This window comes from Ferrimonas kyonanensis DSM 18153 (genome assembly GCF_000425405.1).
Classification (GTDB): domain Bacteria; phylum Pseudomonadota; class Gammaproteobacteria; order Enterobacterales; family Shewanellaceae; genus Ferrimonas; species Ferrimonas kyonanensis.
On sequence record NZ_AUDJ01000016.1, the window covers coordinates 113,408 to 197,425 of the forward strand.

Annotated in this window: 83 protein-coding genes and 1 pseudogene (1 of these 84 running past the window's edge); 54 read left to right on the plus strand and 30 right to left on the minus strand. The window is 58.9% G+C overall.

Annotated features, from left to right (window positions below; translation table 11 throughout):
- On the plus strand, window positions 1–100 hold the final stretch of the coding sequence (locus H598_RS0108365) for an acetyltransferase (RefSeq protein WP_051252590.1). 569 nt of this gene lie to the left of the window's left edge; the window shows 100 of its 669 coding nt (coding positions 570–669); its start codon lies off the left edge, out of view; its stop codon occupies window positions 98–100.
- 6 nt (window positions 101–106) lie between these two features.
- A complete protein-coding gene (locus tag H598_RS0108370) occupies window positions 107–1,282 on the plus strand; it encodes a DegT/DnrJ/EryC1/StrS family aminotransferase (RefSeq protein ID WP_028112619.1) in 1,176 nt (391 codons plus the stop codon).
- Between the two features lie 62 nt (window positions 1,283–1,344).
- Here the strand turns inward: H598_RS0108370 and H598_RS0108375 are convergent, their stop codons facing one another.
- The 6 genes from H598_RS0108375 to H598_RS0108400 all read right to left on the minus strand — a co-directional run bounded on the left by H598_RS0108375 (window position 1,345) and on the right by H598_RS0108400 (window position 7,890).
- Window positions 1,345–2,424 carry a glycosyltransferase family 52 gene (locus tag H598_RS0108375; RefSeq protein WP_028112620.1) on the minus strand — a complete coding sequence of 360 codons (1,080 nt, stop codon included), beginning with the start codon at window positions 2,422–2,424 and terminating at the stop codon, window positions 1,345–1,347.
- 24 nt (window positions 2,425–2,448) lie between these two features.
- Entirely contained in the window at window positions 2,449–3,486 is a 1,038-nt protein-coding gene (locus H598_RS0108380; RefSeq protein ID WP_051252591.1) for a CDP-glycerol glycerophosphotransferase family protein, read from the minus strand.
- 74 nt (window positions 3,487–3,560) lie between these two features.
- Complete coding sequence (locus H598_RS0108385) at window positions 3,561–4,340, minus strand: glycosyltransferase family 2 protein (protein WP_028112622.1); 780 nt, start codon at window positions 4,338–4,340, stop codon at window positions 3,561–3,563.
- 228 nt (window positions 4,341–4,568) lie between these two features.
- Window positions 4,569–5,684: a glycosyltransferase family 4 protein gene (locus H598_RS0108390; protein ID WP_035415699.1), complete on the minus strand. Its 1,116-nt coding sequence runs from the start codon at window positions 5,682–5,684 to the stop codon at window positions 4,569–4,571.
- Between the two features lie 96 nt (window positions 5,685–5,780).
- Window positions 5,781–6,779 (minus strand): NAD-dependent epimerase, encoded by a 999-nt coding sequence (locus H598_RS0108395; RefSeq protein WP_028112624.1) that lies wholly within the window; start codon window positions 6,777–6,779, stop codon window positions 5,781–5,783.
- A 64-nt stretch (window positions 6,780–6,843) separates the two neighbouring features.
- Window positions 6,844–7,890 (minus strand): glycosyltransferase family 9 protein, encoded by a 1,047-nt coding sequence (locus H598_RS0108400; RefSeq protein ID WP_028112625.1) that lies wholly within the window; start codon window positions 7,888–7,890, stop codon window positions 6,844–6,846.
- A gap of 151 nt (window positions 7,891–8,041) precedes the next feature.
- Between H598_RS0108400 and H598_RS0108405 the strand changes: the two genes are divergently transcribed.
- Window positions 8,042–8,746: a 3-deoxy-D-manno-octulosonic acid kinase gene (locus tag H598_RS0108405; RefSeq protein ID WP_028112626.1), complete on the plus strand. Its 705-nt coding sequence runs from the start codon at window positions 8,042–8,044 to the stop codon at window positions 8,744–8,746.
- On the opposite strand, the gene waaA is transcribed toward H598_RS0108405, so the two are convergent.
- Entirely contained in the window at window positions 8,727–10,001 is a 1,275-nt protein-coding gene (waaA, locus tag H598_RS0108410) for a lipid IV(A) 3-deoxy-D-manno-octulosonic acid transferase (RefSeq protein ID WP_028112627.1), read from the minus strand. The two genes, H598_RS0108405 and waaA, sit on opposite strands and share 20 nt — an antisense overlap.
- Before the next feature lie 108 nt (window positions 10,002–10,109).
- Here waaA and H598_RS23765 point away from each other — a divergent pair, with 108 nt between their 5' ends.
- The 5 genes from H598_RS23765 to glpG all read left to right on the plus strand — a co-directional run bounded on the left by H598_RS23765 (window position 10,110) and on the right by glpG (window position 14,539).
- Entirely contained in the window at window positions 10,110–10,820 is a 711-nt protein-coding gene (locus H598_RS23765; RefSeq protein WP_084144389.1) for a TetR/AcrR family transcriptional regulator, read from the plus strand.
- Between the two features lie 233 nt (window positions 10,821–11,053).
- Complete coding sequence (locus H598_RS0108420) at window positions 11,054–12,253, plus strand: glycine C-acetyltransferase (protein ID WP_028112628.1); 1,200 nt, start codon at window positions 11,054–11,056, stop codon at window positions 12,251–12,253.
- Between the two features lie 5 nt (window positions 12,254–12,258).
- Entirely contained in the window at window positions 12,259–13,284 is a 1,026-nt protein-coding gene (gene tdh / locus H598_RS0108425; protein WP_028112629.1) for an L-threonine 3-dehydrogenase, read from the plus strand.
- A 110-nt stretch (window positions 13,285–13,394) separates the two neighbouring features.
- Entirely contained in the window at window positions 13,395–13,715 is a 321-nt protein-coding gene (gene glpE / locus H598_RS0108430; protein ID WP_028112630.1) for a thiosulfate sulfurtransferase GlpE, read from the plus strand.
- Window positions 13,712–14,539 (plus strand): rhomboid family intramembrane serine protease GlpG, encoded by an 828-nt coding sequence (gene glpG / locus H598_RS0108435; protein ID WP_028112631.1) that lies wholly within the window; start codon window positions 13,712–13,714, stop codon window positions 14,537–14,539. The genes glpE and glpG overlap by 4 nt, the downstream gene beginning before the upstream one ends.
- On the opposite strand, the gene H598_RS0108440 is transcribed toward glpG, so the two are convergent.
- Complete coding sequence (locus tag H598_RS0108440) at window positions 14,533–14,949, minus strand: flagellar basal body-associated protein FliL (protein ID WP_028112632.1); 417 nt, start codon at window positions 14,947–14,949, stop codon at window positions 14,533–14,535. The two genes, glpG and H598_RS0108440, sit on opposite strands and share 7 nt — an antisense overlap.
- A 195-nt stretch (window positions 14,950–15,144) precedes the next feature.
- Here H598_RS0108440 and H598_RS23770 point away from each other — a divergent pair, with 195 nt between their 5' ends.
- The 7 genes from H598_RS23770 (at window position 15,145) to H598_RS0108475 (ending at window position 22,762) form a co-directional block, all read left to right on the plus strand.
- Window positions 15,145–15,708 carry a chorismate--pyruvate lyase family protein gene (locus H598_RS23770; protein WP_051252592.1) on the plus strand — a complete coding sequence of 188 codons (564 nt, stop codon included), beginning with the start codon at window positions 15,145–15,147 and terminating at the stop codon, window positions 15,706–15,708.
- Window positions 15,709–15,808: 100 nt separating this feature from the next.
- Entirely contained in the window at window positions 15,809–16,168 is a 360-nt protein-coding gene (locus H598_RS0108450) for a hypothetical protein (protein ID WP_028112633.1), read from the plus strand.
- Between the two features lie 63 nt (window positions 16,169–16,231).
- Window positions 16,232–16,945, plus strand: a complete 714-nt coding sequence (locus H598_RS23775; protein ID WP_051252593.1) for a heavy metal-binding domain-containing protein — start codon at window positions 16,232–16,234, stop codon at window positions 16,943–16,945.
- 113 nt (window positions 16,946–17,058) lie between these two features.
- Window positions 17,059–17,448 (plus strand): hypothetical protein, encoded by a 390-nt coding sequence (locus H598_RS0108460; protein ID WP_156896979.1) that lies wholly within the window; start codon window positions 17,059–17,061, stop codon window positions 17,446–17,448.
- 139 nt (window positions 17,449–17,587) lie between these two features.
- The gene (locus H598_RS0108465; RefSeq protein WP_028112635.1) at window positions 17,588–19,225 is read left to right on the plus strand and encodes an efflux RND transporter periplasmic adaptor subunit; all 1,638 of its coding nucleotides are present in this window, start codon (window positions 17,588–17,590) and stop codon (window positions 19,223–19,225) included.
- A gap of 8 nt (window positions 19,226–19,233) precedes the next feature.
- A complete protein-coding gene (locus H598_RS0108470) occupies window positions 19,234–22,368 on the plus strand; it encodes an efflux RND transporter permease subunit (RefSeq protein WP_028112636.1) in 3,135 nt (1,044 codons plus the stop codon).
- A 4-nt stretch (window positions 22,369–22,372) separates the two neighbouring features.
- Window positions 22,373–22,762, plus strand: a complete 390-nt coding sequence (locus H598_RS0108475) for a MerR family DNA-binding protein (RefSeq protein WP_028112637.1) — start codon at window positions 22,373–22,375, stop codon at window positions 22,760–22,762.
- Window positions 22,763–22,835: 73 nt separating this feature from the next.
- Here H598_RS0108475 and H598_RS0108480 read toward each other — a convergent pair whose 3' ends face one another.
- From H598_RS0108480 to H598_RS26465, 4 genes are all read right to left on the minus strand, one after another.
- The gene (locus H598_RS0108480; RefSeq protein WP_028112638.1) at window positions 22,836–23,258 is read right to left on the minus strand and encodes a DUF2057 family protein; all 423 of its coding nucleotides are present in this window, start codon (window positions 23,256–23,258) and stop codon (window positions 22,836–22,838) included.
- 41 nt (window positions 23,259–23,299) lie between these two features.
- The gene (locus H598_RS0108485) at window positions 23,300–23,632 is read right to left on the minus strand and encodes a hypothetical protein (RefSeq protein ID WP_156896980.1); all 333 of its coding nucleotides are present in this window, start codon (window positions 23,630–23,632) and stop codon (window positions 23,300–23,302) included.
- Window positions 23,633–23,719: 87 nt separating this feature from the next.
- Window positions 23,720–24,145, minus strand: coding sequence for a DUF2057 family protein (locus H598_RS0108490; RefSeq protein ID WP_028112640.1), 426 nt, complete (start codon window positions 24,143–24,145; stop codon window positions 23,720–23,722).
- 45 nt (window positions 24,146–24,190) lie between these two features.
- Window positions 24,191–24,535 (minus strand): hypothetical protein, encoded by a 345-nt coding sequence (locus H598_RS26465; protein WP_156896981.1) that lies wholly within the window; start codon window positions 24,533–24,535, stop codon window positions 24,191–24,193.
- 165 nt (window positions 24,536–24,700) lie between these two features.
- On the opposite strand from H598_RS26465, the gene H598_RS0108495 reads away from it, so the two are divergent.
- Window positions 24,701–25,891 (plus strand): adenosylhomocysteinase, encoded by a 1,191-nt coding sequence (locus H598_RS0108495; protein ID WP_028112641.1) that lies wholly within the window; start codon window positions 24,701–24,703, stop codon window positions 25,889–25,891.
- On the opposite strand, the gene H598_RS23780 is transcribed toward H598_RS0108495, so the two are convergent.
- From H598_RS23780 to plsB, 4 genes are read right to left on the minus strand one after another with little or no spacing between them, the layout of a single operon-like run.
- On the minus strand, window positions 25,853–26,755 hold the full coding sequence (locus H598_RS23780) for a LysR family transcriptional regulator (RefSeq protein WP_051252594.1): 903 nt from the start codon (window positions 26,753–26,755) through the stop codon (window positions 25,853–25,855). The two genes, H598_RS0108495 and H598_RS23780, sit on opposite strands and share 39 nt — an antisense overlap.
- 9 nt (window positions 26,756–26,764) lie before the next feature.
- Window positions 26,765–27,487 (minus strand): tRNA-uridine aminocarboxypropyltransferase, encoded by a 723-nt coding sequence (locus H598_RS0108505; RefSeq protein ID WP_028112642.1) that lies wholly within the window; start codon window positions 27,485–27,487, stop codon window positions 26,765–26,767.
- Window positions 27,484–28,731: an aromatic amino acid transport family protein gene (locus H598_RS0108510; RefSeq protein WP_028112643.1), complete on the minus strand. Its 1,248-nt coding sequence runs from the start codon at window positions 28,729–28,731 to the stop codon at window positions 27,484–27,486. The genes H598_RS0108505 and H598_RS0108510 overlap by 4 nt, the downstream gene beginning before the upstream one ends.
- 42 nt (window positions 28,732–28,773) lie before the next feature.
- Entirely contained in the window at window positions 28,774–31,155 is a 2,382-nt protein-coding gene (plsB, locus tag H598_RS0108515; protein WP_035415701.1) for a glycerol-3-phosphate 1-O-acyltransferase PlsB, read from the minus strand.
- 228 nt (window positions 31,156–31,383) lie between these two features.
- Between plsB and lexA the strand changes: the two genes are divergently transcribed.
- The 6 genes and pseudogenes from lexA to H598_RS0108545 all read left to right on the plus strand — a co-directional run bounded on the left by lexA (window position 31,384) and on the right by H598_RS0108545 (window position 37,008).
- Window positions 31,384–32,004, plus strand: coding sequence for a transcriptional repressor LexA (gene lexA / locus H598_RS0108520; protein ID WP_028112645.1), 621 nt, complete (start codon window positions 31,384–31,386; stop codon window positions 32,002–32,004).
- Window positions 32,004–32,453 carry a SulA-like leucine-rich domain-containing protein gene (locus H598_RS23785; RefSeq protein ID WP_051252595.1) on the plus strand — a complete coding sequence of 150 codons (450 nt, stop codon included), beginning with the start codon at window positions 32,004–32,006 and terminating at the stop codon, window positions 32,451–32,453. Before lexA ends, H598_RS23785 begins: the two co-directional genes overlap by 1 nt.
- Before the next feature lie 420 nt (window positions 32,454–32,873).
- Window positions 32,874–33,938 (plus strand): annotated as a pseudogene (coxB, locus tag H598_RS0108530) (cytochrome c oxidase subunit II); the annotation flags it as partial.
- Window positions 33,939–33,970: 32 nt separating this feature from the next.
- Window positions 33,971–35,581 carry a cytochrome c oxidase subunit I gene (gene ctaD / locus H598_RS0108535; protein ID WP_028112647.1) on the plus strand — a complete coding sequence of 537 codons (1,611 nt, stop codon included), beginning with the start codon at window positions 33,971–33,973 and terminating at the stop codon, window positions 35,579–35,581.
- A gap of 1 nt (window position 35,582) precedes the next feature.
- Complete coding sequence (locus H598_RS0108540) at window positions 35,583–36,122, plus strand: cytochrome c oxidase assembly protein (protein WP_028112648.1); 540 nt, start codon at window positions 35,583–35,585, stop codon at window positions 36,120–36,122.
- Between the two features lie 13 nt (window positions 36,123–36,135).
- Window positions 36,136–37,008, plus strand: a complete 873-nt coding sequence (locus H598_RS0108545) for a cytochrome c oxidase subunit 3 (protein WP_245595576.1) — start codon at window positions 36,136–36,138, stop codon at window positions 37,006–37,008.
- Here H598_RS0108545 and H598_RS0108550 read toward each other — a convergent pair.
- Window positions 37,005–37,220: a DUF2909 domain-containing protein gene (locus H598_RS0108550; RefSeq protein ID WP_028112650.1), complete on the minus strand. Its 216-nt coding sequence runs from the start codon at window positions 37,218–37,220 to the stop codon at window positions 37,005–37,007. The genes H598_RS0108545 and H598_RS0108550 overlap by 4 nt on opposite strands.
- Window positions 37,221–37,244: 24 nt before the next feature.
- Between H598_RS0108550 and H598_RS23790 the strand changes: the two genes are divergently transcribed.
- The 6 genes from H598_RS23790 (at window position 37,245) to H598_RS0108580 (ending at window position 42,129) form a co-directional block, all read left to right on the plus strand.
- Window positions 37,245–37,955 carry an SURF1 family protein gene (locus H598_RS23790; protein ID WP_051252597.1) on the plus strand — a complete coding sequence of 237 codons (711 nt, stop codon included), beginning with the start codon at window positions 37,245–37,247 and terminating at the stop codon, window positions 37,953–37,955.
- 109 nt (window positions 37,956–38,064) lie between these two features.
- A complete protein-coding gene (locus tag H598_RS0108560; RefSeq protein ID WP_028112651.1) occupies window positions 38,065–38,601 on the plus strand; it encodes a hypothetical protein in 537 nt (178 codons plus the stop codon).
- A 9-nt stretch (window positions 38,602–38,610) separates the two neighbouring features.
- Window positions 38,611–39,594: a COX15/CtaA family protein gene (locus tag H598_RS23795; RefSeq protein WP_051252599.1), complete on the plus strand. Its 984-nt coding sequence runs from the start codon at window positions 38,611–38,613 to the stop codon at window positions 39,592–39,594.
- Window positions 39,588–40,493, plus strand: coding sequence for a heme o synthase (gene cyoE / locus H598_RS0108570; RefSeq protein ID WP_028112652.1), 906 nt, complete (start codon window positions 39,588–39,590; stop codon window positions 40,491–40,493). The genes H598_RS23795 and cyoE overlap by 7 nt, the downstream gene beginning before the upstream one ends.
- A complete protein-coding gene (locus H598_RS0108575; protein WP_028112653.1) occupies window positions 40,493–41,113 on the plus strand; it encodes an SCO family protein in 621 nt (206 codons plus the stop codon). Before cyoE ends, H598_RS0108575 begins: the two co-directional genes overlap by 1 nt.
- Window positions 41,114–41,175: 62 nt before the next feature.
- Window positions 41,176–42,129: an alpha/beta hydrolase gene (locus H598_RS0108580; RefSeq protein WP_028112654.1), complete on the plus strand. Its 954-nt coding sequence runs from the start codon at window positions 41,176–41,178 to the stop codon at window positions 42,127–42,129.
- Between the two features lie 5 nt (window positions 42,130–42,134).
- Here the strand turns inward: H598_RS0108580 and H598_RS0108585 are convergent, their stop codons facing one another.
- Window positions 42,135–43,187 carry a polysaccharide deacetylase family protein gene (locus tag H598_RS0108585; protein ID WP_028112655.1) on the minus strand — a complete coding sequence of 351 codons (1,053 nt, stop codon included), beginning with the start codon at window positions 43,185–43,187 and terminating at the stop codon, window positions 42,135–42,137.
- A gap of 19 nt (window positions 43,188–43,206) precedes the next feature.
- Between H598_RS0108585 and H598_RS0108590 the strand changes: the two genes are divergently transcribed.
- Window positions 43,207–44,544, plus strand: coding sequence for an MATE family efflux transporter (locus H598_RS0108590; protein ID WP_028112656.1), 1,338 nt, complete (start codon window positions 43,207–43,209; stop codon window positions 44,542–44,544).
- A gap of 55 nt (window positions 44,545–44,599) precedes the next feature.
- Here the strand turns inward: H598_RS0108590 and nfuA are convergent, their stop codons facing one another.
- Window positions 44,600–45,178, minus strand: a complete 579-nt coding sequence (gene nfuA / locus H598_RS0108595) for a Fe-S biogenesis protein NfuA (protein ID WP_028112657.1) — start codon at window positions 45,176–45,178, stop codon at window positions 44,600–44,602.
- Between the two features lie 214 nt (window positions 45,179–45,392).
- Here nfuA and H598_RS0108600 point away from each other — a divergent pair, with 214 nt between their 5' ends.
- Window positions 45,393–47,846: a M14 family zinc carboxypeptidase gene (locus tag H598_RS0108600; protein ID WP_051252600.1), complete on the plus strand. Its 2,454-nt coding sequence runs from the start codon at window positions 45,393–45,395 to the stop codon at window positions 47,844–47,846.
- A 20-nt stretch (window positions 47,847–47,866) separates the two neighbouring features.
- Here H598_RS0108600 and H598_RS0108605 read toward each other — a convergent pair whose 3' ends face one another.
- The gene (locus H598_RS0108605) at window positions 47,867–48,595 is read right to left on the minus strand and encodes a ComF family protein (protein ID WP_051252601.1); all 729 of its coding nucleotides are present in this window, start codon (window positions 48,593–48,595) and stop codon (window positions 47,867–47,869) included.
- Between H598_RS0108605 and bioH the strand changes: the two genes are divergently transcribed.
- Together bioH and H598_RS25510 are read left to right on the plus strand one after the other, a co-directional pair.
- Window positions 48,594–49,394, plus strand: a complete 801-nt coding sequence (gene bioH / locus H598_RS0108610; RefSeq protein ID WP_035415703.1) for a pimeloyl-ACP methyl ester esterase BioH — start codon at window positions 48,594–48,596, stop codon at window positions 49,392–49,394. The genes H598_RS0108605 and bioH overlap by 2 nt on opposite strands.
- 60 nt (window positions 49,395–49,454) lie before the next feature.
- Window positions 49,455–49,916, plus strand: coding sequence for a hypothetical protein (locus tag H598_RS25510; RefSeq protein ID WP_028112660.1), 462 nt, complete (start codon window positions 49,455–49,457; stop codon window positions 49,914–49,916).
- On the opposite strand, the gene H598_RS0108620 is transcribed toward H598_RS25510, so the two are convergent.
- Window positions 49,906–52,233 carry a Tex family protein gene (locus H598_RS0108620; protein ID WP_028112661.1) on the minus strand — a complete coding sequence of 776 codons (2,328 nt, stop codon included), beginning with the start codon at window positions 52,231–52,233 and terminating at the stop codon, window positions 49,906–49,908. The two genes, H598_RS25510 and H598_RS0108620, sit on opposite strands and share 11 nt — an antisense overlap.
- A 159-nt stretch (window positions 52,234–52,392) precedes the next feature.
- Between H598_RS0108620 and greB the strand changes: the two genes are divergently transcribed.
- Genes greB through H598_RS0108640 form a run of 4 tightly spaced genes read left to right on the plus strand, consistent with a single transcriptional unit; the run spans window position 52,393 to window position 55,735 of the window.
- The gene (gene greB, locus H598_RS0108625) at window positions 52,393–52,875 is read left to right on the plus strand and encodes a transcription elongation factor GreB (RefSeq protein WP_028112662.1); all 483 of its coding nucleotides are present in this window, start codon (window positions 52,393–52,395) and stop codon (window positions 52,873–52,875) included.
- Window positions 52,876–52,886: 11 nt separating this feature from the next.
- Window positions 52,887–53,612 (plus strand): osmolarity response regulator transcription factor OmpR, encoded by a 726-nt coding sequence (ompR, locus tag H598_RS0108630; protein WP_028112663.1) that lies wholly within the window; start codon window positions 52,887–52,889, stop codon window positions 53,610–53,612.
- 9 nt (window positions 53,613–53,621) lie between these two features.
- Window positions 53,622–54,923 (plus strand): two-component system sensor histidine kinase EnvZ, encoded by a 1,302-nt coding sequence (gene envZ, locus H598_RS0108635; RefSeq protein WP_028112664.1) that lies wholly within the window; start codon window positions 53,622–53,624, stop codon window positions 54,921–54,923.
- Window positions 54,908–55,735, plus strand: coding sequence for a hypothetical protein (locus H598_RS0108640; RefSeq protein ID WP_156896982.1), 828 nt, complete (start codon window positions 54,908–54,910; stop codon window positions 55,733–55,735). Before envZ ends, H598_RS0108640 begins: the two co-directional genes overlap by 16 nt.
- A 60-nt stretch (window positions 55,736–55,795) precedes the next feature.
- Here H598_RS0108640 and H598_RS0108645 read toward each other — a convergent pair whose 3' ends face one another.
- From H598_RS0108645 to hslR, 4 genes are all read right to left on the minus strand, one after another.
- Window positions 55,796–57,583 (minus strand): S8 family peptidase, encoded by a 1,788-nt coding sequence (locus tag H598_RS0108645; protein WP_028112666.1) that lies wholly within the window; start codon window positions 57,581–57,583, stop codon window positions 55,796–55,798.
- A 396-nt stretch (window positions 57,584–57,979) separates the two neighbouring features.
- The gene (locus H598_RS0108650) at window positions 57,980–59,521 is read right to left on the minus strand and encodes a phosphoenolpyruvate carboxykinase (protein ID WP_028112667.1); all 1,542 of its coding nucleotides are present in this window, start codon (window positions 59,519–59,521) and stop codon (window positions 57,980–57,982) included.
- A 182-nt stretch (window positions 59,522–59,703) separates the two neighbouring features.
- Window positions 59,704–60,567 carry an Hsp33 family molecular chaperone HslO gene (gene hslO, locus H598_RS0108655; protein WP_028112668.1) on the minus strand — a complete coding sequence of 288 codons (864 nt, stop codon included), beginning with the start codon at window positions 60,565–60,567 and terminating at the stop codon, window positions 59,704–59,706.
- Window positions 60,568–60,580: 13 nt separating this feature from the next.
- On the minus strand, window positions 60,581–60,985 hold the full coding sequence (gene hslR, locus H598_RS0108660; RefSeq protein WP_028112669.1) for a ribosome-associated heat shock protein Hsp15: 405 nt from the start codon (window positions 60,983–60,985) through the stop codon (window positions 60,581–60,583).
- Between the two features lie 258 nt (window positions 60,986–61,243).
- On the opposite strand from hslR, the gene gspC reads away from it, so the two are divergent.
- The 14 genes from gspC (at window position 61,244) to cysQ (ending at window position 74,192) form a co-directional block, all read left to right on the plus strand.
- Complete coding sequence (gene gspC, locus H598_RS0108665; protein WP_028112670.1) at window positions 61,244–62,170, plus strand: type II secretion system protein GspC; 927 nt, start codon at window positions 61,244–61,246, stop codon at window positions 62,168–62,170.
- A gap of 20 nt (window positions 62,171–62,190) precedes the next feature.
- Window positions 62,191–64,359, plus strand: a complete 2,169-nt coding sequence (gspD, locus tag H598_RS23805; RefSeq protein WP_051252602.1) for a type II secretion system secretin GspD — start codon at window positions 62,191–62,193, stop codon at window positions 64,357–64,359.
- Between the two features lie 3 nt (window positions 64,360–64,362).
- Window positions 64,363–65,934, plus strand: a complete 1,572-nt coding sequence (gene gspE, locus H598_RS0108675; RefSeq protein WP_028112671.1) for a type II secretion system ATPase GspE — start codon at window positions 64,363–64,365, stop codon at window positions 65,932–65,934.
- 3 nt (window positions 65,935–65,937) lie between these two features.
- The gene (gspF, locus tag H598_RS0108680; RefSeq protein WP_028112672.1) at window positions 65,938–67,155 is read left to right on the plus strand and encodes a type II secretion system inner membrane protein GspF; all 1,218 of its coding nucleotides are present in this window, start codon (window positions 65,938–65,940) and stop codon (window positions 67,153–67,155) included.
- Between the two features lie 21 nt (window positions 67,156–67,176).
- A complete protein-coding gene (gene gspG, locus H598_RS0108685) occupies window positions 67,177–67,614 on the plus strand; it encodes a type II secretion system major pseudopilin GspG (RefSeq protein ID WP_028112673.1) in 438 nt (145 codons plus the stop codon).
- Window positions 67,614–68,198 (plus strand): type II secretion system minor pseudopilin GspH, encoded by a 585-nt coding sequence (gene gspH / locus H598_RS0108690; RefSeq protein WP_028112674.1) that lies wholly within the window; start codon window positions 67,614–67,616, stop codon window positions 68,196–68,198. Before gspG ends, gspH begins: the two co-directional genes overlap by 1 nt.
- The gene (gene gspI / locus H598_RS0108695) at window positions 68,195–68,563 is read left to right on the plus strand and encodes a type II secretion system minor pseudopilin GspI (protein WP_028112675.1); all 369 of its coding nucleotides are present in this window, start codon (window positions 68,195–68,197) and stop codon (window positions 68,561–68,563) included. Before gspH ends, gspI begins: the two co-directional genes overlap by 4 nt.
- Window positions 68,544–69,269: a type II secretion system minor pseudopilin GspJ gene (gene gspJ, locus H598_RS0108700; protein ID WP_028112676.1), complete on the plus strand. Its 726-nt coding sequence runs from the start codon at window positions 68,544–68,546 to the stop codon at window positions 69,267–69,269. Before gspI ends, gspJ begins: the two co-directional genes overlap by 20 nt.
- Window positions 69,270–69,271: 2 nt before the next feature.
- Complete coding sequence (gspK, locus tag H598_RS0108705; protein ID WP_156896983.1) at window positions 69,272–70,264, plus strand: type II secretion system minor pseudopilin GspK; 993 nt, start codon at window positions 69,272–69,274, stop codon at window positions 70,262–70,264.
- Window positions 70,261–71,460 carry a type II secretion system protein GspL gene (gspL, locus tag H598_RS0108710; RefSeq protein ID WP_028112678.1) on the plus strand — a complete coding sequence of 400 codons (1,200 nt, stop codon included), beginning with the start codon at window positions 70,261–70,263 and terminating at the stop codon, window positions 71,458–71,460. The genes gspK and gspL overlap by 4 nt, the downstream gene beginning before the upstream one ends.
- Window positions 71,457–71,933: a type II secretion system protein M gene (locus tag H598_RS0108715; protein ID WP_084144392.1), complete on the plus strand. Its 477-nt coding sequence runs from the start codon at window positions 71,457–71,459 to the stop codon at window positions 71,931–71,933. The genes gspL and H598_RS0108715 overlap by 4 nt, the downstream gene beginning before the upstream one ends.
- Window position 71,934: 1 nt before the next feature.
- On the plus strand, window positions 71,935–72,687 hold the full coding sequence (locus H598_RS0108720) for a type II secretion system protein N (RefSeq protein ID WP_028112680.1): 753 nt from the start codon (window positions 71,935–71,937) through the stop codon (window positions 72,685–72,687).
- Between the two features lie 115 nt (window positions 72,688–72,802).
- Window positions 72,803–73,354: an ADP compounds hydrolase NudE gene (gene nudE / locus H598_RS0108725; protein WP_028112681.1), complete on the plus strand. Its 552-nt coding sequence runs from the start codon at window positions 72,803–72,805 to the stop codon at window positions 73,352–73,354.
- Between the two features lie 25 nt (window positions 73,355–73,379).
- Entirely contained in the window at window positions 73,380–74,192 is an 813-nt protein-coding gene (gene cysQ / locus H598_RS0108730; protein ID WP_028112682.1) for a 3'(2'),5'-bisphosphate nucleotidase CysQ, read from the plus strand.
- A 27-nt stretch (window positions 74,193–74,219) separates the two neighbouring features.
- Here the strand turns inward: cysQ and mnmH are convergent, their stop codons facing one another.
- Both mnmH and selD read right to left on the minus strand, forming a co-directional pair.
- Complete coding sequence (mnmH, locus tag H598_RS0108735) at window positions 74,220–75,317, minus strand: tRNA 2-selenouridine(34) synthase MnmH (protein WP_028112683.1); 1,098 nt, start codon at window positions 75,315–75,317, stop codon at window positions 74,220–74,222.
- Window positions 75,317–76,357, minus strand: coding sequence for a selenide, water dikinase SelD (selD, locus tag H598_RS0108740; protein WP_028112684.1), 1,041 nt, complete (start codon window positions 76,355–76,357; stop codon window positions 75,317–75,319). Before selD ends, mnmH begins: the two co-directional genes overlap by 1 nt.
- A 275-nt stretch (window positions 76,358–76,632) precedes the next feature.
- Between selD and H598_RS0108745 the strand changes: the two genes are divergently transcribed.
- Window positions 76,633–77,934: an endonuclease/exonuclease/phosphatase family protein gene (locus H598_RS0108745; RefSeq protein ID WP_028112685.1), complete on the plus strand. Its 1,302-nt coding sequence runs from the start codon at window positions 76,633–76,635 to the stop codon at window positions 77,932–77,934.
- Window positions 77,935–77,958: 24 nt separating this feature from the next.
- On the opposite strand, the gene H598_RS0108750 is transcribed toward H598_RS0108745, so the two are convergent.
- Both H598_RS0108750 and H598_RS0108755 read right to left on the minus strand, forming a co-directional pair.
- Entirely contained in the window at window positions 77,959–78,828 is an 870-nt protein-coding gene (locus H598_RS0108750) for an alpha/beta fold hydrolase (RefSeq protein WP_028112686.1), read from the minus strand.
- A gap of 7 nt (window positions 78,829–78,835) precedes the next feature.
- Window positions 78,836–79,957 (minus strand): acyl-CoA desaturase, encoded by a 1,122-nt coding sequence (locus H598_RS0108755; protein ID WP_028112687.1) that lies wholly within the window; start codon window positions 79,955–79,957, stop codon window positions 78,836–78,838.
- Window positions 79,958–80,102: 145 nt separating this feature from the next.
- Between H598_RS0108755 and fabR the strand changes: the two genes are divergently transcribed.
- Window positions 80,103–80,744: an HTH-type transcriptional repressor FabR gene (fabR, locus tag H598_RS23810; RefSeq protein WP_051252604.1), complete on the plus strand. Its 642-nt coding sequence runs from the start codon at window positions 80,103–80,105 to the stop codon at window positions 80,742–80,744.
- A gap of 86 nt (window positions 80,745–80,830) precedes the next feature.
- Window positions 80,831–81,547 (plus strand): hypothetical protein, encoded by a 717-nt coding sequence (locus tag H598_RS0108765; protein ID WP_028112688.1) that lies wholly within the window; start codon window positions 80,831–80,833, stop codon window positions 81,545–81,547.
- Window positions 81,548–81,613: 66 nt separating this feature from the next.
- On the opposite strand, the gene trmA is transcribed toward H598_RS0108765, so the two are convergent.
- Window positions 81,614–82,714 carry a tRNA (uridine(54)-C5)-methyltransferase TrmA gene (gene trmA / locus H598_RS0108770; protein WP_028112689.1) on the minus strand — a complete coding sequence of 367 codons (1,101 nt, stop codon included), beginning with the start codon at window positions 82,712–82,714 and terminating at the stop codon, window positions 81,614–81,616.
- Window positions 82,715–82,849: 135 nt separating this feature from the next.
- Between trmA and murI the strand changes: the two genes are divergently transcribed.
- Window positions 82,850–83,617 (plus strand): glutamate racemase, encoded by a 768-nt coding sequence (murI, locus tag H598_RS23815; RefSeq protein ID WP_035415731.1) that lies wholly within the window; start codon window positions 82,850–82,852, stop codon window positions 83,615–83,617.
- Window positions 83,618–84,018: the final 401 nt, after the last annotated feature.

Sequence of the window (84,018 nt, forward strand, 5' to 3'; positions counted from 1 at the left end):
CGATGGCGTGACCGTCGGTGCGGGCGCGGTGGTGGTGGCCGATGTGGCGGCCAATGACTGCGTGGTGGGCGTCCCCGCTAAACCCCTGAAGTCGGAGTAAGACAACGTGTTGAATACCCCCTTTTCCCCCTGGCCCAGTTACAGCCAGGAGGAGGCCGATAAGGCCGCCGAAGTGATCCTGTCCAACCGGGTGAACTACTGGACCGGCGGCGAGTGCCGCGAGTTTGAGAAAGAGTTTGCCGCCTGGTGCGAGTGCAATTACGCGGTGGCAGTGACCAATGGCACCGTGGCCCTGGATCTGGCCCTGAAGGCGTTGAACATCGGCGCCGGTGACGAGGTGATTACCACCTCGCGGACGTTTCTGGCCTCGGCGTCGTCCATCGTTACTGCGGGGGCCACGCCGGTGTTTGCCGACGTGGATCTGGACACCCAGAATGTCAGTGCCGACACCATCGAGGCGGTGCTGACCGAACGCACCAAGGCGGTGATCGTGGTGCACCTGGCGGGAATGCCGGCGGAGATGGACGCCATCATGGCGTTGGCAGAGCAGCGCGGTTTCTACGTCATCGAAGACTGTGCCCAGGCCCATGGTTGTCGCTACAAAGGCCGCCCGGTGGGCAGCATCGGCCATATCGGTGCCTGGTCGTTCTGCCAGGACAAGATCATGACCACCGCCGGTGAGGGGGGCATGGTGACCACCAACGACAAAGCGTTGTGGGCGGCGATGTGGAGCTACAAGGACCATGGCAAGAGCCATGCGGCGGTGTATGAGAAAGCCCATCCGCCGGGATTCCGTTGGCTGCACGAGAGTTTCGGTACCAACTGGCGCATGACCGAAGTACAGGGGGCCATCGGCCGTATCCAACTGCGGCGGATGGCCGACTGGCAGGCCAGGCGCACCGCCAACGCCGAGCGCTTGCTGAGCACCGCCAGTGAGTTTGCCCTGATTCGGTCGATACCGGTGCCGGACTACGTCACGCACGCCTGGTACAAGTGTTATCTGTTTATCGAACCTTCACAGTTGGCGCCGGGCTGGAGCCGGGACCGCATCGTGGCGGCGATCAACGACGCCGGGGTGCCGTGCATGCAGGGCAGTTGTTCCGAGGTGTACAACGAGAAAGCCTTTGATGGCACCGGTTGGCGTCCGGCTACGCCACTGGCCAATGCGGTGCAGTTGGGGGAGACCAGCCTGATGTTTCTGGTGCACCCGACGCTGACCGAGGCCGAGATGGACACCAGCTGTGAGGTGCTTCAGCGGGTGCTGACTCAGGCTCAGCGCTGAGTGTGTCGGCCAGAAACCAACAAGGGCACCCTAGGGTGCCCTTGTTGCGTGTTATGAGTTGTTCAGTCGTTACTGACGCTGACGAGGGCCTGTTTCAGAGCCTTTTGCCAGCGAGTGGGGTCGCTGCCCCAGCGGCCCAGAGTGTCGGCCAGAGTGGTGTCCGCCAGGGTCAGTCGGTGGCAGTGCTGCTCGAAGCCGGTGCCGGCGGCGGACAGGATCGAGATGGCCGGTATCACCGAAGGCATACCCAGCAAAATCGCCTCCAGCGGCACCTTGGCGTTCAGCACGGTGCAGCGCTGGGCAAACTCCTGGTACTGGTCGGTGTCTTCTGCCGGGTGAATCTTCAGGTACACCTGATAGCCCTGGGCCATCAGGGCGTCGATCAGGGTGCGGTAGATGGTCAGCTTGCCGGCCACCCCGCAGCCAGCGATGTTCTCTATGGGCTGGGTACTCAGCACCGCCTCGCGCTGGCCGGTGTGTGCCGGTGGCGTCAGCCGGAACAGCGTCAGCACCATGGCTGATTGTTCCTTGGGATCGAGGAAATCGATCTTAACCGCTTTGTGACTGATGGAGTCGGGGGCCCGCTCCGGCGTAAGCAGGTGCACCTGTCGGCAGCGGGGGCTTTCACCAAACACCTTATAAGACGGCGTACGACCGGTGAGTAGCCGCCCCAGTTGCTTGAAGGTCTTTACCGGCAGTTTGCGGTAGTTGCCTTCGCCGTCTTCGATGATGGAAAACTGGGGCACCACTCGACTGAACAGGCGGGCCATCTTGTTCTTTTCATTGAACAGCACCATTTGCGGCTGATCGGCCTCCAGCAATGCTCGGGACAGGGCCGGGGACAGGCTGGCCAACTGTTCGCAGAAGTGACGACGGAAGCGGGCCGGCGCCGGCAGATCGCGCATGGCCAGAAAATAGAACAGGGTGCCGGTCAGGGTTTTGCTTTGCAGTTTGCTGGTTGCCCGGCGGCTGAGCAGGTGCACCTGAATGTGATCGGGCAGCACCTCGGTATCCAGCAGGTCGGGGGTAATGCCCTGGTAGTCGGCAAACAGCACCACGTGAGACTGCACCTGAGGACGGGCATTGGCTCGTAACACGGCAAACAGCAGGTGACGCACGGTGGAGCAGACGTAAAATTCCATTGGGATTCCTTTGCCGAGTCCGGTCTACCAGCGCCAGTAGCCCAGGCTCTTTCGTTGCTTGAAGCGGCGGATCAGATTCAGTGGCTTGGCCTTGAGGTGCCCCAGCCCGGATTCGATCAGAGTGTTGACCGCCACCAGGACTCGCTCGGTGGAGCGGCCATCCCGGTAGGGGTGCAGTTGATTGCTGAATGCCTCGATGGCGGCCATCAACTCCGCCGGGCGGCTGTGGGCCAGCTCGAGGGCTTCGGCAATCTGCTCAGGCTCGGTGACGTTGAGCAGGTGTGGCTGTGGTGTCTGAGTATTGAAGGTGACCACTGGCTTTTGCTGCAGCAGGAACATCAACAACATCGATGAGGTGTCGCACAGCATCAGATCGGCGGCCTGCAGCAGCGGGATGACGTTGTCGGTTTCGACAAAGGTCAGGTTATCGTTTTGCATCCCCTTATAGGTGTCGATCACCGCCTGTTCCATCTTGGGATGGAACTGCACCAGAATGCGCCACTTGCCCGAGTCTCTCAGCGCTTCAAGCTCGGGTACCAGTTTTTTGGCGCAGCTGTACTTCTGAGAGAAGGTGGAGCAGAACAACAGAGTGGGCCTGGAATCGTTGCCGTCGAGGTAGGGGTTATCGGCGCAGGGGGTAAACAGCGGGTCCAGGTTGGCCCAGCCGGTTTCCACCACATCGAAGAAACCATGTTGCTTGGCCAATTCCACGAACGGAGCGGTGGTGTTGGGGCCCTGAGTGCAGTAGAGATCGAAGCAACCGCGAATCTCGAAGTGATCTTCGCGGCCCCGGCTGTTGATCTTGCCGGAGTTGAAGCCATGGAACACGCCCACCTTGATGCCGGGAATGAAACTGGGAACCACATTGCCAGGCACCAACACCGCATGGGGCTGCCACGCGCGTACCTCATCGATGCTCATCAACCGGCGTTCGTCCGACGCCAGAAACCCCGGGTCAACCTCATCGGTGGCCAGAAACCAGCACACCTCGCCGCCATGAGCCCGAATGGCCTGTTGCAGCGGCCGTAGCATGGCGTAAGCGTAACTTTGATGGATGAACATCAGATAGCGTTGATTATGACAGCGATGCACGTGGTACCCGTTAATGTCTGTTCGTCGATAAGCCGGTTTTGCGGTTACTTCTTCGGGGGATTGTCGCGGCGGTATTCCAGATACCACAGCCCGGCGTATTTGTTGAATGACGCCTGGGCGAACATCACCGCCATCATCAGGCCGCGACGGCCATCGAGGAAGCCCAGGCGAATGATGTAAATCAGCAAGAAGGTCCACAGGGCTCGCAGTACCGCCACTTCCGGCCCCAGGCTGGGTTTGCCCTGTTCGAAGTATTTCTGCGTGGTTTCCCAGGAGTAGGTGCGGTTTTTCTCCATCAGGTGGTCGAAACCGCGCAGGGAGTTGTGCATCAGGAAGCCGTCCTTAATGGTGGACATCTTGCCTTCGGTGACCACGTGGGCATGGACCACCACCGGGGTGATGTGGGCCCCTTCCCGCTTGAACAACCGCTTGGGTGCCCGAGCGGAGCGGCCGTGCTTCATCAGCTTGTCCATGATGACGTTGCCCCAGGGCAGCTTGAAGGCGGTCTCTTCGATGGTGTCCTGGGCCAGGATGTTGCCGATGGTGCGCTTCATGTTGTCGTCGAGCCATTCGTCGGCGTCGATGATCAGCGCCCAGTCACAGCTGGCCTGATCCAGGGCACGCTGCTTCTGAAAGCCGTCACCCGGCCAGTCTTCGGTGATCCACACCTTGTCGGTGTACTCACGGACAATGTCGATGGTGCTGTCGGTGCTGCCTGAATCGAACACGATGATCTCATCTGCAAATCCTTTGAGTGACTCCAGGCAGGGACGGATCCTGTCCTCTTCATTCATACAAATAATCAGGGCAGATAGGGTGTGCATCGATGTGATCCTTTCAGGGTTAAGAGCGGCCTATAGAATGCCAGTAATGGTGTGCCCTGACCGACTCAGAATCAACGTTTGTGACGGCGGTGGGCAAAGTCGACCAAAGGATATGATTCGGGATGTTAAAAGTCTAGTGACAGAGGGGGATAGAGGCAGAGAACCGATCGATTGTGGATGAAAAAGCGCTGCGGCTGTTGTTGGCGGTGACCGCAGCGCTGGGCCATTCTACAGGCGTCCGGTCAGCTGCTTATACAGCTGCAGGTGCTTATCGATGCCCTGTTGCACATTGAAAATGGTTTCGATGCGCTGGCGGGCATTGGCGCCAAAGGCGTCAGTCTGATCCCGATCCTGCCACAAACGGGTGATCGCTTTGCCCAGGGCCGGGGCGTCGCTGGGATCCACCACGTAGCCGGACTCGCCGTCTTTTACCAGCTCGGCATTGCCGCCGGTACTGGTGACAACCGCGGCCCGGCCGTAGGCCATGCCTTCAAGAATCGCCCGCGACAAGCCTTCCCGTTTGGTGGTCGGTAACACGATGATGTCGCTGGCACCAGAGACCTGAGGGGCGTCGTTGCGATAGCCCAGGGCGATCACCTTGCTGGGGTCTACCGCCTTGGCGGCCATCTCCTTGACCTTGGGATCGTCAGGATTGGCGCCCACCAGCAGGGTGTAGATGGGGGCATCTTTGGGAAAGTGGTGGGTGGCTTCCATCAGCACGTGCAGGCCTTTGCGGGGCCGAAGGTTGGCCACCAGCGACAGGGTAAAGGCATCGTCGGGCAGGTTCAGCGCCGACAGATCGGCTTTGGGGGCCTGATACCAATCCAGGGAATGGCCCTTGTAGATGGTGACCAGCTTGTCCTTGTTGCCCCACAGATGCTTGCGCAGATCCAATTCCACCGCCTTGGCCACGCAGACAATCTTGTCGATGCGGGGGTGCAGCATGTTCAGGTAGCTGGAGGGATCGTAGCGTTTAATGCTGCCAGTCTGACCGCGGTAGGCGATCACCTTGACCGGCAGGCCGATGGCGGCGGTAGCGCCGTTACTGATGGCGCGGCTGTTGAACAGGTGCAACAGCTCAAAGCCCTGGTCACGAATCAGTTTGCGGATGAAGCGAATGCTTTTGAGCGATAACTTGCCGTCGATCTTATGGGGAATGACCGTCAGGCCGTTGTCGCGGTAGTAGTCCACCAGAACCGATTCCGGGCTGCAAAGTACGCTGATGTCGGCCTCGCCGGATTGCTGCAGGCCGAACAGTTGAGCGGCTTCGGGACGCACCGGGTTGAGGTTGCTGCGGCCAAGGTAGTCGGCGATGACCAGGACTTTGATTTTCTGTTTTGACATGAAATTGAATCGGTTCTCTGGATGATAGGAGGATGCTAGAGGGTTGCCAGGAGGAACACAAGGGAAGCCGGGGCTTCCCTTGTGGGGCGAGGGCTCTTAGCCATAAAAAGCACGATACCAGTCGGCGAATTTCTGCAGGCCATCGGCCAGGGAGGTATCCGGGCTGAAGCCGACCGCCTGTTGCAGGTTGTCGGTGTCGGCGTAGGTGGTGTAGACGTCACCGGCCTGCATCGGTTTCATGTTGAGCTTGGCGGTGACGCCCAGAGCCTGCTCCAGGGTGCGAATAAAGGTCATCAGCTCCACCGGTTGATGGTTGCCGATGTTGAACAAGCGGTAGGGGGCGCTGGAGCTATCCGGGCTGGCGCAGTCGTTGTTGTCATCCCGCTCCGGTACCTGTTCCAGTATCCGCACCACGCCTTCGACGATGTCGTCGATGTAGGTGAAGTCCCGCGACAGCTTGCCGTGGTTGAAGACATCGATGGGCTCGCCAGCCAGCATCTTCTTGGTAAAGCTGAAGTAGGCCATGTCCGGCCGTCCCATGGGGCCGTACACGGTAAAGAACCGCAGACCGGTGGTAGGCAGGTCGTACAGGTGGCTGTAGGTGTGGGCCATCAGCTCGTTAGACTTCTTGGTGGCGGCGTACAGGCTGATGGGGTGATCGACGGCATCGGCTTCACTGAACGGCACTTTCTTGTTCATGCCGTACACCGACGAGGAGGAGGCGTACACCAGGTGTGGCACTTTCTGCTGACGACAGCCTTCGAGGATGGTCAGCATGCCGGCCAGGTTGGAGTCCAGATAAGCCATGGGGTTGTCGATGGAATAACGCACGCCGGCCTGGGCGGCCAGGTGGATCACCCGATCGAAATTGTCGTTGGCAAACAGCCGGGCCATGCCGTCCCGATCCGCCAGGTCCTGTTCGACAAACTGGAACCCCGGCTGGGGCAGCAGTTGCTTCAGCCGGGCTTGTTTCAGCTCGACGTCATAGTAATCATTGAGGTTGTCCAGACCAACGATTTGATGGCCTTCGGCCAGCAAACGCTGGCTGACGTAGTAACCGATGAAACCGGCGGCGCCGGTGATCAGAATGCGCATGACGCTGTTCCTATAACTGCTGCCCTGAGTCTGCCCCAAAGCAAAAAATGGAATATTGGCTGGCTTAAGTGTATGCCTCAAGGGCGCCGTTAACCTGTTCAATGACGGTATCGACATCGATGGCGGCCATCAGTTCGGCGCCTTTGGCTCGGGTACCAAAAGGGATCTGTGCCAACGGCGCCTGCTGCTGTTGCTCCACGTGTTGCTGATAGCAACTGGCCACCCAGTGCCGATACCGGTAGGGGCCGGTGCGAGCCGGGTTGGAGTGGGCGTACAGTCCCACCACCGGGGTGCCCTGAGTGACGGCCATGTGGGCCGGACCGGTATCGGGCGCCAGTACCAGCGTGGCCCGTCGCAACAGCGCCAGCAGTTGTTTCAGGTTGGTTTGCCCCACCAGGTTGACCAGTTGGGTATTGGCATGCTGTTGGATGGCGTCGGCCAGGGAAAGTTCCAGGGCCGCCGGACCGCCGCACAGCATCACCGTCATGCCGAGGCTGGCAGCATGGTCTGCCACGGCGGCATAGCGCTCTGGCAGCCAGTTGCGCTCGGCTTTACTGGCGGCGGCGCAAATCACCAGGGTGCGTTGTCCGTCGGGAATCTGCAGGGCGGCAAACTGGTGATCGGCTGCGCTGATGGGCATGTTCCAGCTTGGATCGGTGTCGGTTACCCCCAGTTCGCGGGCAAAATTCATAAAACCGTCCAGCACGTGGGGACTGGCCTGGGGGGCGATGCGGTGGTTGGTAAACAGCCACTGCCCCTCTTTGGCCCGGTCTCGATCAAACCCCACCTTTACCTTGGCACGAATGCCCAGGGTGGCCACCGAGGCTCGCAGGGCAACCTGCATGTGCAACAGCACATCGAAATGGCGGCCTTTGAGGGTGCGCCACAGAGCCTTGTATCCCTGCCAGCCCTGGCGTTTGTCGAACACGACCAGCTCGACACCGTCGAGACCGTCCAGCAGGGCGGCTTCGATCTTGCCCACGATCCAGGTGATGGCGGCATCGGGGTGCCGCTTTTGCAGCGCCTGCACCATGGCCACGGCATGACAGACATCGCCGATGGCCGACAGGCGCATGATGCAGATGGAGTTAACTTTGCTTGGAATGGGCATAATTGGGCTGGTGGTTGCCGTAAAATCGCAAGTTTAAAGAAATTCTCGGCGCTGACCAAGTGCCGTTTGGGTTTGTCGGTTGCGTTGCCCGGGTTGTGGCTCCACAATGGCGTCACTTTTGTGATTTCTAATGGCGCCACCGAGAGTTGTCATGCAATTGACTGAACACCGAGAGAACACCCTGCTGCTGGCAGACGACAGTCCCGCCAAGGAGTGCTGGTTTGACCGGGAATGGCTTCAGCGCGGTAACCGCATTGATGGTCATTCCGATGCCAGTGGCCGAAACCCGGCGCTGTTTCTGAAGATCGACGGCGGTCATTTTGTGCTGCGTCATTACTACCGGGGCGGGTTACCGGGCAAGCTGATTGAAGATGCTTATTTGTGGCCGGGCCTGAATAAGACCCGGGCCTATCGGGAGCTGAAGTTGCTGGAGCAGATTCAGGCGCTGCAGTTGCCTGCCTGTCGACCGGTTGCCGCTCGCATCGAGCGCCAGGGATTCAGCTACCGTGCCGACCTGATCACCGAGCGACTGATGGGCTGTCAGGACTTGGTGGGGGCGCTGTCTCAGGCGTCGTTGAGCGAGTCGCGCTGGATTCAGCTGGGTCAGGTGCTGGCCCGGTTCCACCAGGCCGGGGTCTACCATGCCGATCTTAATGCCCGCAACATTCTGCTGGATAGCGAACAGTTCTACCTGATCGATTTTGACCGCGGTGAGATGCGCAAACCCGATCGCAAATGGCAGCAGGCCAACCTGGACCGGTTGCAGCGATCACTGCGCAAAGAGGCGCAGCGGGTCTCCGGGCTGAAGTGGCAGGAGAGTGACTGGTCGCTGCTGCTTAAGGGGTACCGGCTGTAATGGCGTCGCGGATCACCTGCAGTTGTCGCTCGGTGGCACCGCGGTTCTGAGACACGAACAGCAGCGCCGCCTCGCCCATGCTCTGCCGCTGACGGCGATCATTGAGCAGGCTGCGCAGGGTCTCGGTCAACTGACCTTGATTCGCCACGGTGAGCAGCGCGCCGTGTTGCTGCAACTGATCGCCGATCTCCTGAAAATTGAAGTAATGCGGTCCCATTAGCACCGGTTTACCAAACGCCGCCGGTTCCAGTGGATTGTGCCCACCTCGCTCGATCAGGCTGCCGCCCACCAAGGCGATGTCGCAGCCGCCGTACAATCCCATCAACTCTCCCATGGTGTCGCCCACCAGTACCTGGGTGTCGGCAGCCACCTCGGTGGTCTGGCTGCGGCGTTGCAGGGTCAGTCCGGCCTGTTGGCACAGATCGGCGGCATGATCAAATTGTTCCGGGTGCCGGGGCACCAACACCAGCAGTAACTCAGGGTGGGTGCGCAGCAGTTGCTGATGGCTGGCCACAACCTGCTCGAACTCACCGGGGTGGGTGGACGCGGCAATCCAGCGGGGGCGGGCACCAAACAGTGTTTGCCCCAATTCCGCGGCCTGCTGACGGGCCGGTTTGTCGATGGGGATATCAAATTTCAGGCTGCCGCAATCGATAAGACGGGCGGCGCTGACCCCTAATTTGACCAAGCGGGCGCCGTCGTTGCTGTTCTGGGCGGCCACCGCCGTGAGTCGGTTCAGCATCGGCCCCACCAGCTTGGGAAACCGGCCGTAACCCCGGGCGGAGCGCTCAGACAGGCGGGCGTTCGCCAGGATCACCGGAGTGTGGCGGCAGAAACTGTGGTGGATCAGGTTAGGCCACAGTTCAGTTTCCATAAGAATGATCGCTTTTGGCTTTAATTTGTTCAGGAAACGGCGCATTATCAGCGAATGATCCATGGGCAGGTAGCAGTGAAAGACGCTGTCGCCCAGGTGTTTTTTGACCTGCTGTGATCCCGTCGGAGTGGTGGTGGTCACCAACAACAGGGTGGTCGGATACTGCTGTTGCAGCTTTCTGATCAACGGCAGTGCCGCCAGGGTCTCACCCATGGAGGCGCAGTGGATCATCAGTGGACCGCTGACCCGGGGGAGACCCAGTGCGAACCGTTCCCCTAGCCGGCCTCGGTAGTCCGGACTCTTGAGTGCACGCCAGCCGAAATAGAGCAGCGCCAAAGGGGTAGCAAGAATAAGCAGTAAGCTGTAACTGATTCGGTTCATGGTTGGATAACTATCAGGGAGACGCCCGCATCATAGAGCAGGGCGCATACTGTTTCAAATCTAGCCACGCCAAGGTAAGCTAGCGGGTGACAAAGAGAAGGCGAGCCCATGAAAACTAAAGATAAAATTATTCTAGCCAGTTGTGAGCTGTTTAATCAGCATGGCGAACGGGCGATTACGACCAATCACATTGCGGCCCATCTTGGGATCAGCCCGGGTAATCTGTATTACCACTTCCGCAACAAGGAAGACATCATTCGCAGCATCTACAGCGAATATGAAAGCTACATTCTGGAGGCATTTCGCCCCTACGACGTAGAGAGCGAGAGTGATCTCGGTTTTATGGTGCGTTACCTGGACGGAATGTTCAAGGTGATGTGGCGGTACCGGTTTTTCTACGCCAACCTGGCGGACATTCTCAATCGGGATCAGGAGTTGCGTAAGCGCTACATCGAAGTGCAAAAAAAGATGGACGTGCAGTCCTCCAGTGCATTGCGGATTTTGCGTGACAACGGCACCGTGGTGCTGGCGGACATCTACATTGCCGATCTGGCCCAGACCCTGAAGATGATCATCACCTGCTGGATCGGATTCCAGAGTGCCCAGAAGGTGGATGGCAACCTGTCTAAAGATGAGATCTATCAGGGTGTGCTGCGGGTGTTGACCACCTTCCGCGGCTACATCTCTGAAAAGGCGCGGCCGGAATTTGATCGCATCGAAGCCCAGTACCGGCAGTTGCTGAAGCAGGTGGAAAGCCGCTCCGAAGCGTCTATGGCCGACGAATCGCTGTTGGATACGCTCAAGCCATCGGACCAGTAAATCCCACTTTTGTTGCATTAAAGCGCAATTTGCTGCTGCGCTGATCGCGCTCCCTCGTTAGAATGTCGGCAATAAAAAAAAGATGGCCGACGCTCATCAACGACGCCACCTCCTCCGTCCCCAGACCGCTGCGGCACAGAATCCTGTGCCGCCTGACACCGGCGTGACCACGGAGAGGAGCGCTGCGGCGTCGACCATTGGTCCAATAATTCAGGATGCCAACGGGAGGCAGCATGTCATCTTCTGCATTTTACGCTCAGATTCAGCAACAGCTGGAGGGCGTAAAAGCCGATGGGCTTTACAAGCATGAGCGGGTGATCACTTCACCTCAACAAACCGCCATCGAAGTGAGCAGCGGCGAAACGGTCATCAACTTCTGCGCCAATAACTACCTGGGACTGGCCAATCACCCGACCCTGGTGTCGGCGGCGCAGCAAGGGCTCAGTGATCACGGTTTTGGTATGGCCTCGGTGCGGTTTATCTGCGGCACTCAGAACATCCATAAGCAACTGGAAGCCAAGCTGTCCGAGTTCCTGGGAATGGAAGACACCATCCTGTACTCCTCCTGCTTTGACGCCAATGCCGGCCTGTTTGAAACCCTGCTGGGCCCCGAAGACGCCATCATCAGTGATGCCCTCAACCACGCCTCCATCATCGATGGCGTTCGTTTGTGCAAAGCCAAGCGGTTCCGCTATGCCAACAACAACCTGGTCGAATTGGAGCAGTGCCTGCAGCAGGCGGCCGAAGCTGGCTGTCGCCATACGCTGATCGCCACCGACGGCGTGTTTTCCATGGATGGTGTCATCGCCAACCTGGAAGGCATCTGCGATCTGGCGGACAAGTACGGTGCCCTGGTGATGGTGGATGATTCCCATGCGGTCGGCTTTGTTGGTGAAAACGGCCGTGGCACCCACGAGCATTGTCAGGTGATGGAGCGGGTCGATATCATTACCGGCACCCTGGGCAAGGCTCTGGGCGGCGCCTCCGGTGGCTTTACCGCCGCCAAAAAAGAGGTGATCGATTGGTTGCGTCAGCGCAGCCGTCCCTACCTGTTCTCCAACTCCCTGGCCCCGGCCATCGTGTCGGCCTCCATTGAGGTGCTGGACATGATTGCCGACGGGCATGAACTGCGTGCTAAGCTTTGGGACAATGCGGCGCATTTCCGCGCCCGCATGAGCGAAGCCGGTTTTACCCTGGCTGGTGCCGACCATGCCATCATTCCGGTGATGATCGGGGACGCGGCGTTGGCGGCGGAGTTTTCCGACCGACTGTTGGCCGAGGGGATCTACGTCATTGGCTTCTCCTTCCCGGTGGTACCGAAAGGGGCGGCGCGAATCCGTACTCAGATGTCGGCGGCGCACACCCGGGCTCAACTCGACCAAGCCATTGATGCCTTTATCCGCATCGGCAAAGAGCTGGAGATCATTGCATGACCACCATGAAAGCGTTATCGAAGCTTAAGCCGGAGATGGGCATCTGGATGGTGGAGGCGCCCAAGCCCAAGCTGGGTCACAATGATCTGCTGATTAAGATTAAGAAGACCGCCATCTGCGGTACCGACGTGCACATCTACAACTGGGACGAGTGGTCGCAAAAGACCATTCCTGTCCCCATGGTGGTGGGCCACGAGTACGTGGGTGAAGTGGTGGACATGGGCCAGGAGGTGCGCGGGTTTGCCCTCGGCGATCGGGTCTCTGGCGAGGGTCACATCACCTGCGGTCACTGTCGTAACTGCCGAGGCGGCCGCACTCACCTGTGTCGCAATACCATTGGCGTGGGCGTGAACCGCGAGGGGGCATTTGCCGAGTATCTGGTGATTCCGGCCTTCAATGCGTTCAAGATTCCCGACGACATCAGTGACGATCTGGCGTCGATCTTCGACCCCTTCGGCAACGCGGTGCACACCGCCCTGTCGTTCGATCTGGTGGGTGAAGATGTGCTGATCACCGGGGCCGGCCCCATTGGTATCATGGCGGCGGCGGTTGCCAAGCATGTGGGCGCTCGCCACGTGGTGATCACCGACGTCAACGATTACCGGCTGGAGTTAGCCGCCAAGATGGGCGCGACCCGGGCCGTCAACGTTGCCAAAGAGAAGCTGGAAGATGTCATGGCCGAACTGGGCATGACCGAAGGTTTCGACGTGGGGCTGGAGATGTCCGGTGTGCCCAGTGCCTTTAATTCGATGCTGGAAACCATGAATCACGGTGGCAAGATTGCCATGCTGGGCATTCCTCCCGGCAGCATGGGCATCGATTGGGGCAAGGTTATCTTTAAGGGGCTGGTGATCAAAGGGATCTACGGCCGCGAGATGTTTGAGACCTGGTACAAGATGGCCAGCCTGATTCAGTCTGGGTTGGACATCACTCCGATCATTACCCACCACTACCCCATCGATGAGTTCCAACAGGGCTTCGATGTGATGCGCAGTGGTCAGTCGGGCAAGGTGATCCTGAACTGGGACTAACGTCGTTGCCGGCGACGGTGCGTTCACAAGGTCGGCCATGCGCCGGCCTTTTTTATTCGGCGACGTTTTCGTTAAGATGGGGCAACGAGCGGAGCCCGCAGGAGGACAGTGTGGCCAAATACGACAATATCGACCTGACGCAGTTGCAGTCGTTGCAGCAGCAGGGAGAGGTGCAACTGGTGGACATCCGTGACCCGGAGGCGTTTGCCCGTGGCCACATCCCCGGCGCGCTCAGGTTGCATCAGGGCAATCTGGCTCAGTTTATGATGGAAGGGGAATACGACGACCCACTGGTGGTGATCTGTTATCACGGCATCTCCAGCCAGAGCGCGGCCGAGTATCTGGCGGAACAGGGGTTTGAGCAGGTGTTCAGCCTCATCGGCGGCATGGAGGCCTGGTCGAAATCCGGTGCCGAGGTGGAGGCAGGATGATCTCCCTGGGGGTATTGAATCAGCCAAGGGCGGCGCAGGCGTTTGTCGATTACCTGGCTAGTCGCGGCATTCAGGCTCAGCTGCAGCCGCTGGAGCAGGGGGTCGAGATCTGGGTGGCCGATGCCGATCACGACGCCGCCGATCAGGAGCTGCAGCGATTTTTGCAGGATCCGAATCATCGGCGCTATCACGAAGCCAGTTGGCATACTGGCAGCACCAGTAATGGTCTGAACTATGGCAAGCCGCTGTCTCAGTCCCTGGCCGGCATACTGTCACAGGCTGGCCCGCTGACCCTGGTGGTGATGCTGGTGTGCATCGCCATCTACATCCCCTGGTTTCTGGGGTGGCAACGGCCCCTGTTTGATGCCCTGCACTTCTTTGGCAGCTGGCAGGCCTTCTCGGTGCAGGAGTTCTGGCGGGTATTTACCCCGACGCTGATCCACTTCGACCCCATGCACATTGTGTTCAATCTGCTGTGGTGGTGGTATCTGGGGGGCAAGCTGGAGCTGCGTCTGGGTAGCGGCAAGCTGATGGTGCTGCTGTTGGTCGGTGGGACGCTGCCGAATCTGGTGCAGTTTGCGCTCAGTGGTCCAAACTTCGGTGGCTTGTCCGGGGTGGTGTACGCCCTGGTCGGTTACAGCTGGATCAGCGGTCGATTACGGCCGCAGGCGGGCATCGGCCTGCCTTCCTCCTACATGGGGTTTCTGGTGATGTGGTTGCTGCTGGGGTTCATGGGGCTGTTTAATATGGCCAACTGGGCCCACCTGGGCGGGCTGTTGGTTGGTCTGGTTCAGGGAGCCTTAGACGCCAGGCGGCGCTACTGATACAGGAATTTGGTGAACAGCAGGTTGACCAACAGCGGTTCACCCACCTCTTTCTCCAGCATATTGTTGACCGTCTCAAAGCAGAGTCGGCGGATCTGTTCTCGGCCGGTGAGGGATTTAATTCTCTCTTCGGTCTGCTCGCCAAGAATCTCGATGATGGTACTGCGGATCAGTGGTGCATGATGCTCGACAATGGCCACGTTGCTGGCATCTTCCAGCATCAACTCGATGTTGACGCGAATGTAGCCCAGGCGCGAGGATTCGGTAACGTAGTTGGTGACAATCTCCGGTTCCAGTCCGTAGTAGCCATAGCTGTCGGTGGCTTCGGCTTCTTCCGCCGGTGCTTGTTCGGCGTGCACTGAAGGACAAAGCACCAGGGCCAAGATAAACATAATGTTGGCAAATCGCATTCGGCTTGTTTCTCCAATCGCACGTGTAGGTAGTCAGCGAGTCAACTCTAATACAGAGTGAGGCTTGGCTCCACAACTAGTTTTGATACTATGTGTGATGCCAATCGAATTCGCGGTCTGCCGAAGTGTGCGCAGGCGCCGCCGCAACCGGGCCGTGCCCGTCTGGCGAAAGCGGAACGACAAACAGGAGTTGTAATGACGGCGACCACCCTTAACCCCCTGAGCCATGCGGACGTTTCGCCGGCCGTCAACCTTGAACAGCCGCCGAAAAAATTGCTGCCCTGGTTGCAGGACAAGGGATCGTTGACCCTGAAACTGAAGGCGTTGTGCCGCAACTTCGAGGTGGAATTGCTGCAGGAGGGGGTGTTGCCGGCGGCCCAGCCCGGACCGGGTTGGGCGTTGGGGCAGCCGATCTGGCAGCGGGAAGTGCTGCTGAAGTTGGATGGTGTGGCCTGGGTGTACGCCAATACCGAGGTTCCGATGAGCACGCTGGATGCCTCGGAGATCGATTTCGCCTCCCTGGGGCGTCAGCCTCTGGGAGAGCGGCTGTTTGCGGCTTCAAACCTGGTTCGGGGGCCGCTCAAGGTCTGTCATTATGGCGATAACAGTACTGCGGTCTGGCAGGCCCGCAGGCTGGGTTTTCAGGCCCAAGAAGGGCTGTGGGGACGACAGCGGGAGTTTGAGTTGCAGCATCGCTGTCTGCGGATCAGTGAGGTATTTCTGCCTTCATCTTATTCGACGCTACTTAAAACATGCTGATTTTTAATCCATTACAATCGGTTGAACTGTGAAGTACGACTCATTCTCTTTGCCGCTGTTGCGCAACAATATAACCACTTTCTAATGTAATGAGTGTCCGATGCCCCGCCTGACTGTGGTTCTGATGGTGTTTCTGTCCTTGGCCCTGATGATTCAGGGCTCGGTGGCACAGATCCATCTGGCGCCCAAGACCGAGGCCATCAGTCACCACTCGGCCGTGCTCGGAGAGTCGGCGCCGTCCCAGTCTTCTTGCTGTCAGCCATCAACGCCTCCCTGTCATGATCATAACCATCCCTGTCAGGGGGAGTGTGGTCAGTGCCAGATTCTGGTGGCCCCTTCCGGTATTCTGGGGTCGATGGTGAGTATGCTGTTGACCACCGTCGGCGGCACCCCGATGCATGTCCCGGCGCATTTTGCCTCTGTGGTTCAGGAGCAGGCCCTGCGTCCTCCCATTGGTTAGCTGCGGTTGATATCAAGGCCTTTGGCCATTTCACAATTTGCTGACTAATTTTGGAGAGTTAAAATGAAAAATCTGTTTACTGCCCTGGCGCTGATGGCCGCGATGATGCTGTCTCCGCTGACTCTGGCCCATTCTGATGGTCATGGCCATGGTGCCATGACCCATAGCGCAGAGGCGGTGTATGCTTGCCCGATGCATCCCAAGGTGCAAGGCCAGCAGGGCGACGAATGCCCCAAGTGCGGCATGAAGTTGCAGGCGATGGCACAGCACCACAAGGGTTGCGATAAGGCCAACTGCCCCAAGCACCAGGGGATGCAGCAGCACCACAAGGATTGCGATAAGGCCAATTGCCCCAAGCACCAGGGGATGCAGCAGCACCACAAGGATTGCGACCAGGCCAACTGCCCCAAGCACCAGGGAATGCAGCAGCACCACAAGGGTTGCGATAAGGTCAACTGCCCTAAGCACCAAGGAATGCAGCAGCACCACAAGGATTGCGATAAGGCCAACTGTCCTAAGCACCAGGGAATGCAGCACCACCAGGGCCACTACACCCACGCCTGTCCGATGAACCCTAAGGTGGTCGGTATGGCCGGTGACAGTTGCCCGGTGTGTGGTATGGATCTGGAGCCTGTGGCCAAAGCCGATCGTAAGGCTTACACCCACGCCTGCCCGATGAATCCGGCCATTCGTGGCTTTGCAGGCGACAGTTGCCCGAAATGCGGCATGGATCTGGAGCCTATGGCCTCGGCGACTTCCGGCCATCAGCACCATTGATGAGGCCGTCTTATTGGCGCCTCGAGCTCGCTGGCGCCAATAAAGTTGAACTATTGGATGGGAAATCGTTCATAATGGTGATCCTGGCTGTGGCCTGTTAACTGGAATTCGATGTGCACTCATTGCTGAGAATCTTGAGTATGGTGGTGTTGTCTCTGGCGCTTTTGAGCCAGGGGGCAGTGGCGCGCATGCCGATGATGCCGATGGTGGATGTCGATAACTCCGCCATGATGGCAGCCATGGATTGCCACGGCAGTGCCGAGATGACCCAGAAGCAGATGGCGGACGACGGTGATTGCTGCTGTGACCACGATGCAGAGCCGGGCAGCGTTATGAGCTGTCAGGGCGGTTGCAGCCAATGCCAGGATTGCTCACCCGGGTCTTCCTCTCTGATTGCGGCGCTGTGGACCAGTGCCGGCCCTCAGCCTCTGGAACCCCATTTCTACTTTGTCTCCTTTGACTCCGTCTACCTGGAGTCCGATGAACGACCTCCCATCGTTTAGATCTTCATAGCAATACGACGACTTTGACGTAGCGGGTGCCGTGACTGGCACCCCATTTAAGCAGCTTCGATTGCATTCGATGTTGTGACTATGAAGTACGGCTGACGGCCATGATCCGGCAGCCGAAGGAGAATCCACTATGATTCGCACCCAATACCGCCACTGGGTCTACCCGGTGCTGGCCCTGTTTCTGCTGATGCCCGCCCTTACGGCTGTGGTGCACGCCGAGTCTCATGATCATGGGGCAGTGGCGGCGCAAGCCGGTGTCTATGCCTGCCCGATGCACCCGCAGGAGACCGGGCACAAGGGCGATCGCTGCCCCAAGTGCAACATGTTCCTGACCAAGGTAGAGGCAGAGTATGCCTGCCCGATGCACCCGCAGGAGACTGGGCACAAGGGCGATCGCTGCCCCAAGTGCAACATGTTCCTGACTAAAGAAGAGGCAGAGTATGCCTGCCCGATGCACCCGCAGGAGACTGGGCACAAGGGCGATCGTTGCCCCATCTGCAACATGTTTCTGGTCGCAGAAGAGGAGGAAGAGGCAACCGAACATCAAGGCCATGACCACTCGGCCATGGATAAGGGCTCACAACCATTGGCCTCGCCGGCGACGGCTGCGCCAACGTTGATTCCCGTCGATTCCGGTCCACAAGGACAGGTGAAATACGTCTGCCCAATGCATCCGCACATAGTGTCCGATGAACCCGGTACCTGCCCCATCTGTGGCATGAACCTGGAGAAGGTGGACCTGGGTGGCAGTACCGAAGAGGTGGTGGTCGGGGTGCCCGGCGGCATGCAGCAGGCGCTGGGCATGCGGGTACAGACCATCGAGCAGGGGACCTTGTGGCGGTACATCAATACCATCGGCACGGTCGAATACGATCAAGACGCCATCAGCCACGTCCACGCCCGGGTGTCCGGCTGGATTGAGAAGCTGGGGGTGGCATCCGCCGGAGATGAGGTGAAACAGGGGGAGTTGCTGTTTGAGCTGTACAGCCCGGATTTGGTCAGTGCCCAGGACGACTTTTTGCTGGCGCTGGATACCCTGAAGCGGGATAAGCGCCGCGGCGGTGAACTGATTCGAAAGGCCCGTTTGCGACTGGAGTTGCTCGGCATGGATTCGGCCCTGATTCAGGCGTTGGAGCGCAGTGGCCAGACCCTGTATCGGGTTCCCTTCTACGCCCAGCACGACGGGGTCATCAGCGAGCTTAACGTCCGCGATGGTATGTACATTCAGCCCTCAACCGAGGTGCTCAAACTGGTGGACTTAAACCGGGTCTGGGTGATTGCCGAGGTGTTTGAAAACCAGCAGGGCTGGTTCCGTCAGGGGCAGGCGGCCGCAGTCACGGCTTCGGCGCTGGGGCTGTTTGAGCTGGATGGCAACATCGACTACATCTATCCGGAATTGGATCCGGTGACTCGGGCCATGCAGGTACGGGTAGCGCTGGCCAATCCGGAAGGCAAGCTGAAGCCCGGCTCCTTGGTGGACGTGGAGCTGTATGGTACCGCCAAGCGGAATTTGACTCTGGTCCCCACCGAGGCGCTGATTCAGACGGGTCGCAATAACCGGGTCGTGGTGCAGCAGAGCGACACCGAGTTTGTGGTCAAAGAGGTGCAGCTGGGAATGATTGCCAAGGGAATGGCTGAGGTGTTGTCCGGTGTGACTCCCGGTAATCGGGTGGTGGTGTCCGGGCAGTTTTTGCTGGACTCAGAGGCCAGCCTTAAAGGCAGTCTGATGCGCATGAGCAACGGCGCATCTGCCGGCCACAATCACTAGGGGGCGGCATGTTAGAAAAAATCATTGAAGCCTCCATTCGCCAGCGGATTATGGTGCTGGTGATCATGGCGGTGATTGCCCTAGTGGGCTGGCAGGCGCTGCGCAGCACCCCGTTGGATGCCTTGCCAGACCTGTCTGATGTGCAGGTCATCGTCAAGACCTCCTATCCGGGGCAGGCACCGCAACTGGTCGAGGACCAGATCACCTACCCATTGTCGTCGGCCATGCTGGCGGTGCCCGGGGCCAAAACCGTCCGTGGCTATTCCTTTTTCGGCGACTCTTATGTGTACGTCATCTTCGAGGATGGCACCGACATCTACTGGGCCCGGTCACGGGTTTTGGAGTACCTGTCTCAGGTTCAGGGGCAGTTGCCGGCCAGTGCCAAGCCAGAGTTGGGGCCCGACGCGTCCGGTGTGGGCTGGGTGTTTGAGTATGCGCTGGTGGACCGCAGTGGCAAACACGATTTGGCCCAGCTCCGTAGCCTGCAGGACTGGTACCTGAAGCTGGAGCTGCAGAGTGTGGCCGGCGTGTCTGAAGTCGCCACCATTGGCGGCATGGAGCAGAGCTACCAGGTGGTGGTGGATCCCCATAAACTGGCGCTGTACAAGCTGGATATTGGTCGAGTGAAGATGGCCATCGACAAGGCCAATGCCGAGGTGGGTGGCTCGGTGATCGAGATGGCCGAAGCCGAGTACATGATTCGTGCCAAAGGTTACCGCCAGAATCTGCAGGATTTTGCCGATATTCCGGTGGGCATTGTGTCGGAATCCGGCAACCCGGTACTGCTCAAAGACGTGGCGGTATTGCGGGTTGGCCCCGCATCCCGGCGCGGTATTGCCGAGCTGGACGGCGAAGGCGAGGTGGTGGGCGGCATCATCGTGATGCGCTATGGGGAAAACGCCCTGGCCACCATTGAAGCGGTAAAACAGAAGCTTGAGCAACTCAAGCCCGGTTTGCCGGACGGCGTGGAGGTGGTGACCACCTATGATCGATCCCAGTTGATTCTGGGTTCCGTGCAGAACCTGACCCACAAGGTGATCGAAGAGATGCTGGTGGTGGGGCTGGTGTGTCTGTTGTTTCTGCTGCACGCCCGCTCGACGCTGGTGGCGGTGATCACTCTGCCGCTGTCGATCCTGATCAGCTTTATTGTGATGGGGTTCATGGGGGTGAATGCCAACATCATGAGCCTGGGCGGCATTGCCATTGCCATCGGGGCGGTGGTGGATGCGGCCATTGTGATGGTGGAGAATGCCCACAAACACCTGGAGCACTACCGTGCCGACCATGGCCATGAGCCGCAGGGCGAGACCCGTTGGCAACTGATGAAAGAGGCCTCGGTGGAGGTGGGACCGGCGTTGTTCTTTAGCCTGCTGATCATTACGTTGAGCTTTATGCCGGTGTTTGTGCTGGAGGCGCAGGAGGGGCGACTGTTCCATCCGCTGGCCTACACCAAGACCTTTGCCATGGCGGCCTCGGCACTGCTGGCCATTACCCTGATCCCGGTACTGATGGGGTATTTCATTCGCGGGCGCATCCCCGACGAGCGTAAAAATCCCATCAGCCGAGTGCTGATTGCCTTGTACCAGCCGGCGTTGAAGCTGGTGCTGCGTTTTCCGCGTCTGACTCTGGTGTTGGCGTTAGTGGCCCTGTTCAGTGCCTGGTATCCGCTGAGTCAGTTGGGCTCGGAGTTTATGCCTGAGCTGGAGGAGGGCGATCTGTTGTACATGCCGACCACCCTGCCCGGCGTCAGTGCCGGCAAGGCGGCGGAGTTGTTGCAGCAGACCGACCGGCTGATTAAGACCGTGCCCGAAGTGAAACGGGTGTTCGGCAAGGTTGGCCGCGCCGAGACGGCCACCGATCCGGCGCCGCTGACCATGCTGGAAACCACCATCATGCTGAACCCCAGAGAGGAGTGGCGCGACGGCATGACGCTGGAGGGGATCATCGATGAACTGCAGCGAACGGTGAAAGTACCCGGGGTGACCAATGCCTGGGTGCAACCCATCAAGACTCGCATCGACATGTTGTCCACCGGCATCAAAACCCCCATCGGCATTAAAATCTCCGGCGCCGATGTGGACGAACTGCAGCGAATAGGCGGTGAAGTTGAGGCGATGTTGAGTCAATTGCCTGGAACGGTATCGGCGTTTGCCGAGCGGGTTGGCGGTGGTCGTTACATCGACATTGAGCCCAAGCTGGCGGTGGCCGCCCGCTATGGCATTACCCTGGAGGACGTGCAGAACGTGGTCCGAATGGCCATTGGCGGCATGCAGATTGGCGAATCGGTGCAGGGGGCCGAGCGTTACCCCATTAACCTGCGTTACCCCCGTGAGCTTCGTGACGACATCAACAAGCTCAGGGAGCTGCCGGTGGTGACCTCCAGCGGTCACTACATTCCGCTGTCAACGGTGGCCAGCATCAGCATCAGCGACGGCGCCCCGATGCTCAAGAGTGAAAACGGCCGCCTGATCTCCTGGGTGTTTGTCGACATCAAGGGCACCTCCATCGGTGAATACATCGATGAAGCCCGCACTTTGCTGGACAGCCGTTTGCAGCTGCCTCCCCGCTACAGCATCAGTTTTGCCGGTCAGTATGAGTACATGCAAAGGGTGGAAGCCAAGATGGTGCAAGTGGTGCCGATGACCCTGGCGGTGATCTTCCTGCTGCTGATGATGACCTTTGGTTCGACGCTTCAGGCCAGCATCATCATGCTCAGTCTGCCGTTTGCTCTGGTGGGCTCGGCCTGGTTGTTGTATCTGCTGGAGTTCAATCTGTCGGTGGCGGTGGCGGTGGGAATGATTGCCCTGGCCGGTGTGGCGGCAGAGTTTGGGGTGGTGATGCTGGTGTATCTGAACAACGCCATCAAGGCCCGGCAACGTGCGGATCGGTATCGACAGGAGTCGGACCTGAAGGCGGCGTTGCTGGAGGGGGCGGTGATGCGCATTCGTCCCAAGGCGATGACGGTGGCCACCATCTTCTTTGGTTTGCTGCCGATCATGTGGGGGGCCGGCTCTGGCAATGAAGTGATGCAGAAGATTGCCGCGCCTATGGTGGGGGGGATGGTCACGGCACCTTTGTTATCGCTGTTTGTGATTCCCGCCATCTATCTGCTGGTCTACCGTCGCCAACTGGACAGGGAGTAAGAGGATGAAGATTGGTCAGGTAGCCCGGGAAACCGGGCTCAGCGTAAAAACCATCCGTTACTATCACGACATTAAGTTGGTCGAAGCCCGTCGGGGTGATAATGGCTACCGTGAGTACCAACAGTCGCAGTTGGCTCAGTTACAGTTCGTGGCCCGTTGTAAGGCTCTGGGGTTCAGCCTGGAGCAATGCGCTCAGTTGTTGTCATTGAATGCCAGCGAGGATCGCACTGCGGCGGCGGTGAAATCCGTCGCCACCGAGCAGTTGCTGGTGGTGCAGGATAAGGTGCGCCAGTTGCAGCAACTGGAGCGGCAGCTATCGACCTTGGTCAATGCCTGCGACGGCAGTGACCGTCCTCAATGCGCCATTCTGGACTCCCTCAACGGCGGATCATAATCGGGTGAAATAGAAAAAAACCGGCCTCCTGGCCGGTTTTTTATTGAGGGACAGCCACGTTCAGTGGCAGTGGTTATCCCTCGTCTTTCGCCAGGAGTCGGGCCATCTGCGCCATTAACTGGGTTTCAGTGAGCTGACGGGCAGGGTGTGGGGTCTTGCCCTCGAGCAGGGTAAACGTCGGTTCATCGATAAAGGCGCGAATCGCTTTGGAGTTGTTCAGCTCCGGTAACCGAACTCGGTAGTCGCCTTCCCCGGCAATGAAGCTGAGAAATACCGGGGTGGATCTGAGCAGTTCGTGCTCTTCTGGAGTGACCGTCAGCAGCTCGGTGTAGCTCAGCTGGATCACCTGCGTGCCCGGTTTCAGGGTTACTGGTTGGTCGTTGCGGGGGGCGGCGTTGCCGTTTATCGACAGCAGACTGACGCCGTCCGGCAGAGGCAGTGTCGCGGCCTCAAGACCAGGCGCGGACAGGATTAGGGCGAACAGAAGCGCTCTCATAAATGGTACTCCTAAAGTCAGTGATTAATTTGGGGTGAGGGTCAGGAGTATGCTTTGGGAGGTTTGGTGGCCGGTGCCACACTGAGGCCGTTGATGAGCAACAATTGAGAAAAGGGACGGTGTTCGCTGGCGGTCAGCGTCAATGCGTAGCTGACTGGCAGGCTGATGCACAAGTGGGCGGAGAAACACTGACTGGCGCATTGCTGGCATTGAACTGGATCGGACGACAGATCTGGGTGATGCCGCTGCATCTCCAGTACCTGCATTACCACAGGGTCACTGTGGCTGACCTTGTCTATGGCCGGATTGATCTGTACCACCAACAGCAGCAGTATCATCAGTACCGTTAGTCGGGGATGGCGTGGTGAGCGCATTGCATTCATGCCGTTAAGGCTAAACCCTGGAGCGACTCCAAGGTCAATGACTTTTAAAAAAAAGGCGGCCGAAGCCGCCGAGTCTGGTTAGCGGTCCAGTGTGTGGCGGGCCATAAGTACCAACAGCTGGCTCTGGGTCAACAGTCGGTTTTCCACCGGTCCGGCATCACTGCGCAAGGTGACCTTGGGCTGGCGGGCAAACTGGCGTACGGCTTGCTCGTCTTCAAGAATCGGCAGCAACAACTGATAGCGTTCGCTGCCGTCGCCCTCGAAGCTGAGGTACAGCGGCGCCGAGGTAATCATCTCGTGATCCTCCGCATTCAGTTGCAACAGCTCACCGTACTTGAGTTCCACGACCTGGGGACCGTCGGTCAGTGATAGTTGGCTGGCAAACTGGGATACCGGTTTACCATTGAGGCTGACGGCCCATACCGACGAAGGCAGTGACAGGGTGGCGGCGGAAGTCGAAAAGGCACTGGCGGCGATGACGATCGCAGATAAAAACGTCTTCATAATGGGTTTCCTAAGTCTGAAAGTAAGTGAATAAAACTAAGCAGATCAGTAAACCCGGGCCGGAGGTCGCAGGGGGTGGCTGAGTGGAACCCAATAGTCGCCGGGGGCAACCAAAAAGGGGTGAATGCTCCCCATCGCTGCAACTGCCTGAGGACCGACAGACACCACGGCCATCAGGGAATTCATTGGGCAAATGCCGACGCAGCACAGGCAGCGTTCGGGGCACTCGCTTTGATGAGGATTGGCGCAGTCCATCACCACGGATTCTCCGGCCATGGCAGGCATTCCATGGCCGGTAACCGGGGCGGCCGACATAGGCAGGCTGACGGTCAGGAGTAGCGCCAGTACCCAGCCCAGTCGACGTAGCAGATGGGGAGCATTCGTTGTCATAAGGGCAGCTTAAAGCCTCCCGTTGCAGGAGGGTCAAGCCCTGACCTGATCTTTTTTTCCGACCGTGCAGTTGTCGGATCTACTGAACAGTGCATTCATTCTCAGGCGTTTTTCGGTGCAGGCTCGCACTCCATACTGGTACCAAATCAACACGGAGACTGCACCATGACTCATACCGAATTGCTCGAATCCGGCCGCCAACGCATCGCCTGGGCGCGGGCCAACATGCCCATCGTCCGCGCCCTGGGGGAGCAGTTTGCTCATTCCCGCCCCTTTGCCGGCCTGACACTGGGGATCTGCCTGCACGTGGAGGCAAAAACCGGGGTCTGGCTGGAGGCGCTGACCCGGGGAGGAGCCCAGGTGGTGATCACCGGTAGCCCTGGCACCACCCAGGACGACACCGTGGTCGCCATCGAGCAGGACTATGGGGTACGGGTGCTGGGTCATCGCCATGAGAGCTTTGAAGACCACATCGAACAGTGCCGCGAGGTGTTGCGGGCCGGCCCGGACCTGATCTCCGACAACGGCGCCGATCTCCATAGCCTGCTGTTTACCGAGCCGGAGTTTGCCTCCCTGCGCAGCCAGTTGCGTGGTGCCACCGAGGAGACCACCACTGGCGCCAACCGGCTGCGGAAACTGGCGCCCAGCCAGAACTTCGCCACCCTGGTGATCAACGACACCCAGGCCAAGCGCATCGTCGAGAATCGCTATGGCGTCGGCAGTTCGGTGGTCGACGGCATCATGCGAGCCACCAACGTGATGCTGCATGGCAAGCGGGCCCTGGTCATCGGTTACGGCTACTGTGGCAGCGGCGTGGCGATGCGACTGCGGGGCATGGGGGCGCACGTGACCGTGGTGGAGCAGGATCCGCTGATTCGCCTCGAAGCCCATATGGAAGGGTTTCCGACTGCCGAACTGGAACAGGCCTTGCCTCAGGCGGAGTTGATCGTGACGGTGACCGGGTGCGATGGCGTGCTCAACCGCCACCATTTTGACCAGTTGAGAGAGGGGGTCATCATCGCCAATGCCGGTCATTTTGCTCGGGAGATCGAGCTCGATTACCTGCGCGCCGAGGCGGAGTCGGTGACGGTGATGCGGCAACAGGTGGAAGCGATCCGTTTTCGAGGCCGGGATCTGTATTTGCTGAGCCGGGGCAATCTGATCAATCTGGCCGCCGGGGATGGCAATCCCATCGAGATCATGGATCTGGGGCTGGCATTACAGGCACTGAGTCTGGCGGCACAGGCACAGGGGACCTTTGATGGCCCCAAGGTGGTGCAGCCGGTGCCGTCGGCGATCGAACGTCAGGTGGCGCAGTTAGCGGTGGATCATTGGATTGGCAAAGGCCTGCTGTAACCGCTGCAGCAGCGCCTCGGTCCGCGGCGGTTTATGCTGGCGGGCCGGGTAGATCACCGACAGGGACACCGGGTGGGTGCATTGACTCAGCTGGGCCTGCAGACGGCCGTTGATCAGATCATCCCTGCACATGAAGTCTAGGGCGGTGGTGACGCCCAAACCGCGGCGTGCCAGGCTCAGGGCCATGGCTTCGCTGTCGGTGTGGGCCACAAACCTGGGTTTTACCAGCACCGGGTTGCCCTGCTCGTCAATGAAATCCCAGCGGCTGCCGGTGAGGCAGTGGCGATAGTGAATGCCTCGGTGCTGGCTCAGTTCGGCAACGGTGGTGGGCACGCCGGCCCGGGTCCAGTAGTCCGGGCTGGCGACCAGCATGGTGTGGATGTCGCACAGCGGCCGCCGCACCAGGGAGCTGTCGTCGACACTGCCGATGTGCAGTGCCAAGTCGATACCACGACCGACCAGATTATCCAGAGATTCGCCCAGAATCACTTCCAGTTCTACTTTGGGGTGAGCTTGAAGATAGGTCGCCAGCACCTGGCGCAATTGTTCTGCATCCAGGACCGCCGGAATCTGCAATCTCACCAGGCCAACCACCTCGTCACTGCGTTGTTGCATCGCCAGCTCCAGTGCCTGCGCCTGGGCCAGCAAGGGTGACAATTGTTGCATCAACGCCTGGCCCTCGTCGGTCAGAGACAGGGTTCGGGTGGTGCGGTTCAGCAGCCGGATGCCGTAGTGCTGTTCCAGCTGTTTGACGTGTCCGGACACCAGTGCCCGGGACAGATCCAAAGCCTCGGCGGCGGCGGAAAAGCTGCCGTGACTGACCACGGCGTGGAAGGTGTGCCACTGTACAAACCGGTTGCGCATACAGGTTCCTTATTGAGGCTGATGGCGACTCAATCGTTGGAACGGGTCGCCGTCCACCGGGGCATCGAGTTGATGCTTGCCGGCGTAGTACCGTTGAGAGAATACCTGAAAGTAGGCGTCCAGCACATCGGCGGCGTCTGGCTCACCGGCCAGCTCCAGTACCATGGCGGCCACTTCGGCAGTCGCCAGTTGGTGCTGATGGGCCGCTTCCCGCAGACGGTAGTTGCTGAGCCGGTCCGGATCGATGCTCAATACCGGCAGGGTTTGCAGGTAGGGGCTCTTGAAATAGATCTTCCTGGCCTGGGCCCAGGTGGCGTCCAGCAGGACAAACAGGGGGCGTTTTCCCTCTGGCCAGGGGCGCGGTGCAGCCAGCACCTCACCCTGGTCGATGTACTCGCCGGGAAACACCAGATAGGGTTGTCGATTCGGATCCTGAAGCACCGCCAGCATGGCCGGATCCGGTTCGGTACGGTCCCAGATAAAGGCGCTGGTGTCCGGCAGGATGTCGGCGATGAGTCGACCGGTATTGGTGGGTTTCAGAGGTTCTTTGCGGTGCATGACCAGGCAAAAATCCACTTGGGTCTGCTGGGGCAGCTGGTAACGGCAGGAGCAGTGGCTGACCACGGTCAGACAGCCCTGACAGCGCTCACAGGTGGCGCCTCGAGCCCGATAGGGGCGCTGCGACTCGGCCATAAGCCGTTGTCGCAGCGCCAATACTGCATTGCGGGTCATTGACCGAACACCGGCAGCAGCTGCAGCTTGCTGGCAATTTCACACACCGCCACCAGCAGACCGAAGGCGATCACCACCATGATGCCCGCCTGGCCGCCGGGCGCCCGGTAGGGCGCATTGGGATAGCGGCGGCGAATGGTGCGCGCCATCAACGCCGGGACGATGGCGGCCCACAAGGTGGCCGCCAGGCCGGCAAAGCCGATGGCGTAGATGAAGCCATGGGGCCAGGCCAGCGCCAGAAGCAACGGCGGCAGGAAGGTGATGGCGGCGGTTTTGTTGCGTCCGCTGAGGGTGTTGTCGAAGCCAAACAGGTCGGCGATGAAGTCGAACAGGCCCAGCGTCACCCCGAGGAAGGAGCTGGCCACTGCCAGGTTGGCAAAGATCGACAGCACCGACCCTATGCTGCCCTGACTGTTGTGCTCCAATGCCGCCACCAGGTCGCCCATGTTGCCGCCCGCCTGAATCACCGGCAGCAGTTGTTGTTGGCTGAGGTTGCCGAAGGTCAGCGTCAGCCACAGTACGTAGATGACAAACGCCAGGCCGGTGCCCAGTAGCAGCGCCTTGGCGATGGTGGCGGGCCGCTTACCGTAGTACTTCACCAGGCTGGGGACGTTGCCGTGATAGCCAAAGGAGGCCAGCATGAACGGCAGTGCCGCCAGGCCGAAGATGGCGTACTCGGTATTGCCGCTGTCGTTCGGCCAAAGGTGCTGGGGTGAGACTCCGCTCATCAGGTCACTGCTGGCGGCGGCAAAGGTCAGAATCATGGCGCCGATCATCAGGGTGCTGATGCGGTCTACGGCGCCGGCGCCGATCCAGACGATCACCGCCAGCACGCCGGCAAAGCTCAGTGATGCCAGTCGGCTGTCCATTTCGATTCCGGCGGTGGCTTCCATCAAGTGGCTGACGATGGAGCTGCCGCCGCTGATGTAGGCGTAGGTCAGGATGTAGAGGACGAAGGCGATGGAGATGCCGTTGGCGACTCGCCACGGACGGCCCAGGGTATCGCCGACCATGGAGTCAAAGCTGGCACCATCGGGGTAGTGCAGGTTGGTTTCCAGCACAAATAAGCCGGACAGCAGCATGCACAGCCAGGCGATGGCCAAGACCAACAGGCTGTAATTGAACCACATGCCGGCGCTGGTGACCGGTAGGGAAAACATACCGGCACCGACGGTGGTGGCGGCGATGATCATGGCCCCGCCGAGCAGGGAGGGAGAGCGGTGTTTGTTCATTCTATGTCTCAAAAAAAGGGCCCCGTAGGGCCCTGATTGGCGCTGCGTTCGCTATCAGCCTACCTGGCTGATGGAGGCGCGCATGCTTACCGGCAGTTGTTTTAGCACCAGTTGCGCCAGTGCTTTGATCTTGTCGGTATCGGGTTTGTCACCGATACAGCCCATCTCCTTGAGTCTCAGCGTCAGGGTGTTGAACACCTTCTTGTCGAAGAACTCGGGAGCACTGGTGCCGTGCAGTTTGCACAAACGTTCGGCCAGCTTGGTGCTTTCCTTCTCCAGCGCACCGCGCTCAATCTGGGGTTCCGCCTGCAGGCGGGACAGCAGAATGGCGTAGCGCTGCAGAGTCTCCTGACTGATGGCACCCAGTTGCATCAGGGCATTGCGGTGGCTTTCGACCACTCGCAGGTGATCACCGTGCTCTTCCAGGTGGCCGTTGTTGATCAGTTCGTTGATCACCGCCTGCAGGTATTCTTCCAACTCCCCATCCAGCCCCATAAACAGCTCGGCCTGTAGCAGAGGGTAGAGCTCGCTGGCCTGGTCGATCAGCTGGTTGCGGCTGAGGTGATCGGACTTCAGCGCCAGCGAAGCGATCAGGCTGGGCAGAATCATCAGATGCAGGATGTTGTTGCGGTAGTAAGTCATGGTGATCGCCTGGTTGTCGGCGATGCTGACGATCTCACCCAGCTCATCCTGGCTGAGCTGGAATTTCTCCAGATCCAGCACGGTTTTCAGGATCGACTTGCCGTCCCCGTCGGTCAGGGTGGTGTAGGGGGTGTAGGGTACCGCCTGCAGCAACTTCAGGTAGAAATCCAGCTGCTTCTCCAGGGTGGCTCGGGCCATGGCATGCTGTGGTGTGGCCAGCAGCGTGGTGGCGGTCAGGGTCACGGCGCTGACGGCGGCGGCATCGTTGATGTTGCACATCAACTGGCCGGCCAACTCGTTGACCACCGGGGTCAGCCAGGGCTGACGCTGATCCGGATCCGCCTGAGTGTCCTGGCGCCAGTTCGGCACTTTATCGTTGAGGAACTGATGGACAGTGATCGGCTGACCAAAGTTGACATAGCCTTCGCCATAGTTGCGCAGCTTTTTGATGGCGGACAATACCTGCAGCATGCCCTCCTTCTCTTTCTTCTTTCCTTTCAGCTCCTTGTGATAGGTCGCTACCTCCATCACATGGTCATAGCCCAGGTAGATGGGCACCAGGGTGACGGGCCGTTCGATGCCGCGCAGGACGGTTTGAATGGTCATGGCGATCATGCCGGTCTTCGGCGGTAACAGCCGGCCGGTGCGAGAGCGGCCGCCCTCGCAAAAGTACTCAATGGAGTAGCCACGGGCAAACAGCTGATGCAGATATTCCCGGAACACCTCGGCGTACAGCTTGTTGCCTTTGAAGGAGCGCCGAATGAAGAAGGCGCCGCCATGACGGAAAATCGGACCGGCGGGCCAGAAGTTCAGGTTGACCCCGGCGGCGATGTGCGGCGGCACCATCCCCTGTTGATAGATGATGTAGGACAGCAGCAGGTAGTCCATGTGGCTGCGGTGGCAGGGCACAAACACAATCTCATGGCCGTCCTGAGACAGCTGGCGGACCTGTTCGGCGCCGCGGACATTGATGCCATTGTAGATTTTGTTCCAGATCCAGGACAACAGCCGCTCACCGATACGGATCAGGTTGCTGGAGTAATCGGCGGCGATCTCCTCCAGGTATTCCAGGGCGCGTTCGCGGGCTTTCTCTTCACTGATGTTCTTGCTTTTGGCCTCTTCCCGAATCGCCTCATCCAGCCCCTTGGAGGCCAGCAGGCTACGGAACAGGGCATCGCGATCCGGCAGTCGAGGTCCGGTGGCCACGGTGCGTTGACGACCGAAATGGACTCGGGCCACCCGAGCCAGTTTCTGGGCAATGCTGTCGTCGGTGCCGTGTTTGTCGGCCATATAGCGCAGAGACACCGGGCGGGAGAAGCGAATAAAGGTATCCCGTCCCAGCATCATCAGAATGAAAAACTTGCGCAGCCAGGTGGGTTGCTCTTTGTTGAGCAGGGTGGCGCTAACGCTTTCCTCTTTGCCTGGATCACGGCCCCACATCAGCGACACCGGCACCACTTGAACGTCCAGGTCGTCGTGTTGTTGATGCAGCGACAACAGTTTCTCGAACCGTGCCAGGAAGTCGGCCTTTTTCGCTTTACCAAACAGGGGGGTGGCGCCGTTGAGCCAGACTACACGGCTGACGGACTGACCTTTGATCTGCAGAGGTTTCAACGGGCTTGGCAGGTTGGCGTTGAGGCAGGCCTCATGCAATGCCAGCAGATCCGAATGTGACTCGTGGCTCATGACGTACACCAGGGGCCGGTCGGTATCGATGTCCAGCTCGGCAATGGGGTCTTCAGGCACCAACCGGCTGTTCACTACCGGCTTTTGCAGCCAGCGTGCGCCCTTCATCCAGGGCGATAAGAATTCTTGGGTCACCGTTCTATTCGCTTTTTGTTCGTTAACTGGTTGTGATTCTACACCGAAAGCGACTCAGGCGGCAGTCTGCTGTACCGGCCAATTGTCAGCGGGTGTTCCGGCTGTGGGGATTTGGCCAGTCAAATTCAATAAATTACTGTTGAATTTATCGCCTACCTGTATATACTCACAGTGGTACTGTATAGATAAACAGGTAGAGATATGAAGCCGTTAACCCCGAGACAGACCCAGGTGCTGGAACTGATCCGCAACCATATGCAGGAGACCGGCATGCCGCCGACTCGTGCGGAGATCGCCAAACGTCTGGGGTTTCGCAGTGCCAATGCCGCCGAAGAGCATCTGAAGGCGTTGGCGCGCAAGCAGGTGATCGAGATAGTCCCCGGTACCTCGCGCGGCATTCGCCTGTTGGATACCGGTCCGGAACCCGAGCAACTGGGGTTGCCGTTGATCGGTCAGGTGGCAGCGGGGGAGCCGATTCTGGCTCAGCAGCATATCGAACAGCATTGTCAGTTGGACCCCAGCATGTTCCGTCCCAATGCCGATTATCTGTTGCGGGTGCGTGGCGACTCCATGGTCGATATCGGCATTATGGATGGGGATCTGTTGGCGGTACACAGTCAGCAGGAGGCTCACAACGGCCAGATTGTGGTGGCCAGGGTGGGCGAAGATGTGACCGTGAAGCGGTTTCAGCGTAAAGACAATCTGGTGTACCTGCACGCCGAAAACAGTGAATACCAACCCATTGTGGTGGACCTGGAGCATGAGCCTCTGAGCATTGAAGGCCTGGCGGTGGGTGTGATTCGAAACGGAGGATTGCAATAATGAAGACTCGGCAAGGAACGCAGTTTCGTCATCCCGGCCTGTGGCAGGGCAATTGGTCCACCAACCCCAGATTGACCCGACTGGACAGCGGCGCGGCGGCCCTGACTGAATTGGCACCGAAGCTGGCGGAGTTGAGCCAGAAGCAGCGCTGGTTGGTGCTGGTAAACCCACCAAGGTTCGGTTGGAAACAGATTCTGCAAAATGCCGGAGTGGCCATGGACCGCATTCTGATCGTTCGCTGTCAGGACGACGTCGAAGGCCAGTGGGCCGTCGAACAGGCGCTGTCCGGGCATACTTGTAGCGCGGTGGTGGCCTGGTTGCCTACCATTGCCGCCCGCGATTGGCGCCGGTTGGAGTTGGCCAGTCGCCGTGCCGAATGTTCCGGCTATCTGTTTCAATCTCAAACCAGCCGCATTACCACTCAACTGGTGTCGAACTGGATTCACTAACCTCGGGGAATGCTGGCTTGAGCCGTGGATTCAGGCCTGTCCTTAATAATGAACCTTGTTCGCCTCCAGTTGCTGCTGTTTAATACACCTTTTCATACCCTTAGTGTTTTCTATTGCCAATCGACAAATTAAAGAGATTTCCTCTTTTTTGCCCTTGCATACGTGGATTGAGTGCTATTCTTGATCTTGATCAAATCGAAATATGTCATTAGGTTAGAAAAGACACAGTCGAAGAACTGTGTGAGGCAGAAGTAACGGTCACGCGGAACCGCGTCGGCTGTGTGCCCAAACCGATTAAGGGGAGGGGAGCTTCATAGGGCTGAGCATTACTGTGCTGCTCTTCTCTGGATATTGCGTCATGCAATACACAGAGGAGTAGTTGATGTGAGAAGGATTGCTTTACTGGCCATCATCGCCTTGATGCCAGTGTGGGCGGTCGCCGAGTCGGATTACAATCTGACCCCGGGCGTGACCGCCATCAGTGAGCAGGTGTATGGCCTGCACATGACCATTTTCTATATCTGCTGTGCCATTGCGGCGGTGGTGTTTGGAGTGATGCTCTACTCCCTGATTGCACACCGCAAGTCCAAAGGCGCGGTGCCCGCCAATTTTCATGAAAGTACCAAGATCGAAATTCTGTGGACGGTGATTCCGTTCATTATTTTGATCGTCATGGCGGTGCCTGCCACCAAAACTCTGGTGGCGATGGAAGATCCCAGTCAGTCCGACCTCACCATTCAGATCACCGGCTCCCAATGGAAGTGGCATTACAAGTATTTCGATCAGGGTGTGGAGTTTTTCAGTCTGATGTCCACCCCTCAAAGCCAAATCAATGACGCCGAAGCCAAAGGCGAAAACTACCTGCTGGAGGTGGATAAGCCGTTGGTGATTCCCGTCAACCGCAAAGTCCGTTTCCTGATGACCTCTGACGACGTTATCCACTCCTGGTGGGTGCCGGCCTTTGCGGTGAAAAAGGACGCCAACCCGGGGTTCATCAACGAAGCCTGGACCCGGGTGGACAAGCCTGGCACCTACCGAGGTCAATGCGCCGAGTTATGTGGAAAAGACCACGGCTTCATGCCGGTGGTGGTGGAGGTGTTGCCAGAAGCGGAGTTTGATCTTTGGCTGGCCGAGCAGCAGGGGGCGGCGGCAGCGGCGGCCAAGGCGGAAACCGAAGCCCTGACCCAGACACTGACTATGGAGGAGAGCATGACCCTGGGAGAGCAGGTGTACCTGTCTCGATGCGCGGCCTGCCACATGCCGAACGGCGCGGGCCTGCAGGGGGTGTTCCCGGCATTGAAAGACAGCCCCATCGCCCTGGGTGAGGTGAAGGCGCACATCGACATTGTGGTTCATGGCAAGGCCGGAACCGCCATGCAAGCGTTTGCGGCTCAGTTGAGTAACAAGGAGCTGGCGGCGGTGGTGACTTATGAACGAAACGCCTGGGGCAATGACACCGGCGATGTGGTACAGACGGCGGATGTAGCCGCCTCTAAGGGACAATGAGGGGCACAGTCATGACCATAGCGACACGAGAAAATCAGGCCGATGTCGGCCACATCGAAACGGAACACGACCATCACCACGCACCGCAGAAGGGCCTGAAACGATGGTTGCTGACCACCAACCACAAAGAGATCGGCACCCTGTATCTGTGGTTCAGCTTTACCATGTTTTTGGTCGGTGGGGCCATGGCGATGGTGATTCGGGCCGAGTTGTTCCAGCCGGGCCTGCAGTTGGTAGAGCCGAACTTCTTCAATCAGATGACCACGGTCCATGGACTGATTATGGTATTTGGGGCGGTGATGCCGGCGTTTACAGGGCTGGCTAACTGGATGATCCCGATGATGATCGGCGCCCCGGATATGGCACTGCCACGGCTGAACAACTGGAGTTTCTGGATTCTGCCGTTTGCCTTTGCCCTGTTGATCGGCAGTTTGTTTATGGAAGGGGGCGGTCCGGCATTCGGCTGGACTTTCTATGCGCCGTTGTCGACCACCTTCAGCGGTGATTCCACCGCGCTGTTTGTGTTTTCGGTTCACATCATGGGCATCAGCTCCATCATGGGCGCCATCAACGTCATTGTGACCATCGTCAACCTGCGTGCTCCGGGCATGACTTACATGAAGATGCCACTGTTTGTCTGGACCTGGTTGATCACCGCCTTTCTGTTGATCGCGGTGATGCCGGTACTGGCGGGGGCGGTGACCATGGTGTTGACCGATAAGTACTTCGGTACCGCGTTCTTCGATGCCGCCGGCGGTGGTGACCCGGTGATGTTCCAGCACATTTTCTGGTTCTTTGGTCATCCAGAGGTGTACATCATGATTTTGCCGGCGTTTGGCATCATCTCCGCCATTGTGCCCGCGTTTTCCCGCAAGAAGTTGTTTGGCTATGCCTCCATGGTATACGCCACCGCGTCTATTGCCCTGCTGTCCTTCATCGTCTGGGCCCACCACATGTTCACCACCGGCATGCCGGTGGCGGCGGAACTGTTTTTCATGTACTGCACCATGCTGATCTCGGTGCCCACCGGGGTCAAGGTGTTTAACTGGGTGGCCACCATGTGGCAGGGCGCCATCAGCTTTGAGGCGCCGATGATGTTTGCGCTGGCGTTCATCGTGCTGTTTACCATCGGCGGCCTGTCCGGGTTGATGCTGGCCATTACGCCGGTGGATTTCCAGTACCACGATACCTACTTTGTGGTGGCCCATTTCCATTACGTGCTGGTGACCGGGGCGGTGTTTTCCATCATGGCGGCGGCCTACTACTGGCTGCCGAAATGGACCGGCCACATGTACAGCGAACGCCTGGCCAAATGGCACTTCTGGTGCTCGGTGGTGTCGGTCAATGTGCTGTTTTTCCCCATGCACTTCCTGGGACTGGCGGGGATGCCGAGACGGATTCCCGATTATGCCCTGCAGTTTGCAGATATTAATCAGATCGTTTCCATTGGCGGCTTTGCCTTTGGCTTGTCGCAACTGATCTTCCTAGCCCTGGTGATCAAGTGCATTCGCGGCGGCCAGCAGGCGCCGGCCAAGCCCTGGGACGGTGCCGAAGGGCTGGAGTGGACGGTGGCCTCTCCGGCGCCACTGCATACCTTCGATACCCCTCCTAAGGTAGCGTGAGATGACTGGCCCTAACGCCAATCGACGTCTGGTGACCCGGCTGCTGCTGGTCACGGTGGCCATGTTTGGCTTTGGCTTTGCCCTGGTGCCGCTGTACGACGTGTTCTGCGACATTACCGGCATCAATGGCAAGACTCGTCAGACCGCCGCGGCCGACAGCGAGCAGGTGGACAGCCAACGCCTGGTCACCGTGGAGTTCATCACCTCGGTACACAGCGACATGCCCTGGCAGTTTGAACCCGAGGTCAACCGCATTCAGGTACACCCTGGTGAGACCCGTCAGGTGGCCTTTCTGGCTCGCAACCTTTCCCAGCGGGACATTATTGGTCAGGCCGTGCCCTCGGTCACGCCGGGGCAGGGGGCACTCTATTTCTCCAAGATCGAGTGCTTTTGCTTTAACCACCAGCCCCTGGAAGCGGGGGCAGAAACCCAGATGCCGTTGCTGTTCTATCTGGATCCGGCCCTGCCGGAGGAGATTCAGACCCTGACCCTGTCATACACGCTCTACAACGTGACCGACCAGGCCAATGAGCGTGGCTAAGGAGAGCAATTCGATGAAACATGAAAAGTACTACGTTCCCGAGCAGAGCTACTGGCCCATTGTTGGTGCCATCGGCCTGTTTCTTATCGCATTGGGAGCGGGAAACTACGTCGGCGGCCTCAAGAGCGGCGATACCGGCATCTTTGGTTACGTGCTGCTGTCCGGCATTGCGGTGATTGTGGTGATGGTGGTTGGTTGGTTTGGCACGGTGATCAACGAGTCCATGGCCGGCCTGTATTCCCGGCAGATGGACCGGTCGTTCCGACAGGGGATGTCCTGGTTTATCTTCTCTGAAGTGATGTTTTTCGGCGCTTTTTTCGGGGCCCTGTTCTATGCCCGCATGGTGGCGGTGCCCTGGTTAGGAGGCGCCGGCAACAATGCCATGACTCATGAGGTATTGTGGCCGACGTTTGAGGCGATGTGGCCGCTGGTAACCACCCCGGGAGGCGAGACCACCCAGGCCATGGGCTGGCAGGGACTGCCACTGTACAACACCCTGATTCTGTTAACCTCGTCGGTGACTTTGCACTTCGCCCACGTGGCATTGGAGCAGGATCGGCGCCGGCCTCTGACCGGCTGGTTGGCGGCCACGGTGTTGCTGGGAGTGTGCTTTCTGGCGCTGCAGGGCGAAGAGTACCTGCACGCCTATCAAGAGATGAACCTGACCCTGAGCTCCGGCGTGTATGGCAACACCTTCTTCCTGTTGACCGGGTTTCATGGCCTGCATGTGACCCTGGGAACCATCATGCTGCTGACGATGTTGGTGCGGGTGGTGAAGGGGCACTTTACGCCGCAGAAGCATTTCGCCTTTCAGGCCAGTGCCTGGTACTGGCATTTTGTGGATGTGGTGTGGTTGTTGCTGTTTGTGTTCGTCTACATCCTTTAATAGGGGCGGGGGTTAGGCTGCAGCCAGCCTCCCATTAGCACCAGGATCAGCAGGACCACCACAAAGGCGGACAAGGCCACACGCCGCCCCAGGTACTGACTCATGTTGTGACTGCCGCTGTTGTCCTTGAGCATCAACAGCAAGGCTCGGCCCAGATTAAACACAATGAACAGCAGCAGCGCCACAAGCAGCAGTTTTAACGCAATTTGCATGGACCTTCCTTAGTCGGGATTTGTATGAAGTATTGGTGGTTCCCTCTGATTACTCTGGCGGTATTTTGTGCACTGGTCAAGTTAGGCTGGTGGCAGCTGCAGCGGGCTGACACCAAGCAGCGACTGCAACAACAACTGCAGCAACGGGGGCAACAGACGCTGAGCTGGAATCAGCTTCAGGAGGGGGGCGATGTGAGCGGATTTGGTCTGGCGGTATCGGTGCAGCCGCGGGCACTGCCGCCGCTGCTGCTGGACAACCGTACCCTCAATGGTCAGGTCGGTTACCAGTGGCTTCAGCCGGTGGTGGTGGCGGATGAGCAGCCTCTGCTGTTGCTGGATCTGGGGTTTGTGGCTGCGGGTTCTCGCCGGGATACGTTGCCGATGCTGCCGACGTTGCCGGACTCGCTGTCGGTATCGGGACGCTTGTATCGGCCTGGGCACAACCCGCTGTCCCGTCATAGTTATGGCGAACCCGGAGACAAGATCCGCATTCAGGCGGTGAATTTCGAGGAAATTGGGCAGATGTTGGAACAAGCGACGTTGCCCTATCTGCTGTTTGTCGACCAGCCGGTCGAGATTGGATTTATTCGCCAGTGGCGGCCGATTTCCATGAGCCCGGATAAGCACAAAGGCTACGCGGTGCAGTGGTTTGGCCTGGCAACGGCGTGGTTGGTAATCGTTTATCTGCTGTGGCGCCGGCAACGGCCTCTTGCGCCGCTGCCCCAAGCCAGATAGTGTGATCTGTGTCACTGTTGTTTCCCCCTAGCGGTACTGGGAGGAGCGTCTTGAATTGTCTGTAACCGGCGGCCGGCCTTGCCGAGCCCTGATGATGAGAGGAGCAATCATGAACTCCCGGAACCGCAAACCATTAATGCTGCTGGTGGTGTTTCTGGCGCCATTCTTAACCGCCCTGCTGGTGCTGCAGCTGGGTTGGTATCAAGGGGGCGCCACCAACAAAGGCCAGTTACTGGCTGGCCTGCATTACCGCTCGCTGGCCCAACCCAACCCCGCCGAACGGCAGTGGCAGTTGTTGTACCTGCTGCCCTCCCAATGCGACGCCAGCTGTGAAGACCGCCTTACCGCGATGCAGAAAGTACTGCAAGCCCTCGGTCGAGAACGGGAGCGGGTGAATGCGGTGGTCTTCTATTACCAGCAGCGGCCGGAGCTGGCCGAGATCCTGACTGAGAAAGGCTTCCTTATGGCTCGGGCCAATGACGCGGTGAAATCGGCGTTGACTGAACAGACTCTGGTCATTGTCGACCCTTTGGGGCAGTGGGTGATGGGCTATGGTGATGTGCAGGGCCAGGACGCTCAGATCCTGCAGGGCAAACATCTGTTGGCGGACATGCGAAAGCTGCTGAAGCTGTCTCGAGTGGGCTAAGGGGGACCGATGAATCGATTGATCCTGGCCACGGCGGCGCTGGCCTTTGTGGTGATTGTGGTTGGGGCCTTTACCCGCCTGACTGACGCCGGCCTCGGTTGCCCGGATTGGCCCGGCTGCTATGGGTTCTTAACGCCGGTCGAGGCCAAGGCTAACGAAGCCTTGGCCCTGAGCCGCTTCCCGGATCGACCGCTGGAGATGGCCAAGGCCTGGGCCGAGATGGGGCATCGTTACATCGCCAGCCTGTTGGGACTGATGATTTTGACCATTGCGCTGCTGAGTTGGCGCACGCCGCAGCGGGGCCACGGCCTGGCGTTACTGGGGCTGGTGCTGTTTCAGGGCGCGTTGGGAATGTGGACGGTTACCCTGAACCTGATGCCGGTGGTGGTGATGGGCCATCTGCTGGGGGGACTGACGGTGTTGTCGCTGCTGGCGTTGTTATGGATGCGACGCCAACCTGAACGGTTGGAACTGCAGCAGCCCAGCTTGGTGCTGCTGGCGGCGGTGGCCTTGGTGGCCCTGGTACTTCAGGTTGCGTTGGGGGGCTGGACCTCGGCCAACTACGCGGCAGTGGTGTGCACCACGCTGCCGATATGCGAAGGCAACTGGTGGCAGCAGTGGGACCCGGCCACCGCGTTTCGGCTGATACAGCCTGCGGCCAACAGCTATGAATTTGGCACCCTGGATTATGCCGCCCGCATGACCATCCATGTCAGCCACCGACTGTGGGCGGTGGTGACGGCGTTGCTGTTGTTGTGGTTGGCACTGCGTCTGATGCGCCATCCGCAGTTGAACCGTTGGGGCATCGCAATGGTGGTGCTGACCCTGATCCAAGTGGGGTTGGGCGTGGCCAATGTGGTGTGGCAGTTGCCATTGGCGGTCGCGGTGGGCCACAACGGCGGTGCCGCACTGTTGGTGATGACCCTGGTGTGCATCAATTATCGAGTCCAAAGCCGGCAGCCGGCGGCCCTAAGGGAGAGAGTGCCATGTTGAAAGCCATAGGTTGGAGTAAGCGGAACCCGGCGTTGGCCTGGCGCGACTATCTGGAGATGACCAAACCCAAGGTGGTGTTACTGATGCTGGTGACCGCGCTGGTGGGGATGGCTCTGGCTTCTCCCGGGTGGGTGGCGTTGCCGACCCTGGTCAGTGGCTTGTCCGGGATCGGCCTGATGGCCGGTGCGGCGGCGGCGGTCAACCACCTGTTGGATCGCCGTATTGATACCATCATGGCCCGGACTCACAACCGGCCAGTGGCCACAGGCCGGGTCTCTCCCTTCCATGGTGGGGTGTTCGCCGCCGTTATCGGCAGCCTGGGTTTTGTCATTCTGTATGGGTTTGTCAATCCCCTTACCGCCTGGCTGACTCTGGCAAGCTTGGTGGGCTATGCCCTGATTTACACCGGCTTTCTCAAACGGGCGACACCGCAGAACATTGTTATCGGTGGCCTGGCGGGGGCGATGCCGCCGTTATTGGGCTGGACCAGTGTGACAGGCGATTTCCATGGCCATGGCTTGTTGTTGGTGATCATCATTTTCACCTGGACGCCGCCCCATTTCTGGGCCTTGGCTGTGCACCGCCGGGATGAATACGCCAAGGCCGACATTCCGATGTTGCCGGTTACCCATGGCATCGAATACACCAAAACCTCCATCTTGTTGTACAGCTTCCTGTTGGTGATCGCTTGCATGCTACCGGTGTTGGTGGGGATGAGTGGCGGCATCTACCTGCTGGGTTCAACGGTACTGAGCCTGTGGTTTCTGGTGAAAGCCTGGCAGCTGAAGTACAGCCCCAAGCCAGACTCCGCCATCAAGTTGTTCCTGTTCTCCATCTGGCAGCTACTGGCGCTGTTTGTGCTGTTGTTGGTGGATCACTACTTGCCGGTGGGGTTGTAATGCGCTGGGTGTATGGCGGGGTAGCCGCAGCGGCATTGCTGGCCGGAGTGTTGTTGGCCTGGAGCGGCCAGCAACCGCCAAAGGTGTCGGCGCTGTGGTTGCCGCAACCGCGGGAGTTGGTGGACTTTGAACTGATCGATGATCTGGGCCAGCCCTATGGCAATGACAGTCTGCGTGGTCACTGGACCTTGCTGTTTATGGGGTTCACCTCCTGCCCTGATGTCTGCCCCAGCACCATGGCGAGGCTGGCGTCGGCCTATCCGCCATTGGCGCAGCAGTTGGATCTGCAGGTGGTATTGATGTCGGTGGATCCGCAGCGGGACAGCAGTGAGCGGCTGCATCAGTACGTCGGCTATTTCAATCCATCATTTCGGGCCGTGACCGGTGAGCACAGTCAACTGTTTGCCTTAAGCCGCAGCCTGGGGTTGATGTACGCCATGGTCGACAGCGACGGCGCCGATGGCTACTCGGTGGACCACAGTGCCGACATCGTACTGATCAATCCCAGCGGTCAACTGGAGGCGATTTTTCGGCCTCAGGGAGGCGTCGGCGAACTCAGGCTGGTGTCGATGACCCAGCTGAAGACAGACCTGCCGGCGATCGCCCGGTTCCGCAGTTAAGGCTTACGCCAGAGTGCCGCTTTTGAGCCACTGCTGACTTTGATGATGGAAAGGGAACGCCAATGCGTCAGTGGTGTGTGGGGGTGCTGTTGGGGCTGCTGTGTGGCTGCAGCACCATGGTGGCCAAACGAATTACCGACTTTGACTCGGTTACTTTGGCGCCGTCCCAGCGGCAGGAATTGGCCCAACAGGGGTTCAACGACGGCCGCTTCTGTCTTCAGGGGCGTTGTCTTCATTACCTGACAGGAAAGCCGTTGCACTCGACTCGGCTGCGATCGTCGCTGCAGATCGATGGCCATGAGAGCCAGTTGCTGCTGAGTCGTGACCAGTTACCCCGCCGCGTCGGCACCGTGGTGTTGCTGCACGGGTTTCGCATGACCAAGGAGCTGATGTCGGCCAACGGCCTGTACTGGCGATTTCTTGGTTATCGGGTGTTGATTCCGGACCTGCCTGGTCACGGCGGTTCTCATTCCGACTTCAGTTTTGGCACTCAGGATGGCCGTTTGCTCAGCGCCTGGCTTGATGACCAGTCCCAATTAACCTATCCCCTGTACCTGTTTGGAAACTCCATGGGGGCGGTGGCTGCCGCCCACCTTGCGGCGGCCCGAAACGACGTTTCCGGACTGATTCTGCAGGCGCCGATGCTGGGGTTGGAACAATCGGTGCTGAACTTTCCCCGCCCCTGGTACCTGGGCTGGATTCCGGATGACAGTATGCGGCAAGGTGCCCGTCAGGCACTGACGACGCTGTCGCTGCAGGAGTCACAGTTGGACATTCGGCAGTTGTTGCCCGAGTTAGCCTTGCCGACGTTGATTTTTGCTTCGGATGGCGATGCGGTGTCGCCCTATGCTGAGCTGCAACCGCTGCGCTCGAACCGAATCAAGGTGGTGAATGTGCCCAATCTGACTCATCCGCAACTGGCGCTGATTGGCAATGCCGAACACCGGCAGATACAGGCCTGGCTGCAACAGCGGCAGCATGAGAACCGCCGCCCCCCGGGCAGGGGGGCGGGTTAATCGGATTACTCTTCGGGCCAACTGCCGTCGGCACGGGCCTGCACCCAAGGCTGGGAGAACCAGTAGTAGCCGCCGCTGGTTTTGCTGGGCGCGGTGCAGTTGTAGCGGGATCGGCCCGCCGGTAACGGCAGATCGGCCTGAATGCTGAAGCTGTGATCATCGAGCCAGATGGGCGCCTTGCCCCCCTGTCCCTGGATGTAGCACATCAGCGCATCGGTGCGGACATCGTCACCGGCCAGGGTGACGGTCAGGGTTGGCCGGTCCCGATCCACCAGTTGGGATTCCTCTCCCTCCAATTTGGTGACCGGCATATTGAGGCTGTGCAGCTTCACCTTCAGGGCCGACATATCCGCATAGGGACCGGCCACCGGATAGCGAGGGATGGCGGTTAAGCTGCTGTAAGGGCCGGTGGCACCGGAGTGCTGGCCGATGCCGACGTAATCCATATTGGCCAGCCGGGTTCTCAGGGCCTGATTGAATTCGCCGTAGGGGTAGGCCAATTGGCGAACGCTGTAGCCGATTTCCCGTTCGATGATCGCTTCGGTTTGACGAATGTCGGCTTCGATGCGATCCAGCCAGGCGACCTGGGTTTCACCGTCGAGGCGACGAATCAGATGATCATGGGCGTAGCTGTGATTGGCGATAGTGGCCCCCTCTCTGGACAGGGCTCGCAGCGCGTCCCAATCCAGCATCTCGCCATAATTCTGCTCAATGGGAGCGATACTGACAAACAGGGTGTAGGGAAACTGATGGCGGCGCAGAATGGGATGGGCGTTGTCGGCCACGTTTTGATAGCCGTCATCAAAAGTGATGGCTACGGTTTTCGGGGGCAGGGCCTGGCGTTGGCGCACGGCATCGATGACGTCGTTCAGGGGGACCACGTTAAAGTCGTTGTCCGCCAGGTACGCCATCTGTTCAGCAAACTGTGCCGGGGTGACGCTGGTGCTGGCGGGGGTATCTTCGCTAACATGGTGATACTGCAGTATTACGCTGGCCAGACTTGGCCAAGCACAGAAAAGACCTGCCACGATAGCCAGTCTTACTACATTGCGATTCATATTAAGGTTCCAAGTTTCGATGACGATTCCAGCCGTACTGACTCAGCGTCAGGCTCACAGGCGCACCTTTGCGCTGGCCTGGCCGATGATTTTATCCAATGTCACTATCCCGTTGCTGGGGCTGGTGGATACGGCGGTTATCGGTCACCTCGATGAGGCCTACTACCTTGGGGGTGTGGCCGTCGGGTCCATGATTATAACCTTTCTGATGTGGATGCTGGGATTTTTACGCATGGGCACCACCGCCTTGGTGGCTCAGGGCCATGGGGCCGACGACATTCAGGCACAACTGCGGGTGTTGGCACAGGGGTTGATTCTGGCGCTGGGCCTGGCCTCAATGCTGTTGGTGTTGCAGTGGCCGATCCTGCATTGGGGGCTGCCGTTGGCGGGGGGCAGCGATCAGGTTCAGCTGTACGCCAGTCAGTATTTTCAGATTCGAATCTGGGGGGCTCCGGCCGCCTTGATCAACCTGGTATTGCTCGGGTTTCTGTTGGGGCGAGGCCAGCCTAAGGTGGCGATGTGGCAACTGATCCTGGGCAACAGCCTCAACATTGGCCTGGATCTGTTGTTCGTGGTGGGCTTTGGTTGGGGGGTGTCTGGCGCGGCCTGGGCCAGCCTGTGTGCCGAGTACGGCACCATGGCGCTGGCGGCGTACCTGGTGTGGCGGGTGTTGGTGGCCAACCGGGTCGGGCGCCTGCCTTGGTCGTTGCATGGCCTCAGTCGCCTGGTGCGCCTGAACCGGGATATTTTCCTGCGCACCTTGTGTCTGCAGCTGTGTTTGAGTTTTGTCACCATCATGGGCGCCCGCCTGGGGGATGTGGTGGTGGCTGGCAACGCGGTGCTGATGAATTTCATGTTGGTGATGGCGTACGCCCTGGACGGCTTTGCTTACAGCGCCGAGGTGGAAGTGGGACGGGCCTGGGGGCGGAATGATCGGCAGCGGTTTGTGGATGCGGTGATCCTGGGCTGGTTCTGGTCGGCCCTGACGGCAGTGGGGTTTGCGATGGTGTTTGCACTCGGCGGAGAGGCGCTGATCGGGATGTTGACGGATCTGGCGCCGGTGCAGGCCCACGCCCAAACCTACCTCCCCTGGGTCGTGGTATTGCCACTGATGGCATTCAGCTGTTTTCTGTTTGATGGGGTCTACATCGGTGCGGCACAGGGAGCCCAGATGCGCAATGCCATGCTGCTGTCGGCATTGGGGTTTTTCTTGCTGTGGTGGCTGAGCCTAGGCTGGGGCAATCATGGTTTATGGCTGGCATTGAACGGCTTTATGGCGCTGCGGGGCATCACGTTAGCCTGGCACTACTTCCGCTACCTTAAACCCGTCGCCTTGCGGCCTGAATCGGTGGTCTAGGCCTTCAGAAACGACCACGCCCGGCCAGGCCGGGCGTGGAGGATGGCATCGACTCTTAGTAGAAAGAGTGATCGCCATGCTGGTGTTCGGTGACGTCTTTAACGGCCGTCAGCTCGTTGGCAAAGGCTTCCAACAGCTGCTTTTCGATGCCGTCTTTCAGAGTGACGTCTACCATGGAGCAGCCGTTACAGCCGCCGCCGAACTGAATCACGGCCACGCCGTCGTCGGTCAACTCCACCAGGGTGATGTAACCACCGTGGCTGGCCAGTTGCGGATTTACCTGTGACTGAATTACGTAGTCCAGGCGCTCCTTCAGCGGCGCGTCGTCGGCCACTTTGCGCATCTTGGCGTTGGGGGCTTTCAGAGTCAGCTGCGAGCCCAGTTGATCGGTAACGTAGTCGATCAGTGCTTCTTCCAGAAATGGAATGCTTTTGGCGTCAACCAGGGCGTCGAAGCCATTGAATGGCAGAGTGGTGTCATCCTCTTCCACCGCATCGGATGGACAGTAAGATACGCCGCACTCCGCCTGTGGGGTGCCGGGGTTGATGACGAAAACTCGAATATTGGTGCCTTCCGGCTGCTGCTCGAGCAACTTTGAAAAGTGGCTCTGGGCGGCTTCGGTAATGGTGATCATAACTGCTCTCTACTGCGGTTAATGCCTGACTAATAAAGTCGGTTATCTGCATCATAACCCGACGGGGGAGCGGATTATAGCCCCTAATGGCGATCCGGGTCACGCTTTGGCTGGATTGCGCCGAGTGTGACTGATAGCATGTTTTTACTAAATAACAACAATAAGTTCACGGAAGATGCGCATTTTTCTTTTAGCTTTCAGCCTGATATCCGCAATGGCCCTGGCCAGGGTCGATCCGCTGCTGCCGCAGCAGGACCGCTATCTGCCGACCCTGCCGACGCCGACTCAGCAATTTGGCCACCCCATTGGCGAACGGCATTTGCGCTACGATCAGGTGTTGGCCTATTTTCAGACCCTGGCCCGGCAGTCGCCCCGTGTCAGCCTGGAGTCTGCCGGTGTCAGTCATCAGGGGCGGCAGCAGATTGCCGCGGTGATCACTTCCGAGGCCAACCAACAGCGACTGGATCAGATACTGGCCGATCGGGCTCGGGTCAGTGAGAGGGACCGGGTCGGAGGCCCCACTGTGGTGTGGCTGGCTTACAGCATTCACGGTGATGAGGCCAGTGGCCTGCACGCCGGCACCCTGTTTGCCTATTACCTGGCGGCGTCGCAATCGCCCCAGGTCCAGCGTTGGTTACAGGAGATGGTGATTCTGATCACCCCCAGCCAGAACCCGGACGGCAACGATCGCTTTGCCAACTGGGTTAACGGCTATACCGGCAGCCAACTCAACGGCAGTAACTGGCACCGCGAGCATTTTCAGGCCTGGCCCAGTGGCCGGGTGAACCACTTCCTGGCGGACCTGAATCGCGACTGGCTGTATCTGCGCCACCCGGAGAGTCGGGGCCGGGTGGCGGTGTATCAGCGCTGGCAGCCCCATGTGGTTGGTGATTATCACGAAATGGGCCACAACAGCAGCTACTTCTTTCAGCCCGGAGTACCCAGCCGCACCCATCCGTTGACTCCGGCGCAGAACCAGTCGCTGACCTCGGCGCTGGGGCGCTACCACGCCGAAGCCCTGGACGCACTGGGCCAACCCTATTTCTCCCGTGAGTCCTTTGATGATTTTTATTACGGTAAGGGCTCCACCTATCCGGACATCAATGGCGGCGTCGGCATCCTGTTTGAGCAGGCATCGGTTCGCGGGCATCTGCGGGACACCGAGTATGGCCAGCGCAGCTTTCGGGACGCCATTCGCAACCAGTTGGCCACCTCATTCTCCACCGTGCGGGGCAGTTTCGAGCAAGGGAAGGCACTGCAGCAGTATCAACATGAGTTCTTTGTGCACTCCCTCGAGCAGGGGCAGGATCGAAACGACGCCGGGTTGCTGGTGAGCAGTGGTGGCGATCGGGGCCGGCTTCAGGCCCTGGCAGAGATTCTGTCTGCCCATCAGGTAGAGTTTCAGTATCTGGCTAATTCGGTGACCAGTAAGGGGGGGAGCTACCCCAAGGGCAGTGTGTACATTCCGTTTGCCCAGTCCCGATATGCCTTGGTGGCGGCGTTGTTTGACCGACGGACTCAGTTTGCCGACAACACTTTCTACGATGTGTCGGCCTTCGGAGTCGATTTGGCGTTCAACCTGGAGGTGGTCACCCTGAAGCGCCGCCCCAAGGTGGTCAGCCAGTTGCCGCAACCGGCGGCCGAGGCAACCGGGCCGGCACTGGCTTGGACCCTGGATTGGAATCAACGCCAGGCGCCGGCGGCACTGGCCTATCTGTTGTCGCGGCAGATCCAGGTTCGTTTTGCCGAATTGCCCGGGCGGCTGCAGGGCCACGACGGTGAGATTGAGGTGCATCCCGGCACCCTGCTGATGGCTGGCAATCAACCCGGCATTGCGTCGGCGCTGTCCACGCTGAGGACTACTTATGAGCTGTCACCCCAGGCAGTGGTTCGAGGACAGGCGCTGAATGGTCCGGATCTGGGCAGCCGCAAGTTCCGGCCCGCCACCGCGGCCAGGCCGTTGATTCTGGTGGGGCGCAATGTCAGCCAGTATGAGGTGGGGCAATTGTGGAGCTATCTGGATCAGCAAGTGGGTGTGGCGGCCACCCTGATCGACGCTGAGTACGCCGAGCGGGTGCCCATGGAGGAGTTCACTCACCTGTTTCTGGTGGATGGCCGCTACCGGCAGATGACTGCGGCCATTGAGGCCAGGATTCAGCGCTTTGTGCGTCAGGGTGGGGTGCTGGTGGCCTGGCAGGGCGGCGCCCGTGAGGTGGCCGACTGGAATTTGGTGGACGTCAGCATCGTGGGGCGACGGCAACTGGAGAATGAGTTTGAGGACCATCCGATTCAGTTTGCCGAGCGTTACCAAGAGGATGCCAGGCGGACCATTGGCGGGGCGATTGTCGATTGGCGGCTGGATACCAGTCACCCCCTTGGCTTCGGGCTAACCGCGAGCTTACCGATGATGAAGGATCGGGAGATGGTGCTGCAGCTGGATGGTGGTCAGGCTCATCAGGTGGCTCGGTACGCCGAGCGGCCGTTGCTGTCTGGTTTTATGGCGCCGGAGTACCAGTCATCCGTTGGCGGCCAGGCCAGTGCGGTAGTGGCGCGCAAGGATAAGGGAGCGGTCGTGTTGCTGGCGGACAACCCCTTGTTTAGGAACTTCTGGTTGGGGTCCGAGCGGTTGGTGGCCAACAGCCTGTATCTGGTGCCGGCACTGAACTGAGCCCGGTAGGTAGAGGCTGGCTAGCGGCTGACGCGTTGAATGGCACTGGCCAGGGTCCAGTACTGGCTGACGGCGATGCCCTGTTTTCCCAGACTGGCAGCCAGCATGGCCAGGGTGGTGCCAGTGGTGATGATGTCGTCCACCAGCGCCACCTGACTCATGCCCGAGTTGGCTTCAATGCCATAGGCCCCGCAGAGGTTCTGGCGGCGCTCGCGGCCACTGAGGCGATGCTGGGGTCGGGTGGCCTTTACCTTGGTAGCCAGGGTAAAGGCGTGAGGCACTCCCAGTCGCTGCGACAGTGCCTGGGCAATCAGGTGGGCGTGGTTGAAGCCCTGTTGCTGCAGGCGTCTTCGGTGCATGGGGACCGATACCAGCGCCTGAGGCCAGCCGATCACCCCCTGAGCGTGATAAAACAGAATTCGCTGTTGCAGCCGATCCACCATCGGGGCAATCAGTCCCCATTGGTGTTGAGTCTTGATCAAGGCGGCACAGCGCCCCGCTGGCTGGTGGTAGTCAAAGGCGCTGATTACTGGTCGCCAGCGTTTGCGACTCAAGCAGTGACCACAGCGATGAGGAGGGGTCTGGGCGAGGGGTTTGTGGCAGTGCAGACACACGGCGCCCAGCTGCCCATCGGTGCAGCAGGTTTCGCACAATCCCTGCCCCTGATGCAGCGGTTGCTGGCACAGGTAGCAGCGGTTGGGTAGACTGACGGCCACCAGCCGATCCAGAGTCTGATAGAGAATTGACATGCCATTAAGCCTAGCCGACCCCACACCATTAAGCCTGACTTGGCAGGGACAGGGCCACCCCATCGTGTTGCTGCATGGGTGGGGCATGAATGCGGCGGTGTTCGCGCCGTTTGCCGACCTGCTGGCTGAGCAGGGGTTTCGAGTGGGGTTGCTGGATCTGCCTGGCTTTGGTCTCAGCCCGCCTCTGAGTGATGGCCTGACGGTGGCCGGCTTGGCGGCGGCGGTGATCCAGACCCTCGATGACCAGTTGTCTGCGCCCTGCACCCTGCTGGGGTGGTCCATGGGGGGGCTGGTGGCCACCGAGGTGGCCCGGCATCAGCCGGCGCAGGTATCGCAGCTGGTGACGGTGGCCAGCAGCCCCTGTTTCGAGCAACGGCCGCAGTGGCCCGGGATTAAGCCAGAGGTGCTGGCGGGCTTTGCCGCCGCCTTGGAACTGGATTTTGATGGCACCTTAGATCGCTTCGTGGCCTTGCAGGCCATGGGCAGCCGCAGTGCCCGTCAGGATACCCGTTTGATTCGCGAGGCGTTGTCAAAGGCGCAGCGCCCCCATGAGGCGGCGTTAAGACAGGGGCTGGCGGTGTTGCAACAGGTGGATCAACGGGCGTCGCTGCCTCAGGTGTGCCTTCCCTGGTTGCGTCTCTATGGTCGCCTGGATGCGTTGGTGCCGGCCTCTGGAGTGCCACTGGTGGATGCTCTGGCGCCGCAGTCGGTGTCTGTGGTGCTGCCAAAAGCCGCCCATGCGCCGTTTATCTCCCATCCGCAAGAGACCCTGGCGGCATTGAAGCAGTTTCATTGTTAATAGCGGATTTTTTTACTTTTTAGTGGGATTGGAGAATAATTAACCAGGAGAGGAGAAGCGATGTTCCTGGTATCCAATTACCCACAAGTGCCGATAGTGACCACCAACCCTGCCACCGACGACGTTCGGCAGCAGGAGTTGGCCCGTGCGCCTGTGGTTCCGCCACGGGAGGCGGACAAGTCGGCATCCGAGCGGGCTCTGGACCCGGAACACGATCGCATCAATCATCAGAAAAGCGGCAAACTGAAACGGCGCCAGTCGGACGAGGAGTCCTCCGGGGAGGAGGGGCAGCAACAGCATTCGTCTCAGTCCCCACCTCAGTTTGAGATCTGGCGTCCCCCCACTTTTGCCCGTCCTGGCGTCAGCCGCCAGGACAGTGACGGTCGAGGCCCCAGGGTTGATGCCCACCCGGGGGCTCACTTAAATGACACGGATTACCAGCGATTTACCCGCATCATTAAGCGCTTTTACACCCAGGTGGCACAGCCCGCCGAGCCGCCCGCTTTTCAGGTTAACGCTTAGCCTTGGCAAAGGCATCGGCAAAGGCGTTACCCATGGCGCCAGCCGGAGACGACGACGGGCGCGATTTGGCGTTGCCACGTGCAGACGGCGCTGACGGCTTGCGCTTGTCCTGAGGACGGCCCTTGGCTTTGCTGGCTTGCCCGGGTTCGTCATCCAGGCGCATGGACAGGCCGATACGCTTGCGTTCGATGTCCACTTCCATCACCTTCACCCGCACCACATCGCCGGTTTTTACCACCTTGCGCGGGTCATCCACAAACTGGTGCGACAGGGCCGAGATGTGTACCAGGCCGTCCTGATGGACACCGATGTCCACAAAGGCGCCGAAGTGGGTCACGTTGGTGACCACGCCCTGCAGCACCATCGCCGGCTGCAGATCTTTCAGTGTCTCGACGCCATCGGCAAATTGCGCGGTTTCAAACTGGCCACGGGGATCCCGTCCTGGCTTGTCCAGTTCGGCCAATACGTCGGTGACGGTGGGGATGCCAAATTGCTCGTCGGCAAACTGAGACGCCGACAGGGTCTTGAGAACCTGACTGTTGCCCAGCAGGGCGTCCAGAGGTTTGCCGCACTGGCGGCTGATGCGCTCAACCAGAGGGTAGGCTTCCGGGTGCACGCCGGAGCTGTCCAATGGGTTGCGGCCCTGATTGATGCGCAGGAAGCCGGCGCTTTGCTCAAACGCTTTGGGGCCCAGTCTTGGCACCTTGAGTAACTGTTTTCGCTCGGCAAAGGTACCGTGCTGATCCCGGTAACTGACCAGATTGTGGGCCAGAGTCTGGCTTAATCCGGCGACCCGGGTCAGCAGTGCGGCCGAGGCGGTATTGACGTCGACGCCGACGGCGTTGACGCAGTCTTCCACCACCGCATCCAGAGAGCGGGCCAGCTGAGTCTGACTGACGTCATGCTGATATTGCCCGACGCCGATGGATTGAGGGTCAATTTTCACCAGTTCTGCCAGGGGATCCTGCAGTCGGCGGGCGATGGAGACGGCGCCGCGCAGGGACACATCCAGATCCGGGAACTCTTTGGCGGCGGTTTCGGAGGCGGAATAGACCGAGGCGCCGGCCTCGCTGACCATCACTTTCTCCAGCTTCAGTTCCGGGTGGCGCTGTTTCAGTTCCGCCGTCAGCTTGTCGGTCTCCCGTGAGGCGGTGCCGTTGCCGATGGCCACCAGCTCAACCCCATGGGTTCTGGCCAGCTTGGCCAGGGTCTGAATCGAGGCGTCCCATTGATTGCGGGGCGCGTGGGGATAGATGGTGTCGGTGGCCAGCAGTTTGCCGGTGTGATCCACCACCACCACTTTGACACCGGTGCGCAGGCCGGGATCCAGCCCCAGGGTGGTGCGGGGGCCAGCCGGGGCGGCCATCAGCAGGTCCCCCAGGTTGTCGGCGAACACCTTGATGGCGTCGGCTTCGGCCCGCTCCCGCATCTGCCCTAACAACTCGGTTTCCATCTGCAGGCTGAGTTTAACCTTCCAGGTCCACTGCACCACGCTCTTGAGCCAGGCATCGGCGGGCTGGTTGCCCAGCTTCAAGTTGAGGCGCTCGGCGATGATGGCTTCGCATTGGCTGTGTTTGCTACCGGGTTCCGCTTGCGGGTCGGCATTCAGCGTCAGGGTCAGCACGCCTTCGTTGCGGCCGCGCAACATTGCCAGCGCCCGGTGTGACGGGATGCGTTTCAAGGCCTCGTCGTGTTCAAAGTAATCGCGGAATTTGGCGCCCGCCTGCTCCTGTCCCGGGCTGACTCTCACTTCCATCTGTGCCCGCTGATTCATGTGCTCACGTACGGCGGCGATCACCTCGGCCTGTTCGGCAAACCGCTCCATTAAAATGGCGCGGGCGCCGTCCAGGGCGGCCTTGCTGGTGTCGATGCCAGCGTCGGCATTGAGGTAGTCGTTGGCGGTCTGTTGCGGATCCAGCTGGCGCTGGTTCAGCAGTGCATCCGCCAGCGGTTCCAGCCCGGCTTCCTTGGCGATCTGGCCCTTGGTGCGCCGCTTGGGCTTGTAGGGCAGATACAGATCTTCCAGCTCGGTCTTGCTGTCGGCGGCGCGGATCTTTGTAACCAGAGTTGTATCCAGCTTGCCTTGTTGGTCGATGCTTTGCAGAATCGTTTCACGGCGGGCATCCAGCTCCCGCAAGTAGTTCAGACGGCTATGCAGTTGCCGCAGCTGGGTATCATCCAGGCCGCCGGTCACTTCTTTACGGTAACGGGCGACGAAGGGCACGGTAGCACCGTCGTCCAGAAGGGCGATGGTGGCGTCCACCTGTTGAGTACGAACCTGGAGTTCCTGGGCGAGTCGTTGAGCGATGGTCTGCATAGCGAGTCAAATGGCCTTTGTCTGGTGTAGGTTGGAAATAAAAACCGACTGGCACCATAGCACACCCGGCAGGAATGTTGTGTCAGATTGAGGCGCAAAGGCTCAGGGGTTGATATCATTACAGTTCCTCGGATTGACCCGTTAAGAAATTGAAGCCAAATGAAAAAAGCCAATTTGATTACCCGTGAAGGCTGGAATCTTCTGGAGCAGGAGCTGAAGTACCTGTGGAAAGAGGAGCGCCCCAGGGTGACTCAGGCCGTACAGGAAGCGGCGGCACTGGGGGACCGATCTGAAAATGCCGAGTACATCTACGGCAAAAAGCGTCTGCGGGAGATCGACCGACGGGTGCGGTTTCTGTCCAAGCGGATGGAGGTGTTGCGCATAGTCGAGCCCGATGTCCGCCAGGAGGGCAAGGTGTTTTTCGGAGCCTGGGTGGAGTTGGAGTCCGAGGCCGGTGAGCACAGCCGATATCAGCTGGTGGGACCGGACGAATTTAATGTCAGCGAGGGTAAGGTGAGTATCGACTCGCCGCTGGCCAGAGCCTTGTTGGGCAAGCAGGTGGATGACGAGGTGATCGTTGCCACACCTGAAGGCGAACAGGTGTACTATATCAACGAAATACGCTATCGAGCAGCGGATTAAGGGAGAGGCGAATGAATCAGGAAACCTCCAAGGTACTGGTGGTGGACGATGACCTGCGGTTGCGTGGGTTGATCGAACGTTATCTGGGTGAGCAGGGCTATCAGGTGCGTGCGGCGGCCAACGCCGAACAGATGGATCGCCTGCTGGAGCGGGAGAATTTCCACCTGCTGGTGCTGGACCTGATGTTGCCTGGTGAAGATGGCCTCAGTATCTGCCGTCGTCTGCGCCAGTCCAACAATGAGATTCCCATCGTGATGTTGACCGCCAAAGGCGATGAAGTGGACCGCATCATTGGCCTGGAACTGGGGGCCGATGACTATCTGCCCAAGCCCTTTAATCCCCGTGAATTGCTGGCACGGATTAAGGCGGTACTGCGCCGTCGCCCCGGCGAACTGCCCGGTGCCCCGTCTCAGCAGGAGCAGGAGGTGGTGTTTGGTGATTACCGTCTCAACCTGGCGACCCGGGAGATGTTTAAAGGCGATGAAGTGATTCCGCTGACCTCCGGTGAATTTGCGGTGCTCAAGGTGCTGGTGTCTCATCCCAGAGAGCCGATGAGTCGGGACAAACTGATGAACCAGGCCAGGGGCCGGGACTACAGTGCCCTGGAGCGATCCATTGATGTGCAGGTGTCGCGCCTGCGCCGGTTGATCGAAGATGACCCCAGTAACCCAAGATACATTCAGACCGTCTGGGGCCTGGGCTATGTCTTTGTTCCCGACGGCAGTTCGGCTAAGTAGCGCCAGCGGATGTTGACGCGACTGCTGCCCCGCAGCAATTTTGGTCAGACGGTGTTGCTGATTGGCTGCCTGCTGCTGATCAACCAACTGGTGTCCTATGTGTCGATGTCGATCTACGTGATTCGGCCATCGACGCAGCAGATCAACCAATTGCTGGCGCGTCAGGTGGAGCTGCTGTTTCGCGATCTGGAGCTGGATCGTACTCGGCTGACGGTGGTCGATGCGCTGCGGGACAAGCTGGAAGACGACGATTACATGGAGGTGTTCACCCAACCTGAGGCGCGCAAGAACGGCCTGAGCATGGCCCGGCGTTACTACGTGCTGTCGGATCAGATGTCCCAGTACCTGGGGGGCGATGCCGAAGTCCGCATCTCCGCCGGTGAGCAGTTCCTGATCTGGATTCGCCCGCCTCAGGCCCCGTCGGTGTGGCTGCGGGTCCCCCTGACCGGCTTCGATGAGTCGAAAATCTCTCCTCTGACTATTTACCTGATGGTGATCGGTGCCCTGTCGGTGGCCGGCGGTTGGTGGTTCGCCCGTCAACAGAGTCGCCCCCTGAGGCGGTTGCAACGGGCGGCGCTGGCGGTGTCGCGGGGGAAATTCCCGGATCCGCTGCCACTAAAGGGGCCGGCGGAAGTGGTGGCGGTGATCCAGGCATTCAACCAGATGTCCCGTTCCATGAAGCAGTTGGAAACCGACCGCCAGTTGCTGTTGGCCGGGGTGTCTCATGACCTGAGAACCCCACTGACCCGCATTCGTCTGGCCAGTGAGATGATGGGAGACCAGGACAGCTTCCTGAAAGAGGGCATCGAGCACGACATCGATGACATGAACCAGATCATCGATCAGTTCATCGAATTTGTGCGCGGCAATCCGGCGGAAGAGTTGACCGAACACAGTTTGGATCAGCTGCTGCAGGAGGCGGCACAGCAGGAGAGTCTGCGTCACACCGAGGTGAAGCTGGAATTGGGGCAGGTGCCGGCGATTTCGCTGCCGCTGGTGGCAATGAAACGGGTGCTGGCCAACCTGATTGAGAACGGCATTCGTTATGGTGGCGGCGACCTGAAATTGAGTTCTGGCTTTGATGACCAGTGGGTGTGGTTTTCGGTGGCCGACAACGGCCCAGGCATTCCACCCCAGAAAATAGAGGCGTTGTTTGAGCCCTTTACTCAGGGGGATACGGCGCGAGGGTCGGTGGGGTCAGGATTGGGTCTGGCGATCGTAAAACGCGTGGTGGATAGCGAAGGGGGCCGGGTGGAACTGGCCAATCGCAGCCATGGAGGACTGAAAGCGACAGTATGGTTACCTCGTTAATGCTGGCGGCCGCCCTGGCGGCGCCGAAACCACCCCAACTGCTGCCGCTACCGTCGGCGCTGGATGAGATCTCCGGCATCGCCTGGGACGGCCAACAGTTGTGGGCGCACAATGACAGTGGCGACAGTGCCCGACTGTTTCGTTTCTCTGCTGCGGGAGAGCCTCTGGGTCAGGTGCGCTTCAGTGGCGTTCGAGCCCGGGACTGGGAGGATGTGGCCAGCGATGGTGAGCACCTGTTTGTGGCGGACTGTGGCAACAATCGCGGCAACCGTGAGGATTTGACCATCTATCGGACGCCGATTCCCGAGGGCGATGGCCCGGTGAGTGCGGTGCCGATCCATTTCAGCTTTGCCGAGCAGACCGACTTTAGCCGCAAGGGCTACACCCATAACTTTGACTGCGAAGCCCTGGTGGCCACCAGGGAGTCGCTGTGGGTGTTCTCTAAAAACTGGGGTAACGGTCGCTCGCGGGTGTATAAGTTGCCAAAAACCCCCGGCAGTTATCGAGTCGAGGCGCAGCAGTCTTTGCCGGTGTGGGGGTACATCAGCGCCGCCGACTGGCAGCCTCAGACGGGAAAGCTGGCCCTGTTGGGCTATCGTGGTGGCTTGGATTTCAATGCCTTCGTGTGGATTGCCGATCTGAACGAGCAGGGGGTCGACTGGGAGCACGCCAAGGAGTACCGGCCGGTCGCGGATGGCCAATGGGAAGCCCTGACCTGGGTTTCGCCGACGACCCTGTTATTGGGTAAGGAGTCCAGCGACGTCAGTGATGCCGGTTGGCAACTGTGGCAGCCACCGCAAGGGGCAGAGTGAGCTTAGCAGCACAAAAACAGGGCACCAAGGGGTGCCCTTTTTAATGGCTGCGAATCGAGATTATTCGTAGCTGATGGTGACCGTCAGGCCGGAGAAGGCGCGATAGGCGCGAATGCCGACGTGCCAGGTACCTGCAGACGGGTTGGAAGCCACGCAGGTTTCGTCATTGCCGTAGTCGTACGGGCGGCACTCGTAGTCACGGGTCGTCGGCTGGCTGCCAAAGCGGGTGTAGAGATCCGCATCGCCGCTGCCGCCGCTGGTGGTGACGGTCAAGGTGGTGGTGCCGGCAGGCACATCGACGCTGTAGAAGACCCAGTCCCGGCGGTCGGCAGAGACGTTCTCATGGATGATGGTGTCGCCATCACCGTTACCGCCACCGGTGTCGCCCCCGGCCGCTGCTGCGACGGCGGCAGCGGAATCCACCAGGCCGACACCGCAGTTGGAACAGCCATCCGCCCGTGAGGTTGACTTAAGCAGGCTTTCTGCTTTGTCCGGAGTCATGCTGGGATCCGCTTCGTACATCAGCGCGACCAGGCCTGCCACGTGAGGGGCGGCCATGGAGGTGCCCTGAATGTAGTCGTAGTTGTCGGCACCCGGATTCAGGCTGCCGGCGTTGTAGGTGGACAGAACGCCGTTAGGGTCGCCAGCAAAGCTCATGGCGCCGCCGGGAGCGGACACATCCACCACGTTGCCGTAGTTGGAGTAGTAGGCGCGGTTGCCGTCACGGCCGAGGGCAGAGACGGTAATCACGCCGTCACAGTTCGCCGGGTTGTGGGCACTGGCGTTTTCATTGGAGTTACCGGCGGCTACCACCACGGTGGCGCCGTTGGCTCGGGCGGTGTTGATGGCGGCTTGTGAGGTGGCGCTACAGGCTCCGCCGCCTCCCAGGCTCATGTTGATGACGTCAGCAGGGTTGGCGTTGGCCGGAACTCCGGACACCGAGCCGCCAGATGCCCAGATGATGCCATCGGCGATGTCAGAGGTATAGCCGCCGCATTTACCCAGTACCCGTACCGGTACCACTTTGGCGCCGTAGGCGACACCGGTGACACCTTGATTGTTATTGCCGACGGCGGCGACGGTACCGGCGACGTGAGTGCCGTGCCAGCTGCTGCCTTGATCGGAGGGCGGGTAGTTGTTGCCGCACTCGCCGGCCAGAACGTGGTCACCGGGATCCTGGGCGTCGCTGTCACGGCCGTCGCCGTCCACGGACACGAAGGTGTCGTTGATCATGTCGTAACCAGGCAGGATGTTGCCCACCAGATCGGCATGGGGGCGGTAACCGGTGTCCAGTACGGCAACCACGGTGCCGGCACCGGTAACGCTGTCCCAGGCGGCGGGCAGGTTCATGCCGGCCGCCGCCTCATAATAGTGCCACTGATCGCTGTAGCGCGGATCGTTGGGCGTGGCCAGCGGCCGCAGGATCTGGTCAATCTCGATGGATTGGATGTTGTCATCGGCGCGCAGCATGGAATCCATCAGCTGACGAGCCTGGGTCTGATCCAGGCTCTCTTTGACGGCGAAGACGTGACGCTGGGCCAGTGCCATGCTGCGGACGAAGCGGATGTTGCTGCTCAGTTGGCTGCTAAGGACGTCGGCCTTCTGCTGCATCACCTTACCGCGTTCGGCGCTGCTCATGTTGGACATCAGCATGGGGCCGTTCAGATCCTGCTTATAGTGGACGATGAAGCGGGTTTGAGGGCCGGTGCCGGCGCGCTTGGCCAGCGCGTTGCTGGTGATGGTCAGTCCTGGCCCGGTAGCGGGTTCCCAGGCCAGAGCTGGAGTGCTCAGGGCTGCGGTCAGCGCGGCACTGAGGGCCAGCTTGGTAAAGGTCGTAGCTTGAGTCATGTTCATTCCCTTGATTGAAATAGTTGCGATCGTCAATGTTCGTCCTTCCCCATCGACTGCTCGAAAATTATCACCTGTGCATCTTTTGCTCAAACTGGCGTTTTGCCGATATCGAGGGTGCTGTAATCTCTGCTTTCCACTTGAATAGCCACTTAAAACAGAGGTTTAAACTGAGGTGGTGAGTCAGTGATCCGCAGCCGAAGGCGCTGCATCAAGGGCTGGCGATGATGGGATAAAATATTCAATTAAGCGGCTTTCCGTTGCTGATGTAAGCCAATGGCCATTGCCGTTGTAGTCAGCGGATCGGCCCAGCAGGCCGATTTTTTTTTACGGTGACACACAAAATGTAAAAAAGCCGCCCTCTATGGGGCGGCTCGGTGACGATATCTAAAGGTGTCAGCGTTTCGGACCGGCATCGATGATGGCTTGAGGCACGTCGTATTTGACAAAGTTCTCGCTAAACTCGGCCGCCAGCTTAGCGGCATAGCGATCGTATTCGTCCTGATCGGCCCAGGTGTTTCGGGGGTTCAGTAGGCTGCTGTCGACGCCGCTGACCGCGACCGGTACCGACAGGTTCAACTGCGGCAGGTGCTCGGTCTTGGTGTCGGCCAGTTCCCCGGAGACAATGGCGTCGATGATGGCGCGGGTGGTGGGGATGTCAAACCGTTGCCCCTGACCGTAAGGCCCTCCGGTCCAGCCGGTATTCACCAGATACACCTTAGTATCGAAACTCTCAATCCGCTTCATCAGCAGCTGGGCGTACACGCCGGCGGCCCTGGGGAAGAATGGCGCGCCGAAGCAGGTGGAGAAGGTGGACTCGATGCCAGCGGAGGAACCCATCTCGGTTGAACCCACTTTGGCGGTGTATCCAGACAGGAAATGGTAGGCGGCGGCTTCTTTGCTGAGGCAGGAAACCGGCGGCAGAACGCCGGAAACGTCACAGGTGAGGAACACCACCGCGTTGGGCTCGGCGCCGCGGTTGGCGGCGATTCGGCGCTCGATGTGCTCCAGTGGGTAGGCCGCACGGCTGTTCTGGGTGAGGCGGTCATCGCCATAATCCGGGGTCCGCTGTGGTGTCAGCACCACGTTTTCCAGCACGGTACCGAAATGGATGGCGTCCCAGATGACCGGCTCATTCTTGGCCGACAGATCGATGCACTTGGCGTAACAGCCGCCCTCAATGTTGAACACCCCCCCCGGGGCCCAGCCGTGTTCATCATCGCCGATCAGAGCGCGCTTGGGGTCCGCCGACAGGGTGGTCTTTCCGGTGCCGGACAGACCGAAGAACAGGGTGGTGTCGCCGGTCTCGCCGACGTTGGCCGAGCAATGCATCGGCAGCACACCTTTGGCGGGCAGCAGGAAGTTCTGCACCGAAAACATCGACTTTTTCATCTCGCCGGCGTAGCGCATGCCGGCCAGCAGCACTTTGCGCTGAGCAAAGTTGATGATCACACAGCCGTCGGAATGGGTGCCGTCTCGTTGCGGTTGGCATTGAAAGCCCGGGGCGTTGTAGATCTGCCATTCCGGCTTATCAGACTGATTGTACTTCTTGGGCACAATGAACAGGTTGCGGGCAAACAGTTGTTGCCAGGCGGTTTCGGTAGTCACCCGTACCGGCAGGTAGTGTTCGGGGTCGGCGCCGACTTCCAGTTCAGACTGAAAACACTCCTTTTCGGCCAGATAGGCCTCCACCTGCAGCCACAAGGCATCGAATTTGTCGCTGTCGAACGGGCGGTTGACCTTGCCCCAGTCGATGTCGGCGTCGGTACTGGGTTCTCGAACGATGAAGCGGTCGTTGGGTGAGCGGCCGGTCCTGGTACCGGTTTCGACACAGAGGGCACCGTTGTCGGCGAGGACGCCCTCGCCACGTGCCAGTGCTTGCTCAACCAGTTCGCTGGTGGAGAGGTTGGGCAATACACGCATCCTGCATGTGGTCATACTGTTTTGACTCCTTGGCGCGATGGTCAGGCCATCAGCCTTATTCAATTTTTTTGGGGACTGGGTTGAACATTTACTGTTCAATGAGGAGTGTAGCGAGGATGGGCGCAAAGATCGATGTTCGTGAGCGGGGTCACAGGGCGACCTGATGGTCGCCCTTATTCATTGATAGCGGGAATCTATCAGTGTTGTTGGTCAGACTGGGGGGCGCTGCCGGACCACAGCGCTTCCAGATCGATGCGATCGAAGCGGTAATTTTCGCCACAGTAGTCGCAATGGATGTTGATCTGACCCTGTTCCTCGACGATCTCCAGCAGCTCATCCTTGTGCAGGCTGGCCAGGGCGTTGAGGCTGCGCTGCTTGGAGCAGCCGCACTTGAAGCTGACGTCGGTGGCGTCAAACAGGCGCACCTGCTCCTGGTGGTAGAGGCGATGCAGTACCTGTTCTGCCTCCAGGCCAAACAGCTCGTCGGCTTTGACCGTGTCGGTCAGGGACTCCAGGTGCTCGAACTCCACATCCTGCTCTTTGTCGCTCTGAGGCAGGACCTGCAGCAGCATGCCGGCGGCGTTAACGCCATCGGCGTGCAGCCACAGTCGGGTCTTCAACTGCTCCGACTGGGCGAAGTACTGCTCCAGGCAGCCGGCGACGCTGTCTTCGCTGAGGCCAACGATGCCCTGATAGCGTTCGCCGTCGGTGGGGGTGATGGTGATCACCAGCTGGCCGGTGCCAATCAGCTCACGCAAGTCCTGCTGCTGCGGCTCCCCTTCCCAGCGAGCGATGGCGCGCAGTTGCTGGTTGTGATTGCCATTGACGGCCACCAGGCTGATGGGGCCGTTGCCCTGCAGTTGAACCGCAATTTCGCCTTCGAACTTCAGGATGGCGGTCAGTAGAGAGGTCGCGGCCAGCATTTCACCCATCAGGGTGGCGACCTGCTTGGGGTAGGGTTTGCCGGCCAGCATTTGCTGGTAGCTGTCTTGCAGCTGCACGATCTCACCACGGACGTCGGCTTGCTCGAACAGGTAGCGGTGTAATTTGTCTTGGCTCATGATGGTCTCTCGTTTACTGCTGTTTCAGCTTCATGATTTGGCGGCGTTGTTTTTTGTCGGGGCGAACCGAGGGGTTGGCCATTCCGGCTGCCAGGATGTGTCGAGATGTGGAGGCGGCCTGGCGTTTTTTCAAGCTTTGTTCGGTCTCAAGATACATTTCTTGAGCCAAAGGGGCGGATAACCGCTTCTCGGACAGGCCCTTTATTTCCACTTCTTTTTCATCATGCCCTTGCCATAGTTTTATCATTCCGCCGATAGAAACCTGACGACTGGGCTTGCATCTTTGGCCGTTATAGTGGACTTTTCCTCCACTGACCATTTCCTGAGCCAGAGCCCGGGTTTTGTAAAAACGTGCGGCCCACAGCCATTTATCCAGGCGGACAGCAGTAATTTCTGTATTGGTACGTTTTTTGGTCATGGTCAGTGTCAGATTATGAAAAGAGTGACATAACGGCAGTTTTTAAGATCAAAAACTGGGGAGGCCTCACAGCGTGATGCGGTCGCCAAAGGTAGCATAATTGGTCAAATTTGACCATTATTCGCCTATCTACTTTTATTGTCCAAGTATTATGCTTGTTCGTACGGCAGACCGTGGGTTAGCATGAATATTTGTGAAATTTCTTTCTAAATGAACTCGATAATGCTGCTGGCTGGATGAGTAAAGAGCACTAATAATATGGATTATCTGCAGCAAGGGCTTCACGGTCTTGCAAAACTGCCACAAGCGGCCATTGCCCGCGTTCTTACCCTGTTGTTGGCTGTCTATGCCATCTATATCGCGTCTCAGTTGACCTGGATGTTGGTGCCTGAGACTCAGGAACAGGCGGCGGTATGGCGACCGTCGGTGCAACAGTCCGGCCAGAGCGGGGCGTTGGACTTGACCCCGGTGCAACGGTTGTCGCTGTTCGGCGATGTTGATAAGAGTAAAGAATCCAGCAAACCTAAGCCGGTGGACACCAGCCTGATCACCGATGCTCCTAAAACCACCCTGCGCATTTTGTTGACCGGCCTGGTGGCCAGTTCCGAGCAGGAGCGTGGCATCGCGGTGATCGAAAGTGCCGGCAGCCAGGAAACCTATGGCATCGGTGACAAGATTAAGAGCACTTCGGCCAGCCTGCACGAAGTGTATGCCGATCGCGCCATTATTGTGAATCGCGGTCGCTACGAAACCCTGATGCTGGACGGCATCGAATACAGCAAAACCATCTCCGAAGAGACCAAGAGGCTGAAGACCCGTTCTTCCGAGCCGCGGACTCAGGATATGCGCAATAATAATAAGGTGTCGGCGCAACTGGACGCCGCCCGCACGGATCTGCTGACCGATCCCGGTAAGCTGACCGACTACATCTCAATCAGTCCGGTGAAAGCGGACGGTGGCCTGAAAGGTTATCGCCTGAATCCCGGTAAAGACCGCGCCCTGTTTACCGATGCCGGATTGAAATCCGGTGATCTGGCGGTGGCCATCAATGGATATGATCTCACCCAGATGTCGGAGGCGATGCAGTTACTGGCGGAGTTGCCGGAGCTGACGGAAATGGCCGTGATGGTGGAGCGTGAAGGTCAACTTACTGAAATTATGTTTAGCCTGCCCAACCAAAAATGATCGAGGCTATGGGGAATACAATGAAGACACACACACGCCGAACGCCTTGGATTCGCAATCGCATTGCTGCGGGTCTGATTGCCGGAGCTTCGATTTTTGCCATGGGTACGCCGGTGATGGCGGCTCAGTATGCGGCCAATTTTAAAGGGACAGACATTCAGGAATTTATCAATATTGTTGGTAAAAACCTGCAAAAAACCATCATCGTCGATCCGACGGTGCGCGGTAAAATCAATGTCCGCAGTTACGACCTGCTTAACGACGATCAGTATTACCAGTTCTTCCTCAGTGTGCTGCAGGTGTATGGCTACGCCGTGGTCGAAATGGACGGCGACATCATCAAGGTAATCAAGGGCAAAGACGCCAAGAACGCCAACATTCGCGTCGCGGACGAAGAACGCCCCGGTGCCGGCGACGAAATGGTGACCCGCATCGTGCCGCTGTACAACGTCGAAGCCAAACAGTTGGCACCGCTGCTGCGCCAGCTCAATGACAACAGCGGCGGCGGTAACGTCGTTAACTACGATCCTTCTAACGTACTGATGATCACCGGCCGTGCCGCGGTGGTGAACAAGCTGGTGGAGATCGTCAAGCGGGTCGATCTTCAGGGCGACACCAAGGTTCAGGTGGTGAAGCTGCAGTACGCCTCGGCGGCGGAGATGGTTCGCATCATCGATGCCTTGTACCGCAGTGGCGGCCAGCAAGGCAATGCCAGTGGCAGCATTCCCAAGGTGGTGGCCGATGAGCGCACCAACTCAGTGGTGGTCAGTGGCGACGAGAAGGCCCGCAAGCGGGCGGTGCAGTTGGTGCACTCACTGGATCAGGATATGCGCAACTCAGGGAACACCCAGGTGTTCTACCTCAAGTACGCCCAGGCGGAGGAGTTGCAAGAGGTGTTGTCCGGCTTTGCCGACAGCCTGGAGAAGGCCGACGAGGCCTCTAAGGGCAGCAGCCGTTCCGGCAGCAAGAGCCAAGGCATCACCATCATGGCCCACGCCGATTCCAATGCCCTGGTGATCAACGCCCAACCGGATCAGATGCAGGAGCTGTCGAGCGTGATTCGTCAGCTGGACATTCGCCGCGCCCAGGTGCTGGTGGAAGCGATCATCGTCGAGATCGCCGAAGGCGACGACATCGCCTTTGGGGTGCAGATGTACTCCGAGGCCGGTGGCCTGACGCAGTTTAACAATGGTACCGGCGTCACCATCGGTGAGATCGGTGCCGGCCTGTGGGATGCGCGCGATCAGCCAGGTAGCACGGTATGTACCGGTGTCGATGGCCAGAACTGTACCACCAACCCGGATACCGATGGCGATATCTCCACCCTGGCTGCGGCATTGGCCAAGGTCAACGGCATGGCCTGGGGTGTGCAGTTTGGTGACTTTGGGGCCTTGCTGCAGGCGGTGGCATCGGACACCAACTCCAACGTCCTGGCGACCCCGAGCATCACCACCCTGGACAACCAGGAAGCCAGCTTTATTGTCGGCGATGAGGTGCCGGTGATCACCGGTTCCGCTGCCAGCTCCGGCAACGACAACCCGTTCCAGACTGTAGAGCGCAAAGAGGTGGGCATCAAGCTGACCGTGCGGCCTCAGATCAACGAGGGTGACGCGGTGCAGATGGAGATCGTTCAGGAGACCTCCAACGTCAATGGCCGCACCTCGGTGGACGTGACCTTCGGTAAGCGTGAGCTGAAAACCACGGTTCTGGCGGATTCCGGCGAGACCATCGTCCTCGGTGGCTTGCTGAACGAAGACGTGCAGGAGAGTGTTTCCAAGGTGCCTTGGCTCGGTGACATCCCGTATCTGGGGGCGCTGTTTACCTCCACCAGCTCCAAGAAGACCAAGCGCAACCTGATGATCTTCATCAAGCCGACCATCATCCGTGATGGGGTCACCATGAATGGCCTGTCCGGTCGCAAGTACAACTACATCCGCGCCGAGCAGTTGGCTCAGGATGAAGAGGGCGTGGCACTGATGCCGTACACTCAGGTACCGGTATTGCCAGAATGGGTCCAGCCTCAGAACCTGACCCCGGAAGCCAAGGCGATTCTGGACAACTACCAGAACGGCAATGACATGAATACGCCGATTCGTGATGACAGTGGCTGGATGAACGAGCAACTGGATAGCCTCAAGAAAGACAAGACCAATGGCCTGGGCACCGACGTGCCGCCGGTCAAGGAGTAATTCATGAGTGAGTCGACCCACAATGACGCACTCGAGCAGGCTTTAGAGCAGGCGGAACTGGACACCGAAGCGGTGGCGGCAGATGTCGACACCGACGACGAGTTGGACGCGGGTGGTCAGCGCCTGCCGTTTGCCTTTGCCCGCCGTTTCAGCCTGGTGCTGGATGAGCTGGAGTCCGGCGAGCTGGTGCTCAGCTATGGACCGGATTGCACGCCCAAGGCGATGCTGGAGGCCCGCCGCATTGCCGGTGGCGTCATCAAGCTGCAACCCTTGGATCAGACCGCCTTCGAGCTGAAGCTGACCGAGGTGTACCAGCAGGACAGCTCCGAAGCCCAGCAGCTGATGGAAGACATCGGCAAGGACGATGATCTGACCTCGTTGGCGGATGAGTTGCCGGAAACCGAAGACCTGTTGGATGCCGAGGACGATGCGCCGATAATTCGGTTGATCAACGCCCTGCTGTCGGAAGCGATCAAGGTTGGTGCGTCGGACATTCACGTCGAAACCTACGAGAAAGAGTTGGTGGTGCGGTTCCGCGTCGACGGCGTACTGCGTGAAGTGCTGAAACAACAGCGCAAGATCAGCTCGTTGCTGGTGTCGCGAATCAAGGTAATGGCCCGTCTCGACATCGCCGAGAAGCGGGTGCCTCAGGATGGTCGTATCTCGTTGCGCATTGGCGGCCGGGCCGTGGATGTGCGAGTGTCTACCATGCCTGGATCTCGCGGTGAGCGGGTGGTGCTGCGTCTGTTGGATAAAAACCAGGCGATGCTGAACCTCAAACAACTGGGGATGAGCAAGCCGATTCGGGACCAGTTCGATGAATTGATCCGCAAGCCTCACGGCATTTTGCTGGTCACCGGCCCCACCGGCTCTGGTAAGTCCACCACCCTGTATGCCGGTCTGACCGAAATCAACAGCCGCGACCGCAACATCCTGACCGTCGAAGATCCCATCGAATACGAAATCGAGGGCATCGGCCAGACTCAGGTGAATACCAAAGTTGACATGACCTTTGCCCGCGGCCTGCGGGCGATTCTGCGTCAGGATCCGGACGTGGTGATGGTGGGTGAGATTCGGGACTTGGAAACGGGTTCCATTGCGGTTCAGGCGTCTCTGACCGGTCACCTGGTGATGTCGACGCTGCACACCAATACCGCCGCCGGTGCCATTACCCGATTGCAGGACATGGGGGTGGAGCCGTTCCTGGTGTCCTCTTCGTTGCTGGGCGTATTGGCGCAGCGATTGATCCGGACTCTGTGCAAAGAGTGTAAGCAGCCCCATGAAACCAATGCCCGTGAGATGGATCTGCTGGGGCTGTCTCAGCCAGCCACCATCTATCGAGCCTGTGGCTGTGACGCCTGTAACCAGACCGGTTACCGTGGTCGGACCGGTATCCATGAATTGCTGGTGGTGGACGACGCCATCCGCGAATTGATTCATGGTGGCCGCGGTGAACTGGCCATCGAGAAATACGTTCGCCAGTCGGTGCCGTCCATTCGCGCCGACGGTTGCTTTAAAGTGCTTGAGGGCCAGACCACCTTGGAAGAGGTGCTTCGGGTCACTCGGGAGGAGTAAAGCATGGCGGCGTTTGAATATAAGGCCATGGACAGCCGTGGCCGGCAGGTGAAAGGGGTAATCGAAGCCGATACCGCCCGCCAGGCCCGCAGTCAGCTGCGTGAAAAGCAGTTGGTGCCACTGGACATTCAGGTGGCCGCGGCTCGGGAAAAGAGCAAGCAGACGGCTTCCTTCACCTTGTTTAAACACAAGCTGTCCACGTCGGACCTGGCGATGCTGACGCGGCAACTGTCGACGCTGGTGGCCGGTGGCCTGCCTATCGAAGAAGCGCTGAAGGCGGTTGCCGAACAGAGTGAGCAGCCGAAAACCAAAAGCATGGTGATGTCGGTGCGCTCCAAGGTGGTGGAAGGTTACTCGCTGGCCGAGTCGATGCGCGAATTCCCCCACATCTTCGACGAGTTGTATGTGGCCATGGTGGCCTCCGGTGAGAAATCCGGCCACCTGGAAGTGGTGCTGGAGCGGTTGGCCGACTACAAGGAGCGCCAGCAGGAACTCAATTCCAAACTGATTCAGGCCATGGTCTACCCCATCATCCTGACTCTGGTGGCCATCGGCGTGGTGTCTTTCCTGTTGGTGGCGGTGGTGCCTCAGGTGGTAGAGCAGTTCAGCTCCATGGGCCAGTCGCTGCCGTGGACCACCCAGCTGTTGATCGATTCCTCGGAATTTTTACAGAACTGGGGCCTCTATATACTAGGGGTGATCCTGGTGGCGGTGATCGGCTTTAAGCAGTCGCTGCGCAATCGGGACCTGAAGGTGAAATGGCATACTACGGTGTTGAAATTGCCGGTGGTAGGCCGGGTCGCCCGCGGCCTGAATACCGCCCGCTTCGCCCGGACCCTGAGCACCCTGTCGGCGTCGGGGGTGCCGTTGCTGGAAGCGATGAGCATCGCTTCGGACGTGTTGCTGAACCTTAGGGTGCGCGACGCCGTTGCCGAAGCCACCACCAAGGTTCGTGAAGGGGCCAGCCTGCGCGCCTCCCTGCAGCACACCAAGCTGTTTCCGCCGATGATGTTGCATATGATTGCCTCCGGTGAGAAATCCGGTGAGCTGGACAACATGCTGGCTCGGGCCGCCGACAACCAGGACCGGGAGTTTGAAACCCTGGTCAGTGTGGCTCTGGCGGTGTTGCAGCCGTTGATCGTGGTGACCATGGCCGGCGTGGTGCTGTTTATTGTGGTGTCCATCATGCAACCGATGATGGCAATGAATACCCTAATTTAATTACGTCTTTAGAGGTCAGAAATGAGAAACAAACATAACCGTCAACGCGGTTTTACCCTGCTGGAAGTGATGGTGGTACTGGTGATCATCGGCATTATGGCGTCGATGATTGCCCCCAACCTGATGGGCTCCAAGGACAAGGCTGACATTCAGAAGGCGGTGGCGGACATCGTGTCGCTGGAAAACGCCATGGACATGTACCGCCTGGACAACAACATCTACCCCACCACCGAGCAGGGGGTGACTGCGTTGGTGAACCGCCCCAACTTCTCCCCGGAGCCACGCAGCTACCGTGAAGGTGGTTACATCAAGCGCCTGCCTAAGGATCCCTGGGGCAACGATTACGTGTTGCTGAGTCCAGGCGAGAAAGGTCGCTTTGACCTGTGCTCTGCCGGTCCGGACTTCCAGCTCGGTTCTGAAGATGACATCTGCAACTGGAACCTGACGGACTACCAGTAATGCGGATCTCGCCTCGGCACCAGTCGGGATTTACCCTGCTGGAGATCATGTTAGTGCTGGTGCTGATTGGGGTGGCCGCCATGTCGGTGACCCTGACGGTGGGCGGCGATCCACGCCAGGAGGCGTTGGATAAGGCCGCCAATGAGTTTGCTTCTGTGGTGTCCATGGCTCTGGAGGAGTCGGTGCTGTCCGGTCAGGAAGTGGGCGTGGTGGTGGAAGAGGATCACTATTTCTTTGCCCGCTTCAATGTCGATAAGGACGACTGGGAACCGCTGCAGGCGGAACGCCTGTACCGGGAGCGGCAGATGCCGGAAGGGGTGCTATTGAGCCTGTCTATTGAAGGCATGCCGCTGGCACAGTCCGATGAAGAGGATGAGAGCGAGTTCGGCTTGGATGAATCGCTGTTTGAAAAATCGGACGAGGAGAGGAAAAACAATCCTGAGCCGCAACTGTTGATCCTGCCCTCCGGGGAGATCACCCCATTCTCCCTCCAGTTTGAAGACGACACGGTGCGTCCCACCCTGATGATTGAACTGGAAGGCAATGCCATCGGTGACATCGTACGCCTGGAGGAGGAGCAGTGAAGCACCGCGGCTTTACCCTGTTGGAGGTGATGGTGGCCCTGGCGGTATTTGCCATGGCCGCGATTGCGGTGGTCAAGAGCGCCGGTGAGCAACTGGCGGCGGTGCCGATACTGCGAGAGAAAACGTTTGCCACCTTTGTGGCTCACAACCGCATGGTGGATGCGCGGTTGGAATCGGCGTTCCCCGAGCTGGGTAACAGTAAAAAGGGCCGGGTAGAACTGGCAGACCAGCAGTGGTACTGGCGCCAGGAAGTGATCAAGACCGGTGACGAGGAGTTCCGGGCCATTCGAATTAAAGTCAGCCTGGATCCTGGTTTTGACCCCATCATCAGCGAGGTGACCACCTATGTGGCCAAACCGGACTAAGGTCTCCGGCTTTACCCTGCTGGAGATGCTGTTGGCGATGGCGATCTTTGCCCTGCTTGGGGTGGCCACGGCCGGGGTGTTGACCAATGTGCTGTCGGTGAATGAGACCAGCGAGACTCACCATCTGCGGCTAAAGCAGGTTCAGCGGGCCATGTCGCTGATGCAAAGGGATTTTGAGCAGATGGTCATGCGTCCGGTCCGCGGCGAAGGCGCCGAGCCCAGCGATTCTAACTATCAGTTTGGCGATGGCTGGATCGACTCCGATGCCGACGGCATCAGTTTTTACCGATTGGGGTGGCTTAACCCCAGAGGCCAGCTGCCACGAGGCACCTTGCAGCAAGTGGGCTACCGGTTGCAGGAGAATCAACTGCAGCGGTTGCATCACATCTATCCGGATCCCATAGAGGGAGACGATCCCCAGGAACTGGTGTTGCTGGACAAGGTGGTGGATCTGAAATTTGCCTTCTATGTGGACGACAAATGGCAGACCAAACTCAATGGCAGCCCGCTGGCCCGGGCGGTGTCGGTAAAGATGGAGTTGGAAGATTTTGGCGAAGTGGAGCGTCGTTTCCTGCTGCCGGATGGCGTCGGCAGTGCGCAGAATGACGACAGTAACGGCGGCAATAATAACGGTGGCAACAACGGCGGCAGTAATGGCGGCGATAATGGTGATAACAACTCCGGCGGCAACGAGGAGGGCAACTGAGGGTGAAACGACAACAGGGCATCGCCCTTCTCACCGTGTTGCTGGTGTTGGCCGTGATGACCACCATCGCCGCTTCGTTCAGCGAACGCAGCCGATTGGCGGTGCGACGCACGGTCAACCATAACCAGTATGAGCAGGCCTATTGGTTTGCCCTGTCGGCGGAGGAGTTGGCCAAGCGAGCGCTGAAGCAGGATATGGAAGACGCCGACGGCACCGTCCACCTGCAGCAGTATTGGGCCACCGCCGATGTGATCTACCCGGTCGAGGGCGGTCAGATCATCGGTCATCTGGATGACATGCGCAGCTGTTTTAACATCAATGCGTTGTCTCAGGGGTTAACCGACGACGAGAAAAAGGCCAATCCGAACCAGAAGCCGATGGTGCAGAAGCAGTTTCAGGCGATGTTGGAAGACATCGGGTTTGATCTCTACATGGCGGAGATGGCGGCGGAGCGACTGCACGATTACCTGGATGCGGATGACCGTACTCAGGGCAGCTATGGTGCCGAAGACGCGGACTACGAAGCGAGGGAAGTGCCCTACCGTGCCGCCAACCAGCCAATGTGGCACCACAGCGAGATGCGGGCGGTACTGGGGATCAGCCAGCCGATGTACAAAGCGCTCAAGGATTACGTGTGCGTGATCCCCGGGGATTCGACTCAGATCGTGAACGTTAACACCGTGCCGGTAGAACGGGCGTCGTTGCTGGTGGGCATGTTCAATGGTGAGCTGAGTCGTTCACAAGTGGAAGATTTGATTGGCAACCGTCCCCAGGACGGTTGGGAAAGCATTGACAAGTTTTGGGAAGAATCGGCGGTGCAGGGTGTCAAGCTGGATGACAAAGCCAAGAGCAGCTTTGTGGTCGACAGCAGTCATTTTCGATTCCGTGGCGCCGCCAAGGTGGATAACACCATCTTCCGGCTTGAGAGTATTTTACAGCGGTCGGGAGGCACCCAATTTGTGGTGTTGACCCGACAGTATGGAGGCCAACAGTGAGCGAACGATTAGTGGTGCGTCTGGGCGAGCGTGCCGATGCGCCCATTAGCTGGATAACCTGGTCAGAGGAGCAGCAGGCGGTCATTGGATCCGGGGTGTTGCGCAATGCCTCGGCTCTGTCCAGCCTGACTGAGCGAGCCGGCGGTCGGCCGGTGGATGTATTGGTGGACTCCAGTGCCTTGACCCTGACTCAGGTGACCCTGCCCGCCAAGATGGCCCGTCAGGCCATTAAGGGCCTGCCGTTTATGCTGGAGGATGAGCTGGCCGAAGACGTGGATAAGCTCCATTTTGTCACCGGCGAGCGTGACGGTGACGAGTTGGCGGTCAGCGTGGTCAGTCATCAGCAGATGGCGACCTGGTTAAACTGGCTCGGCGATGCCGAACTGGTGCCGAATCGCATCGTGCCGGACGTGCTGGCCCTGCCGTGTCCCTCTGCCTGCAGCGGTGCAGTGATGCAGTTGGAACAGCAATGGCTGTGCCGATTTGGCCTGGGGGGCAGTTGCATCGATCTGGACTGGTTGCCGATGGTGGCCGCCGAACATGCAGATACCGAGCAGCCGACGGCCATCGCCACCTTTACCCCGGCACCGGCGGCCATCGACGGCATCGACTGGCAATATCAGCAGTTGGAACTGCCGATGCAGGTATTGGCTCAGGGTATGGCCCAGTCGCGTTGCAACCTGCTCAGCGGTGAGTATGCCCCCAAGCGTGAATATGGCCGGGTCTGGCAGATCTGGGGCAAGGTGGCGGCGGTGGCGGTGGTGACCCTGTTATTGTCCATTGCCTATCAGGGCATGCAGTGGTATCAGCTCGACAGTAAGCGGGCGGCGGTCCGGGCCGAGTCCGATGCCATCTACAAGCGACTGTTCCCCAACGAGCGGGTGAACGCGGCGCTGCATCCAAGTCAGCTGATGGCGTCTAAGGTGCGCTCCCTGGGCGGTGGCAGTCAAAAGGGGCAGTTGCTGACCATGTTTGTGCAGTTGCAACCGGCCTTTGCCGCCATTCCCGATCTGAAGCCGGTGTCGCTGCGCTACAACGCCGATCGTGGCGAGATCAGATTGCAGGTTAATGCCAAGAGTTTCGCTCAGTTTGAACAGTTTCAGCAGCACGCCGGTGGCCAGTTTGTGGTGGAAACCGGGGCGATGAACAATGAGGAGCAGGGGGTCAGTGGCGCCCTGACGGTGAGGACACGATGATGGCAGCAGTGAAACTCTGGTGGAGTAAATTGAATCCCCGTGAGCGGCAGATGCTGACTCTGGCGGCGCCGTTTCTGGTGGTCGGGCTGTTCTATTGGATGGTCTGGCAACCTCTGGGCAGCGCGGTGACTCAGGCCGAGCGCGGTCTCAAATCGGAGCAGGCCAAACTGGCCAGCCTGAAGGCCGATGCCAGTCGTTACCTGAATCAAAAGTCCGGCAGTGGCACCCAGGCGCGAGGCAGCCTGAGTCAGTTGGCTACCGAGAGTGCCAGACAGTTTGCCCTGTCCATCGATCGCATGCAGCCCCAGGGCGACAAGTTGCAGGTGTGGCTGGATGAGAGCAGTTTTGATGGTTTGTTGAATTGGTTGTCCTTCCTGTCTGAGCAAGGGGTACGGGTGGAAGCGCTGGATCTGTCCAGAGCCGATACCAATGGCAAGGTAGAAGTTCGGCGCTTACAGCTGGTGAAGGGGTAACATGCGTTTTGTAAAATATGGCGTCGCCGCACTGGCGTTGTACATTGTGTTCCTGGTGATTACGGTGCCGGTCTCTGTGGTCTGGCAGTGGGCGCCCAAACCCAAAGGGGTGCAGGTGCAGGGGCTGGACGGCAGCCTGTGGCAGGGCCGGGCTGCAACCCTGACGGTGTCGGGACGAACCCTGGAAAACCTCAGTTGGAACGTGGCTCCCTGGTCACTGCTGCAAGGGAAAGTGGAAGCGGCGGTGTCGGTGAATGGCGCAATCAGTGGTCGCGGTACCGTGGCTTATGGCCTGTCTGGGCTGGAGGTACAAGGCCTGCGTTTGGACAGTCCGGTTTCGGTGCTGGTGGGCAAACGACGGTTGCCGTTTCGAACCCAGGTGGCGGGTGACATCAACCTCAACCTGGCCGATGCTGCCCAGGGGCAGCCTTGGTGTGAGCGCCTCGATGGTCGCTTGATGGTCCAGCAGTTGGATGTGAATAATCAGTTCGGCCAGTTTCCTCTGGGCAACCTCAGCAGTAAGCTTAGCTGTCAGCAGGGCAATCTGATGTTGACCATGACCGAGCAGGACAATCGCATTGGCGTCTCCGGAACCGCCATGTTGAAAGCCAACATGCAGGTCGAGCTGGATGCTCGAATTCGGGCAACCGACAGTCAACCGGAAGCACTGACCAAGTCTCTGGGTTTTCTGGGTCAGGCGGATGCCAGTGGCGCTTATCCGCTGCAGTACTCGGGTCGCATCCCCGGGTTTTAGGTCGGGTTTGTCACTACAGGGTCGCTTCGGCGGCCCTTTTTATTATGTGACCAATATCAAATCGGCAGGCGAATGTGTATGCTAATCCCATACGCAACCCTGAATCCTGGAATCCATGAGTTCGCAACAAAAACCGCAGATTATCCACACCGAACTGGTGGCCAAGAGCCGATTGTTTCGGGTCGAGCAGGTCCATCTCAAATTCAGTAATGGCGTCGAGCGCGTGTATGAGCGGATGCAGGGCGGATCCCGTGGCGCGGTAATGGTGGTGCCGATGCTGGATGAGCACACCGTGTTGCTGGTCAAGGAGTACGCCGTTGGCACCGAGACCTATGAACTGGGTTTTGTGAAGGGGCTGATTGATCCTGGCGAAGATGCGCTGCAGGCCGCCAACCGTGAACTGCAGGAGGAGGCCGGTTTTCAAGCCGAACGGCTGACGCCACTGATGGAAGTGGCCTTAGCGCCTGGTTACTTTTCAAGCAAAATGAATATCTTGCTCGCTCAAGGACTGACGCCCAGCAAGTTAGAAGGGGATGAGCCTGAACCGCTGGAACTGGTGCCCTGGCCCATTGCCGATCTGGACGGGTTGTTGGCGCGCGCGGATTTCTCCGAATCCCGAGCGATCAGCGCCTTGTTTTTAGCGAGAAAAGCGCTGAAACTTAGTTAGAGATTTGCCGCGGTAGGTAGAGGTTGTGGAAAGAGATAACACGCTGTTAGAACCCGTCATTGAGATTGCGCGTCAGGCTGGCGAGCAGATTCGAACGATTTACGAACACGGTCATTATCAAGAGATCACCAAATCCGACAACACCCCGGTGACCAGCGCCGACCTTGCCGCCCATGAGCTGATCGTGGCGGCCCTGACCAAACTGGCGCCGGAGATTCCGATCCTGTCGGAGGAAGACGCCGACATTCCATTGAGTGACCGCCAAGGCTGGGGGCGTTACTGGTTGATCGATCCTCTCGATGGCACTCAGGAGTTTATCGCTGGCAGTGGCGACTTCGCGGTAAACATCGCCCTGATTGACAATCACGTGCCGGTGATGGGGGTGGTGTACGCACCTATCTCTCAGGTGTGCTACTTTGCCGTGCAAGGTATGGGAGCGTTTAAGCGCGCCAATGGCGTTAACAGCGCCATTCACAGTCGTGAGGCCTCTCAGGTTGATAAGGAGATGGTGATCGCCGTCAGTCGCCGTCAGCGTCTGGAAGCGGTAACCGATCTGCTGGAGCCCGGACGCAATTACCGCTTTGTGCCCTTTGGCAGCGCATCGCTGAAGAGTTGTATGGTGGCCGAAGGGGAAGCGGACGTGTATTTGCGCCTGGGGCCGACCGGCGAGTGGGACACCGGGGCATCGCAGTGCATTGTCGAGCAGGCCGGCGGCCGGATTCTGGATATCGATCTGCAGCCATTGTCCTACAATGAGCGCGAGAGCCTGGAAAATCCCAACTATCTGGTTATGGGGGCACCAACGCTACCCTGGCGAGAGATACTGCAGCACGGATAAAAAAACGGCCCTCGGGGCCGTTTTTTGTTACTGGTGCCTGGCCTTGTGATCCAGCCATTGGTGGACAGCTTGATGGTCTCCCTGGAAGACCACCCGTTGCCGTCGTTTCTCCAGTTGATGACGGTACATGGGGTCGTAGTAATCCTGCAGCAGAGAGTCGATCCATTGTCGGTGACCGTCCATATCGCCACTGGGCTGACGCTGCAGCGCCAACTCCATGACGCCGCGAAGTTGGCGGTATTTTTGATCGCCCAGACGTTTTTGTATTCGGTCCAGTGCGCCCAGCAGATGGTTCTGGAAGTTGGCGTAACCAAGCTCCTGGCCGTCCCTGTCGATGAAGGCAGTGGCCATGTCGGTGACATAATCACGCAAAATTCGTTCGATGCGGTCGTGGTGTGACACTTCCAGCAGTACCAGTGGCGCTGCCTGCATGCGCTCGTGCATCTCCAGGGGTAACGACACTCGGCCGATAAGACGGCTCTCATCCTCCAGCACCAGTTGACGGTGGTGTTGCTGATGCTGCATCAGCGCCACCGCGAGGGCGTTTTCAAAATTGATCTGCACCGGTTGTTCGGTGATTTGACGGCCAAAGCTGGAACCCCGGTGGTTGGCCAACCCCTCCAGATCCACCATATCCTGGCGACACTTTAGGAAGTCGGTCTTACCGCAACCGGTCATGCCACCGATGATCCACATCGGCGTGTGCGCGGTGATGGTGTCAGTCTGGGTCATCAGGAAGCTGCGCATCGCCTTGTAGCCGCCCTCAATATAGGGGCGCTGGTGTCCGGCTTCGGCAATCCATTCCTGGCTTAGCTGGCTTCTGAGACCGCCGCGAAAGCAATACAGGTAGGCATCCGGGTGGCACTCAATGAACTCTCGCCAGGCGTGTTGTCGCTGAGCCTTGACCTTGCCATGAACCAGTTTATGGCCCAGTTCAATCGCCGCCATTTGACCCTGTTTCTTGTAACAGGTGCCTACGGCGGCGCGCTCTTGGTCGGTCATTAGAGGCAGGTTGACGCTGTTGGGGAAGGCGCCTTTGGCAAACTCCACCGGCGATCGCAGATCGATCAGCGGACGGTCGGAGAGCAGGATGTCACGGTAGTGTTCGGCACTGACGGTGGCCATTATTCAGTTACCTCGATGCGGCCTTCACCCTGGGGCTCGGCCAGGGTGCCGATGGGGTGCAGGGGCAGATTGGCGGCAGCCAGCAGGGCTTCGACCTGGGCAATCGCCTTAGGCTCCACCGCAATCAGCAGGCCACCGGAGGTTTGGGGGTCGCACATCAGGGTGCGGCTGCGCGGGTCCAGGGTCGGCAGTTTGTGGCCGTAACTGTCGAAATTGCGACCGGCACCGCCAGGGACGCAGCCCTGAGCCAGGTAGTGGTCGACCTGATCCAGCAGTGGCAATTTGGACAGAGACACCCGGGCTTTGAGGTTGGCGCCTTCGCACAGTTCGATCAGGTGGCCGGCCAGGCCAAAACCGGTGACGTCGGTCATGGCGCAGACACCGTCGATCTGTGCCAACTCGGCACCGATGGTGTTGAGCTGGCACATGGCTTCCACGGCGATGCCGTCGTGCTCTGGTGCCAGTTTCTTCTGTTTCTGAGCCGTGGTCAGAATGCCGACGCCCAGGGGTTTGGTCAGGTACAGGGTGCTGCCTGCGGTGGCAGTGTCGTTACGCTTAAGCTGGGACAGGGGCACCTGCCCGGTGACCGCCAGACCGAAAATCGGCTCTGGGGCGTCGATGGAATGGCCTCCGGCCAACATGATGCCGGCGTCGCGACAGGCGGCGCGGCCGCCTTCAATCACCTGTTGCCCCACCTCGGCTGGCAACAGGTTGACTGGCCAGCCGAAAATGGCGATGGCCATGATGGGTCGACCGCCCATGGCATAGATGTCGCTAATGGCATTGGTGGCGGCGATGCGGCCAAAGGTGAAGGGGTCATCGACGATGGGCATGAAGAAGTCGGTGGTGCTGATGATGCCTGTGGTGCCGTCGAGATCGTAGACGGCGGCGTCATCGCGGCTGGCATTGCCGACCACCAGACGCTGGTCATCAAAGGGCGTCAACTGACTGGCCAGTAAGGTATCCAATACCTTAGGGGAGATCTTGCATCCGCATCCCGCGCCGTGGCTGTATTCCGTCAGTTTGATGGGAGTGGTCATCGTCGTTCGCCTGTTTCGGTTTTGGTGGAAATGGCACTGATGATACCCCATGCGAAGGCCAAGGGAATCCATGTTGGCGCAGATTCTCACGATTAAATTCGATTGTTATTGCTTTCTTACTCTTGCTCAAATTACTTAGGTGCTGGATTTTAAAGGAAAATCGGTTTCCCGGTAAACATTTTCATCACAAATGCGCATCATTTATGTCCTTGATTTTATTCATGTTTGGTCGTAATTTGAGCGGCAGTCCCATTAATCCAGTCAAGAGACTCCCGATGAATTTGAAACCCATGTTAGCGGTGACCACGGCGCTGTGGCTCAGCGCTTGCGGTGATTCCAGCGGCACCAATGATTTCAGCGACACCATCCGCTTTGCCACCTACCATGCCGATATGGAGTTTTCCGATTACAACCAGGCGTTGAGTGAAACCGGCAGCGGTAACGAGCAGCGTCTGCAGAATGTGGCTGAAGTGATTCAACGGGCCAAGCCGGATGTGCTGCTGCTGACCGGGTTCTCCGGTGCCGACGGACTCGGTGGTGAAGAGTATCGCAAGCGGGCTCTGGAGCTGTTTGTCAGTGAGTATCTGAATCAGGCACAGGATCCGGACCTGGAGCCGGTCAGCTACCCCTATCTGTACTTGGCCACCAGTAACTCCGGCATTCCGGTGCTCGATGATCTGAATAAAGATGGCTCGGCGCCAGGCACCCTGCCGTTCGACGCCAAAGGCTATGGTCACTATGCCGGTGAGAAGAGTTTTGCGCTGCTGTCCCGCTATGCGCTGGATGAAAACAACGTTCGTACCTACCGGCAATTGGAGTGGAAAAAGGTGCCGACCGCCGATGGTCAGCAGAAGCCTCAGGACGGCAGTGGCAATGATTGGTTTGCCACCGACACCTGGAACAGCCTGCCATTGATGGACACCAACTTTGTCGACATTCCGATGAGACTGCCAGACGGTCGCATAGTGCAGCTACTAACAACCTACCTGGGAGAGCCGGCGGAGGTGGACGCTTCTAACCGAGCCTACATGCGTAATCGCGCCCAGGTGGAGTTTGTGGCCGATTACATCAGTCAGGATAACAACAACTACATCGTCAATGACGATGATAACAACCGTCGCATCACCGGGGGCTACGACAGCAGCCGTCCTTTCGTGTTGATGGGTAACTTCTACAACGATCATGAGGGGGCCTGGGCCCTGGGCGCCGATGGTACCCCCAGCTACCGTGCCGATTCCAGCGCCATGCGGACTCTGGTCAACTCCAGCACCCTGCACCGCTTTACCGGGGTGAACTGGGAGGCCCCCACCAGTGCTGCCGGGGTCGATTATGCCCAAACCACGGCCAGTACCCACAGCATGCCTGGCATCATTACTGGCCTGAATGCGCTGCGTAACGACTACATCATGTTGGAGCAGCAATTGAAGTTTGTTGATCAGGGTATCGTCTGGGCTCAGCTTGGCGACGACGGCGAGGCGCTGTTCTATCGGGACAATGGTCAGGGGCAGATGGTGAACGATCCCCAGGCCAGTTCCTCTCACCGTTTGGTGTGGATGGACGTCAGTTTTAGTCAGTAGACCAGAGCCACCCATTGCACAGGGTCAGCCAGCGGCTGGCCCTGTTTGTTTTTGGCTGCGGTTAATGAAGTCCCGCCAGTGGCTCAGTACCCGCTCGGGGGCTTCCAGCTGTGGGTAGTGGCCGACCCGATCCAGTTCGCTGATGTCGGCATTGGCGATCAGCTGCCGATAGCGTTGCACCAGAGTGTGGCCCGAGATGGGATCCTGAGTGCCATCGATCAGCTTCAGCGGCACCTGTGTGTCCACCAGCGCCTGGGTCCAGCGTTGCTGGTGCTGTCGGCGCTGAGCCATGTAATCCAGAATCGATGGCATCACTCGCCGCCCCTGATTGAACAGCAGCAATTGCCACAGGGTGTCCAGTTCGGCTGTGGTGGGTTTTTGATCACCCCAGATGCGATTAAGACTGGCGTCAAAACGGCGTCGGCCGAGAAACCGTATCAACAGCGGCCCCAGCGGTGAGGCCAGCAACGTCTGAATCTTCAGCGGCCGGTGGGCGTCGACAAACAGGCCGCCATTGAGGAAACAGCAACTGAGCCAGCGGTTCGGGTCGATGGCCAGCAGTTCCTGGGCCACGCTGTCGCCGTAATCGTGGGCCAGGATGTGGGCCTTGTCTATGGACAGCTGCTGCAGCAGAGCTTGCCAATCCCGAGCCTGATCGACGATGCGATAGCGATGGGGGTGCGGCTTGTCACTGAGGCCAAAGCCCAGCATGTCCATGGCGATGACCCGGTAGTCCCGGCTCAACTGCGGCAGCAGAGGGTGCCAGTCCCAACTGGCGGAGGGAAAGCCATGGATCAAAAGCAGGACCGGCCCCTGGCCTTGATCCAGATAGAAGCGCCGGTATCCGCCCTGATGGAACCAGCGGCCCTGCTGTTGCCACTGCTGCAGTGTCATGGCTGCATCAGCCGTTGGCCAGTGTGGCCGTTGCCAGTTGTTGCCGCAGTTTTAGCCATTGCTGCTGCTGTTCCTGCAGACACTGCTTCATCTCTTTCAACTGCGACTTGGCACTGCTGTCAAGATGCTGTCGCTTCTCTTTCAGCGTCTGCTGCTTGGCCTGATAATAAAGCTTCATTCGCTCCAGTACGCTCTGGTACTGATGCTCCAGTTTATTGAGCCACTCCTCCGGCAGTCCTCGATCCAGCAACATCGCCTTGCTCTGCTTCAGCTGCATCTGCAACTTGGCGGTTTCGATGCGTTCGGCCGGCACCTCCCTCAGGTTGGAGGCCAGTTTCAGCTTGGCCAGGGCGCCGATGAGCCATTTGGTCGGATCGAAATGGAACCAGCGAATGCCGTTGCGCCAGTCATACTCGAAGGTATGGTGGAAGTTGTGGTAGCCCTCTCCGAAAGTCAGCAGTGCAATGACGCCGTTGTCGCGGCTGGATTGTTTATCGCTGTAGGGCTGGCTGCCCCAGATATGGGCCAGGGAGTTAATAAAGAAGGTGCCGTGGTGCATCGCCACCAGTCGTACTACGCCGGCCATCAGGAAGGTGCCCCAGATGTCACCAATGAGCACGCCTGCCAGCAGTGGCAGGGCGATGTTGGTGGCTAATACCAAGACGGCATAATGTTTGTGTTGGAACATCACGATGGCATTTTTCTGTAGATCCCGGGCGTTACTGTAGTCCGGTTCGCCCTGATAATTTCGCAGCATCCAACCGATGTGGCTGTACCAGAAGCCACGGCTGGCGCTGTAGGGGTCTTTGGTGTCGTGATCCACATGCTTGTGATGGCGGCGGTGATCCGAGGCCCAGTGCAGGATGCTGTTTTGCAATGCCATGGCGCCGCCAATGGCCAGGAACCACTGTACGGCCGGGTGGGCCGCATAGGCCTTGTGGGACCAGAGGCGGTGATAGCCGGCGGTGATCGACAGGCCGTTCCAGGCCCACAACAGCACGGCCAGCACCAGGGTTTCAGTTTGGTAGCCGACCAGATACCCGTGCAGGGGCGCCAGGGTCAATGCGGCCAGGCCGGTGAGTCCGAAGATAAGGGCATTTAGTATGATCAGTGGCGGTTTAGGATTCATCCGTGATACTCATTCAGCTTACATCTGTGCGCTATTTTGGTGATCTTTGTCGAAGAACTCAAGCGGCAATTGATATAGGTCGCAGGTGAGCTTTGTCGACATTCAAGTTAGAATGGTCGACTTGTTCATTAAGGGTAGTAAATCAATGGGGATTCGAGCACAGCAAAAAGAGCGCACCCGGCGCGCATTGTTGGACGCGGCATTCAATCAGCTGAGTGCTGAGCGCAGCATCTCCAACTTGAGCCTGAGGGAAGTGGCCCGGGAAGCTGGCATTGCTCCAACCTCGTTTTATCGACACTTCAAGGATATGGAAGAGCTGGGCCTGACCATGGTGGACGAAGGGGGCCTGACACTGCGGCAACTGATGCGTAAAGGGCGGCAACGGGCAGAAGAGGGCGGCAGTGTCATTCGCGCTTCCATCGAGACCTTCATGGAGTTCATCGACAGCAACCCCAATGTGTTCCGTTTGCTGTTGCGGGAGCGCTCAGGCACCTCGGCGGCGTTCCGTGGTGCGGTGAACCGGGAGATTCGCCATTTCATCGATGAATTGAATCACTACCTTCAAGCCAAGGCCGGCCGTAGACCGGATCTGGCCTACGCTCAGGCCGAAGCGCTGGTGACGCTGGTGTTTGCCAGTGGTGCCGAAGCGCTGGATCTGAATAAAAAGGAGCGCCAGGCCCTGGCCGAGCGACTGATCATCCAGTTGAAGATGATCGCCAAAGGCTCGGAGTCTCTGCAGCGAAGTGGCCGGGAAAAAGACCTGGAACCTCAGGTTAATCAACTATAAATCAACGGTTTGACTTCCTTTTGTGATAGGCTTGACTGCATCAGTAATCGAGTTTTATTCACTTGCGCAATGAAAAGGAAGGGATTGTGAAGTTGAAACAACTGCAGGCTTTAGTGGTGTCTGTTGGGCTGAGTGTTGCAATCAGTGGCTGCACCGACTCGGCGGCGGCCGTAGAAGCGAATAATGCCGAAACATTTTGGATGGGAACGGTGTCGGTGGCGGGCTTTGGTCGTCAGGCGTGTGACCCCGGTTCCAGCTTTACTCGACCGGGGTATGCCCTAAAGACCGACAGTGGCCAACTGCTGCTCGGCGTTTTTTCCCCCTCTCTTAGCCCATCGGGTCTGACGCTGTCAGCGTCCAATCAACTGTTGCCTGTGGGGGATGAGAAGTCACCTCGACTGGCTCAGGTGCGTCAATCTGACAATGAGTTACAGGTGTCCGCGTTTGCCGATCGCTATTGCGGTTTCGATGCTGAGGTCAGTTCGCCGCAGACGATGATGGGGGTGGCACTTTGGAATGCCCGCATGGCCCGGTCCGATTCTCAGCCTATGGCGTTCAGTGCGCCACTGAGCAGCTGTACCTCTGACAGTTGCGTGGAGGTGGATGCCAATGGCGCGGTGGTGGTGTGCCATCAGGACACCTGTACCCAATGGGGCATTCTGGACTTGTCTACCTCGTCAACGGGCCGGCTGGCGTTCAGTGATCAGCCTGGCTTTCTGCAATACTACCGGATTCAGGATATCTGTTTGGGCATCGTTCACAGCGATGATGTCAACTTTGGTTTTATCGACACCTGCCGTTAGCACCAGGGTCACGGCAACGAAAAAGCGCAGCCTAAGGGCTGCGCTTTTTGTTGGGGCGGTTAGTGCTTACTTACGTTCCAGCAATACACCCGCTTCCATATGGTGGGTGTAGGGGAACTGATCAAACAGCGCCAGTCGGGTGATCTTGTGAGTCTGGCCCAGGGTTTGTAGGTTATCCAGCAGAGTCTCCGGGTTACAGGAGATGTAGAGGATGCGATCGTAACCCTGCACCATCTTCTCGGTAGCCTTATCCAGACCGGCGCGCGGCGGATCCACAAAGATGGTGTTGCAGTTAAAGGCGGTCAGATCGATGCCCTTCAGGCGACGAAACTCGCGGACGCCGTTCATGGCGTCGGTAAAGTCTTCGGCGGACATGCGAACGATGGTGACGTTGTCGATGTGGTTGGCGGCGATGTTGTGCTGAGCTGACTCGACCGAAGGCTTGGCCAGTTCGGTGGCCAGCACCCGCTCAAAGTTCTGTGCTAACGCCAGGGAGAAGTTGCCGTTGCCGCAGTACAGCTCCAGCAGATCGCCGCTGCTGTTTCGAGTACAGTCGACGGCCCACTCCAACATCTTTTCCGCTACCCGACCATTGGGCTGGGTAAAGCTGTTTTCAATCTGACGGTACTGCATCGGGGTGCCGTGAACCGTCAGGATCTCGTCGACGTAGTCTCGCTCCAGACAGATTTTCTGTTTCTTGGCCCGGCCAATGATGTCGACCTTATACCCCTGCTGCTGCCACTGTTGGCGCAACTCGGCAATGCCGGTTTCCCAGGCTTCATCCAATTGGCGGTGATACAGCATGGAGATCACCAACTCACCACTGAGGGAGGAGAGAAAATCCACCTGGAATAACTTGAAGCGCAGCGCCGGGAAAGGTTTGATGGCGGCCATTAACTTGGGCATAAAGGTATTGATGAGTTCACTGGCCGGCAGGAACTGATCGGTGCGGACTTTGCCCCCTTTCGCCTGATCAAACATGATGTAGTACAGGTCGTCGTCGTCGTGCCACACCCGGAACTCCGCGCGCATGCGGTAGTGGGATGGCTCGGAGGCAAACACCTCCAGGTCCGGAGCGTTAAAGGGCGCAAACATGGTGGTCATGCGCTCGCATTTTTGTGCCAATTGCTGATCGTAATTAGCTGGATCAAGAGCTTTCAGATCCATGGTGGTCTCCGGTAGCTGGGTAAAAGAGGGGGAATTCTAACCAAGCGCGACCGTAAGTCTAGTCCTCTTGGTAAATGACCGGCTCTGTGTGAAAATCATCAGCTGCCATTTTCGCGTTAGATGATCCAGATTTCCATGAGTTCGATACTGTTGTTTGATTCCGGTGTAGGCGGCTTGTCGGTTTATAGCCATATCAGGCAGGCGTTTCCCGCCTGGCCGATCCATTATCTGGCTGACAATGCACGCTTCCCTTATGGAGAGTTGGAAGATCAGGAGTTGGTGTCGGGTTGTGTGGCGTTGATTGATGACGCGGTGAATACCCTAAAACCGGCATTAGTGGTGGTGGCGTGCAATTCTGCCAGTACGTTGGCCCTGCCGGCATTGCGGCAAAGACTGTCGGTGCCGGTGATCGGGGTGGTACCGGCAATTAAACCGGCGGCCCAATTGAGCCGCCGCAAGGTGATCGGTTTGTTGGCCACCCCGGGAACGGTGTCCCGCTCCTATACGGATACCCTGGTGGATCAATTCGCTGCCGATTGTCGGGTACTGCGCCTGGGCAGCAGCGAACTGGTTCGGCTGTCCGAGGGCAAGCTCGCCGGCCAGGCCGTGCCGACCTCGACGCTGGCCGCCATTCTGCAGCCCTTTATGGCGGATGACGTTCGCCCCGATGTGGTGGTGCTGGGTTGCACCCACTTTCCTCTATTAAGAGCAGAGTTGTCTGCGGTGCTGGGGCCAGATGTGGCTCTGGTGGATTCCGGTGACGCCATTGCCCGCCGTGCGCAGACTTTACTTAGCCATCGGCTTGAGGCGCCGTTGTCGATACCAAATCGGTATTTGTGGAGCGGTGCTGCCCCTAGCATGGGGTTAAAACGGCTATTGAGGGGCTACGGGTTTGATCTTTAACCTGAATTTGTCTGCTTTTGAGGCTTTTAGGTCAGAATGATCACAAACGACCTTTTTTATCGAAAAACCCTCTTGCGTTCCGCTGGGGGCTCCCTATAATGCGCTTCCTGTCGACGGGGCACAGCGGCTTACTTCGTTAAGCACTGAGCAACAATTCGACACTCGGAAAAGCCTTTGAAAATAACGCTTGACGGGAAATGAGGAAAGCGTAAGATACGCACCTCGCTTCGCTACTCCAACGAGTTAGCAAGCAACGTTCTTTAACAATTAGTCAGACAATCTGTGTGGGCACTCGCGCAGGATTGATATCTCATATATCAATGTTGCACTGAGTGACTATAACAAGTTAATTCAGTAATTCATTGAGTCGAAGTTTTCGGACTTCAAAAAACTTTTTAATT

What these genes read in the sequence shown, in the direction of transcription:
- H598_RS0108375 (WP_028112620.1), bottom strand. Translation starts at nt 2,424, where the DNA reads ATGGAATTTTACGTCTGCTCCACCGTGCGTCACCTGCTGTTTGCCGTG.
- H598_RS0108380 (WP_051252591.1), bottom strand. Translation starts at nt 3,486, where the DNA reads ATGTTCATCCATCAAAGTTACGCTTACGCCATGCTACGGCCGCTGCAA.
- H598_RS0108385 (WP_028112622.1), bottom strand. Translation starts at nt 4,340, where the DNA reads ATGCACACCCTATCTGCCCTGATTATTTGTATGAATGAAGAGGACAGG.
- H598_RS0108390 (WP_035415699.1), bottom strand. Translation starts at nt 5,684, where the DNA reads ATGTCAAAACAGAAAATCAAAGTCCTGGTCATCGCCGACTACCTTGGC.
- H598_RS0108395 (WP_028112624.1), bottom strand. Translation starts at nt 6,779, where the DNA reads ATGCGCATTCTGATCACCGGCGCCGCCGGTTTCATCGGTTACTACGTC.
- H598_RS0108400 (WP_028112625.1), bottom strand. Translation starts at nt 7,890, where the DNA reads ATGCCCATTCCAAGCAAAGTTAACTCCATCTGCATCATGCGCCTGTCG.
- H598_RS0108405 (WP_028112626.1), top strand. Translation starts at nt 8,042, where the DNA reads ATGCAATTGACTGAACACCGAGAGAACACCCTGCTGCTGGCAGACGAC.
- waaA (WP_028112627.1), bottom strand. Translation starts at nt 10,001, where the DNA reads ATGAACCGAATCAGTTACAGCTTACTGCTTATTCTTGCTACCCCTTTG.
- H598_RS23765 (WP_084144389.1), top strand. Translation starts at nt 10,110, where the DNA reads ATGAAAACTAAAGATAAAATTATTCTAGCCAGTTGTGAGCTGTTTAAT.
- H598_RS0108420 (WP_028112628.1), top strand. Translation starts at nt 11,054, where the DNA reads ATGTCATCTTCTGCATTTTACGCTCAGATTCAGCAACAGCTGGAGGGC.
- tdh (WP_028112629.1), top strand. Translation starts at nt 12,259, where the DNA reads ATGAAAGCGTTATCGAAGCTTAAGCCGGAGATGGGCATCTGGATGGTG.
- glpG (WP_028112631.1), top strand. Translation starts at nt 13,712, where the DNA reads ATGATCTCCCTGGGGGTATTGAATCAGCCAAGGGCGGCGCAGGCGTTT.
- H598_RS0108440 (WP_028112632.1), bottom strand. Translation starts at nt 14,949, where the DNA reads ATGCGATTTGCCAACATTATGTTTATCTTGGCCCTGGTGCTTTGTCCT.
- H598_RS23770 (WP_051252592.1), top strand. Translation starts at nt 15,145, where the DNA reads ATGACGGCGACCACCCTTAACCCCCTGAGCCATGCGGACGTTTCGCCG.
- H598_RS0108450 (WP_028112633.1), top strand. Translation starts at nt 15,809, where the DNA reads ATGCCCCGCCTGACTGTGGTTCTGATGGTGTTTCTGTCCTTGGCCCTG.
- H598_RS23775 (WP_051252593.1), top strand. Translation starts at nt 16,232, where the DNA reads ATGAAAAATCTGTTTACTGCCCTGGCGCTGATGGCCGCGATGATGCTG.
- H598_RS0108465 (WP_028112635.1), top strand. Translation starts at nt 17,588, where the DNA reads ATGATTCGCACCCAATACCGCCACTGGGTCTACCCGGTGCTGGCCCTG.
- H598_RS0108470 (WP_028112636.1), top strand. Translation starts at nt 19,234, where the DNA reads ATGTTAGAAAAAATCATTGAAGCCTCCATTCGCCAGCGGATTATGGTG.
- H598_RS0108475 (WP_028112637.1), top strand. Translation starts at nt 22,373, where the DNA reads ATGAAGATTGGTCAGGTAGCCCGGGAAACCGGGCTCAGCGTAAAAACC.
- H598_RS0108480 (WP_028112638.1), bottom strand. Translation starts at nt 23,258, where the DNA reads ATGAGAGCGCTTCTGTTCGCCCTAATCCTGTCCGCGCCTGGTCTTGAG.
- H598_RS0108485 (WP_156896980.1), bottom strand. Translation starts at nt 23,632, where the DNA reads ATGCGCTCACCACGCCATCCCCGACTAACGGTACTGATGATACTGCTG.
- H598_RS0108490 (WP_028112640.1), bottom strand. Translation starts at nt 24,145, where the DNA reads ATGAAGACGTTTTTATCTGCGATCGTCATCGCCGCCAGTGCCTTTTCG.
- H598_RS26465 (WP_156896981.1), bottom strand. Translation starts at nt 24,535, where the DNA reads ATGACAACGAATGCTCCCCATCTGCTACGTCGACTGGGCTGGGTACTG.
- H598_RS0108495 (WP_028112641.1), top strand. Translation starts at nt 24,701, where the DNA reads ATGACTCATACCGAATTGCTCGAATCCGGCCGCCAACGCATCGCCTGG.
- H598_RS23780 (WP_051252594.1), bottom strand. Translation starts at nt 26,755, where the DNA reads ATGCGCAACCGGTTTGTACAGTGGCACACCTTCCACGCCGTGGTCAGT.
- H598_RS0108505 (WP_028112642.1), bottom strand. Translation starts at nt 27,487, where the DNA reads ATGACCCGCAATGCAGTATTGGCGCTGCGACAACGGCTTATGGCCGAG.
- plsB (WP_035415701.1), bottom strand. Translation starts at nt 31,155, where the DNA reads ATGAAGGGCGCACGCTGGCTGCAAAAGCCGGTAGTGAACAGCCGGTTG.
- lexA (WP_028112645.1), top strand. Translation starts at nt 31,384, where the DNA reads ATGAAGCCGTTAACCCCGAGACAGACCCAGGTGCTGGAACTGATCCGC.
- H598_RS23785 (WP_051252595.1), top strand. Translation starts at nt 32,004, where the DNA reads ATGAAGACTCGGCAAGGAACGCAGTTTCGTCATCCCGGCCTGTGGCAG.
- ctaD (WP_028112647.1), top strand. Translation starts at nt 33,971, where the DNA reads ATGACCATAGCGACACGAGAAAATCAGGCCGATGTCGGCCACATCGAA.
- H598_RS0108540 (WP_028112648.1), top strand. Translation starts at nt 35,583, where the DNA reads ATGACTGGCCCTAACGCCAATCGACGTCTGGTGACCCGGCTGCTGCTG.
- H598_RS0108545 (WP_245595576.1), top strand. Translation starts at nt 36,136, where the DNA reads ATGAAACATGAAAAGTACTACGTTCCCGAGCAGAGCTACTGGCCCATT.
- H598_RS0108550 (WP_028112650.1), bottom strand. Translation starts at nt 37,220, where the DNA reads ATGCAAATTGCGTTAAAACTGCTGCTTGTGGCGCTGCTGCTGTTCATT.
- H598_RS23790 (WP_051252597.1), top strand. Translation starts at nt 37,245, where the DNA reads ATGAAGTATTGGTGGTTCCCTCTGATTACTCTGGCGGTATTTTGTGCA.
- H598_RS0108560 (WP_028112651.1), top strand. Translation starts at nt 38,065, where the DNA reads ATGAACTCCCGGAACCGCAAACCATTAATGCTGCTGGTGGTGTTTCTG.
- H598_RS23795 (WP_051252599.1), top strand. Translation starts at nt 38,611, where the DNA reads ATGAATCGATTGATCCTGGCCACGGCGGCGCTGGCCTTTGTGGTGATT.
- cyoE (WP_028112652.1), top strand. Translation starts at nt 39,588, where the DNA reads ATGTTGAAAGCCATAGGTTGGAGTAAGCGGAACCCGGCGTTGGCCTGG.
- H598_RS0108575 (WP_028112653.1), top strand. Translation starts at nt 40,493, where the DNA reads ATGCGCTGGGTGTATGGCGGGGTAGCCGCAGCGGCATTGCTGGCCGGA.
- H598_RS0108580 (WP_028112654.1), top strand. Translation starts at nt 41,176, where the DNA reads ATGCGTCAGTGGTGTGTGGGGGTGCTGTTGGGGCTGCTGTGTGGCTGC.
- H598_RS0108585 (WP_028112655.1), bottom strand. Translation starts at nt 43,187, where the DNA reads ATGAATCGCAATGTAGTAAGACTGGCTATCGTGGCAGGTCTTTTCTGT.
- H598_RS0108590 (WP_028112656.1), top strand. Translation starts at nt 43,207, where the DNA reads ATGACGATTCCAGCCGTACTGACTCAGCGTCAGGCTCACAGGCGCACC.
- nfuA (WP_028112657.1), bottom strand. Translation starts at nt 45,178, where the DNA reads ATGATCACCATTACCGAAGCCGCCCAGAGCCACTTTTCAAAGTTGCTC.
- H598_RS0108600 (WP_051252600.1), top strand. Translation starts at nt 45,393, where the DNA reads ATGGCCCTGGCCAGGGTCGATCCGCTGCTGCCGCAGCAGGACCGCTAT.
- bioH (WP_035415703.1), top strand. Translation starts at nt 48,594, where the DNA reads ATGCCATTAAGCCTAGCCGACCCCACACCATTAAGCCTGACTTGGCAG.
- H598_RS0108605 (WP_051252601.1), bottom strand. Translation starts at nt 48,595, where the DNA reads ATGTCAATTCTCTATCAGACTCTGGATCGGCTGGTGGCCGTCAGTCTA.
- H598_RS25510 (WP_028112660.1), top strand. Translation starts at nt 49,455, where the DNA reads ATGTTCCTGGTATCCAATTACCCACAAGTGCCGATAGTGACCACCAAC.
- H598_RS0108620 (WP_028112661.1), bottom strand. Translation starts at nt 52,233, where the DNA reads ATGCAGACCATCGCTCAACGACTCGCCCAGGAACTCCAGGTTCGTACT.
- greB (WP_028112662.1), top strand. Translation starts at nt 52,393, where the DNA reads ATGAAAAAAGCCAATTTGATTACCCGTGAAGGCTGGAATCTTCTGGAG.
- ompR (WP_028112663.1), top strand. Translation starts at nt 52,887, where the DNA reads ATGAATCAGGAAACCTCCAAGGTACTGGTGGTGGACGATGACCTGCGG.
- envZ (WP_028112664.1), top strand. Translation starts at nt 53,622, where the DNA reads ATGTTGACGCGACTGCTGCCCCGCAGCAATTTTGGTCAGACGGTGTTG.
- H598_RS0108640 (WP_156896982.1), top strand. Translation starts at nt 54,908, where the DNA reads ATGGTTACCTCGTTAATGCTGGCGGCCGCCCTGGCGGCGCCGAAACCA.
- H598_RS0108645 (WP_028112666.1), bottom strand. Translation starts at nt 57,583, where the DNA reads ATGACTCAAGCTACGACCTTTACCAAGCTGGCCCTCAGTGCCGCGCTG.
- H598_RS0108650 (WP_028112667.1), bottom strand. Translation starts at nt 59,521, where the DNA reads ATGACCACATGCAGGATGCGTGTATTGCCCAACCTCTCCACCAGCGAA.
- hslO (WP_028112668.1), bottom strand. Translation starts at nt 60,567, where the DNA reads ATGAGCCAAGACAAATTACACCGCTACCTGTTCGAGCAAGCCGACGTC.
- hslR (WP_028112669.1), bottom strand. Translation starts at nt 60,985, where the DNA reads ATGACCAAAAAACGTACCAATACAGAAATTACTGCTGTCCGCCTGGAT.
- gspC (WP_028112670.1), top strand. Translation starts at nt 61,244, where the DNA reads ATGGATTATCTGCAGCAAGGGCTTCACGGTCTTGCAAAACTGCCACAA.
- gspD (WP_051252602.1), top strand. Translation starts at nt 62,191, where the DNA reads ATGAAGACACACACACGCCGAACGCCTTGGATTCGCAATCGCATTGCT.
- gspE (WP_028112671.1), top strand. Translation starts at nt 64,363, where the DNA reads ATGAGTGAGTCGACCCACAATGACGCACTCGAGCAGGCTTTAGAGCAG.
- gspF (WP_028112672.1), top strand. Translation starts at nt 65,938, where the DNA reads ATGGCGGCGTTTGAATATAAGGCCATGGACAGCCGTGGCCGGCAGGTG.
- gspG (WP_028112673.1), top strand. Translation starts at nt 67,177, where the DNA reads ATGAGAAACAAACATAACCGTCAACGCGGTTTTACCCTGCTGGAAGTG.
- gspH (WP_028112674.1), top strand. Translation starts at nt 67,614, where the DNA reads ATGCGGATCTCGCCTCGGCACCAGTCGGGATTTACCCTGCTGGAGATC.
- gspJ (WP_028112676.1), top strand. Translation starts at nt 68,544, where the DNA reads ATGTGGCCAAACCGGACTAAGGTCTCCGGCTTTACCCTGCTGGAGATG.
- H598_RS0108715 (WP_084144392.1), top strand. Translation starts at nt 71,457, where the DNA reads ATGATGGCAGCAGTGAAACTCTGGTGGAGTAAATTGAATCCCCGTGAG.
- H598_RS0108720 (WP_028112680.1), top strand. Translation starts at nt 71,935, where the DNA reads ATGCGTTTTGTAAAATATGGCGTCGCCGCACTGGCGTTGTACATTGTG.
- nudE (WP_028112681.1), top strand. Translation starts at nt 72,803, where the DNA reads ATGAGTTCGCAACAAAAACCGCAGATTATCCACACCGAACTGGTGGCC.
- mnmH (WP_028112683.1), bottom strand. Translation starts at nt 75,317, where the DNA reads ATGGCCACCGTCAGTGCCGAACACTACCGTGACATCCTGCTCTCCGAC.
- selD (WP_028112684.1), bottom strand. Translation starts at nt 76,357, where the DNA reads ATGACCACTCCCATCAAACTGACGGAATACAGCCACGGCGCGGGATGC.
- H598_RS0108745 (WP_028112685.1), top strand. Translation starts at nt 76,633, where the DNA reads ATGAATTTGAAACCCATGTTAGCGGTGACCACGGCGCTGTGGCTCAGC.
- H598_RS0108750 (WP_028112686.1), bottom strand. Translation starts at nt 78,828, where the DNA reads ATGACACTGCAGCAGTGGCAACAGCAGGGCCGCTGGTTCCATCAGGGC.
- H598_RS0108755 (WP_028112687.1), bottom strand. Translation starts at nt 79,957, where the DNA reads ATGAATCCTAAACCGCCACTGATCATACTAAATGCCCTTATCTTCGGA.
- fabR (WP_051252604.1), top strand. Translation starts at nt 80,103, where the DNA reads ATGGGGATTCGAGCACAGCAAAAAGAGCGCACCCGGCGCGCATTGTTG.
- trmA (WP_028112689.1), bottom strand. Translation starts at nt 82,714, where the DNA reads ATGGATCTGAAAGCTCTTGATCCAGCTAATTACGATCAGCAATTGGCA.
- murI (WP_035415731.1), top strand. Translation starts at nt 82,850, where the DNA reads ATGAGTTCGATACTGTTGTTTGATTCCGGTGTAGGCGGCTTGTCGGTT.